Raw genomic sequence first — 115,343 nt, 5'->3', positions numbered from 1 at the left:
GCTCGGACGACTACATCCGCAACATGCTGGTGCAGGCGCTGGGCAGCGAGAAGGCCGGCAACCTGATCGACCGCATCCTGCTCGGCCGCAACACCACCGGCCTGGATGCACTGAAGTGGATGGACCCGCGCGCGGTGGCCGACCTGGTGCGCAACGAGCACCCGCAGATCATCGCCATCGTGATGGCACACCTGGAAACCGACCAGGCCGCCGACGCGCTGAAGCTGCTGCCGGACCGCACGCGCGTGGACGTGCTGCTGCGCATCGCCACCCTCGATGGCATTCCGCCGAACGCGCTCAATGAACTCAACGAGATCATGGAGCGCCAGTTCGCCGGCAACCAGAACCTGAAGTCGTCCAACATCGGCGGCGTGCAGTGCGCGGCCAACATCCTGAACTTCATGGACAGCGGCCAGGACCAGGCGATCCTGGGCGAGATCGCCCGTATCGATGCGCCGTTGAGCAACCGCATCCAGGACCTGATGTTCGTGTTCGACGACCTGGTCGACCTCGACGATCGCGAGATGCAGCTGGTGCTGCGCGAAGTGAGCGGCGAGCGCCTGGGCCTGGCCCTGCGCGGTGCCGACATCAAGGTGCGCGACAAGATCACCCGCAACATGTCGCAGCGCGCGGCCGAAATCCTGCTGGAAGACATGGAGGCCCGCGGCCCGGTGCGCCTGTCCGACGTGGAAGGCGCACAGCGCGAGATCCTGGCCATCGTCAAGCGCATGGCCGATGAAGGCACGGTCACCATCGGTGGCAGCGCGGAGGCCATGCTGTGAGCAACGTCGTGCGCTGGCTTGCCCCGGACCTGCTGGCCCAGCCCGAACCGGTGCTGGAGCAGGAGGATGCGTTCGAACTCACCGAGCCGGACCCGGAACACGAACCGGAGCCGCCGCTGCAGCTGCCCACCCTGGAAGAAATCCAGGCGATCCAGGACAGCGCCGAGAAGGAAGGGTTCGACCAGGGCCATGCCGACGGCTATGGCCAGGGCCAGGCCGAGGTGCGCCGCCTCGCCGCGCAGATCGAAGGCATCCTCGACAACTTCAGCCGGCCACTGGTGCGGCTGGAGAACGAAGTGGTCGGCGCACTCGGCGAACTCGCCGTGCGCATCGCCGGCGCGCTGGTTGGCCGCGCCTACGAAGCCGAGCCAGCACTGCTGGCACAGCTGGTCGGTGAAGCGATCGACGCGGTCGGCGGCAGCACCCGCGAGGTGGAAGTGCGGCTGCACCCGGATGACATCGCCGCCCTCGCCCCACTGCTGAACCTGTCGCCGGCCCAGCGCCTGGTACCCGATACCAGCCTCAGCCGTGGCGACCTGCGCGTGCACGCTGAAGCGGTGCGCATCGACGGCACCCTGGAAGCCCGCCTGCGCGGTGCGCTGGATGCGGTGATCCGCCAGACCGGAGCAGGCGCATGAACCCGGAATCGCAAGCCGCGCCGCAACCGGCGCCAGCGGCCGACTGGGCCGTGGCCCGCAACCTGCGCCTGGCCAGCCGCCTGGATGGCCTGCGCGTGGACACCGCGCATGGTCGCGGCCTGATCCGCGAGGGCGTGCTGCGCCGCGCGGTCGGGCTCACCCTGGAAGCGGTCGGCTGCGAGGCGCCACTGGGCGCCAGCTGCAAGGTGGAAGTGGTCGATGGTGGCTGGGTGGATGCAGAAGTGGTCGGCTTCGCCGGCGAGCGCACCTACCTGATGCCCAGCGCCGAACTGCACGGCCTGCTGCCCAATGCGCGGGTGGTACCGTCGGCGCGACGTGGTGGCGTGGAAGTGGGTGAAGGCCTGCTCGGCCGCGTCATCGACAGCGACGGCGTGCCGTTGGATGGCAAGGGCCCGATCCGCGCCGAAGGCCATGTCGGCATGGCCGGCGTCTCGATCAATCCGCTGGCGCGTGAACCGATCACCCAGCCACTGGACGTGGGCGTGCGCGCGATCAACGCGCTGCTGCCGATCGGCCGCGGCCAGCGCGTCGGCCTGTTCGCCGGCTCCGGCGTCGGCAAGTCGACGCTGCTGGGCATGATGACCCGCTACACCGCCGCCGACGTGATCGTGGTCGGCCTGATCGGTGAACGTGGCCGCGAAGTCCGCGATTTCGTCGAGACCACGCTGGGCGAGGAAGGCCTGCGCCGCGCCGTGGTCGTCGCCAGCCCCGCCGACCGGCCGCCGCTGGCACGCTTGCACGGCGCTTACCGTGCCACCGCCATCGCCGAGTGGTTCCGCGACCAGGGCCTGAACGTGCTGCTGCTGATGGACTCGCTGACCCGCTTCGCCCAGGCGCAGCGCGAAATCGGCCTGTCGGTCGGCGAACCACCGACCACCCGCGGCTACCCGCCGTCGGTGTTCGCCAAGCTGCCGGCGCTGGTCGAACGCGCCGGCAATGGCGCCAAGGGCCGTGGCTCGATCACCGCGTTCTACACCGTACTGACCGAAGGCGATGACCCGCAGGATCCGATCGCCGACGCCGCACGCGCGATCCTCGATGGCCACATCCTGCTCTCGCGCCGCGTGGCCGACAGCGGCCTGTACCCGGCCATCGATGTTGAATCGTCGGTCAGCCGCGTGGTCACGGAAATCGCCGACGAACCGTGGCGCCTGCGCATCCGCAAGTTGAAGCGACTGGTCTCGGCCTACTCGGCCAACCGTGACCTGATCGCGATCGGTGCCTACCAGCGTGGTAACGACGCGGCCACCGACGAAGCCCTGGAACGCTGGCCGGAAATCATGGAGTTCCTCGGCCAGGACGTTGCCAAGGCCGCAGATCTCCCGCACAGCCAGGCGGCGCTGCAGCGCCTGGTGGAACAAGAGAGTTAAGCCATGAACCAGTCCAAGCGCATCGATCCCCTGCTCAAGCGGGCCCAGGAACATGAGGACGCAGTCGCCCGCGACCTGGCTGAACGCCAGCGCGTGCTCGACACCCATCTATCGCGACTGGACGAACTGCGCCGCTATGCCGAGGAGTACGCCAACGCACAGATGGCGGCGACCAGCCCGGCGCAGCTGCTGAACCGCCGCGCCTTCCTTGATCGCCTGGACAGTGCGGTCGAACAGCAGCAGGCCACGGTCAACGGCAACCGCGAAAAGGTGGAGGCCGAGCGCGCCCGCCTGATCCTGGCCAGCCGTGACAAGGCGGTGCTGGAGCAGCTGGCCGCCAGCTACCGCGCGCAGGAAAAGGTGGTGACCGACCGCCGCGACCAGCGCGAGATGGACGACATTGGTGCGCGGCGCGCGCGCCTGGTGCAGGCCGAGGACCAGGACGGCGCCGAGCAGGGAGGCCGCTCGTGATGCCCGCCCCGCTCGCCAGCAGCGCCAACACCGCCACGCCCGCCACCAGCAACAGTGCCGCGCGCGCCTCGCGCAGCGAAGGCGGAAAGGACTTCAGCCAGCTGCTGCAGTGCGGTGCGCCCTCCGCGCCGGCGCCTTCCGGCAGCGCCACGACACCGACGCAGACGCCCTCCACGCCTGGCCAGCCATCGACCGCCGACAGCAATGGCCAGGCACCGGGCGAACGCAGCGCGGACGCCGAAGCGACAAGCGCTGAAACGCCGCCACTGCCCCCCGTTGCCCTGACCCCGGCTGGGCCCGGCACCGACAAGGACAAGCCCGCCGCGACCGAGGACGCCCCGTGGCCACCGCTCGGCCTGGCCGGCCTGGTGCTGGCGATGCCGACGCCTGCCGATCCGGCCGCAGCTCTGCCGGGCACCGCTGCACCATCACTGACCAGCGACGGTACGGCGCTGCCCACTACCGCCGCCGCGACTCCGACACTGCCTGCGGCCGCGCCGGCAGCGGCAACCGCAGCCCCGCTGGCGGCCGACAGCAAACCGACGGCGACCAGCGCTGACGACGCCACCGCGCTGCCACTGCCGGAGATGATCCTGCCCGGCAAGCGCAGCGAGCGTGGCGAAGGCAGCGACGTGGCCGCCCTCGGCGACCGCGCCAGTGCGCCGCTGCTGCATGCACCGGCAGCCGCCGCCGTACAGGACCTGAAGGCCGCGCTGGCCACCGGCAATGCGATCTTCAATGGCGAACCCACGCCGAAGCCCGTGCTGGGTGACGATGGTTTCGATCAGGCCATCGGTGCGCGCCTGGGCTGGCTGGCCGACCAGAAGATCGGCCACGCCCACATCCGCCTGAGCCCGGACGACATGGGCCCGGTGGATGTCCGCCTGCAGTTGAACGGCGACAAGGTGCACGCCAGCTTCAGCAGCCCGCACGTGGACGTGCGCCAGGCACTGGAAAGCAGCCTGCCACGCCTGCGCGAGCTGCTGGGCGAACAGGGCTTCCAGCTGGCTCATGCCGATGTTGGCCACCAGGCGCCCGGTGGTGACGGCAATGCGTCGGGCCAGGCCGGCGGCGGCGGCATGGCCGGTGACGGAGAACCGTCGCCGGGCGACGCCAGCGTGTCGTCCGCGCAGTTGATCCGCCAGCGAGGGTTGCTGGACGCCTACGCCTGACAGGCGTGCCAACCAAGGTTGGCACCTACCAGAGCGGGGCGGTCGGCACCCCGACGGAATTCCGTCGCACCCCTCTGCCCCGCCTTCGGCACACCCCTTGCATATCCCGGTGAAGCAACCCTCAGGAGCTTCACCCCGTGGCCGCAGCCGCTGACAAAACCAAGAAGACCGCCGAGAAGGACAAGGCCGCCAAGCCGCGTAGTCCGATCCTGATCACCGCACTGGTGGCCGTACTGGCCGCCGCTGCCGCTGGTGGCGGCGTGTGGTTCTTCACCCAGTCCAAGCACGAAGAGAAGACCGCGCAGGCGCCGAAGAAGAGCGCCACCCCGGCCCCGGCACAGTACTTCGCGCTGGACCCGGCGTTCGTGGTCAACCTCAACGGCCCGGTCGACGGCCCGCGCTACCTGCAGCTGGAAGTGCAGCTGATGACCCGCGACCCGGCCGCGCTGGAAGCGATCAAGACCCATGCCCCGGCCATCCGCGCGCGCCTGCTGATGCTGTTCTCGCAGGTCAGCCCGGACCAGATCGCCGATGTGGCCGGCAGGCAGAAGCTGCAGGCCGCCTCACTGGCCGAGGTGCAGAAAGTGCTCAAGGCCGAGACCGGCAGCAACGGCGCCGACGACCTGCTGTTCACCAGCTTCGTGACCCAGTAAGGGCCCACCGATGAATGATCTGCTGTCCCAGGACGAGATCGATGCCCTGCTCCACGGCGTGGACAGTGGCGCGGTCGAGACCGATGCGGAACCCCCGTCAGGCGAAGCGCGTTCGTACGACTTCGCCAGCCAGGACCGCATCATCCGTGGTCGCATGCCGACCCTGGAAATGGTCCACGAGCGCTTCGCGCGCCTGTGGCGGATCGGCCTGTTCAACCTGATCCGCCGCTCGGCCGAGCTGTCGGTGCGCGGCATCGAGCTGATCAAGTTCAACGACTACATGCACTCGCTGTATGTACCGACCAACCTGAACCTGATCCGCTTCAAGCCACTGCGCGGCACCGGCCTGATCGTGTTCGAGCCGACCCTGGTGTTCGCCATCGTCGACAACTTCTTCGGCGGCGACGGGCGCTACCCCACCCGCATCGAAGGCCGCGAATTCACGGCCACCGAAATGCGGGTGATCCACCTGCTGCTGAAGCAGACCTTCGCCGACCTGCGCGAAGCGTGGGCACCGGTGATGGACGTCGACTTCGAGTACATCAACTCGGAGATCAACCCGCATTTCGCCAACATCGTGACGCCGCGCGAATACGTGGTGGTGTGCCGCCTGCACGTCGAACTCGATGGCGGTGGCGGCGACATCCACGTCACCCTGCCGTACTCGATGCTGGAACCGATCCGCGAACTGCTCGACGCCGGCATCCAGAGCGACCGCAACGATCGCGACGAGAGCTGGGGCAAGACCCTGCGTGAACAGCTCAACATCGCCGAAGTCACCCTGTCCAGCGTACTGGCCAGCAAGCGCATGACCCTGCGCGACCTGACCCAGCTGAAGGTCGGCGACATCCTGCCGATCGACCTGAGCCCGCAGGTGCCGCTGTGCGTGGAGAACATCCCGGTATTCACCGGCGAGTTCGGCATCGCCAACGGCATGAACGCCGTGAAGATCACCGCTACCCATCCGCCGGGCACCCGCCCGCGCGTACCCGTCATCCAGGAAGACCCGCAATGAACGAAATCGACGCCCTCGAACCGACCCCGGCCCAGTTCAGCAGCCTGCAGGCCGATGAGGCGAACGGTCCGGACCTGAACCTGGACGTGATCCTCGACGTGCCGGTGACCCTGTCGCTGGAAGTCGGTCGTGCCCGCCTGCCGATCCGCAACCTGCTGCAGCTCAACCAGGGTTCGGTGGTGGAACTGGAGCGCGGTGCCGGCGAATCGCTGGACGTGTTCGTCAACGGCACCCTGATCGCCCACGGCGAAGTGGTGGTGATCAATGACCGCTTCGGCGTGCGCCTGACCGACGTGGTCAGCCCGAGCGAGCGGATCCGGAGACTGCGTTGAGCCTGCTGGCCTCCACCCTGCTGGCGGTCGGCAAGACCGCTGCGCCGATCGGCCCGCAGATCGGCCAGCACGCGGCCGCTGCACCCAGCCTGTTCGGTGCGGTGCTGGCGTTGCTGGCGGTGCTGGCGCTGGTGATCGGCCTGGGCTGGCTGCTCAAGCGCATGCCCGGCAGCGGCTTCCGCCCGGCCGAAGGCATGAAGCTGGTGGCCAGCCTCAGCGTCGGCGCCAAGGAGCGCGTGGTGGTGGTGGAGGTCAACGGCCAGCAACTGCTGCTGGGCGTCACCGCCGGCGGCATCAATACCCTGCATACCCTGCCCGAACCGCTGCCGCCGCCGGCACCGGTGCGCGTGCCGGACTTCAAGAACCTGCCGAATTTCGCCCAGCTGCTGCAGCAGCGGCTGCGCAAGGATCCCTGACATGCGTGTCACCCGTACCCGTCCTGCCACCCTGATGCCGTGGCTGCTGTTGCTTGCCCTGTGCCTGTTGCCGGCGCTGGCATTCGCCGCGCCCGGCGCGCCGACCACCCCGCTGCCGGACATCAACGTCGGCAAGATCGGCGGTGCGCCGGTCAGCCTGCCGCTGCAGACCCTGCTGCTGATGACCGCGATCACCCTGATCCCGTCGATGCTGCTGGTGCTGACCTCGTTCACCCGCATCATCATCGTGCTGGGCCTGCTGCGCCAGGCGCTGGGTACCGGCCAGACGCCGTCCAACCAGGTACTGCTGGGCCTGGCCCTGTTCCTCACCGCGATGGTGATGATGCCGACCTGGGACAAGGCGTGGAGCACGGGCATGGCGCCCTATCTCAACGGTGACATCGACTTCCAGACCGCCTGGACATTGACCACGCAGCCGCTGCGCGGGTTCATGCTGGCGCAGATCCGCGAGACCGACCTGATGACCTTCGCCGGCATCGCCGGGCACGGCACCTACGCCAGCCCCGATGCGATCCCGTTCCCGGTGCTGGTTGCCTCGTTCGTCACCAGCGAACTGAAGACCGCTTTCGAGATCGGCTTCCTGATCTTCATCCCGTTCGTGATCATCGACCTGGTGGTGGCCAGCGTGCTGATGTCGATGGGCATGATGATGCTGTCGCCGATGCTGGTGTCGGCACCGTTCAAGATCCTGCTGTTCGTGCTGGTGGATGGCTGGGTGCTGACGGTCGGCACGTTGGCGGCCAGCTTCAACCCCGCCTGAGATCCCCCGTAAAGCGCAGTCGAGCATGGCTCGACTCTACATACGCAGATGGAACCCGAATGTCTCCCGAACTTGCCTTGACCGAATTGCGTGGCGGCCTGATCACCGTGCTGTGGGTGGCTGGCCCGCTGCTGCTCACCGTACTGGTGGTGGGCGTGGTGGTCGGTGTCGTGCAGGCCGCGACCCAGCTCAATGAACCGACCATCGCCTTCGTCGCCAAGGCGGCGGCGCTGACCGCGGTGCTGTTCGCGCTGGGCAGCCTGCTGATCGGCCACCTGGTTGAATTCACCACGCTGCTGTTCCAGCGCATTCCGCACCTGATCGGCTAGGACACGCGCTTCGATGGACGCCGCCACCCAGATGGCTGCCGACGGCCTTCAGGCCTTCGGCATGATCGGCACCGTGCTGTGGACCATGCTGCGCATCGGTGCGGTGGCCATGGCCATGCCCATGGTCGGTACCCGCGCGGTACCGTCGCGGGTGCGCGTAGTACTGGCCGGTACCCTGGCCATTGCACTGGCGCCGCTGCTGCCACCGGTACCGGACTGGACCGGCTTCGACGCTGCCACCGTACTGACCATCGCCCGCGAACTGGCCATCGGCGTATCCATCGGCTTCATGCTGCGGCTGGTGTTCGAAGCCGGCGCGATGGCCGGCGAACTGATCGCCCAGGGCACCGGCCTGGCCTTCGCGCAGATGAGCGATCCGCTGCGCGGTGGCACGTCGGGTGTGATCGGCCAGTGGTTCTACCTGCTGTTCGGCCTGCTGTTCTTCACCGCCAACGGCCACCTGGCATTGATCTCGCTGCTGGTGGACAGCTACCGCGCACTGCCGATCGGCGCCCCCTTGCCGGACCCGCACGCCTTCTTCAGCATCGCCCCGACCTTCCTGCTGACCGTGCTGCGTGGCGCATTGACGCTGGCCATTCCGCTCACCGTGGCGATGCTGGCAGTGAACCTGGCCTTCGGCGTGCTCGCCCGCGCCGCGCCGGCACTGAATCCGATCCAGCTGGGCCTGCCGGTCTCGCTGCTGCTGGGCCTGTTCCTGCTGGCCCTGCTGGCCGGGGAAATGGGGCCGCCGGTACAGCGCCTGTTCGATGCCGCCTTCCAGGCTGCGGACGCGGTCACACACTGACCCGATCATCACGTATTGCCGCTTGAAGTCCCCCCCGGTCTGCGCGTTAGAGTGAATGCGTGGCGTCCAGGGGGGACGCCGCACCTGGCCGGCGCGGTTCCGCGTCGGCCTGCCTCATGCATGCCCCACCGTGGTTTCCGTCGACAGGCAGGTCCGGGAGACTGACGAATGCTGGTAGGCACGTACAACCCGTGGCTGGTGGCGATCTCGCTGCTGGTCGCCGTGATGGCTTCATACACCGCGCTGGCGATGGCCGGTCGCACGGTGACCGCCCCGGGCAGGGGCGCGGCCTGGTGGTGGCGCCTGGGGGGCGGCTTCGCCATGGGCCTGGGCATCTGGTCGATGCACTTCATCGGCATGCTGGCCTTCGACCTGCCCATTCCATTGGGCTACGACCTTCCCATCACCCTGCTCTCGCTTGCGCTTGCCATCGCCTCATCGGTGTTCGCGCTGTGGCTGGTCTCGCTGCGCACCCTGCCCCACCCGCGGCTGGCCGGCGGCGCCCTGCTGATGGGCACCGGCATCGCCGGCATGCACTACGTCGGCATGGCCGCCATGCGCATGCAGCCGGGCATCGACTACGACCCGGGTTGGCTGCTGTTCTCGCTGATGGTGGCGGTGGCCGCCTCCTGGACCGCGCTGTACGTGGCGTTCCGCCTGCGCGCGCAGCGCACCCGCATCGGTGATCGCCTGGCGGCGGCGGGCCTGCTCGGCCTGGCCATCGTCGGCATGCACTACACCGGCATGGCCGCCGCGCGCTTCCCGGAAGGCAGCATCTGCGGTGCGGCGGTCGGCGATGGCCTGCAGAACGAGTGGCTGGCGATGCTGGTGGTGGTGCTGACCGTAGCGATCCTGGCCGTGGTGCTGGTGGTCTCATGGCTGGACCAGCGCGTGGAAGCGCAACTGCTGCGGCTGCGCAATTCGATGCTGAGCACCTCGTTGACCGATGCCCAGCAGGAACTGACCCAGGCCGCGCTGCACGACCCACTCACCCGCCTGCCCAACCGCCTGCTGCTGCAGCGGCGCATCGTGCAGGCGCTGGCCGAGGCCGAACAAGGCGGCAACCGCTTCGCGGTGATGTTCATGGACCTGGACGGCTTCAAGCAGGTCAATGATGCGTATGGCCATCAGGCCGGTGATGCGCTGCTGGTGGCGGTGGCCGAACGCACCCGCCAGCTGCTGCGCCCGCACGACCTGCTGGCACGGCTGGGCGGCGACGAGTTCGTGCTGGTGGTGCGCATCGAGCACGACGAGGACCTGCCGACCCTGGCCCGTCGCATCCTGCAGGCCGTGGGCAGCGGCCCATTGCTGCCGGACAACGAACTGCAGGTGACCGCCAGCATCGGCGTGGCGATCTGCCCGGACCACGCCGCCAGCGAGCGCCAGCTGATGGCCTTCGCCGATGCAGCGATGTACCAGGCCAAGGAATCCGGACGCAACGCCTTCGTGCTGTTCGCCGACTGGATGAACGACAGTGCCGAGCAGCAGTTCCGGCTGCTGGCCGACCTGCGCCGCGCCATCGGCAGCGAGCAGCTGTTCCTGCACTATCAACCGAAGATCCGCGTGGCCACGCAGAAGGTGGCCGGCGCCGAGGCGCTGATCCGCTGGCGCCATCCGGAACACGGCCTGATTCCCCCCGACCGCTTCATCCGCCTGGCCGAGCGCAGCGGTGCGATCAACGAGATCGGGCGCTGGGCGCTGGACCAGGCCTGCCAGCAGCTGCGGCGCTGGCACGACGCTGGGCACGACGGCTGGTCGATGTCGGTGAACCTGTCGCCGGTGCAGTTCAGCTCGCCGCACCTGCTGCAGGATGTGCGCGAGGTGATCGAGCGCCATGGCATCCCCCCGCGCCACCTGGTGCTGGAAATCACCGAAAGCACGGTGATGCGCGACACCGACACCAGCCTTCGCCTGCTGCAGGCGCTGTCGGCGCTGGGCGTGGGCATCTCCATCGATGATTTCGGAACCGGCTATTCCAGCCTGCTGTACCTGAAGCGGCTGCCGGCCACCGAGATCAAGATCGACCACGCGTTCGTGCGCGATCTGGAACACAGCGCCGAGGACGTGGTGATCGTCTCGGCGATCGTGGCACTGGGCCATGCGCTCGACATGGACATTGTGGCCGAGGGCGTGGAGACCGCTGCCCAGCGCGCCTACCTGGAGCGCCTGGGCTGCGACTTCCTGCAGGGGTACCTGCTCGGCCGCCCGGTCGACGCGGCGCGCTTCATGCAGCTGCACGACCTGCCCCGGCCGCGGGTGGAGCTGGCACAGAGCCCGCCGCCCAGCGATAGCGCCCCCCTGTAGCCGAGCCCGCGCCCGCCGGCCACGGCCTGGCACTACCATGGGTTGGCCTTCAGTAGATCCACGCCATGCGTGGATGCGCCGTTCCACTGTCATCCAAGGAAGCGTCCGTGGCCCTACGCATCACCCTTGCTGGCCTGTTGCTGGCCCTTGCTGTTGGCGACACCGCCGCCGCTGATCTGCCGTGGTCATTGCCAGCCGATGCTTCCCCGGCCCAGGTCGAGGCTGCCCTGCAGGCCCTCGGCAAGGGCGTGTTGAAGTCCCCCAGCCTGACCGATGCACAGCGCGGCCACGCGCTGCTGGCGATGGGCCAGACAGCCGAAGCGCGGAAATCAATCCAGCAGGCACGCGCATCGCTGGCAAGCGACGGTGACACCGCGGCGGTGCAGCGCTGGGTGCCGATGCTGCTGCTCGCCACCGCCGGCGAGCGGGACACAGCCGCCTATGCCCGTGCCTTCCACAGCACCTTCGCTGACCTCGACGACATTGCCGCGGTGCAGGTTGATGCCGCACTCTCGGTTGAGCCAGCCCCGGTGCGCGCCCAACTGGAGCGGGCCATCGCGGCGCAGGCGGGTGCCACGACCATGGCCGAAGCCGTCGCCCTGGACCTGCTGCGCCTGCGGGCGGTACTGCGCGCACAGACCCTGGCCGCCGCACTGGCCCCTGCACTGGTCGCCGCAGAAGAGCAGCGCCGCTTCGCCATCGACGATGCGTTGCGCATCCCCGCCGGCGATGGCGTCGTGCTGTCGGCGCAGCTGGCCCGTGCTCGCGCCACATCGGTGCCTCTGCCGACGGCCATGCTGTTCACCATCTACACTGATCCACCCAAGAACCGGCAGAAGATGCTGCTGGCCGCCGCGCATGGCTATGCGGGCATCGTGGTGGATGCACGTGGCAAGGGCCAGGGTACCGGCACCATCGCGCCCTATGAACATGACGGCGAGGATGCCAACGCGGCAATCGAGTGGATCAGCCACCAGCCATGGAGCGATGGCCGGGTAGCCATGTATGGCGGCAGCTACGAAGGCTTCACTGCCTGGGCGGCGGCGCGCCATCACCATCCCGCATTGAAGACCATCGTGCCCTACGTTGCCGCCATCCCCGGCCAGGGCCTGCCGATGGAGAACAACGTGTTCCTGAGTGCCAACTACGGTTGGGCGTTCTACGTGGCCAATGGCCCGATGCTGGACAACGACACCTACGACCAGAACGAGCGCTGGTCGCAGCTGCCGCGCCGCTGGTATGCCTCCGGCCGCCCTTACCGGCAGATCGACCAGGTCGATGGCACGCCAAACCCCTGGCTGCAGCGCTGGCTGGCCCATCCGTCCTACGATGCCTACTGGCAGGCGATGGTTCCCTATGGCGACCAGTTCAACGACATCCGCATCCCGGTACTGACCATCACCGGCTACTACGACGACGGCCAGATCTCGGCCCTGCAGTACTTCAAGGAGCACCTCCGGCACCGTCCCGATGCGGACCATGCCCTGCTGATCGGCCCCTACGACCACCGTGGCGCGCAGTCGGCGCTCAAACCGATGCAGCTGCGCGATTACGCGGTCGATCCTGCCGCGCAGTTCGATACCCCGGCGGTAACCTTCCAGTGGTTGGACCATGTGCTGCGCGGTGCCCCGCGCCCTGCGCTGGTGCCCGACCGCGTGAACTACCAGCTGATGGGCGCCAACCGGTGGGGGCATGCGGCAACGCTGGATGCCGCTGCAGGCGATCACCGCCGCTACCACCTGTCGCCCGCGCGGGCAGCAACCGATGGCTATCACCGCCTGCAGGAACAATCACCGGCGCCGGGCCAACTGGGGCAGACCGTGGACATGGCCGACCGCAACGAAATGCGGCACGGCTACTATCCGTTCCCGATCGTCGCAGCACAGGATGAAGCGGACACCGCGCTGGCCTACGTGTCCGAACCCTTCACCGGCCCCATGGACCTGGTCGGCAGCTTCTCCGGCGACCTGAAGGTCCGCATCAACAAGCGCGACTTCGACTTCACCGTCACCCTGTACGAGCTGCTGGCAGATGGGCGCAGGATGCAGTTGTCCTACTACATGGGCCGGGCCAGCCATGTGCGCGACCCGAGCACGCGCCAGCTGTTGCAGCCGGGCCAATGGACCCACCTGCCCTTCGACCGGACGCGCATGGTCGCCCGCCGCCTGGCTGCAAACAGCCGACTGCTGGTGAAGGTGGACGTACTGAAAGACGCCATGCACCAGGTGAACCACGGCACCGGCCGCGATGTCAGCGACGAGACCGTCGCCGACGCGGGCGAACCGCTGCGCGTGGACTGGCACAGCGACAGCGTGCTGGCCATTCCCCTGCGACCGGCCAGCACCTCCCTGTAGAGCCGAGCATCGGTCCGGCCCTACAAGGGCCAGACCTCCAGTAGATCCACGTCATGCATGGATGGGCCGCCCCATCCCATCACGGAACAGTTCTTGCACGCACCCTGGCATCCCCTGCCGCAGTGCCCGTGATGTCCGAGAACGAATCCGCCGGCGAAAAGACCGAACAACCTACCGAAAAACGCCTGCGCGATGCCCGTGAACAGGGCAACCTGCCGCGCTCGCGCGAACTTGGCACCGCCGCCGTGTTTGGCGCCGGCGTGCTGGCGGTGATGGCCATGAGCGGCTCGATCGGCCGTGGCGCCACGGCCTGGATGAAGCACGCGCTCAGCCCGGAACAGAGCCTGCGGCAGAACCCGAAGGAACTGTTCGGCCACTTCGGCGACCTGCTGCTGCAGTTCATGCTGGTGATCGCACCGCTGGTGCTGGTCTGCCTGCTGGCCAGCTTTGTCGCACCGCTGGTGATGGGTGGCCTGCGCTGGTCGCAGAAAGCCCTGCTGCCCGACATCAACCGCATGAACCCGATGAGCGGGCTCAAGCGCCTGTATGGCCCGGAAGCCATCGCCGAGTTCACCAAATCGCTGCTGCGCGTGGCCTTCGTCGGCGTCGCCGCTGGCCTGGTGGTGTGGACCGGCTTCGATACCCTGCGCGGACTGATCCACCACCCGCTGGAGACCGCCATCACCGACGGGCTCGGCTTCACCCTGCGCCTGCTGCTGGCCACCGCCGGCGCCATGCTGGTGCTGGCCGCCATCGATGCGCCGTACCAGCGCTGGAACTGGATGCGCAAGCTGAAGATGACCCGTGAAGAGCTGCGCCGGGAAATGAAGGAAAGCGAGGGCAGCCCCGAGGTGAAGGGCCGCATCCGCCAGCTGCAGCAGCAGATGGCCAACCGCCGGATGATGGAAGCGGTGCCCACGGCCGACGTGGTGGTGGTCAACCCCACCCACTACGCGGTGGCCCTGAAGTACGAGGGTGGCGCCATGAACGCCCCCACTGTGGTCGCCCTGGGCGTGGACGAGACCGCCCTGCGCATCCGTGAAGTGGCCGACGGCAACAAGGTGGCGATCGTCTCCGCCCCGCCTTTGGCACGCGCCTTGTATCGGGAAGGCCAACTCGGAAAGGAAATCCCCGTGAGACTGTATTCGGCCGTCGCCCAGGTCCTGTCCTACGTCTACCAGCTGCGCGCCTGGCGCACTGGCCCGATGCCGGACGCCCCGCACATCCAGGTGGATGAATTCGGCAAGGGAGGCCGCCCGTGAGCGCCCAGCCCTCCGCCGGTTTCAACACCCGCCGCGCCCTGGAAATGATCCGCCAGGGCCTTGGCGCACCGCTGATCGTGCTGGCCCTGCTGGCCATGGTCGTGGTGCCGCTGGCCGCGCCGGTGCTCGATGCGCTGTTCACCTTCAACATCGCCATCTCGCTGATGGTGCTGCTGGCGGTGGTCTACGTGAAGCGCCCGCTGGACTTCACCATCTTCCCGATCGTGCTGCTGATCACCACCATGCTGCGGCTGGCGCTGAACGTGGCCTCCACCCGCGTGATTCTGCTGAACGGCCAGAACGGCCACGACGCCGCGGGCAAGGTCATCGCCGCGTTCGGCGAGTTCGTGATCGGCGGCAACTACGCGGTGGGCATCGTGGTGTTCGCGATCCTGACCATCATCAACTTCGTGGTCATCACCAAGGGCGCCGGCCGCGTCTCGGAAGTGACCGCGCGCTTCATCCTCGACGCGATGCCCGGCAAGCAGATGGCGATCGACGCCGACCTCAACGCCGGTTTGCTGACGCGTGAAGAAGCCAAGCTGCGCCGCGAAGAAGTCCGCGAGGAAGCCGACTTCTACGGTGCGATGGACGGCGCCAGCAAGTTCATCCGCGGCGATGCCATTGCCGGCATCCTGATCCTGTTCATCAACATGCTCGGCGGCCTGGCCGTCGGCGTGCTGCAGCATGGCATGCCGTTCGGCGAAGCCGCTGCCACCTACACCCTGCTGTCGATCGGTGACGGCCTGGTGGCGCAGCTGCCGGCCCTGCTGGTCTCCAGCGCCGTGGCCATGCTGGTTACCCGCGCCTCGCGCTCGCAGGACATGGCCCAGGCCATGACCGGCCAGGTGTTCGGCCAGTACCGTGCGCTGGCGATCACCGCCGGCATCATCGGCGTGGTCGGCCTGGTGCCGGGCATGCCCAACGTCGCTTTCCTGACGCTGTCCGCGATCCTCGGTTTCATCGCCTGGAAGGTGTACCGCAAGGGCAAGGCCCCGGCTGCCGATGCGGCGGGCGCTGGCACTGATGCTGCCGCGCTCAACGCGCTCGGCCGCCCGGCCGCACCCGCACCGACCGCCGAACTGAGCTGGGACGAACTGCGCCCGGTCGATCCGCTGGGCCTGGAGGTCGGCTACCGGCTGATTCCGCTGGTGGACAGCAACCAGGGCGGCGAACTGATGGCACGCATCAAGGGCGTGCGTCGCAAGCTGACCCAGGACGTCGGCTTCCTGATCCCGTCGGTGCACATCCGCGACAACCTGGAACTGCCGGCCAATGGCTACCGCGTGCTGGTGCACGGCGTACCGGTGGCCACCGCCGAGATCCACCCCGACCGCGAGCTGGCGCTGGACCCGGGCAGCGCGCTCGGCGCGCTGGAAGGCATCGCCGGCAAGGACCCCGCGTTCGGCCTGGATGCCACCTGGATCCAGCCGCACCAGCGCGCCCAGGCCGAAACGCTGGGCTACACCGTGGTCGATCCGGCCACCGTGGTCGCCACCCATCTGTCGCACCTGATCCGCGAGCACGCGCCGGAACTGCTCGGCCACGAAGAAGTGCAGCACCTGCTGGCCAACCTGGCCAAGAGCGCGCCCAAGCTCGTCGAAGATCTGACGCCGAAGGCGCTGCCATTGTCGGCGGTGGTGCGCGTGCTGCAGAACCTGCTGGTCGAGCGCATTCCGATCCGCCAGCTGCGCAAGATCGCCGAAGCGCTGGTCGAGCATGCGCCCAGCAGCCAGGACCCGGCCGTGTTGACCGCCGCCGTGCGCACCGCGCTGGGCCGCTTCATCGTTCAGGAGATCGCCGGAATGTCGGCGGAGCTGCCGGTGTTCACCCTCAACCCGCAATTGGAACGTGTCTTGCAGGAGTCCACGCAGGGCAACGGCGCCGCGCTGGAACCCGGACTCGCTGAGCGACTGCACCAGAGCCTGGCCGAATGTGTCAGCAAGCAGGAAGCCCGCAACGAGCCCGCGGTCGTGCTGGTACCTGGCCCGGTGCGCGCCGCGCTGGCCCGCCTGGTCCGCCACAGCGTTCCGTCGCTGTCGGTCCTGGCCTACAGCGAGGTGCCGGAGGACAAGCGCCTGAAGCTGGTCGGAACGATCAGCTGACGCCGCCCTCCGATGCGCCAGAAAACAGACACCACTTTCGAACCAACGCAACAGACAGATACCAAGGGGAACCCGCACCGTGCAGACCACCGACCACCCGAGTTCTCCGACCGCCACCCCGCCGTCTTCGTCCCGTGACCACAGCATGAAAATCAAACGATTCGTCGCCGCCGACATGCGCTCGGCCATGAACCTGGTGCGCAAGGAACATGGTCCTGACGCCGTGATCCTGTCCAACCGCCGGATCGAGGAAGGCATCGAGATCGTCGCCGCCGCCAACTACGACGAGAGCGCCGTGCAGCGCGCACTGGAAGCCTCGCGCCGTGACGTCGCACCGCCGCCGGCCCCCAAGCCGCGCACCGCCGCCGACGCAGTGATCGCCGCCGTCACCCGCCGCCGCAGCAGCACCCCGGCGCCGGAACCGGTCGCCGCCACCACCTCGGCCGTCGCCGCCCTCGCCCGCGCCGCCGTCGGTGCCACCGGCCGCACCCTGGACAGCGCCGACGAGATCGTGCCGACCCGCGGCAGCACCGGCTTCGCCGCCACCCTGGCGCGTGCCGCCGTCAACGAACCGGCGCTGCCGGAACAGATCTTCGCCCCGTTCGCCGAAGCCATCGTCGCACCGGCACCCGCCAGCGCCACGCCGGCCAACCGCGCCCGCTTCCAGATCGACCCGCCGCACGAGGCGCATCACGAAAGCGCGGCCCCGGCCGTGCAGCCGCCGCCGCTGCCGACCGCTGCCGTGACCGATGCACAGCCCGAGATCGCCGCCAGCGAACCGGCAGCGGTCGAAGCCGTTGTCGAGACCAGCCCGGCCCCCGTGCTGGCCCCGGCACCGACGCTGACCGTGGTCGCCCAGGACGACGCCGAGATCCGCCAGCTGCGCCAGGAAGTGGCCGGCATGCGCCAGGTGATCGAGCGCGAGATGAACCGCTTCACCGACGAGCGCCTGCGTGGCTGCCCGGTGCGCGCCACCGCGCTGGACCTGATGGACGAATACGGCTTCGACGCCGGCCTGGCCCGCGACGTGGCCATGCAGATCCCGCTGGAGACCGAGGCCCACCGCGGCCGCGGCCTGATGCTGGGGCTGATCTCGCGCAAGCTGCCGATCGCCCCGGTCGACCCGCTGGAAGAAGGTGGTGTGATCGCCCTGGTCGGCCCGACCGGCGCCGGCAAGACCACCACCATCGCCAAGCTGGCCTCGCGCTTCGCCGAGAAGCACGCACCGCGTGACGTCGCCCTGGTCACCACCGACACCACCCGCATCGGCGCCCGTGAGCAGCTGTATGGCTACGGCCGCCAGCTCGGCATCGCCGTGCACGAGGCCAACAGCGGCACCGACCTGGACCAGCTGCTGGAACGCCTGAAGGACTACAAGCTGGTGCTGATCGACACCGCCGGCCTGGGCCCGCGCGACCGCGCCCTGGCCGCTCAGCTGCAGTGGCTGCGCGCCGCGCGCCAGGTGCGCACCCTGCTGGTGCTGCCGGCCAACACCAGCTTCGGCGACATGGACGAGGTGGTGCGCCGCTTCGGTGCGGCCAACCTGCAGGGGCTGGTGCTGAGCAAGCTGGATGAGACCGGCCGCTTCGGCAACGCCCTGTCGGTGGCCGTGGACCACGCCCTGCCGATCACCTGGGTGACCGATGGCCAGGACGTCCCGGAGGACCTGCACCGGGCCAGTGCAGCCAATCTTGTACTTCGCCTTGAAGATTTGCGCCGAGCGGCCGATATGCCCTGCAACCCGGAGTTGAACCATGCCGTCGCGTGAGTACGCCAAGCTGACCAAGACCTTCCCGCTGTCGGCCACCCGCAGCGAGCCGCTCGGCCCTGTGCGCACCATTGCCGTGACCGGCGGCAAGGGCGGCGTGGGCAAGACCAACGTGTCGGCCAACCTGGCCGTGGCGCTCGCCGGCATGGGCAAGCGCACGCTGCTGCTGGACGCCGACCTTGGCCTGGCCAACATCGACGTGATCCTGGGGCTGAACCCCACCTTTACGCTGGCCGACCTGGTTGCCGGCCGCTGCTCGCTGGACGACGTCATCGTCGAAGGCCCGAACGGCGTGCTGGTGGTCCCGGCCGCATCCGGCCGCCGGCACATGGCCGAGCTGGCCCCGGCCGAGCATGTCGGCCTGGTCAACGTGTTCTCCGAACTGGAACGCGAGCTGGACATCATGGTGGTCGATACCGCCGCCGGCATCACCGACGGCGTGCTGACCTTCTGCCAGGCCGCGCAGGACACCGTGGTGGTGGTCTGCGATGAGCCGGCTTCGATCACCGACGCCTACGCACTGATCAAGGTGCTGTCGCGCGAGCGCGGCGTGGACCGCATCCAGGTGGTGGCCAACATGGTGCGCGACCCGAACGAGGGCCGCGTGCTGTACGAGAAGCTGACCCGCGTCTGCGAAAAGTTCCTCGCCGATGTCTCGCTGAACTACCTGGGCTGCGTGCCGCAGGATGACTGGCTGCGCCTGTCGGTGCAGCGCCAGCAGCCGGTGGTGAAGGCCTATCCGTCCAGCCCTTCGGCGTTGGCGATCACCGAGATCGCGCGCCGCACCGCACGCTGGCAGGCACCGACCGAACCGCGTGGTGGTGTCGAGTTCTTCCTCGAACGCATTCTCAAGCAGCGCGGGGTGGCCGCATGAAAGGCGCAGCCCAGTACAGGGAAGTCCAGCGCTCGGCGGCCAACGAGGTCATCGCCCAGCACTCGGACCTGGTGCGGCGCATCGCCCACCACCTGGCCGCGCGCCTGCCGGCCAGCGTCGAAGTCGACGACCTGATCCAGGCCGGCATGATGGGCCTGATCGAAGCCTCGCGCAGCTACGACGCCGACCAGGGCGCGTCGTTCGAGACCTATGCCTCGATCCGCATCCGCGGCTCGATGATCGACGAGATCCGCCGTGGCGACTGGGTGCCGCGCTCGGTGCACCGCCGTGCACGCGACGCCGCCGCCACCATCCGCCGCCTGGAACAGAGCACGGGCCGTGCCGCCAGCGCCACCGAAGTGGCCGCCGCGATGGAGATGCCGCTGCCCGAGTACCTGCGGCTGATGGAAGACGCCGCACGTGGCCAGGTGCTGAGCCTGGAGTCGCGCATCGAAGACCAGGGCGAGCTGGACACCGTCGCCCAGGGTGGCCCGACCCCGCAGCAGGTGCTGGAGCGCGGCGAGTTCGGCCGCGAGCTGGGCAAGGCCATCGGCCACCTGCCCGAGCGCGAACAGCTGGTGCTCTCGCTCTACTACGAGCAGGAGCTGAACCTGAAGGAGATTGGCGCGGTGCTCGGCGTGAGCGAGTCGCGGGTCTGCCAGATCCACGGCCAGGCCGTGCTGCGCCTGCGCGGCCGGCTGAAGATATTCGAGGCCGTCGACGCCGGCCTGGAAGAATGAACATCCCCGAGACGGCTGCCCCCGGCCGCCCGGAATGAACAACAAAGGAACTCTGCTTTGAACAAGAACATGCGCATCCTGATCGTCGACGACTTCTCGACCATGCGTCGAATCGTCAAGAACCTGCTGGGCGATCTGGGCTTCACCAACACCGCCGAAGCCGAGGACGGGCATGCCGCGCTGTCGCTGCTGCAGAGCCAGCCGTTCGATTTCGTCGTCACCGACTGGAACATGCCGGTGATGACCGGCATCGAACTGCTCAAGGCGATCCGTGCCGATGCCAAGCTGAAGACCCTGCCGGTACTTATGGTCACCGCCGAAGCCAAGCGCGAGCAGATCATCGAAGCGGCCCAGAACGGCGTGAACGGTTACATCATCAAGCCGTTCACCGCGCAGACGCTGGAAGAAAAGCTCGGCAAGATCTTCGAACGCCTGGCGGCCAGCGCCTGATGGATACCACGGTCGACAAGAACGCCCTCGCCCTGCGCCTGCAGGAGGCCCTGGACGCACTGGAGTCCGGTGACGAAGCCGCGTGGCGGCAACGCATCGACGGACTGGTCGCGCTGCGCACGCAGCCGATGATGAGCGGCCTCTCGCGGCTGGCCCGCGAGCTGGGGCAGGCCCTGGGTGAACTGCCGACCGTGCCCAGCGAAGCCGGTGAACTGGACGATGCCTGCGCGCGCCTGGACCACGTGGTGGCGATGACCGAACAGGCCACCCACCGTACCCTGGACCTGGCCGAGGAATGCCGCAGCCTGACCGAACAGCTGCGCGCCGAAGGCCTGCAGCCGGGCCAGGACGCGCAGCTCGAGCGCATCCGCCACAACCTCACCGAGATCGCCCTGACCCAGAGCTACCAGGACCTGACCGGGCAGATCATCCGTCGCGTGGTCGGCATCGTCCGCCGCGTGCACGAAGGCTTCGGCGCGCTCGGCCTGCCGCCGGAACAGCATCGCACCGACCCGGAACTGGCCGGGCCGGCACTGAAGGGACTGGACCGCCACGCGGTCTCGCAGAACGACGCCGACGACCTGTTGTCGGATCTGGGGCTGTAAGCATGAGCGCGGTATCCGACGACATCACTGCCGATTTCATCATCGAGGCACAGGAAATCCTGGATCGCCTCGGCGAACAGCTGGTGTCGCTGGAGCAGGCACCGCAGGACACCGAACAGCTCAACGCGGTGTTCCGGGGCTACCACACACTCAAGGGCGGCGCTGGTTTCCTCGGTGTCACCGCCATGGTCGAGCTGTGCCACGCCGCTGAAGAAGCGCTGGGCGCTGCACGTGCCGGCCAGGCCATGCTGCAGGCCCATCACTTCGACGCCGCCCAGCAATCGCTGGATTACCTGCAGTCAATGCTGGACGCCGTGTCTTCCGGCACCGAGCCGGGCTATGCACCGCCAGACCTGATCGCCCAGTTCGATGTGCATGGCGGTGCCGTGGCTGCACCCGCCGCCGCAGCAGCTCCCGCTGCGGGTGGCAGCGACCTGATCACCGACGACGAGTTCGAGGCCCTGCTCGACCAGCTGCACGGCGGCAACGCACCGACCGCGGTGGCGCCGGCAAAGAAGGCCGACGACGGGCTGATCAGCGAGGACGAGTTCGAAGCCCTGCTCGACCAGCTGCATGGCGGCGCCGCACCCGGCGCCAAGCCGGCGGCTGCGGCGGCACCGGCACCGATCGCCGCCCCGCGCCCGGCGGCCGCACCGGCACCGGCGGCCAAGCCGGCCGCCAAGCCGCTGGCCGAAGCCGAACACACCGTGCGCGTGGACACCAAGCGGCTGGACGCGATCGTCAACCTGATCGGCGAACTGGTGCTGTCGCGCAACCGGCTCAAGACCCTGCGTGCGCGCCTGCGCGACGAAGAACTGGACCGCGCCGTGTCCACCCTGGACATCGCCACCGCGCGCCTGCAGTCGGCGGTGATGCGTACCCGCATGCAGCCGGTGGGCAAGGTGTTCTCGCGCTTCCCCAAGGTCGCCCGCGACGTCGCCCGCTCACTGAAGAAGGAAGTGGACCTGGAGCTGATCGGTGCCGAGACCGAGCTCGACCGCAACCTGGTCGAAGCGCTGGCCGACCCGCTGGTGCACCTGGTCCGCAACGCCATCGACCATGGCGTGGAAATGCCCGACCTGCGCGAAGCGCAGGGCAAGCCGCGGATGGGCCATGTGCGGCTGTCGGCACAGCAGGAAGGTGACTACGTCAGCATCGAGGTGCAGGACGATGGCGCCGGCATCGATCCGGAAAAGCTGCGCGCGAAGGCACGCGAGAAGGGCCTGATCGATCCGGAGGCCGCCGCCCGCCTGAGCAGCGAGGAGTGCCTGCACCTGGTGTTCCTGCCCGGCTTCTCGACCAAGCAGCAGGTCACGGATATTTCCGGCCGGGGCGTTGGCATGGACGTGGTGCAGTCGCGCATCCGCGAACTGAGTGGCCAGATCCAGATCCAGTCGGAGCTGGGCCGCGGCAGCCGCTTCCTGATCCGCGTGCCGCTCACCCTGGCGATCCTGCCGACCCTGCTGGTGCAGGCCGGCGAGGACGTCTATGCGCTGCCGCTGGCGCGCGTGATGGAAGTGCTGCACGCACCGCGCACCTCGCTGGGCTGGTTCGATGGCCGCGCCGTGCTCGACCGCCGTTCGCACACGCTGCCACTGGTCGATCTGCGCCAGTGGCTGGATGTGACGCCCGCCGCGTCGACCCTGCTGACCATCGTGGTGCTGCAGGCCGGCGAAGCGCGCTTCGGCCTGGTCGTGGACCAGGTGCGCGGGCGCGAGGAAGTGGTCATCAAGCCACTGCCGAAAGCCCTGCGCGGCCTGCGCGGTTACGCCGGTGCAACCTTGATCGGCGATGGTCGCATGGCGCTGATCCTGGATGTGGACGGCCTGCGCAGCCCGCACGACTGACCCGCTTGCTGAACCCGTAAAACTGTGAAGTCGCACCAGTAGCCCGTACCGGTGTCTCAAGTCCCATTCATACAAGCCGATACCGGATCCATGGATAGACTCAGCCTCATTGGACTCTTTCTCGCCCTGGCCTCGCTGGTCGGCGGCAGCATCCTCAAGGGCGCCGGCCTGGCGTCCCTGTGGTCGCCTGCGGCGTTCGTGATCGTCATCGTCGGCACCGTGGCCGCGATCCTGCTGCATACGTCGCCGGCGGTGTTCAAGCATGCGTTCAAGATCGTGCGCTGGGTCGTGCGCCCGCCGCACAGCGACCGCCGCGAACTGATCCAGCAGATCGTCGAGTGGAGCAACATCGCCCGCCGCCAGGGCCTGCTGGGCCTGGAATCGCAGGTGGAAGCACAGCAGGACCCGTTCCTGCGCAAGGGCCTGCAGCTGCTGGTGGACGGTGTCGAGCCCGAATCGATGCGGCACATGCTGGAAATCGAACTGGGCAGCCAGGAACACCAGGACCAGGCCGGTGCCAAGGTGTTCGAGGCGATGGGCATCTATGCACCGACGCTCGGCATCATCGGTGCCGTGCTCGGCCTGATCGCGGTGATGAAGAATCTGGCCGACCCCAGCAAGCTCGGCCACGGCATCGCCGCTGCGTTCACCGCAACGATCTACGGCATCGCCTCGGCCAACCTGCTGTTCCTGCCGATCTCGGCCAAGCTCAAGAGTGTGATCTCGCACAACACGCGCGACCGCGAAATGGTCATCGAAGGCCTGATCTCGATCGCCCAGGGCGAGAACCCGCGCAACATCGAAACCAACCTCTCCGGCTTCCTGCACTGACATGGCCCGCCGCAAGCACCACGAAGAGCACGCCAACCACGAAGCATGGGCGATCCCCTATGCCGACCTGATGACGCTGCTGCTCGCCTTCTTCGTGGTCATGTACGCGATTTCCTCGGTCAACGAGGGCAAGTACCGGATCATGGCCGACGCCCTCACCGATGCCTTCGGTGGCGCACCGCGCACGATCAATCCGGTGCAGGTCGGCAACAAGCAGGTGCAGGGCGGCGGCTGGGACAGCCCGTCGGTGATCAAGTCCGGCACCAAGGTCGGCCCGTCCGCACCGGCGCCCTCGCACGACCCGACCCTGCTGCCGTCGATGGCCTCGCAGATGCGCATGCCGGTTTCGGTACACAACCAGGAACAGATCGCGCGCGCCGAGCGCCAGCTCAACACCATCGCCGACCGCCTCACCGCCGCGCTGGCGCCGCTGATCGACCGCGGCATGATCAGCGTGCGCCGCACCGAGCTGTGGATCGAAGTCGAGATCAACAGCGACATCCTGTTCCCGACCGGCTCGGCCGCGCTGGACGTACACGCACGGCAGACCCTGGCCAGCCTGGCCGAGGTACTGCGCGACGTGCCCAACAGCGTGCGCGTGGAAGGCCACACCGACAACGTGCCGATCGCCACCGCCACCTTCCCGTCCAACTGGGAGCTGTCGGCCGGACGCGCCGCCAGCGTGGTGCACCTGTTCGCCGACCAGGGCGTGCAGCCGTCGCGCCTGGCGATGGTCGGCTACGGCCAGTTCCGCCCCCGCGAAGAGAATGACAGTGCGCAGGGCCGCAACCGCAACCGCCGGGTGATGGTCATCATCCTGGCCGACACCTCGCACTCGGTGGATCCGCTGGGCCAACGCCTGAACGCGGCCACCGGCGCCACTGGCAGCACCGCCACCGAACAGGCCGCAGCAACGCCGGCCAACGCCCCCACCTCCCCCATCGCACCGGTGACGTTGCCGCCGGTGCCGGCTGGCAGCCGCGTCGGCGCCGCCGTTCCCCCGGCAATGAAGGAGTAACCCGATGCGCATCTGGGCAGTCGCCAACCAGAAGGGCGGAGTCGGCAAGACCACCACCACCCTCGCCCTCGGCCGCGGCCTGGCCGCGCTCGGCCATCGCGTGCTGCTGATCGACCTCGATCCGCATGCCTCGCTCAGCCGCGCCTTCGGCGTGCCGGTGGATCCGCCGCCGGCCGGCGTGCTGGAACTGTTCGGCGCACCGCCCGCCGACCTTGCCAGCCTGTGCCATGCCAGCAACATCCACGGCCTGGACTACGTCTGCGCACAGTCGGCGCTGGCCACGCTGGAACGCCGCAGCGCCAACCAGCCCGGCCTCGGCCTGGCCCTGCAGAACGCGCTTGCGCGACACCAGGGCCAGCACGACTACATCCTGCTGGACTGCGCACCGACCCTCGGCCTGCTGATGATCAACGCCCTGGCTGCCGCCGATCGCCTGATCATTCCGACCCAGGCCGAGCCGCTGGCCCTGCACGGCCTGGATGGCATGGTCCGCACCGGTGAGATGGTCGAGCGTTCGCGTCGCCGGCCGCTGCCGATCTCGATCCTGCCGACCCTGTTCGACCGACGCACCCGCGCCGGCAACGAGTCGCTGCGCACCATGCAGGACCGCCATGGCAGCCGCGTGTGGGAAGACGCGATTCCGATCGATACCCGCATCAGCAACGCGGCGGGCCTGACCCTGCCGAGCGTCGGCGAGGACTACCCGGGCCGCGGCCTGGCCGCCTACCGGCGCGCCCTGAACTGGATCCTCGGCGAGGATGCCCGCGCCTTGGAGCAGGCCGCATGAACAGCACCGGCATCCTCGACGACTACCTGGACGAACTGCTGGGCGAGGCGATCGCGCCGGCCGCCTTGGCCGTGCCCGCGCCGATCAGCGCCGCCCCGGCCAAGGCGACCGAAGCCGCCGCCGAGCGCGAGCCGACCTGGGATGACCTGCCGGCCGAGGTGATCTACGAAACCGAAACCGAGACCGTTGCCGCTACCCATGCCGTGGACAACGCCGCGCTGGAAGCCGCTTTCGATGCCGCCTCCGCGCCCGTCAGCGTGATCGATGCAGAACGCGAACCCACCTGGGACGATCTGCCGGCCGAAGTGATCTACGAAACGGACGCCGTCGTCGCGGCCCCGGCCGCGGATGAGGCTGCACTGGAGGCGGCCTTCGAGGCCGCCGCCGCACCGGCCAGCACCGCGATCACGGAACGCGAGCCGACCTGGGATGACCTTCCCGACGAAGTCATCCACGAAACCACGCCGGCACCGGCTGCGGCCGCTGCCAAAACGGGTCCGGAACCCACTTGGGACGATCTTCCGGACGAAGTGATCTACGAGACCGACCCGGCGGACAGCCATCGTCTCGCCCACACCGACAGCCCTGGCCTGCAGGCCGCCTTCGAGGCGGCCGCCGGTGGCGAAGACGTTCCCACGCCGCCGCCCGCCGTGGTCGCAGCGCCAGTGGCAGCACCGGCGGCACGTCCTGCACCGGCCCCGGCCGCACGCGCTGCCGCCACACCGCCGCCGCGCGTCGCCGTCGATGCACCCACAGGCAACCGCCCCGGCACCTGGCAGGAGCTGCAGGCGCAGGCCCACCAACCGGCCCGCAGCCCGCACCCGCAGAACCGTCGTGCCGGCGAACGCACCTCGCGCTGGCTGCGCCTGCGCTGCGGCACCCAGGCCTATGCGCTGGAACTGCTGAAGGTCCAGGAGGTCGTGCTGCCGGTACCGCTGCTGCCGTTGCGCGGCACCGCTGCAGCCATGCTGGGCATCATGAACCTGCGCGGCCAGGTGGTCCCGGTGATGGACCTGGGCCTGCACCTGGGCGCGGCCGCCGCCGAGGACGACGCCCAGACCCGCATCGTGGTGCTGGAAGAAGACGGCGAAACCATCGGTCTGCGCGTATCGGCGGTGGAAGATGTCGCCAACCTCACCGATTCGCAGATTGAACCGCCCGATACCGCGCGCATCTGCCAGATCTCCAACGACCTGTTCCGCGGCGTGGCCCGGGTCAGCCAGCGCCCGATGATCCTGCTCGACGCCACCCGGCTGTTGAGCTGAGCCGCAACGAAAAAGGGGACGGAGGGGATTAAGTCGCAACTGGCTCGGCGCATTGCGCCGACGCGGTGCCTGTCGGGGACGCAAGGAATTGATCCATTGGATCAACCCCATACGTCCCCACTGCGCGGTCGCCGTTGCTACTGGCCATCGCAGAGCGGCGCGGGCGATTGCGACTTAATCCCCTCCGTCCCCTTTTCAAGGGCGACCCGAAAAGCACCGCATCGACGCACCGCGTCGATTCTTCTAAAGAACCCCACCGGGGTGCCGTTATGGATCACGGAACCGTTTGTCCGGAGCAACGATGAGCACTGTCGAACTGGGTGGGGATCTCGGCATCGAGAGCACTACCGAGCTCAAGAACCGCCTCGCCCCCCTGGTGGAGCAGGCAGGCGAGCTGACCCTGGATGCCAGCCAGGTCGCCCGCATCCACACGGCCGCCATGCAGGTGCTGTGTGCGTTCGTGCAGGCCCGCCGCGAGGCAGGCCTGGGCACCGGCTTCCACGGTTGCACCGCAACCTTCCGTGACGCCGCGCGCCTGCTGGGCGTCACCCAGGCCCTGGGCCTGGACGTAACCCATGACAACCTGAAATCTGTGGAGAACGCTGCATGAGCGCACGTATCTTGGTGGTGGACGATTCGGCGTCGATGCGCCAGATGGTGTCCTTCGCCCTCACCTCGGCCGGTTTTGCCGTCGAAGAAGCTGAAGACGGCGCGGTCGCGCTCGGTCGCGCCAAAGGCCAGCGCTTCAATGCGGTGGTCACCGACGTCAACATGCCGAACATGGATGGCATCGCCCTGATCCGCGAGCTGCGCCAGCTGCCGGACTACAAGTTCACCCCGCTGCTGATGCTGACCACCGAATCGGCCGCCGACAAGAAGTCCGAAGGCAAGGCCGCCGGTGCCACCGGCTGGCTGGTCAAGCCGTTCAATCCCGAACAGCTGGTCGCCACCGTGCAGAAAGTGCTGGGCTGATCGCCCGGCACCGCTCCCCCTCTTCGCTTCCGGACCACCACTGCCATGAGCATGGACCTGCAACGCTTCCACGCCACCTTCTTCGAGGAGAGCCGCGAAGGCCTCGACGCGATGGAGGCTGGCCTGCTGGCCCTGGAATCGGGGCAGCAGGACGCGGAGATCATCAATTCGGTGTTCCGCGCTGCCCACTCGATCAAGGGCGGCGCCGGCACCTTCGGCTTCGACGCGATCGCCGGCCTGACCCACGTGCTGGAGACGCTGCTCGATGAGCTGCGCGCCGGCAAGCGGGCACTGGAAGGCCACGCCGTCGACGCCATGCTGTCCTCGGTGGACGTGCTGCGCGCCCTGCTGCGCGAAGCCGAACACGGCCAGGCCGCCGACCCCGCCGCAGTCGCTGCGGTAAAGGCGCGTCTGGAAGCGGTTCTTTCCGGCCAGGCCGCAGCGAATACCCCGGCGTCCGCCGCAGCCAAGGTGGACGATACGCCGGAAGCCTGGCAGATCGGCTTCACCCCGGCGCCGTCACTGTTCATGAGTGGCAACGACCCGCTGCGCATCATCCGCGAACTTGAACATCTGGGTTCGCTGCAGGTCGCCGCGCGCATGGACCGCCTGCCGGGCTTCGCCCAGCTTGATCCGCTCGAAGCCCACCTGGCGTGGGACCTGGGCCTGGTCGGCAAGGTGCCGCGCAGCAAGATCGAAGACACCTTCGCCTGGGTGCTGGACGACTGCGAACTGGACATCCGTCCGACCGCGCCGCCCAGCCTGGCGACCCAGGCACCGGCCGCGGCCGCTCCCGCTCCGGCGGCAGCGGCGCCGTCGGCTCCCGCCGCGCCTGCCGCCAGTGGTGGTGCCAGCCAGGAGGCGGAAACCTCCATCCGCGTCAGCGTCGACAAGGTCGATGCGCTGATCAACCTGGTCGGCGAACTGGTCATCACCCAGGCCATGCTCAAGCAGGTCTCGCACGCGCTGGACCCGGTCCACGCCGAGAGCCTGTTCGCCGGCCTGGACCAGCTTGAACGCAACACCCGCGACCTGCAGGAAGCGGTGATCGGCGTGCGCATGCTGCCGGTCGATGCGGTGTTCCGCCGCTTCCCGCGCCTGGTCCGCGACCTGTCCAGCCGCCTCGGCAAGCAGGTGCGCCTGCGCACCGTCGGCGAAGGCACCGAACTGGACAAGGGCCTGATCGAGAAGATCGCCGATCCGCTGGTGCACCTGGTGCGCAACTCGATCGACCACGGCCTGGAAATGCCCGACGTGCGTCGCGGTGCAGGCAAGGACGAAACCGGCACGATCACCCTGGCAGCCTCGCATCAGGGCGGCCACATCGTCATCGAAGTCAGCGACGACGGTCGCGGCCTGGACCGCACCAAGATCCTGGCGAAGGCCCACGAACGCGGCCTGGCCGTGCCGGACAACCCGACCGATTCGCAGGTCTGGGACCTGATCTTCCAGCCGGGCTTCTCCACTGCCGATGCGGTCACCGACCTGTCAGGACGTGGCGTCGGCATGGACGTGGTCCGCCGCAACATCCAGGCGCTGGGGGGCGAGGTGCAGATCGAAAGCAGCCTCGGCGCCGGTACCCGCACGCTGATCCGCCTGCCGCTGACCCTGGCCATCCTCGATGGCATGACCGTGGCGGTGGCCGGTGAAACCCTGATCCTGCCGCTGGCCTATGTGCTTGAGGCGTTGCAGCCGCAGGCCGAAGACATCCGCAGCATGGCCGGCGAAGGCCGCGTGCTGCGCGTACGCGGCGAGTACCTACCGATCCTGTCGCTGAGCGAGTACTACGGCTACGGCAACCGCGCACCCGGCAGCGAATCGCTGGTGGTGGTGGTCGAAGGCGATGGCCAGAAGATCGCACTGGAAGTGGACGAACTGGTCGGCCAGCAGCAGGTAGTGGTGAAGAACATCGAGAACAACTACCGCCGCATCGGCGGGGTGTCCGGTGCCACCATCCTCGGCGACGGCCGCGTCGCGCTGATCGTCGACATCGGCGGGCTGGTGCGTTCGCTGCGGATGCCGCAGGCCGCCTGATCCACGCAGCATGCGTGCACTGGACCGCCGCCCCTCGGGGCGGCGGTTTTTGTTTGCGTGTGCTCCAGCAATGTGTGGCTGGGGTCAGATCCGCGCCCGAACCCATTCCGTGATCTCCGTCGCCGCGCTGGTTTCGTTCGCAACCACGCCACGCAAGCGAAAGCCCCGCCACTGCAGCACTTTCGCGCCGTCCTCCCTACGCAACCGAATGTGATCTGCGTCCATAAAGTCCGCCCGGAACGCGCCGTTATTCCGCAATGACGGCCGTCACCGAACCCCACCGGGCACCACCGTTCGCGATGCAACCACCCCAGCCGGCGCACCGCCGCCGGCACCCTGCCCACCTGGAGCACCCCGCATGAAGTGGTTCCAAGATCTGCCCATCGCCCGCAAGCTGGCCGTGGGGTTCACGCTCACCACGCTGATGACCCTGGTCCTCGGCGCCTTCGCCCTGCTGCGCCTGAGCGAAGCCAACAGCCAGCTCCGCGAAATGGCCGGCAACGATATTCCCTCGGTCCAGCACCTGGGCGAAGCGCGCTCGCAGCTGGGCGAGTTCCGTACCTACGAACTGGCCCTGCTGAGCATGCTCGACCAGCCGGAAAAGGTGGCCGACTACAACAAGCGCATGGACGACACCGCCAAGGCCGTGCATGACGAGCTGGCTGCGTACACGGCGCTGCCGGCGCTGGACAAGGAGCGTGAACTCTATCGCGCCGCGAACGTGCAGCTGGAACGCTACTTCGCCGCCAACAAGGCCATGCGCGAAGCCGTGGCCGCTGGTGATGGCACCCTGGCGCAGCAGATCTCCGACGAACAATCGCGCCCGGCGCGCCGGGATCTGTTCGCCGCGATGAAGACCCTCGGCACCCACATCGCCGGCCTGATGGACGGCAAGATCGCCGCCGCCAACGCCACCCACCGCACCAGCATGATCGCCATCATCGGCTGCATCGTGCTGCTGTCGCTGGTGGCCGCCGCGCTGGCCACGGTCATCTCACGCGCAGTGACGGGTCCGTTGGGCAAGGCCGTGCACGCCATCCAGGCGGTGGCCCGTGGCGACCTGAGCGTCAGCACCCAGGCCACCAGCAAGGACGAAGCCGGAAGGATGCTGGCCGCCACCGCCGAAATGACCGCGATGCTGCGCCGCTTCAGCGAGCAGACCCAGCTGATGGCACAGATGCACGCGGGCCCGGACATCAGCCACCGCATTCCGGAGGATTTCCCAGGTGTCTATGGCCAGCTGGCCGGCGGCATCAACACGGTGATCTTCGAGCACCTGGACGCCATCCGCGATGCCATCGACGTGCTCAACCAGTACGCCATCGGCAACCTCGCCCCGGACGCCCGCCGCCTGCCGGGCAGCCGCGCGATCCTGCACGAATCGATGGATGCCGCCAAGGCCAGCCTGCTGGCGATCAACTCGCAGATCCAGCAGCTGGCCGCAGCGGCCGCCGCCGGCGACTTCAGCCAGCGCGGCGACGCACAGCGTTTCCAGCACGACTTCAAGCTGATGATCGAGCACCTCAACACCATGATGCAGGTGGCCGACGGCAACCTCGGCCAGCTCTCGCAGCTGCTGCAGTCGATCGCCGCCGGCGACCTGACTGCGCGCATGGACGGTCAGTTCAACGGCGTGTTCGCACGCATGCGCGACGATGCCAACACCACCGTTGCACAGCTGACCCAGATCGTCGGCCAGATCCAGGCCAGCGCCTCCAGCATCACGCTGGCTGCCGGCGAGATCGCCTCCGGCAACAGCGACCTGTCGCGCCGTACCGAGCAGCAGGCCGCCAATCTGGAGGAAACCGCCGCTTCGATGGAGGAACTGACCTCCACCGTGCGCCAGAACGCCGAGCATGCCCGCCAGGCCAACCAGCTCGCCATCGGCGCGCATGGCGTCGCCTCGCAGGGCGGCGAGGTGGTCGGCCAGGTGGTCACCACCATGTCGGCCATCGAAGCTTCGTCGAAGAAGATCGCCGAGATCATCTCGGTCATCGACGGCATCGCCTTCCAGACCAACATCCTGGCGCTGAACGCCGCGGTGGAAGCGGCGCGTGCCGGTGAACAGGGCCGCGGTTTCGCCGTGGTCGCCAGCGAAGTGCGCACCCTCGCCCAGCGTTCGGCCGCCGCCGCCAAGGAGATCAAGGGCCTGATCGACGACTCGGTCGGCAAGGTCGCCGAAGGCTCCAGCCTGGTCCACCAGGCCGGCAGCACCATGGGCGAGATCGTCGCCTCGGTGCAGCGCGTGACCGACATCATGGCCGAGATCTCCGCCGCCTCGCAGGAACAGTCGGCCGGCATCGAGCAGGTCAACCAGACCGTGGTGCAGATGGACGAAACCACCCAGCAGAATGCTGCGTTGGTGGAAGAAGCCACCGCTGCGGCACGTGCGATGGAAGACCAGGCGGTGCAGCTGGGTGAAGCCGTGGCCCGCTTCCGGCTCGCATCGCAGGGCGCGACAGCCATTCCGGCACGCCCGCTGGCAGCACCGGTACCGCGCCAGGTCGCGGCCGCCGCACCTGCGGCAAAGCCGGCTCCCGCCCGCCCGCTGCGCAGTTCGGCGGCGCAGCCGGCACTGGCCGCGGACGGCGACTGGCAGGAGTTCTGATGTATCCGGGGTCGGATCCCTTTTCTGCGGAAGAGGAATCCGACCCCACACGCATGGAAAGTGATGTAATTCTCACTTCATAATCCGGGGCAGAGGCCGATATCCCCATCGAGCCTCGCGCCAACGCGTGCTGGCGCCCGCCCCTGACCGTAGATTCCATGTCCGACGGCAACGACACTGCAGTGCATGATGTCCACGCGGCTGATGCCGCCGACGAGCGATTCCTGGTCCGCAACCCGCGCCAGCTGCGCCAGCTGCTGCGCTCGCTGATCGACCAGCGTTCGTTGATCAACGCCCATATCGACGGCCGCGACCGCTCGTTCCCGACCGCCCTGCTCGACCTCGACGAAGACGAGGACTTCCTGCTGCTCGATGGCAGCCCGCAGGAAGCCTCCAACCGTGCCGCCGAACAGGCCGACCACCTGCTGTGCTTTGCCCAGCTCGAACGCGTGCTGGTGCGCTTCCGCCTGCACGAACTGCAGCGCGTGGACAACGACGGCCACGTCGCCTTCCGCGCCCCGCTGCCGGACGAACTGGTGCACCTGCAGCGCCGCGAACTGTACCGGCTGGAGACGCCGGTCACTGATTCGCCGCAGCTGCTGCTGCCGCCCGGCGAAGCGCGGGCCGAAGCGCTGTCGATGCGGGTGGTGGACATCAGCGGCGGCGGCCTGGCCGTGGTGGTCCCCAATGACTGCGCGGTGTTTGGCCTGCAGAAGCGCTATCCGGCGCAGTTGTCGCTGCCCGACGGCCCCGACCTGGATATCGAACTGGTGGTCTGCAACCTGCTGCCGCAGCGCCAGCCCAATGGCATCGAGGTCAAGCGCGTGGGCATGCGCTTTGAAAGCCTGCCACGCGGCGCCGACAGCGCCATCCAGCGCTACATCTTCCGCATCGACCGGCAGCGCAAGGCCCGGCGCAACGGCGAGCTCTGAGGCGGTCCGACCGGTAGTGCCGGCCGCTGGCCGGCAACCCCGGAACGCATGCCGGGGTCAGATCCCTTTTCCCTGAAAAGGGGTCTGACCCCATCCACGCACCCTCCCAGGCAGATTCACGCCATGCGTGGATGCCATCCCCCGGCACCTAAAGTCCCCCCCAGCGGGGCCGATATCGAGCCTGACACCGGGACTTCCGGCAGAACCAGGACCCCTCGATGAACGACAAGACCAGCTCCGCCGCCAGCGCCGGTGGCGAATTCCTCAGCTTCACCCTTGGTGACGAGCACTACGGCGTGGACATCCTCAAGGTGCAGGAAATCCGTGGCTACGACGCCGTCACCCGCGTGCCCGATGCCCCGGACTACATCAAGGGCGTCATCAACCTGCGCGGCACCATCGTCCCGGTCATCGACCTGCGCCTGAAGCTGCGCCTGGACAACGCCCGCTACGACGCCTTCACCGTGATGATCGTGCTGAACGTGGAAGACCGCGTGGTCGGCATCGTCGTCGACAGCGTCTCCGACGTGATCCCGCTGTCGGCCGAGCAGATCCGCCCGACCCCCGAATTCGGCGCCGCCGTCGATACCCGCTTCATCTCCGGCATCGGTACCCACGACGATCGCATGCTGATCCTGCTGGACATCGAGACCCTGCTCGACAGCGCCGACATGGGCCAGGCCAGCCTCGCCGAAGACGTCGCCGCCTGAGCAAACGGAACTGCTTCACGTTCCAGTCACAAAACCCTTCAGTTCCCTCCGGCGATGCCGATAGGGGGACAGAAGCCGGTCGCGCAGGAGCGCGCAGGACCGGCCCGACCGTTACCATCCCCGGAGATACCCCTCGATGAAGTCCCTGCTTGCGTTCGTTTCGGCCGCTGTCCTGGCCACCACCGCCGCCTCCGCTTTCGCCCAGTCGGCCGACATGATCCCGCCGGAAATGGCACCGCGTTCGGTCGGCAAGGACGGCATGGTCTGTGGCAAGGTCGAAAAGGCCCGCTACGCAGAAGGTTCCGAAGGCCAGCCGACCTTCCTGTACATGGGCGGCGCCTTCCCGCGCCACACCTTCTCGGCCCGCATCGCCGGCGAGAACCGCGGCAAGTTCTCCTTCCCGCTGGAAACCCTGGAAGGCAAGACCGTCTGCGTGATCGGCAAGATCCAGCGCGACGCTTCGCGTGCGGAAATCGAAGTCAGCTCGCCGTCGGCACTGAAGCTGGCCAACATCAAGTAATCCGCTGTTCGTCGAGCCACGCCGGACCTGGTGCCGGCGTGGTTCCTGCTGCAACCGGGCCCGATGCCCGGGCGCGTCTGCCTTAGGAGCCTGCAACGCCCATGCCGTGGATCAACAACCTGAAACTGATGCCGAAGCTGATGCTGACCTTCGGCGTCATCCTGCTGGTGATGCTGCTGCAGGGCATCGTCGCCTATCGTGGCCTGCATTCGCTGAACAACGTCACCACCGAGCTGGCCGGTTCGCGCATGGAAAGCATCCGCATGGCCGGCGAGATGCGCGGCATGCTGGGCGAATACCGCAATGCCGCCTACCAGCAGTTGATCCGCGCCAGCGACGACGTCAAATCCGATGCCCGCAAGCAGGCTGTCGAACTGCGCGAGAGCATGGACAAGTCGATCAAGGGCTATCCGGCACTGGTCGACAACCCGCAGCAGAAGAAGCTGTTCGACACCTTCGCCAAGGAATGGAAGGACGCCCTGGCCTCCTATGACAGCGTCACCGAGATGCTGGAACTGGACCTGCCGGACGACGCCATCGATACCTTCGTCGGCGAAACCCGCACCAAGCACCGCAAGGCCGCCTCGGCGCTGGAAGCGCTGATCGCCGAAGACAACCGCCTCGCCCGCGCCTCGCGCGAAGAGGCCGAATCCACCTACTCCGCCTCGGCCGTGCTGACCGTGATCGCCCTGCTGGGCGGCGCCGCACTCGGCCTGGTGCTGGTGTGGCTGTTTGCCCGCGCCCTGGTCGGCAGCGTGCGCGGCGCCGTCTCGGTTGCCAACGAAGTGGCCGGCGGCAAGCTCGACGGCCACATCGACGTCAGCCGCCAGGACGAAGTGGGCGAACTGATGCAGGCGATGCAGCGCATGCAGCGCGACCTGCGCGAGCGCACCGAAACCGACCAGGCCATCGCCCGCGAGAACCTGCGCATCCGTACCGCACTGGATTACAGCTCGACCGGCGTGTACCTGACCGACACCAGCAACACCATCGTCTACAGCAACCGCGCCCTGCAGCAGACCCTGAGCCAGTACCAGGACGACGTGCGACGCGACCTGCCGGACTTCGATGCGCAGGCCTCGCTGATCGGCAAGCCGGTCACCGTGCTTGAACACCGCGGCGAGATGGACCAGACCCTGCTGGGCAACCTGAAGGCACACGGCGTCGCCCGTCGCCCGATGCAGTACGGCGATGCCCAGTTCGCCCAGGTGGTCTCGACCATCCGCAATGAAGGCGGCGACACCGTCGGCTACGTGGTGGAATGGCGTGACCGCACCCAGGAAGCGCAGGTCGAAGCCGAAGTGGCCCGCGTGATCGCCCAGGCTGCGGCCGGCGACCTGTCCGGCCGCATCGACGCCAGCGACAAGGAAGGCTTCTTCCTGCAGCTGGCCCAGCAGATCAACGGCCTGCTGGACGCCAACGCCGGCAGCATCGAACAGATCTCCGGCCTGCTCGCCGCGCTGTCGCAGGGTGACCTGACCGTGCGCATGCACGGCGACTACCAGGGCGTGTTCGCCCGCATGCGCGACGATGCCAACGCCACCGCCGCGCAGCTGAGCGAGATCGTCACCCGCATCAAGCAGTCCAGCCGCGCGATCAGTTCGGCCGCCGGCGAGATCGCCTCCGGCAACAGCGACCTGTCGCGCCGCACCGAGCAGCAGGCCGCCAACCTGGAAGAGACCGCTGCCTCGATGGAGGAACTGACCTCCACCGTGCGCCAGAACGCCGAGCATGCCCGCCAGGCCAACCAGCTCGCCATCGGCGCGCATGGCGTCGCCTCGCAGGGCGGCGAGGTGGTCGGCCAGGTGGTCACCACCATGTCGGCCATCGAAGCTTCGTCGAAAAAGATCGCCGAGATCATCTCGGTCATCGACGGCATCGCCTTCCAGACCAACATCCTGGCGCTGAACGCCGCAGTGGAAGCCGCCCGTGCTGGTGAACAGGGCCGCGGCTTCGCCGTGGTCGCCAGTGAAGTGCGCACCCTGGCGCAGCGCTCGGCCGCCGCCGCCAAGGAGATCAAGGGCCTGATCGACGACTCCGTCGGCAAGGTCAACGACGGCTCCGCGCTGGTGCACAAGGCCGGCAGCACCATGGGCGAGATCGTCGCCTCGGTGCAGCGCGTGACCGACATCATGGCCGAGATTTCCGCCGCCTCGCAGGAACAGTCGGCCGGCATCGAACAGGTCAACCAGACCGTGGTGCAGATGGACGAAACCACCCAGCAGAACGCCGCGCTGGTGGAAGAAGCCACCGCCGCCGCACGCGCAATGGAAGAACAGGCCGGTCACCTCAGCGAGGCCGTGTCGATCTTCGTGGTGGACGAAGCCGAGACCGTGGTTGCCCCGCGCATCGCCGCTGCCCCGGCCCCGCGTGCTGCCGCACCGGCCGCACCGGCCCCGGTCGCCCCGCCGGCCCGCCGCACCGCCGGTGGTCGCCCGATGGCCACCGAACTGGCCGACGGAGACTGGCAGGAGTTCTGATGCCTGCCTGACCTGACGTACGAGAACGCCCTGGCCCTGCGCCGGGGCGTTTTCGTTTACGGGGTATCTGGATATCCAGCCAACGGCGATGCCCCTCGGGGTGGGTCGGTTGAAAAGCTGGGCTGCTGGGGGTTGGCCGGGAGGGTGGATTGCGCAGGGGCCGCCGTGAATACGTCCTTGTAGGCTCGGGCGCGCCATCCATGGCGCTTACGCCCCTGCGCAACCCACCCTCCCGGCCACGGACAGTTTCCGTGCACGTCCACCCCGGATTGAAAAGAAAAGAGCGAAAAGCAAAAGCCTGGTCGCTTCCGGGGTCAGATCCGTTTTCCGCAGGAAAACGGATCTGACCCCTCTTTCCACTTGGAAACCCAACGCTCTTGCCGTCCGCCGAAGTGAAGCCTTGGCGGGCCGGGTCGGGGTGGGTAGGCAGGACCGTTGGCGCCATGGATGGCGCCATCGAGCCCTCATGGATGGGTTCACGGCGTGTCCTGCCTGCCCACCCCGACCCGGCCAATCCGTAGCAACCCATCGCCATGACCTGCCGTTGCCGCTGCTGTTGCTTCAAAAGCCTGCCGCAGGCAGCGCCGCAGCCGCCGCTGCAAGGAAACCTGAATACGTTCGGACACCGCACCTCAATCCCCCGCCCGCGCGGCCGATAACGGGGTTGTCACCGCTTGTCCCGCTGTGACCGGCACGGCGCCGCCCGCCCGCTTCGACCTGGTCCTGCTCGATGAATCTCCTGCATCGCTGGCAACACTACTTCAGCAATCTCTCCGTCCGGCGCAAGCTCAACCTGCTGACGCTGCTCATCGCGCTCGGCGTGATCGCGCTGTCGGTGATCGCCGCCCGCATGCAGTACCTGGACCTGACCGAGACCCGCAAGACCGCGCTGAAGACCCAGGTCGAACTGAGCTACGGCATCCTCCAGCACTACCACCGCCTTGCCGGTACCGGCGAGCTCAGCGAAGAGGCCGCCAAGAGCGCCGCGCTGCAGGCGCTGGAGGTCATGCGCGCCGAGAACGACACCTACTACTTCAACATCTACGACACCGGCTACCGCCTGCTGATGCACCCGTTCCGCAAGGACCTGGTCGGCAAGGACATGAAGGACTTCCGTACCGACGACGGTGTGCGCATCTACTACGACCAGGTCGAAGCGGCGAAGGCCGGCGGTGGCTTCGTCAATTACCGCTGGGCCAAGCCCGGCAGCAAGGGCGACGTCGAGAAGGTCGCCTACGCCGGCCTGTTCGCCCCCTGGAACTGGGTGGTCAGCAGCGGCGTCTACATGGACGACGTGCAGAAGCAGGCGCTGGTGTTCACTGCCATCATGGCGGTCTCCGGTGGCGTGCTGGTACTGATCGTGCTGGCCCTGAGCTGGATCATCGGCAACCGCATCGCCGTACCGCTGAAGCAGGCCACCGCCGTGGCCGAAGGCATCGCCGGCGGCAAGCTGGACAGCCACATCGGCCCGCAGCCGCATGACGAAACCGGCCGCCTGCTGGACGCCATGGCCGGCATGCAGCAGCAGCTGCATGCGGTCATCTCGGGCCAGCGCGAAATGGCGCGCCGCCACGACGGTGGCGAACTGAGCTACCGCATCGACGCCAGCGCCTTCCCCGGCGAGTACGGGTTGATGGTGCAGGAAACCAACGCCCTGGTCGGCGGCCACGTGCAGACCCTGCACGACGTGCTGGATGTCGTGCAGCAGTATGCCGTCGGCGATCTCAGCCGCGACATCGCGCGCTACCCGGGCGAGAAGGCCGCGATGACCACCACCGTCGACACGGTCAAGGCCAACCTCGGCCGCATCAACGCCGAGATCAAGCAGCTGGCCAGCGCCGCTGCGGCCGGCGACTTCAGCCGCCGTGGCGATGCGCAGCGCTTCGATCACGATTTCCGCCTGATGCTGGAAAACCTCAACGCGATGATGGCAGTCAGCGATGACAACCTCGGCAAGCTCTCGCAGCTGCTGTCGGCCATCGCCGAGGGTGACCTGACCGCACGCATGCACGGCGACTACCAGGGCGTGTTCGCACGCATGCGTGACGACGCCAACACCACCGTCGCGCAGCTGACCCAGATCGTCGGCCAGATCCAGGCCAGCGCCTCCAGCATCACCCTGGCCGCCGGCGAGATCGCCTCCGGCAACAGCGACCTGTCGCGCCGTACCGAGCAGCAGGCCGCCAATCTGGAGGAAACCGCCGCTTCGATGGAGGAACTGACCTCCACCGTGCGCCAGAACGCCGAGCATGCCCGCCAGGCCAACCAGCTCGCCATCGGCGCGCATGGCGTCGCCTCGCAGGGCGGCGAGGTGGTCGGCCAGGTGGTCACCACCATGTCGGCCATCGAAGCTTCGTCGAAGAAGATCGCCGAGATCATCTCGGTAATCGACGGCATCGCCTTCCAGACCAACATCCTGGCGCTGAACGCCGCGGTGGAAGCCGCCCGTGCTGGTGAACAGGGCCGCGGCTTCGCCGTGGTCGCCAGTGAAGTGCGCACCCTCGCCCAGCGTTCGGCCGCCGCCGCCAAGGAGATCAAGGGCCTGATCGATGATTCGGTCGGCAAGGTCGCCGAAGGCTCCAGCCTGGTCCACCAGGCCGGCAGCACCATGGGCGAGATCGTCGCCTCGGTGCAGCGCGTGACCGACATCATGGCCGAGATCTCTGCGGCCTCGCAGGAACAGTCGGCGGGCATCGAGCAGGTCAACCAGACCGTGGTGCAGATGGACGAAACCACCCAGCAGAACGCCGCGCTGGTGGAAGAAGCCACTGCTGCGGCACGTGCGATGGAAGAACAGGCCGGCCAGCTGGCCGACGCCGTGGCGATCTTCCGCCTCGACAACCAGGTGTCCGCCGCAGTGAAGGCCGTGGCCGCGCGTGTCGAGCCGGCCCGTGTCACCACCGTGGCACGCCCGCAGCCGACCAGCACGCCCGCTCCAGTCCGCCGCAGCAGCAACGCCAGCACCTTCGTCGCCAGCGACAGCGACTGGCAGGAATTCTGAGACCCACCCGCGGCGGCTGCGGCCGCCGCCTCTGCCGATGGACACGTCCCCCGTGCAAAGTCCTACTCCCATCGTTACCGGCCCGCGCGAATTCGAGTTCGCCGACCGTGATTTCCGCCGCGTCTGCGACCTGATCTACCAGCGCGTGGGCATTGCCCTCGCGCCAGCAAAGCGCGACATGGTCTATGGCCGCCTGTCGCGCCGCCTGCGCACGCTGGGCATGCGCAGCTTCCAGCAGTACCTGGACCATCTGGAGCAGGAAGACGGTGACGAGTGGCAGGCGTTCACCAACGCCCTGACCACCAACCTGACCTCCTTCTTCCGCGAACCGCACCACTTCGACAAGCTGCGCGAGGAGCTGCAGCAGCGCTCCAGCCGCACGCCGCTGCTGCTGTGGTCGTGCGCGGCATCCACCGGCGAAGAGCCCTACTCGATGGCGATCACTGCCTGCGAGGCCTTCGGCACGCTGAAGCCTCCGGTGCGCATCATCGCCACCGACGTCGACACCCAGGTGCTGGCCACCGCCGGCCGCGGCGTCTACAACATCGATCGCGTCACCAGCCTCGATCCAGACCTGCGCCGCCGCTACTTCCAGCGCGGCAGCGGCCCCAACGAAGGCCAATGCCGCGTGTTGCCGGCGCTGCGCGAGCTGATCGAGTTCCGCCCGCTGAACCTGCTCGCCCCGCGCTACGACGTCGGCGGCCCGTTCGACGCGCTGTTCTGCCGCAACGTGATGATCTACTTCGACAAGCCGACCCAGCGCGCCATCCTCGGTCGCCTGGTGCAGCACCTGGCTGACGACGGCCTGCTGTATACCGGCCACTCGGAGAACTACCTGCACGCCGCCGACCTGATCCAGCCCTGCGGCCGCACCCTGTACCGCCGTGCGGCAAAGGCCGGCGCATGAATGCCTCGCTGCGTACCGACGATGTGATGCGCTACCAGGATGCGCGTTTCCAGACGATCGCCGCCAAGCTGCTGCCGACCCAGTACCTGGTGGTCGATGACACCACTGCGCTGACCACCACGCTGGGCTCCTGCGTGGCGGCCTGCCTGCGCGACCCGGTGCTGAAGATCGGCGGCATGAACCATTTCCTGCTGCCCGAGGGCAACGCCGGTGACGGCGCGCCTGCGCGCTATGGCAGCTATGCGATGGAACTGCTGATCAACGACATGCTCAAGCGCGGCGCACATCGCAAGCGCATCGAGGCCAAGGTGTTCGGTGGTGCCAACGTGCTGAAGGGCTTCACCAGCAATCCGGTCGGCACCCGCAACGCCGAATTCGTGCGCCAGTACCTGCAGGCCGAGCACATCCCGATCATTGCCGAGGACCTGTGCGGCATCCATCCGCGCAAGATCTGGTTCTTCGCCGATACCGGCCGCGTGGTGGTGCAGCGCCTGCCGCATGCCCATGAGGCCGAAGTGGCCGCGACCGAATCGGCGGTGCGTGCGCGCCTGTCCAAGGCCCCGGTCACCGGTGGCGTGGAGCTGTTCGAATGACCCTGACCGGCAACGCCCCCTGCCGGGTCCTGATCGTCGACGACTCCGCCGTCGTGCGCCAGATGCTCACGGAAATCCTGTCCAGCGATCCGTCCATCGACGTGGTCGGCACCGCAGCCGACCCGCTGCTGGCGCGCGAGAAGATCAAGCGCCTGGCCCCGGATGTGATCACCCTGGACGTGGAAATGCCGCGCATGGACGGGCTGGCGTTCCTGGAAAACCTGATGCGCCTGCACCCGCTGCCGGTGGTGATGATCTCCTCGTTGACCGAACGCGGCGCCGACACCACGCTGCAGGCGCTGGCGCTGGGCGCGGTGGACTTCGTCTCCAAGCCGAAGCTGGACGTGGCGCGTGGCCTGCAGGCCTACGCCGATGAAATCATCGCCAAGGTCAAGATGGCGGCGCGCTCACGCGTCCGTCCGCTGGTGCGTGCTGCCGCACCGAAACTCCTGCTGGACGCCGCGCCTGCGATGCGCCCCGCTGCTCCGCAGTTCCGCACCACCGACCGCCTGATCGCGATCGGCTCGTCGGCCGGCGGCACCGAAGCGTTGCGCGTGGTGCTGGAGGGCATGCCGGCCGACGCGCCCGCCGTGGTGATGACCCAGCACCTGCCGGCCAGCTTCAGCAGCGCCTTTGCCGAGCGCCTGGACCGCCACTCGGCCATGGCCGTGCGCGAGGCCAGCGACGGCGAAGCCGTACTGCCTGGCCACGCCTACCTGCCGCCGGGCGGCAAGCACCTGCGGATCATCCGCGACGGTGCGCGTTGGCGCTGCCGTGTCGATGATGGCCCGGCAGTGAACCGGCACAAGCCAGCGGTCGATGTGCTGTTCCGCTCGGTTGCGCAGAACGCCGGCGGCAATGCCATCGGCGCCATCCTCACCGGCATGGGCGACGACGGCGCACGCGGCCTGCTGGAGATGCGCCAGGCCGGCGCGCCGACACTGGTGCAGGACGAGGCCACCAGCGTGGTCTGGGGCATGCCTGGTGCCGCGTTCAAGCTCGGCGCCGCCGAAGAACAGGTGCCACTGGAACGGATTGCCGAGCGGTTGCTGGCCCTGGCCCGCGGCTGATTGGGCGCTGTAGAGCCGAAGGCAACGGCAGGAGCCGTTGCCAACGTCGCTTGCGACGGCCCGCAGGGGGCCGGGCAAGGACGCCCGGCATAGCCCATGCTCGGCTCCGCATCGGCCAGACACACCGGCCAGACGTCGCATTCAGCTCGTTCGATCTGGCGGTACCGTCGGACACTGGCATTTCACTAGTGCTGCTTACGCACATGTGTGACGCAATCACCTCGATTGCGCCCGCGGGCGGATCCTGGTCGATCCGCCACATTGGACGTGCTTTCCCTGCCCCTGCAGCGTAAGGCTCCCTTCCACGGAGCCTCTCATTGCCTCTTCTCACCCATCACGATATCGGCACCGGCTTTCCCATCGTTCTTGGCGGCAGCTATCTCTGGGGCCGCGACATGTGGGCGCCACAGATCGAGCTGTTGTCGCGGCACTACCGCCTGATCCTTCCGGAGCTGCCCGGCCACGACAACGATCTGCCCCTGTCCGCCGCCTTCACCACACCGGCCTGCCTCGCACGCGAAGTCGGCCGTTTGCTGGATGCGCTGGGCATCCGCCAGTACGCGGTGGCTGGCTTGTCGGTCGGCGGCATGTGGGCAGCGGAACTGGCGCTGCAGCGCCCAGAGCAGGTCCGCTCGCTGATCCTGATGGACACCTACCTCGGTGCGGAACCGGAAGCCTCCCGGCAACGCTACTTCGGCATGCTCGACATGATCGAACAGCTGGGCTGCATCCCCGAAGCCATGGCCGAACAGATCGTGCCGCTGTTCTTCCGCCCGGGCATCGCCACCGACGATCCGATCCGGATGACGTTCCGGCAACGGCTGCTGTCCTGGCCTCGCGAGCGCCTGCTGAACGCGGTGGTTCCGCTGGGTCGCCTGATCTTCGGTCGCCCGGATCGGCTGGGCGCATTGAAGGATCTGGACCCGGAAACAACGCTGATCCTGAGCGGCGAACAGGATCTGCCACGCCCCCTGAGCGAAGCGCAGCAGATGGCCAGGGTGATCGGTTGCCGCCTGCAATCGATACCCGGCGCGGGGCATATCTCGACCCTGGAGAATCCCGCCTTCACCAGCGTGCAGCTGGATGCATGGTTGCGGCAGTCGCTGCACGTCGCCTGCTAGCAAGCGGCTGAATGCCGGGCGGCGTCCCAGTGGACGCCACCGGCGCTGTACTTCGGCCTTGGAGCACAGCTGCACCGGGTCGTATAGTCAGACGTCGCAGAGCAATGGAACGCCGATGAACGATACGTCGCAACGCCCCGAGGCACCGGCACATAAGGATGAAGTGCCGGCGTGCCCCCAGCATGAAATGCGCAATCCGTCGCATCTGCCCCGAGATGCCCTTCATGGTGTCGCCGCACCCCGCAAAACCTTGATCAGCGACATGGACCGCTCATGCTGAAACCCGTCCCCAGCCTTGCTCATGTTGCGTTGATCGCATTGATCACACTGGCCATTCCAGGCTGCAACAAGGAACGCTCGTTCCCGGTCTATCGCGAGAATCCTGCGCCCAAGGATGCGCTGCCGATTGTGATTCGGGTCCACGATGCACCCGTGGATGTCCCCGTTCCTTCGGTCTTCGTCACGTATGAGATAGACCCACTCTGTCTCCCTCCGGTCAACAATTGGGAGGGGGTGCAGTACGAGCCGAATCAGCACAAGGTTGAGCTTCAGGCACAGCGCCTCAGTGCTACTGAATTCAGCAGTGTTGTATTCAACGACGGCATGGAAGTTGCCGACTATTACGGTCGCGGCCCGTGCACTTGGACACCCGTGCTCGTGGAAGCTTCATTCGCCTTCATCATCGATGATCGCCCTATCCAAGCAACCGCATGGACTTCATTCACAAAGCTTGAAACCGAGAAACTCTCTACTACCTACGTACATCGCGCCTTACGCCCCATGACTTCAGGGGGATCGCCAGAGTGGACGCCTACCGAGCCTTCGACTTGGTACGAGAAGATGTCTCCAGATAAGCGAAAGAATTACTTCCCAATCGAAATCTCCACGCGGACTGAAGGAACAGCCCAATGAATCCTGGAGCAAATGCAGCCCTCTCAGATCATGTCTACAAGGATCCGCTCCCTGAGCCCAAGGCCATTGTTACCATTGCCGGGACGGAATATCGTGTACTGGCCAGCTTAAACTCCGCCACCGGCTACCAAGGCGTCATTTACCATAATCTCGAATCCAAAGAAGTAATCGTCACCCATCGCGGTACCGAGTTTGATCGCCAGCCTCTGATTGACGGCGGCATCGACGCCGCGATGGTCACCGCCAGGGTCAACGCACAACTCGGTGATGCCCTCGCCCTGACCAAGCAGGCCATCAAGCTGGCTGAAGAAAATGGGTATGGTCCGGTACACGTCACCGGCCACTCCCTGGGCGGTGCCCTCGCGCAGATCACCGCCCATCACTACAACCTCCCCGGCGACGCCTTCAATCCTTACGGTGCCGCGGGGCTGGCGTATCGCCTCCCTGAGGGCCAGCCGGCCAATGCGGCGCCCTTCACCAACCATGTGATGGCAGGCGACCTGGTCAGTGCGGGCGGCCCCCATTACGGCAAGGTCGAGATGTATGCGCTGCCCAGGGAACTGGAGGTTCTGCGCAACGCCGAGCAGGGCCAGCGCATCGCCTCGCTCGGAACGCTCGGGATGAAAAGCGGCCATGTCATGTCCGCCGCCGTCGCGGTCCAATTGGGTGACTCCCATCGATTGGTTCATTTCCTTGATCGCATGACCGACAAGGGTCCCGTGCAGTCCGTACTGGACAATCCCCAGGCCCGGATCACGGATCCTGAAGACCTGCGCCGGATTGCCGACTACCGCAACGATGTTCATCAACTGCGCGCGGCGGCGACCGTGCTTGTCGGCGGCGGACCTGGTCTGCTGCGCGACGGGGTCAATTACCTGCGCGGTACCGAGGAAGCCGGTGCGTACGCCCGCAGCGAAGCTGAAACGGAGCAGCGGGCCCACACTGCGCTCAAGCCTTGGGAGCACCTGATCCAGGATGCAACCGATCAGGGCTCGCCCTCTCTCGGCAATCCCGGCTTCTCTCCCAGGAATCCATTGCAGGAGAGCATCGAATCAACCCTGGACAAGGCAGGCCTGGATCCCAGGAAGGAAGGCCACCCAGACCAACCTCTCTACCGGCAGATTCGCGACGGCGTATCCGCGGTGGATGCCAGGCACGGGCGCAGCTTCGATGAAACCAGCGAGCGGATGACGGCCAGCCTGCTTGCGGTGGCCAAGAGCAGTGGCCTGGAACGCGTCGATCATGTGGTCCTTGGCAATCCACCCAGTGATGGCTCCGGCCCTCGCATGTTCGTTGTGCAGGGAGCGCTCGACAATCCGGCACACCTGCGGTCGTCGGTCGCGATCAGCGAGGCAATCAGTACACCCGTAGAGCAGTCGCTCGCCAAGGCCGAACAGATATCGCAGGCACAGCAGGTTGCCCAGCAGGACCACGCCCAGGAGCAGACCCAGGAGCAGGCCCGGACGGCGATGCGCATGGGCTAGGCCACCTGGCCCGGCGCACACAAAAAACCCCCGGCTTTCACCGGGGGTTCTTCGTTTCAACGGGATGCCGGCCAGCGGCCGGCACTACCCTCAGGCAGCAACCGTCTTGGCCACGTCCTGGTATTCCTCGATCTGATCGAAGTTCATGTAGCGGTAGATCTCCGCACCATTGGCGTTGATCACGCCGATGTCCGCCATGTACTCCTCCTTGGTCGGGATGCGGCCCAGACGCGAGCAGATCGCAGCCAGTTCCGCCGAACCCAGGTACACGTTGGTGTTGCGGCCCAGGCGGTTCGGGAAGTTGCGGGTCGAGGTCGACATCGCGGTGGAGCCTTCGCGGATCTGCGCCTGGTTGCCCATGCACAGCGAGCAGCCCGGCATTTCCATGCGTGCGCCGGTCGCGCCGAAGGTGCCGTACACGCCTTCCTTGGTCAGCTCCGAGGCGTCCATCTTGGTCGGCGGGGCCACCCACAGGCGGGTCGGCAGGTCACGCTTGCCTTCCAGCAGCTTCGCAGCGGCACGGAAGTGACCGATGTTGGTCATGCACGAACCGATGAACACTTCGTCGATCTTGGCGCCGGCGACTTCGGACAGGGTCTTCACGTCGTCCGGGTCGTTCGGGCAGGCCACGATCGGCTCGTGGATGTCGGCCAGGTCGATCTCGATGACGGCGGCGTACTCGGCGTCGGCATCCGGCTCCAGCAGCTCCGGGTTGGCCAGCCACGCTTCCATCTTCTCGATACGGCGCTGCAGCGAACGCGGATCCTGGTAACCCTCGGCAATCATCCACTTCAGCAGGGTGATGTTGCTGTTGAGGTACTCGATGATCGGCTCCTTGTTCAGGCGCACCGAGCAACCGGCCGCCGAACGCTCGGCCGAGGCGTCGGACAGTTCGAACGCCTGTTCGACCTTCAGTTCCGGCAGGCCTTCGATTTCCAGGATGCGGCCGGAGAAGATGTTCTTCTTGCCAGCCTTGGCCACGGTCAGCAGGCCCGACTTGATCGCGTACAGCGGGATCGCGTTGACCAGGTCACGCAGGGTCACGCCCGGCTGCATCTTGCCCTTGAAGCGCACCAGCACCGACTCCGGCATGTCCAGCGGCATCACGCCGGTGGCAGCGGCGAAGGCGACCAGGCCCGAACCGGCCGGGAACGAAATGCCCACCGGGAAACGGGTGTGCGAGTCACCGCCGGTACCGACGGTGTCCGGCAGCAGCATGCGGTTGAGCCAGCTGTGGATCACGCCGTCGCCCGGACGCAGCGAGACGCCGCCACGGGTGGAGATGAACTCCGGCAGGGTGTGGTGGGTCTTCACGTCCACCGGCTTCGGGTAGGCGGCGGTGTGGCAGAACGACTGCATCACCAGGTCGGCCGAGAAGCCCAGGCAGGCCAGGTCCTTCAGCTCGTCACGGGTCATCGGGCCGGTGGTGTCCTGCGAGCCGACCGAGGTCATCTTCGGTTCGCAGTAGGTGCCCGGGCGCATGCCCTGGCCTTCCGGCAGGCCACAGGCGCGGCCAACCATCTTCTGCGCCAGCGAGAAGCCCTTGCCGGTGTCGACCGGCTGCACCGGCAGGCGGAACAGGTCGGTCGGGGCCAGGCCCAGCGCTTCGCGCGCCTTGCCGGTCAGGCCACGGCCGATGATCAGCGGAATGCGGCCACCGGCGCGCACTTCGTCGAACAGCACTTCGGACTTGACCTGGAACTCGGCGATCACTTCACCGTTCTTCAGCGCCTTGCCTTCGTACGGACGCAGCTCGACCACATCGCCGTGCTCCATCTTCGACACGTCCAGCTCGATCGGCAGTGCACCGGCATCTTCCATGGTGTTGTAGAAGATCGGGGCAATCTTCGAACCCAGGCAGACGCCACCGGCGCGCTTGTTCGGGATGAACGGAATGTCATCACCGGTCCACCACAGCACGCTGTTGGTGGCCGACTTGCGCGAGGAACCGGTGCCGACCACGTCGCCGACGTAGGCAACCAGGTGACCCTTGTCCTTCAGCGAGAGGATCTGCTGGATCGGGCCGCGCTTGCCGTCTTCTTCCGGGGTGAACGGCGCGTCGTCGCGCTTGTTCTTCAGCATCGCCAGGGCGTGCATCGGGATGTCCGGGCGGGTGGTCGCGTCCGGCGCCGGCGACAGGTCGTCGGTGTTGGTCTCGCCCGGCACCTTGAACACGGTGACGGTCAGGCTCTGCGGCACTTCCGGGTTGCTGGTGAACCACTCGGCGTCGGCCCAGCTCTGCAGCACGGCCTGGGCGTTGGCGTTGCCCGCCTTGGCCTTTTCCTGCACGTCGTGGAACGCATCGAACACCAGCAGGGTCTTCTTCAGACCGTTGGCGGCGATGGTGCCGACGCTGGCGTCGTCCAGCAGCTGCACCAGCGGAGCGACGTTGTAGCCGCCGAGCATGGTGCCCAGCAGTTCGGTGGCGCGCTCACGGCTGATCAGCGGGTTCTGCTCGCTACCCAGGGCGATCGCCGCCAGGTACGAGGCCTTGACCTTGGCTGCGTCATCGACGCCGGCCGGCACGCGGTGGGTCAGCAGGTCGAGCAGGAACTCGGCCTCGCCCTGCGGCGGGTTCTTCAGCAGTTCGATGACATCGGCCGTCTGCTGCGCGCTCAGCGGCAGCGGCGGGATGCCAAGCGCAGCGCGCTCGGCGACGTGGTGGCGGTAGGCTTCCAACATGACAACTCCCGGGTAATGCGTAGGTTGAAAAAACAAAGTGGGCTCAGGCTTGCGGCACGATCAGCTTCAGGCCCTTGAAGTAGTCGCGGTAAAACGTATCGTTCCACGTGATCAGGCCATCGCACTGCAGCAGTGCGTGGGCGCCGACCATGAATTCGTCCAGGCTGCGGCGGCTGCCGCCGCGCTGGCGGTGGCGGCGGTGCATCTCGCCGGCGCGCAGCGCCGACTTGGCTTCCATCGGGTTGAAATGCACGCCCATTTCTTCCAGCGCTTCCAGCACCTCGGCGCCGCCGCGCAGCGATGCGCAGACTTCGGCCAGGGTCGCGCCGCAGACCACCACGCGGCCACCGACCAGGCTCTGCCGGAGGATGGCTTCCACGGCATCGGCCTGCGGACCATTGCTGAGCAGCTCGACCAGCACCGGCGAATCGACGGCGATCATCACGGCTTACTCCTCGTCACGCACCGCGCGTACCGCTGCGTCGGACGATTCGAAGCCGTCCAGCGCGAACTTGCCGCGCGCCCGTGAAATGGCATCGTCAACACTCTTGCGCAGGATGATGCGACTGCCGTCCAGCTCGACCTTCAGCAGCGTGCCCTTGGTCAGGCCGAGGGCATCGCGCACCGCCTTGGGCAGGGTGATCTGTCCGCGTTCTGCAACAGTGGCTTCCATCGGTAGGCCCTCCAGAGTATGCACAAATTATACATACTTCCCCGGGCATACTTCCACCCTGAACAGGACCGGCAACCCGCCAGCCCTTGCCTCGCAAAGGATCGGCCACAAACGTGACATACGCCATACACCTTCCCCTGTAGTCTGGAACCGATGCCGCAGGCCGGAACCCGGCCCGGATGAATCCATTCAGTCTGGGGTTCATACTGGGAGGACCGGGGCCACCAGGCCCGCGGCGACCGCAAGCAGGCCCGTCCACGCACGGGCCAGAGCAAGCCATCCGCAAGAAGGAGTCATCCCGCATGAGCGATTCGTTCTCCACCCGCAGCCAGCTGAACGTCGGCGGCAAGACCTACGACTACTTCAGCCTGCCCACGCTGGGCCAGCGCTTCGATATCTCCCACCTGCCCTACTCGATGAAGATCCTGCTGGAGAACCTGCTCCGGCACGAGGATGGCGGCGTCACCGTCGGCAAGGACCACATCGAAGCCGTGGCCCGCTGGAACCCGGCCGCCGAGCCGGACACCGAGATCGCCTTCATGCCGGCGCGCGTGGTCCTGCAGGACTTCACCGGCGTGCCCTGCGTGGTCGACCTGGCCGCGATGCGCGACGCCGTGGTCAAGCTCGGCGGTTCGCCGGAGCAGATCAATCCGCAGATTCCCTCCGAACTGGTCATCGACCACTCGGTGCAGGTCGATGTGTTCGGCAAGCCCGACGCGCTGGACCTCAACGGCAAGATCGAATTCCAGCGCAACCAGGAACGTTACGGCTTCCTGCGCTGGGGCCAGAAGGCCTTCGACAACTTCAAGGTGGTGCCGCCGAACACCGGCATCGTCCACCAGGTGAACCTGGAGAACCTGGCCCGCGTGGTGATGACCGCGGACAAGGACGGCAAGGCCGTTGCCTACCCCGATACCGTGTTCGGTACCGACAGCCACACCACCATGATCAACGGCATCGGTGTGCTCGGCTGGGGCGTGGGTGGCATCGAAGCGGAGGCGGCCATGCTCGGCCAGCCGTCCTCGATGCTGATCCCGCAGGTGGTCGGCTTCAAGCTGACCGGCAAGCTGCCCGAGGGTGCCACCGCCACCGACCTGGTGCTGACCGTCACCCAGATGCTGCGCAAGCTGGGCGTGGTCGGCAAGTTCGTCGAGTTCTACGGTGACGGCCTGCAGCACCTGCCGCTGGCCGACCGTGCCACCATCGGCAACATGGCCCCGGAATACGGCGCCACCTGCGGCATCTTCCCGATCGACGCCGAGTCGCTGAACTACCTGCGCCTGTCCGGCCGCAGCGAAGAGCAGATCGACCTGGTCGAAGCCTATGCCAAGGCACAGGGCCTGTGGCACGAACCGGGCAGCCCGCATGCCCAGTACAGCACCACGCTGGAACTGGACATGGGCACGGTGAAGCCATCGCTGGCCGGCCCGAAGCGTCCGCAGGACCGCGTGCTGCTGGAAGACGTGCAGAAGAACTACCGCGACGCCCTGGTCGGCATGACCGCCAACCGTGACAAGCGCAGCGACGATGTTTCCTCGTTCGTCAATGAAGGCGGTGGCGCCGCAGTCGGCAACGAGCAGCTGGCCAAGGGCTTCGCCGACATCGAGATCGAGAACCGCAAGGTGCGGCTGAAGGACGGTGCGGTAGTCATCGCCGCCATCACCTCGTGCACCAACACCTCCAACCCGGCGGTGATGATCGGCGCCGGCCTGCTGGCCCGCAACGCGGCCGCCAAGGGCCTGAACCGCCAGCCGTGGGTGAAGACCTCGCTTGGCCCAGGCTCGCGCGTGGTCACCGACTACCTTGAAAAGGCCGGCGTGCTGAAGGAGCTGGAGAAGATCGGCTTCTACGTGGTCGGCTACGGCTGCACCACCTGCATCGGCAACTCCGGTCCACTGCCGACCGAAGTCAGCGCCGGCATCGCCACCGGCGACCTGGTCGTCACCTCGGTGCTGTCGGGCAACCGCAACTTCGAGGGCCGCGTGCACCCCGAAGTGAAAATGAACTACCTGGCCAGCCCGCCGCTGGTGGTGGCCTATGCCATCGCCGGCACCACCGACATCGACCTGACCACCCAGCCGCTGGGCACCGGCAGCGATGGCCAGCCGGTGTTCCTGCGCGACATCTGGCCGAGCAACAAGGAAATCGGCGATGTCATCGCCGCGACCATCGGCCCGGAGATGTTCAAGCAGAACTATGCCGACGTGTTCAAGGGTGATACCCGCTGGAACACCATCGCCTCGCCGGACGGCAACCTGTACGAGTGGAGCGATGCCTCCACCTACATCAAGAACCCGCCGTACTTCGATGGCATGACCATGCAGACCGGCAGCATCGACGACGTACACGGCGCACGCGTGATGGGCCTGTTCGGCGATTCGATCACCACCGACCACATCTCCCCGGCCGGCAACATCAAGAAGGACTCGCCGGCAGGCCGCTTCCTGCAGGAGCGCGGCGTGCAGCCGGCCGACTTCAACAGCTACGGCAGCCGCCGCGGCAACGATGACGTCATGGTCCGCGGCACCTTCGCCAACATCCGCATCAAGAACCTGATGTTCGGTGGCGAGGAAGGTGGCAACACCCTGTACTACCCTGCCGGCGGTGGCCAGCCGGAGAAACTGGCGATCTACGATGCGGCCATGAAGTACAAGGCCGACAAGGTGCCGCTGGTGGTGCTGGCTGGCAAGGAGTACGGCACCGGCTCGTCGCGTGACTGGGCGGCCAAGGGCACCCTGCTGCTGGGGGTGAAGGCCGTCATCGCCGAGAGCTTCGAGCGCATCCACCGCTCCAACCTGGTCGGCATGGGCGTGCTGCCACTGCAGTTCCGCAACGGCGAGAACGCACAGAGCCTGGGCCTGGACGGTTCGGAAACGATCGACATCACCGGCCTGCAGGACGGTGCCAGCAAGCGTGCCACGGTCACCGCGACCAAAGCCGATGGCACGAAGAAGACCTTCGAGGTGTCGGTGATGCTGCTGACCCCGAAGGAAGTCGAGTACTTCCGCCACGGTGGCCTGCTGCAGTACGTGCTGCGCCAGCTGGCAGGTCGCTGAACCGTCCTGCGGTACCAACGAGCGGAAGCCCGGCCCCCGCGCCAGCGCGGGGGCGCTGCGGAGACGCGCGAACCAGTGGTTCGCAAGCGCGCCTCCTCGCCCACCACGGTGGCCTGCTGCAGTACGTGCTGCGCCAGCTGGCAGGCAAGTAATGCGCCACCTGTAGAGCCGAGCCCGCGCTCGGCTCTACAAGAAAAAGGGCCGGATCCTCATGGATCCGGCCTTTTTTGTCTGCAAGCTTGCCCGCTCGCATCAGGTCGCACATCGACCCTCAAGATCAGGGCCGCACGCCAAACAGATGCCACGACGTTTTCACTGCAGGGCCACTGGTATCCAACGACCATAGCCCTTCCTCCCACTCAAGATGCCCATCCGGCGCATCCTCGTTGAACACTGTCACCGACATCTCGCCGGCCGGATGCGGCGTGTCCTCGATGCGATAGCACACCGCACCGGCGTTTCCCTGGTAGACGTTTGAGAGGAAGCCCGGCGGGCAGCGCACATCCAATACCCGGTAGCCACTGCTCTCCTCGCTGGCATAGACATTGGTGTGGATCGAATAGGTCACCAGCCCACCAGGATGCGGTGCCAGCTGCAGATTCAGTTCTGCCGTTTCACCCAGCGCGATCACTGGAAAGTTCGATTGCACCATCGCGTTCGGCACCGCATGGGCACTCATCGAAAGCGAGACCATCAACGCACAGCTCAGGATTCGGACCATGGCTCAACTCCGGGAAAGGAACGTTGAACGATGATTGCCGCGAACGGCCCTGCATGTCTTTCAGAGCACTACGAAATTGAGTAGGGCCGGATCCCTCGCGGATCCGGCCCTTCTGGTTTCTTCGCAGCCAGGCATGGCCTGGCTCTACTGCGTTACCGACGGCATCGGGATAGATGCCGGGTGCCCGATCACCGGCGCGGTGCGTCCGGGTCGGTGCGCAGCGCCTTCAGCAGGCCCCACATGTAGAACGCCAGGGTGAACGAGAACGGCAGGCCGCACAGCACCACTGCCGTCTGCATCGCGCTGAAATTACCAGCCAGCAACAGGCCGACGCTGGCCACGGTGATGCCGGCCGCCCAGAACACGCGCAGCCAGATCGGCGCGTCATGGCCATCTTCCACGCCATCGTCAACGCGACGGGTGCACAGGTTGGCGATCATCAGCGTGCCCGAATCGACCGGGGTCAGGAACAGCACGAAGCCGATCACCACCGCGGCACCGGCCACGTACGGCGCGCCGGGCAGGTATTCCAGCAGCTTGAACAGCGTCATCGCCGCATCGTGCTGGGCCACGTCACCCAGGATCGCCTGGCCATGGTTGAGCACCAGGTCGATGGCGGTGTTGCCAAAGATCGACAGCCACGCCAGGGTGAAGCCGAGCGGAATCAGCAGCACGCCCATGATCACTTCGCGGATGGTGCGGCCACGCGAGATGCGCGCCACGAAAAGACCGACGAACGGCGCCCAGGCGATCCACCAGGCCCAGTAGAACAGCGTCCACGAGCCCATCCACTCGCGGCCCTTCGGGTCGTTGAGGTACATGTCGAAGCTCTTGCGCACGAACGCGCCGAGGTAATCGCCGGTGTTCTGGATCAGGCCGTCGAACAGGTGCAGGGTCGGGCCGGTGATCAGCACGAACAGCAGCAGGCCACACAGCAGGCGCACATTGAGGTTGGACAGCCAGGCAATGCCCTTTTCCACACCGGCGACCACGCCGATGGTGGCCACCACCATCATCACCAGCACGATCGCCACCAGCACCTGCGGCGTATCCGGGATGTGGAACAGGTAGACCAGGCCGGACTGCACAACCAGCGCGCCGATGCCGAGGTTGGTCACCATCGAGATCAGCGTGGCCAGGATGCCGAAGCCATCCACCATGTCGCCGATGCGGCCGTGGATGCGCTCACCGAAGATCGGGTACAGCGCCGAGCGCAGCGCCAGCGGCAGGTCGCGGCGGTAGGCGAAGTAGCCCAGGGCCACGCCGACCAGCGCGTACAGCGCCCAGCCGTGCAGGCCCCAGTGCAGGAAGGTCAGCACCATCGCTTCGCGGCCGGCGGCCACGGTCCCGCCGGGCTGCCCGGGCGGATTGAGGAAGTGATCCAGCGGCTCGTAGGCGCCGTAGTACAGCAGCGCGATGCCGATGCCGGCCGAGAACAGCATCGAGACCCAGGCGACGTAGCCGAAGGCCGGTGATTCCTCGTTGTGGCCCAGGCGGATGCGGCCATACGGCGAGAACGCCAGCCACAGCACGAAGCCCAGGCACAGCACGATCAGCAGCATGTACCACCAGCCGAACGCGGCCGACACCTCGGCCTGCGCCCATTGCAGCCAGTGCTCGCTGCCTTCGGGATAGAGAACGGTGAGCAGCCCGAGGATGCCGATCGACACCGAGGAGCTGAAGAAGACAAAACGGTTCAAGCGCAGGGGCGAACGCTTGGGATGAGCCAGGGAAGACATGGGGTCGTCTCATCAAGTCCGAGGGAGCACATGGGCGGGGCCGGACCGGTAAACCGGGCCCATGGCGTGGGGCGCGAGCGCATCCTAGGGTTTATTGATTGAACGTTCAATCAATAAAAAGCATAATGGCGGGCAGCCCGATCCTTCGGGTCGCAATCCGTGGAGAGACAATGCCGAAGAAAGGCGTGGAACCGGTACGGCGCGAGCAGCTGATCCGGGCCACTTTCCAGACCATCGACGAGATCGGCATGGCCGATGCGACCGTCGCCACCATCGCGAAGAAGGCCGGGCTGTCCAGCGGCATCGTCGCTCACTACTTCGGCGACAAGGACGGCCTGCTCAATGCTGCAATGCGGCAGATCCTGCGCGAGCTGAAGGACGCGGTCGCCCGTTACCGCGCCGACGCCAGCGACGACCCGCGCGAGCAGCTGCGCGCCATCGTCGATGGCAACTTCGACGACAGCCAGATCAACGGCACCGCGATGCGCGTCTGGCTCACCTTCTGGGCCGCGAGCATGCACCAGCCGGAACTGGCCCGGCTGCAGCGCGCCAATGACCAGCGTCTGTTCTCCAACCTGTGCCACCAGTTCAACCGCCTGCTGCCCCACCCGCAGGCCCGCCTGGCCGCCCGCGGCCTGGCCGCGATGATCGACGGCCTGTGGCTGCGCGGCAGCCTGGTCGGCGGCCAGTTCAATGCCGAGAAGTCCCGGCGCATCGCTTACGGCTACATCGACTTCCAGTTGCAGGCTGTCGCGCTATAAGCGCTTCAGCACCCGCCCCCTTCCAAGGAGTACGCCCCATGACCACCCTGCCCGTCCAACAGCTCTACATCCACGGCCAGCGGGTCGATGCCACCAGCGGCAAGACCTTCAAATCCGTCAACCCGGCCACCGGTGAAGTGATCGCTGAAGTGCAGGTCGCCAGCCAGGCGGACGTCGAACGCGCCGTGCAGAGCGCGGCCGAAGGCCAGAAGGTGTGGGCTGCGATGACCGCCATGGAACGTTCGCGCATCCTGCGCCGCGCCGTCGAGATCCTGCGCGAGCGCAACGACGAACTGGCGCACCTGGAAACGCTGGACACCGGCAAGGCACTGGCCGAAACCACCACCGTGGACATCGTCACCGGTGCCGACGTGGTCGAGTACTACGCCGGCCTGGCCACCGCCATCGAAGGCATCCAGCTGCCGCTGCGCGAATCGAGCTTCTTCTACACCCGCCGCGAGCCGCTGGGCGTGGTCGCCGGCATCGGCGCCTGGAACTACCCGATCCAGATCGCCATGTGGAAGTCGGCCCCGGCCCTCGCCGCCGGCAACGCGATGGTGTTCAAGCCGTCCGAAGTGACCCCGCTGACCGCGATCCGGCTGGCCGAGATCTACACCGAAGCCGGTGTGCCGGCCGGCGTGTTCAACGTCGTGCAGGGCCCGGGCCGCGAGATCGGCCAGTGGCTGACCGAGCACCCGGTGATCGAGAAGATCTCCTTCACCGGCGGCGTCGCCACCGGCAAGAAGGTGATGGCCAGCGCCGCGTCCTCGTCGCTGAAGGAAGTGACCATGGAGCTGGGCGGCAAGTCGCCGCTGGTGATCTGCGATGACGCCGACCTCGACCGCGCCGCCGACATCGCGGTGATGGCCAACTTCTTCAGCTCCGGCCAGGTCTGCACCAACGGCACCCGCGTGTTCGTGCCGCGCAGCATGCTGGCCGCGTTCGAAGCCGCCGTTGTCGAGCGCGTCAAGCGCATCCGCATCGGCGACCCGATGGCCGCCGAGACCAACTTCGGCCCGCTGACCAGCTTCCCGCACATGGAAAACGTGCTGCGCTACATCGAAAGCGGCAAGGCCGAAGGCGCCCGCCTGCTGACCGGCGGCGGCCGTGCCACCGAAGGCGCGCTGGCCAACGGCGCCTACGTTCTGCCGACCGTGTTCTCCGACTGCCGCGATGACATGACCATCGTCAAGGAAGAGATCTTCGGGCCGGTGATGAGCATCCTCGCCTACGACGACGAAGACGAAGTGGTGCGTCGTGCCAACGACACCACCTTCGGCCTCGCCGCCGGCGTGGTCAGCAAGGACGTCAGCCGCGCCCACCGCATCATCCACCGCCTGGAAGCCGGCATCTGCTGGATCAACACCTGGGGCGAATCGCCGGCCGAAATGCCGGTCGGTGGCTACAAGGAATCCGGCGTCGGCCGCGAGAACGGCATCTCCACCCTCGGCCACTACACCCGCATCAAGTCGGTGCAGGTCGAGCTGGGCGACTACGCCAGCGTGTTCTGACCGGCGCGCCGCGAGCACGCCCCATCGTCCGGCCACCGCGCCGATCCGACATCCCGCCGGGACGCCTGCATGCAGCGCGCCCCGGCCTGCAGGAGACACCCATGAGCACCCATAACGAGTACGACTACATCATCATCGGCGCCGGTTCGGCCGGCAACGTGCTGGCCACCCGCCTCACCGAAGATGCCGATGTCAGCGTGCTGCTGCTGGAAGCCGGTGGCCCGGACTACCGGCTCGACTTCCGTACCCAGATGCCGGCGGCACTGGCCTTCCCGCTGCAGGGCAAGCGCTACAACTGGGCGTACAAGACCGATCCCGAGCCCTTCATGAACAACCGCCGCATGGACTGCGGCCGCGGCAAGGGCCTGGGCGGCTCGTCGCTGATCAACGGCATGTGCTACATCCGCGGCAACGCGATGGACTATGACAACTGGGCCAGCATGCCGGGCCTGGAAGACTGGACCTACCTGGACTGCCTGCCGTACTTCCGCAAGGCGGAAACCCGCGACATCGGCCCCAATGACTACCACGGTGGCGAGGGCCCGCTGCGCGTGACCACGCCGAAGGCCGGCAACAACGAACTGTTCGCTGCGATGGTCGAAGCCGGCGTACAGGCCGGCTACCCGCGCACCGACGACCTCAACGGCTACCAGCAGGAAGGCTTCGGCCCGATGGACCGTACGGTGACCCCGAAGGGCCGTCGTTCCAGCACCGCCCGCGGCTACCTGGACCTGGCCAAGCCGCGCCCGAACCTGACCATCGTCACCCACGCGCTGACCGACCGCATCCTGTTCTCGGGCAAGCGTGCGGTGGGCGTGCAGTGGCTGCACAACGACCAGCCGCAGCGTGCCACTGCCCGCCGCGAAGTGCTGCTGTGCGGCGGCGCCATCGCCTCGCCGCAGATCCTGCAGCGCTCGGGCGTCGGCCCAGCCGACCTGCTGCGCAGCCTGGACATCGACCTGGTGCACCACCTGCCGGGCGTCGGCGCCAACCTGCAGGATCACCTCGAAATGTACCTGCAGTACGAGTGCAAGAAGCCGGTATCGCTGGCACCGGCACTGAAGCTGTACAACCAGCCGGCGATCGGTGCGGAGTGGCTGTTCCTGGGCACCGGCATCGGCGCCAGCAACCAGTTCGAGGCCGGTGGCTTCATCCGCAGCGACGCCGAGTTCGACTGGCCGAACCTGCAGTACCACTTCCTGCCGGTGGCGATCAACTACAACGGCTCCAACCCGATCAAGGCGCACAGCTTCCAGATGCACGTCGGTTCCATGCGCTCGCCCAGCCGCGGCCGCATCCATGTGCGTTCGAAGGACCCGCGCGAACACCCGAGCATCCTGTTCAACTACATGTCGCACGACCAGGACTGGCGCGAGTTCCGTGCGGCGATCCGCATCACCCGCGAGATCTTCGCGCAGCCGGCACTGGCGCCGTACAGCGGCCGCGAAATCTCGCCGGGCAGCGCGCTGCAGACCGATGCGCAGATCGATGCGTTCGTGCGCGAGCACGCCGAGACCGCCTACCACCCGTCGTGCTCGAACAAGATGGGCCATGCCGATGACCCGATGGCCGTGGTCGACGGCCAGGGCCGCGTGCACGGGCTGGAAGGCCTGCGCATCGTCGATGCCTCGATCATGCCGCAGGTGGTGACCGGCAACCTCAACGCGCCGACCATCATGATGGCCGAGAAGCTGGCCGACGTGATCCGCGGCCGCACCCCGCTGGCCCGCAGCACCGCGCCGTACTACAAGGCCAACGGTGCACCGGTGCGCAAGCAGGGCTGACGCAGGCGGCCCGCTAGGCGCCACGGTAGTGCCGGCCACTGGCCGGCATCCACCGGAATCCCGATCGAGCGTAGATGCCGGCCAGCGGCCGGCACCACCAGGTAAAGAGGCCCTTCGGGGCCTCTTCGCGTTTTCCCTACGGCGGGGTATGCTGCAATGACCGGCCATTGTCGATACGCTCAGGGCCGGAACCTAATACATCACGATTCCTGGAGGGGGAATATGAGTCTGGATCGTCCCTGGCTGCAGAGCTATCCGAAAGGCGTTCCCGCCGAGATCGACGTCAACGAGTTCCATTCGGTAGCTTCGGTCTTCGACGCTTCCGTCGCGAAATTCCGCGACCGTCCCGCCTACTCCAGCTTCGGCAAGGTGCTCACCTATGGCGAGACCGACGCGCTGGTCGAACAGTTCGCGGCCTACCTGCTCGGTGAGCTCAAGCTCAAGAAGGGTGACCGCGTCGCCCTGATGATGCCCAACTGCCTACAGTACCCGGTGGCCACCTTCGGCGTGCTGCGCGCCGGCCTGACCGTGGTCAACGTCAACCCGCTGTACACCGCCCGCGAGCTCAAGCACCAGCTGGTCGATGCCGGCGTGACCGCGCTGGTGGTGGTCGACAACTTCGGCGACACCGTCGAGCAGGTCATCGCCGATACACCGGTCAAGCATGTGATCACCACCGGGCTGGGCGACCTGCTCGGCGGCAAGGGCGTGATCGTCAACTTCGTGCTGAAGTACATCAAGAAGATGGTGCCCAACTACCATCTCAAGGGCGCGGTGCGCTTCCGCCAGGCGCTCAAGCTCGGCAGCCGCCACAGCCTGCCCAAGGTCGAGATCGACCACGACGACATTGCGTTCCTGCAGTACACCGGCGGCACCACCGGCGTGGCCAAGGGGGCGATGCTGACCAACCGCAACCTGATCGCCAACATGCAGCAGGCCTCGGCCTGGATCAGTGCGTCGGGCATCGAGATGGGCAAGGAGTGGATCATCACCGCCCTGCCGCTGTATCACATCTTCGCACTGACGGCGAACGGGCTGGTCTTCATGAAGTTCGGTGGCTGCAACCACCTGATCACCAACCCGCGCGACATGAAAGGCTTCGTCAAGGAGCTCAAGTCGGTGCGTTTCACCGCCATCACCGGCGTCAACACGCTGTTCAACGGCCTGCTCAACACCCCCGGTTTCGACACGGTCGACTTCTCCTCGCTGAAGGTCACCCTGGGCGGCGGCATGGCCGTGCAGCGCGCCGTGGCCGAGCGCTGGAAGAAGGTCACCGGCGTGACCCTGGTCGAGGCCTATGGCCTGACCGAGACCTCGCCGGCAGCCTGCATCAACCCGCTCACCCTGACCGAGTACAACGGCTCGATCGGCCTGCCGATCCCCTCCACCGATGCCTGCATCAAGGACGACAACAGCGCCATCCTGCCGCTGGGCGAGGTCGGCGAACTCTGCATCAAGGGCCCGCAGGTGATGAAGGGCTACTGGCAGCGCCCGGAGGAAACCGCCAAGACCATCGACGCCGACGGCTGGCTGCACACCGGCGACATGGCGAAGATGGACGAACACGGCTTCTTCTACATTGTCGACCGCAAGAAGGACATGATCCTGGTGTCCGGCTTCAACGTGTACCCGAATGAAGTCGAGGACGTGATCGCGATGATGCCGGGCGTGCTGGAAGTGGCCGCGGTCGGCGTGCCGGATGAAAAGTCCGGCGAAGTGGTCAAGGTGGTCATCGTGAAGAAGGACCCGAACCTGACCGCCGAAATGGTCAAGGAGCATGCCCGGGCCAACCTGACCGGCTACAAGCACCCCAAAATCGTTGAATTCCGAAAGGAACTGCCGAAGACCAATGTCGGCAAGATCCTCCGTCGCGAACTCCGCGATACGCCCGCCCAGTAAGGGTTTTCGGCAATCTGGACAGTGCAGGGCCCGGGGCGGAAACGTCCCGGGCCCTTTCGCATGCGACGCCCCTGAGGCGGTGTAGCATCGCCGCGTGTGTGGACCGTTCGGCCCGCCGGCCACCCACCTGACACTGCGGGCCGCATGCCGAGGACCCTTCCATGAGTACCATCGAAAAGCTGCCCTCAAGCGGCTCGCCTTTTGCCACCATCCGTACCGAAGACAGTGCCGACGGCACTGCCCACTGGCTGTTCATGCATGCCGATGCCGCCACCGGCATCCGTCCCTGCTGCCGCAAGGACATGCTCGACGAGATGTGGAGCTACATGGCGGCCATCACCCGCAGCCCCGCCGAGCGCCACAGCGGCACCCTGCGGCATTTCGTGCTGGCCTCCGACGCCCTCGCCTACAACCTAGGCGGTGACCTGGACCTGTTCACCCGCCTGATCCGCGAAGGCAACCGCGACCTCCTGCTGAACTACGCCCAGCGCTGCGTGGAGGGCGTGCACCACCTGCATACCGGGTTCGGCGGCGATGTCCGTTCGATCGCCCTGATCCAGGGCGACGCCCTCGGTGGTGGCCTGGAAATGGCCCTGGCCTGCCACACCATCGTCGCCGAGGAAGGCAGCGGCCTCGGCCTGCCCGAGGTTCTGTTCGGCCTGTTCCCGGGCATGGGCGCCTACTCCTTCCTGTGCCGCCGGGTGTCACCGCACCTGGCCGAGAAGATCATTCTCGACGGCCGGGTCTACAGCGCCGAGGAGATGCATGCGATGGGCGTGGTCGACGTGCTGGTGAAGAAAGGCGATGGCCGGGCGGCCGTTGAAGAACTGATCCGCCAGCAGCAGCGCACCCCGCAGTCCTACCTGGCAATGAACGCCGCACGCAGCATTGCCCAGCCTGTCAGCTATGACGAACTGCTGGAGATCACCAAGGTATGGGTCGATTCCGCCCTGGCCCTCGGCGACCGCTCGCTGCGCACCATGGATCGCTTGATCAAGGCCCAGACCCGTCGCGCCAGTCTCGACGCGGCCTGATTCATCCCTCCCCCAGGATGGGTTCAAGCCCGGTTGGCCACCGGGCTTTTTTTAGGGCCCCACCATCGATCAGCGCGCTTCACCATCATCAGCAGCACCGCGCAGGCGGCGTTCGGCCCGTGCCTCCAGCGCACGCCGGCCTTCCTTGATCGCGTCCTGCAGGATGTCCAGGCGCGGACGCCATTCGGTCTTGAGCTGCCAGTCGGCCATCCGCATCAGCTCGCCGGCACGGTTGGACGCGCGCATCAGGCCAAGGTTGCTGGCCACGCCCTTGATCGCGTGGGACTGTTCGCGGAACACATCCCAGTGCGCAGCCTCGCCGGCCTGCTCGGCCTTGCCCATGCAGCTCGCCACATCCTCCAGGCACTGGCGGATGAACTCGCGCTCGAAGCCCTCGCCCATGCCCAGCGAGGCCAGTTCGTCCAGCACACTGCTGTCGAGCACCCCGTCCTGCAGCGCCGCCGGCCGTACCACCGGCGCGGCCATGGTCTTCAACTGGGCGTTGTTGGCGATCTCGGCCAGGGTATCGAGCAGGCGTACCGCCACCACGGGCTTGGCCAGGAAGGCATGCGCACCGGCCTGGGTGCAGCGCTGGATCGCCTCGGGCGTGACATCGGCGCTGAGCACCAGCACCGGTGTGCGCGGACCGCCGCCGGCCTGCATGACCCGCAGCTCCTTGAGCATGTCCAGCCCGCTCATGCCCGGCATGTGCAGGTCAACGATGACCGCGTCGAACTCGCTGTCGGCCAGCGCATCCAGCACCGCCTCACCGCCGTCCACGCACAGCACACGATGTCCGGCCTTCTGCAGCAGGCGCTGCAGGACCATGCGGTTGGCCTCATGGTCGTCGGCCACCAGGATCTGCATGCTGCGCACGCGGGCGCGATGGCGCAGGAACGGATCGGCAAAGGCGATCACGTTACCGCCCGGCCCGACGTCTTCGTCGCCGGTCAGGCTCGGCACCGCACCCGGCACCAGCGGCTGCGGCGGCGCAAACGGCAGCTCTACCCAGAAGTGGCTGCCGCGCGGCGGGTTTTCCAGATAGCCGATGTCACCGTCCATGGCTTCGACCAGGCCCTTGGCGATGGTCGTGCCAAGGCCGGTGCCCTCGTGGCGGCGCGCCATGCTGACGTCAGCCTGCTCGAAGGCATCGAACAGCCGCGCGCGCATGGCCGGCGCCACGCCGATGCCGGTATCGAGGATGTCGAAGCGCAACCGCACTGCGCCATTGGTATCCGCATGGACGACGCCGACACGGATCTCGACCCGGCCGTGGTCGGTGAACTTGACTGCATTGCCGGCCAGGTTCAACAGGATCTGCCGCAGATGCCCGACATCGCCGCGCACCCGTGGCGGCACGCCGTCGGCGACCTTCACCCGGTAGTCTAGTCGCTTGGCCTTGGCCTGCGGCAGCAGGATCAGCCCGATCGCCTGGATCACATCGGTCACGGCGAAGTCTTCGGCCACCACGCGCAGCTTGCCGGCTTCGATGGCCGAGATGTCCAGTACTTCCTCCACCAGCGCCAGCAGGCTGCGCGATGATGCCTGGATGGTGTTGAGGCACTCGCGCTGCTCGTCGTCCAGGCGCGTGGTCGCCAGCACTTCGGTCATGCCGTTGAGACCGTTCAATGGCGTGCGGAACTCGTGGCTCATGTTGGCCAGGAAACGACTCTTGGCCTCGCTGGCGCGGCGCGCCTCGGCCATCGCTTCGGTCAACTGCCGCAGCAGCGTCGAGAAGTACAGCGGCACCGCGGCCAGGCCGAGCCAGAGGCCGATGGCCAGGCGGAAATTCTGCTGCCAGTACGGGGTCAGCAGCACGGTGCAACCAAAGCTCACCATCGCCATGGCCACCGCCACGTACAGATAGTGGTTGCCAAAGCGCATGCCGTTGCCGACCGTCACCCACATCACCACGATGTAGACCCAGGACAGCGGCTCGCCCATCTGCACCATGCCGGCAGCGATCAGGCCGTAGTCGGCCAGCATGCCCAGCACGCGGCGTGGATCGGAACGCGCCGGCCGCCACAGCAGCCAACCGAACAGCAGCAGCGACAGGCTCAGGCCGGTCAGCACGATCGCCAGCACGCCCACGTACTGTGTGTGCGGCAGATCGTGGCGTGGCGCCGGCAACAGCACGTAGGCCAGGATCAGGCTGATCAGGACAATGCGGACGATCTGCTGGCCGTGCTCACTGTCCTGGCGCTGGGACAGGCGCAGCCGCAGCTGCGACAACAGCCGTTTCACGCGCCCAGCCCCGGGCGCGCGGACGCCATCGAATGCTCGGCGCAGATCTGGTCCAGCTGCTCGCGGCCGCGCAGCAGCGCGTCCACGCATCGGGGGTCGAACAGGCGGCCACGCTGGGCGTAGAGATAAGCCAGGGTGGCTTCCATGGTCCATGCTTCCTTGTACGGACGGGGTGATATCAGGGCGTCGAAGACATCGGCGACGGCCACGATGCGCGCTTCCAGCGGAATCGCATCGCCGACCAGCCCATCGGGATAGCCACTGCCGTCGTAGCGCTCATGATGACGCAGTGCGATCAACGCGCCAACCTGGATGAAGCGATTCTGGCTACCACTCAGCAGTTCATGGCCAATCCGCGGGTGCCGGCGCATGATCGCCAGCTCCTCCTCGTTGAGCTTGCCCTGCTTGAGCAGCACCGCATCGGGGATGGCGATCTTGCCCATGTCGTGCAGCGGCGCGGCCATCTCGATCAGGCGCACTTCCTCTTCGGGCAGCCCGAGCTGGTCGGCGATCAGGCCGGCCACGCGCGCCATGCGTTCCAGGTAGGCGCTGGTACCGGCATCACGGAACTCGATCGCACGCGCCAGCCGCGACAGCGTTTCGCGCTCCCGCTCTTCGACTTCATGCATGCTGGCCAGCAGGCGCTGTTCCAGCGACAACGCCCGCTGCTTCACGTTCTCGGTCTGCTGCCTCAGCTGCAACAGGTTGTAGCAGCGCGCACGCAGTTCGCGCGGGCGGATCGGCTTGACCAGGAAGTCGATGACACCCGCTTCCAGCGCGGCCTGCCGGATCGGCTCGTCGCCGACCACGGTGATCAGGATGACCGGAATGTCGCGGTGCTTCGGCAGGCGACGGAAACGACGGGCGAATTCCAGCCCGTCCATCTCCGGCATGCGGTAATCGAGCAGCAGCAGGTCGACCGGATGCGCTTCGCACCACGCCAATGCGGTCAGCGGATCGCCGAAGTCATACACGCTCAGTTCCGGCGCGATGTCCTCGATGACGTGACGCAGCATCGTCCGGGCGGAAGTCTGGTCGTCAACAATGACGATGTTCAACGCGTACTCTGCCTGGTTTTTCGACCATGCTGGATCATCAGCAGGCGAGGATACTCTGCCGCTGCGAACGCTCGCACCCTGCATCGGCCTGACTCCCGTGTCATGCGTCCCGGTTCATGATCGTCATCACATTGTGAAGCGGGCTCTCCACACTGTGCACTCCCCTTGGCGCCGATCAAGCCACAACAGGCGTCAAGGTAGTGCAATAACGATACGCCGAGTGCGGGAGGCGTCAATCGCGCCGTCTCGTTTCGGGACGGCGCGCACAATCAGGAGTCAAAAAGACGACTTACTGCTCCGGACGCATGTACGGGAACAGCAGCACGTCGCGGATCGAACTGCTGCCGGTCAGCAGCATCACCAGGCGATCGACGCCGATGCCCAGGCCGCCGGTCGGGGCCATGCCGTACTCCAGCGCACGGATGTAGTCGGCGTCGTAGTGCATGGCCTCGTCGTCGCCACCCTCCTTCGCGGCCACCTGGGCCTGGAAGCGCTGGGCCTGGTCTTCCGGATCGTTCAGCTCGGAGAAGCCATTGGCCAGCTCCTTGCCATTGACGAACAGCTCGAAACGGTCGGTGTAGCCCGGATCGTTGTCGTTGGCACGGGCCAGCGGCGAGACCTCCACCGGGTGATCGGTGATGAAGGTCGGCTGGATCAGGGTGTGCTCGACGGTGGCCTCGAAGATCTCCAGCAGCAGCTTGCCCCAGCCATAGGACGGCTTGACGCGGATCTTCAAGCGCTCGCAATGGCGCAGCAGCGCCTCGCGGTCGGTGCAGTCGGCAGCGGAGATTTCCGGGTTGTGGTGGCGGACCGCCTCGTCCATGCGCCAGCGGCGGAACGCCGGGCCCAGGTCGATCTTCGCGCCATCCCACTCCACCTCGGTGCCACCGTTGACGGTCGTGGCCACGTCACGGATCACGCCTTCGGTCAGGTCCATGATCTCGTTGTACGTGGCATAGGCCTCGTACAGCTCCATCATGGTGAATTCCGGGTTGTGACGGGTGCTGACGCCCTCATTGCGGAAGTTGCGGTTGATCTCGTAGACGCGCTCCAGGCCACCCACGGTCAGGCGCTTGAGGTACAGCTCCGGCGCCACGCGCAGGTACAGGTCCAGGTCCAGCGCATTGTGGTGGGTGGTGAACGGCTTGGCCGCCGCGCCGCCGGGGATGTAATGCATCATCGGCGTCTCGACTTCCAGGAAGTCGCGGTTGTCCAGCCACGCGCGCATGGCGCGGATGATCTTCGAGCGCTTGATGAACACCGCGCGCGACTCCGGGGTCACGATCAGGTCGACGTAACGCTGGCGGTAACGCTGCTCGACGTCGGCCAGGCCGTGCCACTTGTCCGGCAGCGGGCGCAGCGACTTGGTCAGCAGGCGGATCGATTCAGCCTTGACCGACAGCTCGCCGGTCTTGGTACGGGTCAGGCCGCCTTCGACGGCGATGATGTCGCCCACGTCCCAGCCCTTGAAGGCCGTGTAGGCATCGCCCAGCACCGCGCCCTGCAGGAACAGCTGGATGCGGCCGGACTCGTCCTGGATCTGCGCGAAGCTGGCCTTGCCCATGATGCGCTTGGCCATCAGGCGGCCCGCCATCTTCACCTGGCGGCCGTTGCCTTCCAGGGCCTCGGCGGTCCACTGTCCGGCATCGGCGAATTCTTCCTGCAGGCGGCCGGCGAAGTCCTCGCGACGGAAGTCGTTCGGGTACGCGATGCCCTGCCCACGCAGCGCTTTGAGTTTCTCACGGCGCTCGGCGATCAACTTGTTTTCGTCGACGGGGGGGGTATCGGTAGCTTCGCTCATGGATCTGCGGGAATCGTGTAGTGAGGGGGGATGCTGCGCCCGGCGCAGCCGGTTGCCCAGCATACCAAAACCGCCCTGCCCCGGCCCCGGCCCGCCGCCCGGTAGCCGCCAACCTTGGTTGGCGCTCTGCGTGTCGACCAAGGTCGACACCTACCGGGCGGATCGGCCGGCCCTGCTCCGGCTTTACCGGGTTCCAGGGAACGCCTGCCGCAACTCGTCCACCAGCACCCGCTGGTTCTCCGAGTAATCGATCGGCACCGACACCAGATGCACCCCGCCCTCGTTGAAGGCCGCTTCCAGGGTCGGGATGAACTGCTCGATGGCCGTCACCTCGTGGCCCTTGCAGCCATAGGCCTCGGCGTACTTCACGAAATCGGGGTTGCTGAAGGTCATGCCGTAGTCGGTGAAACCATCCACCGCCTGCTTCCAGCGGATCATGCCGTAGGCACCGTCGTTGAGGATCAGCACCACCAGGTTCAGGCCCAGCCGGCGCGCCGTCTCCAGCTCCTGGCTGTTCATCATGAAACCGCCGTCACCGCAAACCGCCAGCACCCGCCGCTGCGGATACAGGATCGAGGCCATGATCGCCGACGGCAGGCCCGCGCCCATCGTCGCCAGCGCGTTGTCCAGCAGCAGCGTGTTGGCCACCTGGGTGCGGTAGTTGCGCGCGAACCAGATCTTGTACATGCCGTTGTCCAGCGCCACGATGCCGTCCGGCGGCATCACCTGGCGCACGTCGTGCACCAGCCGCTGCGGGGTGAACCCGGCCTCTTCGGCCCGGTCGGCCAGGTGCTCGAGGATGGTCGCGCGCAGCGGCAGCAGCGCAGCGGCGTTCGGCACCGCACCCTCGATGCGGTCGGCCAGCTGGGTCAGCGAACGACCGATATCGCCGATCACCTCCACCTGCGGGAAATACACCTGCTCCACCGCCGCCTGCGAGTAGCCGATATGGATCACGGTCGGCCCACCCGGGCGCATCACGAACGGCGGCTTCTCGGTGACCTCGTGGCCGATGGTCACGATCACGTCGGCCTGGTCGATCGCCATGTGCACGTAGTCGCGCTCGGTCAGCGCCGCGGTGCCCATGTACAGGCCCGAACCACCAGCCACCGCACCCTTGCCCATCTGCGTGGTGAAGAACGGGATGCCGGCGCGCAGCACGAACGCGGACAGCGCGTCGCTGGACTGCGGCCGCGAGGCCGCCGACGCGATCATCAGCAACGGCCGCTTGGCATTGCGGATGATCTCAGCCGCCCGATCCAGCGCCTCCGGGCTGGCAATGGGACGGTCCACCGCGTGCGGCGGAATCAGCGCCACGCCCTCGACCTCATCGGCGGCGATGTCCTCGGGCAGCTCCAGCAGCACCGGGCCCGGGCGCTCTTCCTGGGCGACACGGAACGCCTCGCGGACGATGGTCGGAATCGTACGCGCCGAGACGATCTGCCGCGCCTGCTTGGTCAACGGCTTCATCGTGCCGACGATGTCGACGATCTGGAAGCGCGCCTGCTTGCTGGCGACGATGCCTTTCTGGCCGGTGATCATGATCACCGGCCACGCACCCAGCAGCGCATACGCCGCGCCGGTGGTGAAGTTGAGCGCACCCGGGCCGAGCGTGGCCAGGCACACGCCCGGCTTGCCGGTCAGGCGGCCATAGGTGGCCGCCATGAACACCGCCGCCTGTTCGTGGCGGGTGATGACCAGCTCGATGCTGGAATGGCGGAGCGACTCGACCACATCGAGGTTCTCTTCGCCGGGGATGCCGAAAATACGCTCGACGCCTTCGTTCTCAAGCGCGGCGACGAGCAGGTCTGAACCCTTGGACATTGGAATGCCGTCCTTTTCGCTGGACTGATGGTGGATCGTTGCAGGAAGGATGAGAGCCGCGCGTCAACGCTTGTCGAACCACACGGTCTGCGCGTTGACGAATTCACGGATGCCGAAGTGCGAGAGCTCGCGACCGAAGCCGCTCTTCTTCACGCCGCCGATCGGCACGCGTGGGTCCGAGGCGGAGAAGCCGTTGACGAACACGCCGCCGGTCTGCAACCGGCGCGCCAGCTGCATGGCCCGCGCGCGGTCGCCGGTCCACAGGTTGCCGCTGAGGCCGAATTCGCTCTGGTTGGCCAGCTCCACCGCATGGTCGGCGTCGCGGGCCCGGCTGATCGAGGCCACCGGCCCGAAGGTCTCGGTATCGAAGGCCTGCATGCCCGGCTCCACGCCGGCCAGCACGGTGGGTGCATAGAACGCACCCGGGCGATCCAACTGGTGGCCACCGACCAGCAGCTGCGCACCGGCCTCCACCGAAGCGCGTACCTGCGCGTCGAGCTGTTCCAGCAGGTCCTGGCGCGCCATCGGGCCGATACGGTTGCCCGCTTCACGACCATCGCCGATGGTCAGCGCCTGCACCTTCTGGCAGAACTGTGCCACGAAGCGGTCGTACACCGCGTCTTCAACGATGATGCGCTTGCCGGCGATGCAGACCTGCCCGGTGTTCTGGAAGCGCGAGGCCACCGCCGCATCGACGGCCGCATCGAGGTCGGCGTCGGCCAGCACGATGAACGGATCCGAGCCGCCCAGTTCCAGCACCACCTTCTTCAGCGCCTGCCCGGCCTGGGCGGCAATGCTGCGGCCGGCGGCCACGCTGCCGGTCAGGGTCACTGCCGCGATACGGTCATCGGCGATCGCGCGGCTGGTGCCCTCGCGGCTGATGTTGGCGGCGATGAAGGTGCCTTCCGGCAGTCCGGCATCACGCCAGGCGGCATCAAGCAGCTGCGCGGTACCGACGATGTTCTCGGCCGGCTTCAGCAGGAAGCCGTTGCCGCCCATCAGGATCGGTACCGCCGCGCGCATCACCTGCCAGTACGGGAAGTTCCACGGCATGATGCCCAGCACCACGCCCAGCGGCAGGTAGGACACGTAAGCCTTGTCGCCGGGCACCTGGGTCGGTTCGTCGCGCAGGAACTGCGCGCCGTGGTCGGCGTACCAGTCGCACAGCACGGCGCACTTCTCGATCTCGGCCAGCGATTCGGCCTGCACCTTGCCCATCTCGGCGGTGGCCAGTGCAGCCAGCTTCTCGCGGTCACGGCGCAGTACGCCCGCCATCGCCCGCAATACCTGCGCTCGTTCTTCGAGGCTGCTGGCACTCCAGGCAGCGAAGCCAGCCTGGCCGCGATCGAGGATTGCATCCAGCTCGGCATCGGTGGCGAAGGGATGGCTGGCGATCTGCAGGCCGGTGGCCGGATCGCGGGAAATGGCGGTGGTGGGGGCAGCGGACATGCAGGTCTCCTGGTGTCTCGACAACGGGCGGCGGCCCGTCTCCTGCACAGGAATGTGGACCCGATGGGCGGGCACAACAAGGCGTCTGCTTATCCTGTGACCTGCACTTACCTGCCTGAATGGGGTTATCGGCAGGGCTGCGCCCTGCACCCGCAGAGGCCAGGGCAACGTCAAGGCCAAAGGCCTGCATTCCGTGGGATGGCGGGATGGGTCCGGTTGCGGGGGACGGCGTGAATACGTCCATGTAGCCTCGGTCGCGCCATCCATGGCGCTCACGCCCCCGCAACCGGACCCACCCCGCCTTCGACAATTTCCCGCTATCTGTACGACATCCACGCCATGCGTGGATGAATCTTCATCGGAATCGACTGTTTCGAAACTGGAACGAAAAACAGCCGGGCATCGGCTCGGCTCTACAACAGACCGCGCGGGAAACTGTCAGAGGTGGGGCGGTGTCGGAGTGCGGGGTGTCAGCCGCATGGATGCGGCTGCCAAGCCCCCAGGGACGGGTTTACGGCGTCCCCGCACTCCGACACCGCCCCGCCATCCCACGGAATGCCCGCTGTTGCTGTTGCTGTTGCTGTTGCTGTTGCTGTTGCTTCAGCCTCTGCAGGTGCAGGGCTGCAAGCCCTGCCGAACAACCCCCTACCTACGCGGCAGGTAGGTCACCAGTGACAGATCGTGCCGGCTCTCCGGCACCAGCGCCACGTACTGCAGGTCCAGCAACCCACGCGTGGGATGGTTCAGCTTCTTCGCGCCTTCATCGAACCGGCGCACGTCGTGCTCCGGCCACCACTGGCGGAACGCTTCACTATGCGCCGCGATGTCCTCAGCCAGCGCCAGGAACGGGGCCTTGTCCGGCGCCTGCGCCATCGCCGCGCGGAAGCCTGCCAGCAGGCCGCGGGTCATTTCTTCCCAGTTGAGGATCAGCGTGCGGTATGGCGGGTACAGGAACATCAGCCGCAACGTGTTGCGCTCATGCGGCGCCAGCTGGCTGTAGTCCACGAACAGGTCGGCGATGGCCGGGTTCCAGGCCAGGATGTCGAAGCGGGTGTTGCGTACGTAGGCCGGGATCGGCTGCATCGCTTCCACCAGCTGGCGCAGGCCGTCGGTCACACTCTCGTCCGGTGATTCCAGCGGCACGCCGTAGCCGGACAGCGCGAACGCATAGGCGCGTTCGTCGTCGCTCATGCGCAGCACCTGCGCCAGCCGCTCCAGCACCTCGGGCGAGGCGCGCACTTCGCGGCCCTGCTCGATCCAGGTGTACCAGCTGACGCTGACCCCGATCGCCAGCGCGACTTCCTCGCGCTTCAGGCCCGGGGTACGCCGGCGCCCGGCCGGGAGGCCGAGCGTGGCGGGATCGACACGGGCGCGGCAGGCCTTGAGGAAGCCGCCGAGTTCCTTGCGTTCACTTTCGCTGCGCATCATCGCTCCCCGTCACGAAGAGCGATGATATCCGCGCAGGCGGGTCGATCAGGCATCGACGCGCTTGGAGCCCACGGCCAGGCCGGCCTTCAGGCTGGCCTCGACGAACTCGTCCAGGTCGCCGTCGAGCACCTTCTGCGTGTCCGAACGTTCGATGCCGGTGCGCAGGTCCTTGATACGGCTCTGGTCGAGCACGTAGTTGCGGATCTGGCTGCCCCAGCCGATGTCGGACTTGGTGGCTTCCACCGCGTCCTTTTCGGCGTTGCGCTTCTGGATCTCCAGCTCGTACAGCTTGGCGGCCAGCATCTTCATCGCGTTGTCGCGGTTCTGGTGCTGGCTGCGGCCGGTCTGGCAGGCCACGACGATGTTGGTCGGGATGTGGGTGATACGCACCGCCGACTCGGTCTTGTTGACGTGCTGGCCACCGGCACCGGACGAACGGTACACGTCGGTACGCAGGTCGGCCGGGTTGATGGTGATGTCGATGTTGTCATCGATTTCCGGCGACACGAACACCGAGGTGAAGCTGGTGTGGCGGCGGTTGTCCGAGTCGAACGGCGACTTGCGCACCAGGCGGTGCACGCCGGTCTCGGTCTTCAGCCAGCCATAGGCATAGTCGCCTTCCACGCGCAGCGTGGCCGACTTGATGCCGGCGACGTCGCCACCGGACACTTCCATCAGTTCGGTCTTCCAGCCGCGCGACTCGCACCAGCGCAGGTACATGCGCAGCAGGATCTCGGCCCAGTCCTGGGCTTCGGTGCCGCCGGCACCGGCCTGGATGTCGACGAACGCGGCCGCATTGTCCATCTCGCCGGAGAACATGCGCTGGAACTCCAGCTTCTCCACGTGTGCCTGGTGCTTGTCGAGGTCGGCGACCACCGCCAGGGCGGTGTCCTCGTCCTGCTCGGACTCGGCCAGTTCCAGCAGTTCGGTGGCGTCGTTCAGGCCATCGAGCACCGAGGCGATGCCGCCCACGGTCTTTTCCAGGCTGGAACGCTCGCGGCCCAGGTTCTGGGCGTATTCGGCATTGTTCCAGACGTCGGGGCTTTCCAGCTCCCGCGTTACTTCTTCAAGACGCTCTTTCTTGGCGTCGTAGTCAAAGATACCCCCGAAGCGACAGCACGCGATCGGTCAGATCGGTGATGCGCTGGCGGACAGGATTCAGTTCGATCATGTCGGCGGTTATGCATTCAAAAGATGACTGGTAATGATACCGCAGGCCGCGGGTGCCCGGAATGAGGGCTTCACCCTGCCCCCAGCGCCTGCCGCAGCAGCGGCAGCTGGCGCCGGCTGCAGGGAACTTTGGCCCCGTCGGCCATGTGCAGCAGGGCCTCGCCGCCGTCCAGCGGCTCGATCGAGCGCAACTGGCCCCGATGGATCAGCCAGCTGCGGTGCGGGCGCAGGAACACCCCCGGGTCCAGCCGCTGCTCCAGTACCGCCATGGTGATCCGCAGCGGGTAGTCGTGGCCGCGTACCCGCAGGTTCACGTAGTTCCCCGCGGCCTGGGCGTACTCCACGTCCGCAGTGGCGACCAGGAACTCCTTGCCCAGCTTGCGCACCAGGAAGTGCTGGGGGCGCTCGACCGGCTCCACCGGCGGGCCGACGTCGGGCTCGGCCAGCAGGCTCGCTTCGCCCTGCCGGCGCCGGCCGAACCAGCTGGCAAAGTGCTCCAGTGCCACGAACATCGCAAACGTGCGTACATCCTTCAGGTATTCGTACGCAAAACGCTCCAGCCAGCCGGCATCGTCCTGGTACCGATAGCCAAGCGCTCCATAGGCCAGGTGCCGCAGCAGCATCATCCCCACCACGTGCAGCAGCGACCAGCCGACGCTGGCCAGCAGATACAGCGGCAACCGCTGCTTCCAGGTATCGGCATGCAGCGGCCAGCGCTCGCAGCCCCACCAGAGCAGCGGCAGGGTCAACAGGATCAGGCCGAGGCTGCTGAACTCCCAGATCATCGGTTCCCACAGGCCGAGATCGGCGCCGCGGCGTCCGGCATCCATCACTTCCACCAGCGCATTGGTCACTGCGGAAGCGGACAGGACGGCCGCCCATACCAGCAGGCGGGTTGACGTGCGCCAGCGCGGTGGTCGGCCCTGGGTCATTGCTGCATCCATGTCGTTGCGGTGCTCCAGCCTGCCTCAAGGGACCGAGGGTAGCGGCTCCATTGGTCCCACCACCCCCGCCATTGGTCACTGCGCGGGTTCCGGCGGCCCCTTGGCGGTCGCTGCACGGACCGGGCGGCGTCACCTTGGCTCGACTCTCCGGCACACCATCCCCATGACCCGACGCCACGACATCGACGCCCTGCGCGTGTTCGCCTTCGCCCTGCTGATCCTCTACCACACCGCCATGGCCTATGTGGACGACTGGGGCTTCCACCTCAAGAGCGTGCACACGGCCGAATGGCTGCAGTGGCCGATGGTGTTCGTCAATCGCTGGCGGATGTCACTGCTGTTCCTGATCTCGGGCATCGCCATCGCACTGATGCGGCCCGAAGGCAGGTTGCTGCGCTTCGCCGGCCTGCGTACCTGGAAGCTGCTGTTGCCCCTGCTGTTCGGCATGTTCGTGATCGTACCCATCCAGCCGTACTGCGAAGGCGTGGCCAATGGCCATGTGGCGCCCGGCTTCGGCCACTTCCTGCTGCGCTACTGGCAGGCGCGGCCGTGGCCGGAAGGCAGCTTCGCCGGCTGGCAGTACGGCATCACCTGGAACCACCTGTGGTACCTGGCCTATCTGTGGAACTACACCCTGGCGCTGGCCCTGCTGATGCCATTGCTGGGAACAACAGGGGTGCGCAGCGCGATGGCACGCGTTGCAGCCTCGCCCGCGCTGCTGATCGGCATTCCGTTCGCCCTGCTGCTGGCCTGGGTGGTCTGGCTGGAGCCGATCTATCCGTCCACCAATGCCCTGCTCGGCGACTGGTACCAGCACGCGAAGTACGCCACGGTATTCCTGGCCGGCTACCTGCTGGGTCGCGAGCCACTGTTCTGGGAACGGGTGGTGGCCCTGCGCCGCACCACGCTGTGGCTGGCACTGGCGGCGGTCGGCTGGTACATGGGCCTGCGCATCCTTGGCCAGGTGCTGGCGGCCGATTCCCCCCTGCGGCAATGGCCCGAACCGTTCTGGGACCTGCAGGTCCGGGCCAGCCAGTCGCTGTACGTCTGGACCGCGCTGCTGGCCATCCTGGGCTGGGGAAAGGTCTTCCTTGATCGCCCGTTCCGCTGGTTGCCGTACTGCACCGAGGCCATCTATCCCTGGTACATGCTGCACCAGAGCCTGATCATCGCCCTGCTGTTCTGGCTCAAGCCACTGCAGCTGGGCCCGTGGATGGAACCGGCCCTGCTGCTGGCCGGTACCGTGGGTGGCTGCCTGCTGATCCACGAGCTGCTGATCCGACGCTCGCGCTGGCTGCGGCCGCTGTTCGGCCTGCGTGCCGATCCGCCTGCGGCGCAGATCGCACGCGCCGTGTCGTTGTAGCGCCAAGCCCATGCTCGACTACCTCTGCCATGAGCCGAGCATGGGCTCGGCTCCACCTCGAGGCAGTCGAGCAAGCTCGACGCTACATAAGCCCGGGATCGGTCATTTCACCTCGAACTCGCCCACCAGCACAGTCTCGGCACGGTCCTTCAGCCGCATCGTGACCATCTGATCCTTCTGCTTCGGCGTGCCCCAGTGCGTGGTCAGGCGCAGCATCAGGGTCGTCGCACCGGTCACCAGCTGCTGGCGGCTGCCGAAATAGTTCGCCTCGACCTTGTACTTGCCCGGCTTGGCGTTGCGCAGCGAGAACTGCTCGGGACCATAGCCGCCGGTGAAGTCCTGCGACATCCGCCCGCCCTGGTAGGTCTGGCGGTTGCCGTAGTACGCGCGCTCGCCATTCGGGTCAGTCACCCACAGGTCCATGTCGCTGTTGTCGGCATCCCACGACAGCACCACGCGCAGGTCCAGCGGCATCGCCTGCAGCAGGCGCGGGTCGATGCTGCGGGTGTCCAGGCGCGGCGTACTGCGCGCCACCAGGTTGGTCAGCTCATCCAATGCGATCAGGGCGATGCCATCGAAACGACTGTCCCACGGCCGCACCACCACCTGGTACAGCGGCGCCAGTGCCTGCTGCGGCTTGCCCGCCGCTGCCAGTGCCAGGCCCAGGTCGCGGAAGCTCTGCGGCTCTTCCTGGCCCATCGCCAGCACCTGCTCGAACACCGGCACCGCCATTGCGGGGGCATCCGCCTGCATCAACCGGTAGCCGAGCACACGCAGCAGGTGGCGGTTGTCCAGATCCATCTCGGCCAGGTTCGACAGCACGCGCAGTGCCAGTTCGCGCTGGCCCTGCTCCAGCAGCAGGTCGGCCACGTCGAGGAAGAACGCGCTGCTGTCGGCGTGGGCATTGCGCTCGGCCAGATAGCGGTCATAGAGCTGCGACGGCGGACCCTGGCGCATGCGACGGGCGATGGCCGAATCCGGCTGCCATGCCGCCAGCTGGATGCCGAGCTGGCCGTCGTTGGCGGCAGCGGATGCGTCGACGAACCCACTGGTGACTGCGATCGCATCCAGCGCCTTGTTCGACGCAGGTGCTGAGCGGCGCGCGCGTGCGCTGCTGGCGTCCATGCGCTGCTCGGCAGCCGCTGCCATCGGTGAAGGCGCAGCCGGCGGGGCAGGCGCAGGGGCTGCCAGCATCGCCACGGGTGCCGATTCGGCTGCGTAGCCTGCGGATGCAACTTCCAGCGCCATTTCCTTCGCCTGCGGCGGCGCGCCCTTCGGCCAGCTGCGGTTCCACCACTGCTGGCGCTCCTTCCAGCGAGCGGCCACTTCATCCAGGCGCTGGCGATCGGCTGCGGCGCGATCACTTACCTGCACTGCAAACCTGGCGTCGTAGTCGGCGCGCAGCGTACCGGACGGACGGATCGCATAGCGCAGGTAGTCCTCCAGCGTCTCCAGCACGATCAGGGAGGTATCCGGCCCGACCAGGCCGAACTGCTGCGACAGCAGCTGCATGGCTTCGCGGTTGCCTCGACGGTCGGCGCCGAGTTGCTGCAGACGGGCCTGCGCCCACAAGCCGGCCACCAGTTCACCGTCGTCACTCTTCTGTGTTGCCGGCAGCGCCTGCCATTCACCGCCGCCCACACGCACCCGCATCGGCACGCCGTCGGCCGCCAGTCGTGCATGCAGCCACAACCAGCCCTGGGCTTCACTGCGACGATCGATCACCACGTCCTGTACGCCACGGCCCGCATCGACCTGCACGTCCAACGGCGACGACAGTAGTTCGAGAGCGGCCGCATCAACATCATTACCCAGCGCGACGAAGCGTCCGCCATGGGCCTCGCTCCAGCCACGCAGTCGCGTGCTGTCAGTACGGGCGCCGGCGCTGCTGATCGCGAACAGGCGTTGATCCGGCGCCATCGCCGGCAGCTGCTCCGGCCCATAGGTCAGCAGTCCATCACTGACCAGCAGGTATTCCTTCACACTCGGCTGCGGCTGCCACTGCGCCAGCGCGCTGGCGCCATCCGGGCGCACGGCCTGCAGCGCCGCACGCAGCTCATTCCAGTTGCCGGCGCGGACGCGGAAGCGCCGCACCGGTTCGGCGCGGTCGCGCAGCACGGTCAATGCCACGGTGCCGTCCCCCATCGCGGCAAAGTAACGATCCAGCAGCGCGAACTCACGCATGCGATTGCGCTGCCCCGCCGAACCGGAACCATCCCACAGAAGGCCGATCTCGCTGGGCAGCGTGCGGGGCGTGCTACTGGCCGCCAACGGCAGCTGCGCCAGCAGGTAGTGCCCATCCTGCCAGGGCGCCACCTGGACCAGCGCCTGACGTGCTGCGGGCAGGCGCCACTGCAGCTGCGTCGGCAGCTGCGCGCCCTTGCCCTGCCAGTGCAGGTGGCCCGCAGTGATGCGGAACGGCGCCATGCCCGCGGTGGACGCGCCCGGCGCCTGCAGCTGCAATTCAACCGAAGCCGCACCGGCGGCAAACTGCAACGGCAATGTCCATTGCCAGCCTTGTCCGGCGAAGGCCAACGGCTCACGAATCACCAGCTGCACGCGGCGGCTGCCACCGGCCGGCAGCGGATAGATGCGCAGCCGGAACTGGTTGCCGGCAGTCTGTTCCAGCAGGCCCGGGTCGACACCACGTCGGGCGATCTCTTCGAACACCTGGCGGCCACGGTCCTTGGGCACCGGCACTGCGTCGCGCAGTTCACCGTTGATGTCCAGCGCGAAGCCCGTGATCTGCTGGCCATCGGCCAGCGGGAACTGCAGCTCGCCCTCCAGCACGCGCCGGTTCGGGTTGTGGAATTCGAGGGTGATCCGGGTCTGGGCGATGCCGGCCTGGACCTCGCCTTCGATGCGGGCGTGTCGCAGTTGGACCGCTTGCTCGGCGGCGGGGGCGATCAGCAACGGGGTAGAGCCACTCGGCACGGGCAGACGCCGCGCCGACTGCGCCGACGCGGGCATGGCCATCAGGCCAAGCAGGAACAGGGTGCAGCAACGGATGAAGACCATGACAGGGCTCCAGTGGGATCGTGATTGTCTGAACGCACGAGGTGGATGGATGGGGTTGACCCGGTTTGATGGTGGTTCTCGACCCTACCAACGCCCAGCCTATATGACCTCCCCTTCCAACCTGAGAATGTGCATGCGCGTCCTTTTCCTGCCTGCCTTGCTCGTCCTGTCATCTCCGCTGGTTGCAGCCGCCTCCACGATGCCCGAGGGAGCCTACTTCCAGCATCACGATTGGGTCGTGGCCTGTGACAACACCCGCACCTGCCGTGCCGCCGGGTACGCCAGTGACGAAGCCAGCACCCTGAGCGTATTGCTGACCCGCGATGGTGGCCCCCAGCAACCGGTTCGTGGCCGGATGTCGCTGCGGCCGATCGACGGCCAGCAGTCGCCCCAAGGCGCCCTGCACCTGCGTATCAAGCAGCGTGATCTGGGTGTGCTGACGCAGGCCAAGGAAGAAGGCATGTACGCGCTGAGCCCGGCACAGACCGCCACCCTGTTGTCGGCGCTGGTGCGCGATGGCGGCATCACGGTGATCGATTCTGGCGGCCATGCATGGTCGCTGTCGGACAAGGGCGCTGCAGCGGTGCTGCTGAAAGCCGATGACTTCCAGGGCCGCGTGGGCACGGTGGGCGCGCTGATGCGCAAGGGCGTGGCGGCCGAGAGCAGTGTGCCGGCAGCACTACCAAAGCCGGTGATTCGCAAGGCGACGACGCAGTTCTCTTTGCCCGATGACCGGGCATTCGCCAAGCTCGCAACCTCGCCTGCATTGCGTGCAGCACTGCGCGCGACCTTGAAGGAACGGAGCTGCGAAGGACTGCTCGATGCTGATCGGGACCCACCCCTCCAGAACTCGCCACTGGGAATCCAACGCCTCGATGGGATGCACCTGCTCGTCAGCATGCGCTGCTGGGACGCGGCCTATAACACCGGCGATGGTTACTGGGTCATCCGTGAGCAAGCGCCTTCTCGGGCAGTTTGGGTGACCAGTGACGCCACCTCCTACGGAAATGGAGAGATCATCGCTTCCCAATCCGATCGCTCCGAGCCCAACTGCAGGTCCGAACAATCATGGACTTGGAATGGCACCCGCTTCGTTGCGACCTCAGCTACGAAAAGCGTCTTCTGCCGACATGTGCTTGATGGAACCTGGCAGTTGCCTACGCAGGTCACCGAAGTGCGATGAACGCTGAGAACCTTGCCACCACGAACGAAAGGCATTGCAGGGCTCCAGTGGGATCGTGGACCTTTGAACGCGCGAACGGCCGGAACGGGGTTGAACACCGTGCAGCTTTTCATCGCCCCCACCAGCAGGCACCATGCCCCACTTTCCCCACGTGCAAGGATGCCGATGCGATCCCTCCTCCCCGCCGCCCTGCTGGCCCTGGCCTGCCCATTGAGCGCCAGTGCCGCTACCCCGGCCAAGAGCCTGTATTTCCAGCACCACGACTGGATCGTGGCCTGCGACAACACCCTGACCTGCCGCGCCGCTGGCTATGCCCCCGACGATGGCAGCACCCTGAGTGTGCTGCTCACCCGCAAGGGTGGCCCGGGCCAGGCCATCCAGGGCCGCCTGTCGTTGCAGCCGGAAGAAGGCCAGCCCCAGCCCAAGGGCGCACTGCATCTGCGCATCCAGCAGCAGGATCTGGGCGTTCTGGCACCCGCAAAGGGCGAAGGCACGCACAGCCTGAATGCCGCGCAGACCAGCACACTGCTGTCCGCGCTGGTACGCGACGGTGGAGTCAGTGTGACCGATGGCGCGGGCCATCGCTGGCCGTTGTCAGACAAGGGGGCGGCAGCGGTGCTGCTGAAGATCGATGAGTACCAGGGACGCCTCGGCACACCCGGCGCGGTGATGCGCAAGGGCAGTACGCCTGAATCCGACGTTCCCGCCGCCCTGCCGGTGCCAGTGGTGCGTAAGGCCGCTACCGTTGACTCGACCCCGGATGATCCGGCGTTTGCGAAACTGGCCGCCTCACCCGCCCTGCGCGCTGCTCTGCGTGCCACGCTGGAGGGCGACAGCTGCGAAGGCCTTCAGGAAGCTGATGCCGATACTCCGCTGAGCAACTCGCCGCTGGAGGTCCGCCGCCTGGACGCACAGCACGTGCTGGTCAACGTGCCCTGCTGGCGAGCGGCCTATAACAGCGGCGATGGCTACTGGGTGGCCCGCCCACAGCCGCCGTTCCAGGCAAAGTGGGTGACCAGCGATGCCATCGACTACGACGATGGCCAGATCATTGCCGCGCAGAAGGGCCGCGGCCTCGCTGACTGCATTTCGCACGCAGCCTGGACGTGGGACGGGACGAACTTCATCGCGACGTCGGAGGTGGCACCTGGACTATGCCGGGGCGTGCCAGGGGGCACCTGGGAACTGCCGATGCTGGTCAGCGAGGTCCGCTGACGCCACAGAAAAAGGGGACGGAGGGGATTAAGTCGCTTGTGCCTTGTTTGCCACTTGCGACTTAATCCCCTCCGTCCCCTTTTTTCATGCGGGGAGGCTGTGCTCGACGATCAGCTGGATGGCGCTGCCGCCGCGATAGTCGTCGCAGGCCAGCCGGTAGGCGAGATGCACATGGCGGCCCGGTGCGTTTCCGTGCCAGCCACCGAAGTGGATCGCGTTGATCGTGCCGGGTACGCCGGGCAGGCGCAGTTCCAGCTTCAGGTGGCGCTCCTTCAACACGCGCCAGTTGGCCACTTCGAAGTGGCCATCGAACAGCGGTTCGGGGAAGCCCTGGCCCCATGGTCCAGCCAGGCGCAATGCATCGGCGTGGCGATGGTCGAGCTCGTCGGCGGCCAGTTCGCCGTCACTCAACACCTGCTGCTGCAGCGCCGCCGGGTCGAGCATTTCCAGCACGACAGCCACGAAGGCCGCCTTGAAATCATCAACGTGATCAAGCCGCAGGCTGAGGCCCGCCGCCATGGCGTGGCCACCGAAGCGTTCGATCAGGCCCGGATGCCGCGCGTCGACCAGTGCCAGCGCGTCACGGATGTGCAGGCCGGGAATCGAGCGCGCCGAGCCACGCAGCGTGTCGGCGCCCGGTTCGGCCGGGGCGAAGGCAATGACCGGGCGATGCAGGCGATCCTTCATCTTCGACGCGACCAGGCCGACCACGCCCGGGTGCCAATCGGCATCGAACAGGCAGGCAGCGACCGGTCGCTGCCCTGCCATGTCCAGCACCACGCGGGTCAACGCCTGCTCGGCGTCATCGGTCATCGACTGCTGCACCGCGCGCCGTTCCGAATTGATCTGCTCCAGCGTCTGCGCGATCTCGTGCGCCTGACGCGGATCCTCGGTCAGCAGCAGCGCGATGCCCAGCGCCATGTCCTCCAGCCGGCCCGCCGCGTTCAGACGCGGGCCGAGTGCGAAGCCGATGTCGGTGGCGGTCAGTCGCGCGGCATCACGGCCACTGGCTTCGATCAGCGCACGCAGGCCGACACAGCCCTGCCCTGCGCGCAGACGGCGCAGGCCCGCGCTGACCAGCGCACGGTTGTTCGGATCCAGCGCCACCAGGTCGGCGACGGTGCCGACCGCCACCAGGTCCAGCAGCGTGGTCAGGTCAGGCCCCTTGCCATCGGCAAAGACACCGGCCTCGCGCATCTGCCGGCGCAACGCCATCAGCACGTAGAAGATCACGCCAACACCGGCCAGCGATTTGCTGGGGAAGGCATCGCCATCCAGATTCGGATCAACGATGACATCGGCCGGCGGCAGCTGCGGGCCAGGAAGATGATGGTCGGTGACCAGCACCTGCCAGCCACGCGCCTTGGCCGCGGTCACGCCGGCGTGGCAGGCAATGCCGTGGTCGACAGTAACCAACAGATCCGGTTTCAGCTCAGCCAGTTCCTCCACCAGAGAAGGTGACAGACCGTAGCCGTGCACCATGCGGTTCGGCACCGCATGGAAGACATGCCGTGCGCCGAGCATGCGCAGGCCACGCACGCCGACCGCACAGGCGGTGGCGCCGTCGCAATCGAAATCGCCGACCACCAGGATGCGCTTGTCGTTGGCGATGGCTTCGACCAGCAGTCCGACCGCATCGTCGATGCCGGTCAGCAGCTCGGGGGCGTGCAGATTGCCCAGTTTCGGCTGCGCCAACTCCGGCGTACCGGCGCCCCGGCTGGCATAGAGACGCGCCAGCAGCGGCAGCGTGCCCTCCGGCCAGCTGCCGGGCGCGACCGCATCGCGGCGGCGGATCATCGGCGTATCAGAGGTGGGCTGCATGGCATCGGCGGCAAGGGACATCGGCATCGCCGGTTACGAAAGACCCGCGCATGATACCCCGCTCGGCTTGCCGGTCTCCTAGCGGGCTTGGCGCAGGCGTGGCGATCGCCCATGCTTGTCCGCTTCTGAAACGGAATTCGCCATGCACCGCCCGCTGTGCGCACTGATTGCCGGCCTGCTGCTGCCGCTCGCCTCCCACGCCGGAAACACGCCGGTCACACCCGGTATCGAGTTCGTGCACCACGACTGGTTCCTGGCCTGCGACAACACCGGCACCTGCCGCGCCGCCGGCTATGGCCCGGAGAACGCAGACAGCCTTCTGGGCCTGATGCTGGAACGTGCCGCCGGTGCAGGCACGGCAGTGAAAGCACGGCTGCGGGTGGGAGAGGATGGCGAAAGCGCAATGCCTGAAGGGTCGATGCGGCTGCAGGTGAACGGGCACGACCTGGGCCCGGTGCAGGACACCGGCGCCGACGAGGCCGTGACGCTGCGCCCCGCGCAGGTTGAAGCGCTGCTGGCCGCCCTGCCCGGACAGGCACGTATCGAGGTGATCGACAGCAAAGGCACGCACTGGCAGATATCCGACCGTGGTGCCGCCGCTGTATTTCTGAAGATGGACGAGGCACAGGGCCGGGTCGGCACACCCGGCGCCCTGGTGCGGCATGGCACGCGCGCCGAGGCAGGTGTGCCGGCGGCGCGCGCCAGGCCGGTGATCGTGAGCGCGGCGCTGACGACCGCTCGCGCTGGAGACAGCGCGTTGGGCAGCAGCGAGGCGCTGCGCGACGCCCTCATCGCCACGCTCGGCGACAGTGACGACTGTCCGCGCCTGATCGAGTTCAAGCCCCCCCCGGAAATGGTGATCGAGCGGCTGGACGAGCACCATGTGCTGGTGCAGGCGCTGTGCCAGATGGGCGCATACAACTACAGCAATGGCTTCTGGATCGCGCGTGATGAGCCGCCGTTTGCCCCGCAGACGATCACGCTGGAGGCAGAGGGCTTCTCGCGCGCCGAACGCACGCTGTACGCACGCTACAAGGGCCGCGGCATAGGCGACTGCGTTTCCGGCTCGGACTGGGTATGGGATGGCCGCATGTTCCAGCCCAGCAGTGCGTTCAGCACCGGCCTGTGCCGTGGCATGCCGGGCGGCCACTGGATGCTGCCCACCCTGGTCAGCGAGATTCGTTGAATGCATGCATCCTCACTGTTGCGCATGCCGCTGCTGCTGGCGTCGCTGACGCTGGCGTCTACGGCCACGGCCACGGCCACGGAACCGGTTGGCACGTCGTTCGTGGAGGGTGACGGCGTGATGGCCTGCGACAACACCCGCACCTGCCGGCTGGCTGCCTACGGTCCACTGGCACCGCTGATGCTGAGCGCGCTGATCGAACGCAGTGGCGGGCCACGCACGGCAGTCACCGCACGGCTGTCAATGGCCGAAGGCGGCGAGGACGCGCCTCCTACCCCCGTGGCGGTGGCACCGGAAGGAACCTTGCGACTGCGGGTGAACGGAAAGGACCTTGGTGCCATCGGCCAGAGTGAGGCGCTGGCCCCTGGCCTGGAGCTGTCCGCGCATTACGTGACCGCCATGATCGAGGCGCTGCTGGAGGGCAGGCGTGTCGAGATGAACGACGCCTCGGGACACGCGTGGCCACTGTCCTATCGCGGAATCCGCACGCTGCTGCTGAAGATGGACGAAGCACAGGGTCGCATGGATACGCCCGGCGCACTGGTGCACAAGGGTTCACAGCCCGAATCGAAGGTGCCGGTTGCGGTGGCCGCGCCACCACTCAAGGCACCGCCGCTTCTGGCCGAAGCACAGGCAGGCGATGCGCAGCTGGCCCAGCGGGCAGATCTGCTGCGGCAGCTGCAACCGGTGGCCGCTGTAGGAAACACGTGCGACCGGATGTCGTCGCGCCAACTCCACATCGAACGGGTGGACGCCAGCCACGTCCTGGCCCTGTTGAGCTGCGCGACCGACCGCTACGCCGTGCCGGCGGGCACCTGGCTGATCCGCGACCGTCCACCGTTCGCGCCCACGCTGGTTGCTCCGGGCACGCTGTTCCCGCTCTACCCGCATGCCGTCTTTCTGGAAGAAGGCGTTGCGACCGACACTGATGCCTGCGGCACGAACCGGCATTGGGCCTGGGATGGCTCCCGCCTGGTCCTGAGCGCGACGTATCTTGGCGACTACTGCTCAACCCGGAGCCGCAGGCACTGGTCGTTGCCAACCTACGTTACGAAAGTCCAGTAATGCCCAAGCCGAGCGTGGGCTCGGCTCTTCAGGGGAATCAGCAGCACCAGTGGCTGTGCAGCAGCGTGCAGCGTCGGCTTCACTCGTGAAGCTGGCGCGGCTTCTTCCAGAACTGCCAGCGCTGGCCACGGTCCAGCTGGAACTGCAGGCCGTCCTCGAAATCCAGCACCAGCCGCTGCAGCTCGCCACGCTTCAACGCGGCCAGCAGCGGGCGGATCGCATCATTGCCGAGCTGCTGCAAAGAGCGCAGCTGGCGCAGGTCGACCAGTGCATCCACCGCCTGCTCGCCATCCACGGCCACACCGGCAGCCAGGGCCAGGCCCTGCAGCAGCGCATCGCGGCTGCGCACCTGTGCGTGCGGCGTACTGACCGACACTGGCATCACGCCGCCGCCCCAGAACCACAGCGAATTGATCGGCTGTTGTCCCTGCGCGGCGCGCTGCTGGTTCCAGGAATGGTTGTGCAGCAGCACCTGCGCCTCGGTCATCAGCGCCCGCCAGCGGCGGCCGCCCTCGCCTTCCGGCAGGTGCGAGAACAGGTCATCGCCCAGCACCTCGTCCGGACTGTCGAAATCCGGCAGGGCCAGGTCGATCGGAAGCCGCAGGTACCAGCGCGAAGGGTCCGGTGCGTCAAGCACGAACCCGGCATCGGCGAACAACGGCTGCAGCACCGGCAGCAGGGCCAGGCAGTCGGCCAGCGTCGGCCGCAGCGTTTCGCCGTAGGCCATCATCCGCGCGCCGTGCATGTCCGGCACCATGCAGGCCGGATCGGCACGCAGCCAGCTGGCGCCGGCGGCATCGCCGACGTCGCGCTGGCGGGTCAACGCGGCCACCGGCCAGTGCGGCGCGGCGACCGTGAAATGGCGCGTCAGCTGCGCGCGTTCGCCCGGCGCGACCTGCACCGTCGTGGCGCGGCCGAGCGCACGCGCCACATCGTCCGGCAGCGCAGCCGCGGCAAAGCGGCTGCGCGCCGGCAACAGCAGGGTCGCCGTTGCCACTGGGTCAGTCCACGTAGCTGACGCTGACGATCTCGTACTCGCGCTGGCCGGCCGGGGCGTCGATCACGATCGAATCGCCTTCCAGCTTGCCGATCATCGCGCGCGCCACCGGCGAGGAAATCGCGATCAGGCCCAGCTTGATGTCCGCTTCCAGGTCACCGACGATCTGGTACTTCTTCTCTTCGTCGGTTTCCACGTCGGCCAGGGTCACGCTGGCGCCGAATACCACCTTGGAGCCGGCGTTGAGCTTGCTCACGTCGATGATCTCGGCGTGCGACAGCTCGCCTTCCAGCTGCTTGATGCGGCCTTCGATGAAGCCCTGCTCCTCGCGCGCGGCGTGGTACTCGGCGTTCTCCTTCAGGTCGCCATGCTCACGCGCTTCGGCGATGGCGGCGATCACCTTCGGTCGCTTGACCGACTTCAGGTGATCCAGTTCGTCGCGCAGCTTCTGCGCGCCCTTCATCGTGATGGGGGCTCTCATGCATTCAACTCCTTGTGCAGCTCCTGCAGCGACCAGACGGGGCCGGTGCCGCGGAATTCCAGTGAATCCACCAGCGCCTTGGCGCCGGCAATGGTGGTCGAGTAGGTGACGCGATGCTGCAGCGCCTCGCGGCGGATCGAGAACGAGTCGTTGATCGCCGAACGACCTTCGGTCGTGTTGACGATGTAGACGATCTCGCCGTTCTTGATCGAGTCGACGATGTGCGGACGGCCTTCGACCACCTTGTTGATGATCTCGCAGTCCATGCCGTGCTGCTGCAGCCATGCGGCGGTGCCACGGGTGGCGACCAGGCTGTAGCCACGTGCCAGCAGTGCCTTGGCCACCGGCAGCACGCGCTTCTTGTCCGGATCGCGGACCGAAACGAAGGCCTTGCCTACCGGCGGCGCCTTGATGCCACCAGCTTCCTGCGCACGCGCGAAGGCGGCGTTGAAGGTGCGGCCGACGCCCATCACCTCACCGGTGGAGCGCATCTCCGGCCCGAGGATCGGGTCGACGCCCTGGAACTTGGCGAACGGGAAGATCGCTTCCTTCACCGAGTAGTAGTCCGGCACGATTTCCTTGGTCGCGCCCTGCTCGGCCAGCGTCTTGCCGGCCATGCAGCGGGCGGCGATCTTGGCCAGCGGCATGCCGGTGGCCTTGGACACGAACGGCACGGTGCGCGAGGCACGCGGGTTCACTTCCAGCAGGTAGATGGTGTCGGCACCTTCATCGCTGGTCTGGATCGCGAACTGGGTGTTCATCAGGCCGACCACGTTCAGGGCCTTGGCCAGTTCCACCACCTGGCGGCGCAGCTCGGCCTGGGTTTCAGCCGACAGCGAGTACGGCGGCAGCGAGCACGAGGAATCGCCCGAGTGCACGCCGGCTTCTTCGATGTGCTCCATCACGCCGCCGATCAGGACGTTGCCCTGGGCGTCGGCAATGATGTCGACGTCGCACTCCACGGCGTTGTCGAGGAAGCGGTCCAGCAGCACCGGCGAATCGTTGGACACCTTCACCGCGTCGCGCACGTAGCGGGCCAGATCGGCTTCGCCGTAGACGATTTCCATCGCACGGCCGCCCAGCACGTAGCTCGGGCGCACCACCAGCGGGTAGCCGATCTCGCGGGCCAGCAGCAGGGCTTCCTGGTCGTTGCGGGCGATGCGGTTCGGCGGCTGCTTCAGGCCCAGCGTGTCGACCAGCTGCTGGAAGCGCTCGCGGTCTTCGGCCAGGTCGATGGAGTCCGGGCTGGTGCCGATCACCGGCACGCCGTTGGCTTCCAGCGCGCGCGCCAGCTTCAGCGGGGTCTGCCCGCCGTACTGCACGATCACGCCCTTCGGCTGTTCCAGTTCGACGATTTCCAGCACGTCTTCCAGGGTCAGCGGTTCGAAGTACAGGCGGTCGGAGGTGTCGTAGTCGGTCGACACGGTTTCCGGGTTGCAGTTGACCATGATGGTTTCATAGCCATCCTCGCGCAGCGCCAGCGCCGCGTGCACGCAGCAGTAGTCGAACTCGATGCCCTGGCCGATGCGGTTCGGGCCACCGCCCAGGATCATGATCTTGTCGCGGTTGCTCGGCGCGGCCTCGCACTCGTCCTCGTAGGTCGAGTACAGGTAGGCGGTACCGGTGGAGAATTCACCGGCACAGGAGTCCACGCGCTTGTAGACCGGGCGCACCTTGTGCGCACGACGCAGCGCGCGGATGGCGGCTTCGTTGGTGCCGGTCAGCTGCGCCAGGCGCGCATCGGAGAAGCCAGCGCGCTTCAGCTTGCGCAGGCGGGCGGCGTCCAGCGCGTCGATGCCACCGGCAGCGACTTCGGCTTCCGCCGCGATGATTTCCTCGATCTGGTCCAGGAACCAGTGATCGATGAACGACAGTGCGTAGATCTCTTCCACGCTCATGCCGGCACGGAACGCATCGGCGACGAAGAACAGGCGCTCCGGGCCCGGGGCCTTCAGCTCGCGGCGCAGGGTCTGCAGGTCTTCTTCGTTGCTCAGGTCCAGGCCGGTCGGGTCGAAGCCGACCTTGCCGGTTTCCAGGCCACGCAGGGCCTTCTGCACCGACTCCTGGAAGGTACGGCCCATCGCCATCACCTCGCCCACCGACTTCATCTGGGTGGTCAGGCGGGCATCGGCGGCCGGGAACTTCTCGAAGGCGAAGCGCGGGATCTTGGTGACGACGTAGTCGATCGACGGCTCGAACGAGGCCGGGGTCAGGCCACCGGTGATCTCGTTCTTCAGTTCGTCCAGGGTGTAACCCACGGCCAGCTTGGCGGCGACCTTGGCGATCGGGAAGCCGGTGGCCTTGGAGGCCAGCGCCGAGGAACGCGACACGCGCGGGTTCATCTCGATGACGACGACGCGGCCGGTCTTCGGGTTGATGCCGAACTGCACGTTCGAGCCACCGGTATCGACGCCGATCTTGCGCAGCACGGCGATGGAGGCGTCGCGCAGGCGCTGGTATTCCTTGTCGGTCAGGGTCTGCGCCGGCGCCACGGTGATCGAGTCACCGGTGTGCACGCCCATCGGGTCCAGGTTTTCGATCGAGCAGACGATGATGCAGTTGTCCGCGGTATCGCGGACCACTTCCATCTCGAACTCCTTCCAGCCCAGCACCGACTCTTCCACCAGCACTTCGGTGGTCGGCGACAGTTCCAGGCCGCGGCTGACGATCTCGACCAGCTCTTCGCGGTTGTAGGCGATGCCGCCACCGCTGCCGCCCAGGGTGAAGCTGGGGCGGATGATGGTCGGGTAGCCGACGCGGGTCTGGATTTCCAGCGCTTCGTCCAGGGTGTGGGCGACGGCGGCGGTCGGGCATTCCAGGCCGATCTCACCCATGGCGACGCGGAACAGCTCGCGATCTTCGGCCATGCGGATCGCTTCGCGCTTGGCGCCGATCAGTTCGACGTTGTACTTCTCCAGCACGCCGTGGTCAGCCAGGTCCAGTGCACAGTTCAGCGCGGTCTGGCCACCCATGGTCGGCAGCAGCGCGTCGGGCTTTTCCTTGGCGATGATCTTCTCGACCGTCTGCCAGTTGATCGGCTCGATGTAGACGGCGTCGGCCATCTCCGGGTCGGTCATGATCGTGGCCGGGTTGCTGTTGACCAGCACCACGCGGTAACCCTCGTCACGCAGGGCCTTGCAGGCCTGGGCGCCGGAGTAGTCGAACTCGCAGGCCTGGCCGATGACGATCGGGCCAGCACCGATGATGAGGATGGTCTTGAGGTCAGTGCGCTTGGGCATTTTCTTCTCTAAGTCAGTACAGCGTGACAAGGGGGGTGATCGCACGCTGTCGATCAGGAATCTTGATCCGCAGCGCCGCGCCAGCGGCAGCAGCGATGCGGGGTTTACGGTCCATCGCGACGCCACCGGCGGGCCGGCGGCGTACTGATCACGCCTTGGCCTGCTCCATCAGCACCACGAAGCGGTCGAACAGCGGGCCGACATCGGTCGGGCCGGGTGACGCTTCCGGGTGGCCCTGGAACGAGAACGCCGGCACGTCGGTGCGGGCCACGCCCTGGTTGGTGCCGTCGAACAGCGAGCGGTGGGTCACGCGCAGGGTCGGCGGCAGGGTCGCTTCATCGATCGCGAAGCCGTGGTTCTGCGAGGTGATCATCACCCGGCCGCTGTCCAGGTCCTGCACCGGGTGATTGGCACCGTGGTGGCCATGGCCCATCTTCATGGTCTGCGCGCCCGAGGCCAGGCCCAGCAGCTGGTGGCCCAGGCAGATGCCGAAGGTCGGGATCTTCACATCGATGAAGGTCTTGATCGCTTCGATGGCGTAGTCACACGGCTCCGGGTCACCCGGGCCGTTGGACAGGAACACGCCGTCCGGCTTCAGGGCCAGCACTTCGGCGGCCGGGGTCTGCGCCGGTACCACGGTCACTTCGCAGCCACGCTCGGCCAGCATGCGCAGGATGTTGGTCTTCACGCCGAAGTCGTAGGCCACGACCTTGAACCGGGCCGGCACGCTGACGAAAGCATTGGCATCCAGGTCCAGCTGGCCCTCGGTCCAGGTGTAGGTCTTCTCGGTAGTGACGACCTTGGCCAGATCCATGCCCTTCAGCCCCGGGAACTTGCGGGCGGCTTCCAGTGCCTTTTCCACGTCGATGTCGCCGGCCATCAGCGCACCGTTCTGCGCGCCCTTCTCGCGCAGGATGCGGGTCAGCTTGCGGGTGTCGATGCCGGCGATGGCGACCACGCCACGCTGGATCAGCCAGTCCTGCAGCGACACCTGGCTGCGCCAGTTGCTGGGGCGGCGCGGAACGTCGCGCACGATCAGGCCGGCCGACCACACCTTGGACGCTTCATTGTCCTGGTCGGTCATGCCGGTGTTACCGATATGCGGATAGGTCAGCGTGACCATCTGCCGGGCGTAGGACGGGTCGGTCAGCACTTCCTGGTAGCCGGTCATGGCGGTGTTGAACACCACCTCACCGACGGACAGGCCGGGCGCGCCTACGGATTCGCCCTCGAATACGGTGCCGTCTTCGAGGACGAGGATTGCGGCTTGGGTCACGGGAATCTCACTTTGGCTACCGAGGGGGCTGCCGAAGTCACGCCTGCGCTTCACGGAAATCCGGTTGCAAAAAAGCGCGGACGTACGGTCTGGGACCGGTCCGGCTTTCGTGATTCGGCGAGTGCGAATTGTAGCGCTGCCGGGGCGCTCGCGCCAGCGGTTATCGCGCATTGTGAACAGGCGATTGCGCATTCATTTCAATCCGGCGGCGTATGCGGGCCGGAGGCGGGGTCGGATCCTTTCCCGGATGGGAAAGGCTCTGACCCCAGGCGCCCGAGGACGGGGTCAGAGCCCTTTCCGCTGGAAAGGAATCCGACCCCGGGAATCAGCCCGCCTTACTGCAGCAGATCCCGCACCCGATAGCTGCCCGGGGCCCGGCCCTGCAGCTGGCGGGCGGCGAACAGGGCGCCGCGGGCGAAGATGTCGCGGTTGGTGGCCCGGTGCACCAGCTCGATGCGCTCGCCCGGGCCGGTGAACTGCACCAGATGCTCGCCGACGATGTCGCCGGCACGCAGGCTGGCGTAATGCGGCTCCGCCCCACCCCGCTGCGCGGCCGCGCCCAGGGTCAGCGCGGTGCCCGACGGCGCGTCCTTCTTCTGCGTGTGGTGCGATTCGACGATGTCGCAGTCCCAGCCGGCCAGCGCCTGCGCCGCACGCTCCACCAGCTCGTCCAGTACCGCCACGCCCAGGCTGAAATTCGACGCCCAGACCAGCGGGATGGACGCCGCCGCTGCCTCCAGCGCTTGCCGCTGCGTGCTGGAGATGCCGGTGGTGCCCGACACCAGGCCCGCGCCCCGTTCCACGCACAGCGCCAGCATCGGGTCGAAGCCCTCTGGCAGGCTGAAGTCGATCGCCACGTCGAACACCGGCGCACCGGGCAGCTCGCTGGCCGCGAAGAACGGCACGCCGTCGACCACGCGCTGGGCCGGCGCACGGCCGGTCACTGCAGCCACGATCTGCAGGGTATCGGGATGTTCGGCGGCCAGCCGCAGCAGGGCCTGGCCCATGCGCCCGGAGGCACCGTGAATGAGCAATCGCAGGGGAGTCTGGTTCATGCCTGCAGGCTAGCGGCAGCACGCCTGCTCCGGCAAGCGCCATCACTGCTACGCTGCATGCCCTTTCATGCAATGGATGGCAGCCCCCTCATGCAGATCAGCGAACAGCTGGTGCTGGTCACCGGTGCCGGCCGCGGCCTTGGCCAGCACATCGCCCGCGCGTTCGCGGCGCAGGGCGCGCGCGTCATCGTCAACTATCACCGCAGCGAAGGCGCCGCACGTGCGCTGGCCGCCGAGCTGGGCGGACAGGCGATCGCGCTGCCGGCCGACGTCACCGACCGCGGCCAGGTCGATGCGATGCTGCAGCAGGCGCTGGGGCACTTCGGCCAGGGCGTCACCACGGTGATCAACAACGCACTCGCTGCGTTCTCGTTCAATGGCGATGCCCGCGACGCCGCCGCCGATATCGGCTGGCCGGCGTTCCAGGCGCAGTTCGAGGGCAGCGTGCGTGGCGCGCTGAACACCGTGCAGGCCGCCCTGCCCGGCATGCAGGCCCGTCGCTTCGGCCGGGTCATCAACATCGGCACCAACCTGTTCCAGAACCCGGTCGTGCCCTACCACGACTACACCGCCGCCAAGGCCGCGCTGCTGTCGCTGACCCGCACCCTGGCCGGCGACCTCGGCCCGCATGGCATCACCGTGAACATGCTGTCCGGTGGCCTGCTGCGCACTACCGATGCCAGCGCCGCCACGCCCGAAGCGGTGTTCGACTACATCGCCGCAAACACGCCACTGCGCAGCGTCACCACCCCGGCCGAGTTCGCCGACGCCGCGCTGTTCTTCGCCAGCCCGTGGTCACGCGCGGTGACCGGGCAGAACCTGGTGGTCGATGGCGGTCTGGTGCGGGACTGAGCCAATGCGCATTTCCGAGGTCAGCCGCCTGACCGGTGCCAGCGCCAAGGCCATCCGCCTGTACGAGGCGCGCGGACTGCTGCCGCCGGTGCCGCGACTGAACCGCTATCGCGACTACAGCGAACAGGATGTGGCCTGGGTGCAGTTGATCCGCCAGGCGTTGGCGCTGGACATCACCCTGGCCGCGATCTCCCGCCTGCAGGGCCGCGACGGACAGCTCGACTGGCCGGCGGTGCTGGCCTTGCTGGAACAGCAGCGCACACGCATTGCCAGCGAACGCGCGCGGCTGGCGCAGGTCGAGTGCGCCTTGCAAAAGGTCAGCGACGAACTGCGGCAGTGGCTGCACTCCGGCAGCAGTGACTGCGTGCTGGAACCCAGCGGCTGCACGACCCCGGTTTGACTCTGCCCCTGGGGCATAGCCCAACCTCGCGCACATTCCATTGCCCGAGGTTGCCGTGTCCCGTTCCATCCTGATCCTGCTTGGCCATCCCGACCGCGACAGCCTGTGCGGCGCCCTCGCCCAGCGCTACGCCACGGCCGCCGAGAATGCCGGTCATCGGGTGCGCCTGATCGCATTGGGTGACCTCGAGTTCGATCCGGTGCTGCGCCATGGCTACCGCCAGATCCAGCCACTGGAAGCCGGCCTGCAGGACGCGGCGGATGCGATCGAGGCCTGCGACCATCTGGTGCTGGTCTATCCCACCTGGTGGGGTGCGATGCCGGCGCTGCTGAAGGGCTTCTTCGATCGCGTGCTGCTGCCTGGGTACGCCTTCCGCTACCGGCGCGATTCGGTGTGGTGGGACCGATTGCTGGCTGGCCGCAGCGCGCGGGTGATCACCACGCTGGATACGCCGCCCTGGTATTACCGCTGGATCTACCGCGACCCGGGCATCACCCAGATCCGCGCCACCATCCTGGAATTCTGCGGCATCCGCCCGGTGCGGGTCAGCCGACTCGGTGCGGTACGCAGCAGTACCCCGGCACAACGCAGCAAGTGGCTGGCGTTGGCAGCAGAGCTGGGCTCACGCGCCAGGTAGATCCACGCCATGCGTGGATGAAATGCCGGCCACGTTCCAGTGTCGCGTTTGCCAATTGACCGCCAGGCACTGCGCCTCAAGGCTGTGGGCCCCGCTTCCGGCCCAGGCAAAGCCCATGAAATCCTCGACCGTCTTCAGCAAGTGCGCCCGGAAGACCGGCTTTGCCGGCACGTCGACGACCCGCTACCGCTTGCTGGATGCCGCCCTGCTTGTCGTGAATCACCAACGCGCCAGTGAAAGCCGGGGCTTCTATGTGAATGCCGGGCTCTACTTTCCAGAGCTGCTCGCGTATCCCCTCGCGCCTGACGATCTTGAAACGGCTTTCAGGTACCGCTCCAGCATTCCTACGCCCCATGTCGACTGGCGGATCGAAGAAACGCCGGGCCTGCGCCGGGCGTTCATCCAGCAGGACCTTGACGACCTGTTGGAGGCCGGTGACCGCGACGCGCTGAAGGCCCTGCTGCTCGATGCCCTTGCCGATGTGGCGGGCTTCGCGGCAACCCACGGAAACCGCGAATCGGTGCGGCGACTGAATCAGGACGGGAACTTCCGCGCGATCATCCGCAGAGAGGTCTAGTAGATCCACGCCATGCGTGGATGCGGGAGCGTGCGAACCAAGGTTCGCACCTACCAAGGCAGAGTCAGTGCTGTTTGGGCGGCGTCGGTCCGCAGCTGTCGCAACCGCCACAGGCACCACCGCCGCCCGTGGCCGGCGGCGCGATTTTCCGCCCCAGCGCCTGCATCCAGGTCGCGCGGCCCGGCTTCAGCAAGGCCAGCGCCAGCGCGCCACGCAGCGTGCGCACGGTGCCGGGGAACTGCTTCTTCAACACCACCCAGGCACTGACCAGCACGGCCACCGCAATGATCAGGTACTGCAGCAGCAGTCCACGGTCCATCAGCCGCCCCCCAGCGCCTTGGTCACCTGGTAGGTGATCAGCGCCGCCACGTAGGCCGCAGCAAACAGGTAGAACGCCGAGAAGGCCATCGTCTTCCACGAATTGGTCTCGCGCTTGATGGTGGCCAAGGTCGAAATGCACATCGGGGCGTAGATGTACCAGACCAGCAGCGACAGCGCGGTGGCCAGCGACCAGCCGTCGCTGATCAGCGGGGTCAGCGCCTGGCTGGCGGCATCGTCATCGGCTGCCGACAGCGCGTACACGGTTGCCAGCGAGGACACCGCCACTTCGCGCGCGGCCAGGCCCGGAATCAACGCGATGCAGATCTGCCAGTTGAAGCCCAGCGGCGCAAAGAACACCGCCATCGCATGGCCGATCTGGCCGGCGTAGCTGTAATCGATGGCCGGCATGGTGGCGCCGACCGGAGCCGCCGGGAATGACAGCAGCACCCACAACAGGATGGTCAGCGCCAGGATGATGCCGCCGACGCGCTTGAGGAAGATCATGCCGCGCTCGTACAGGCCGACCGCCAGGTCGCGCACATGCGGCAGGCGGTACGACGGCAGCTCCAGCATCAGCGGGTGCTCGCTCTTGTCGCGGCGCCACTTCTTCATGATCCACGACATCGCCAGCGCACTGAGAATGCCGGCCGCATACAGGCCGAACAGCACCAGGCCCTGCTGGTTGAACACGCCCCATACCGTCTTCTGCGGAATGAACGCACCGATCAGCAGCGCATACACCGGCAGGCGCGCCGAGCAGGTCATCAGCGGCGCCACCAGGATCGTGGCCAGGCGGTCGCGCGGGTCCTGGATGCTGCGGGTGGACATGATGCCCGGCACCGCGCAGGCGAAGCTGGACAGCAGCGGGATGAACGAGCGGCCGGACAGGCCAGCGGCGGCCATCATGCGGTCGAGCAGGAACGCCGCACGCGGCAGGTAGCCGGATTCCTCCAGCACCAGGATGAAGAAGAACAGGATCAGGATCTGCGGCAGGAACACCACCACGCCACCGACGCCGGCGATGATGCCATCGGTCAGCAGGCTGGCCAGCGGACCTTCGGGCAGCACGCTGCCAACAAAGGCACCAAGCCAGGCGAAACCGGCCTCGATGGCGTCCATCAGCGGTGTTGCCCAGGCGTATACCGCCTGGAAGATCAGGAACATCACCACGGCCAGGCTGATCAGGCCGAACACCGGGTGCAGCAGCCAGCGGTCCAGCGCGTCGTCGATCTTCGCGGTCCGCGCCGGCATCCGCACGGCGACCGACAGGATCTGGCGCACCTTGGCATGGTAATCGATGCCACCCTCCGGGCCCGGTACCGGCGCATCCAGGTGCGGCACCATGGCGTCGAGGCGCTCGACCAGGGCCTTGGCGCCCTGCTTGCGCACCGCCACGGTTTCAACCACCGGCACGCCCAGCTCTCGCTCCAGCGCGGCCACGTCCACCTGGATGCCGCGGCGCTGGGCCGCATCGACCATGTTCAGGGCCACCACCATCGGCTTGCCCAGTTCGCGCAGTTCCAGCGCGAAACGCAGGTGCAGGCGCAGGTTGGTGGCGTCGATCACGCACAGCAGCACGTCCGGCGCGGCTTCGCCCGGGTAGAAGCCCCGGCACAGGTCGCGGGTGATCGCCTCGTCCAGGCTGGCCGGCTGCAGGCTGTAGGCGCCCGGCAGGTCAAGCACGGCGAATTCACGGCCGGACGGCGCGCGCAGGCGGCCTTCCTTGCGCTCGACGGTGACGCCGGTGTAGTTGGCGACCTTCTGGCGGCTGCCGGTCAGCTGGTTGAACAGCGCGGTCTTGCCACTGTTGGGGTTACCGACCAGCGCGATGCGCAGGGGGGCGGTGGCGGTGGTAGCGGTCATGCACGTCGTTCCTGGCTGGCGGCGTCGACCACGACGCGCTTGGCTTCACTGATCCGCAGCGCGAACCGGGTGAACCCGACCTGCACCAGCAGCGGCTCGCCGCCCACCGGGCCCTTGGCCACCAGGCGCACTTCCTCGCCCTTCACGAAACCCAGCTCGCGCAGGCGACGGGCAATGGCATCGTTGGCATGCAGGTCCTGCACGGACTCGACCACGGCCGAGGTGTGCAGCGGCAGTTCGGACAGCGTCATCTAGCGTGTTCTCTGCTGGATGTAAATGGTTCTCGATTCTAACATTCCCGCGTCGCGTCATGGCCCATGACCAATGGCCCGCTATGATCCATACAGGTATGGAGTGACCCTGGAATCCCATGAACGATGCTTTGCAGATCGAGCGCCGTGGCGCCGTCCTCACCCTCTGGCTGAACCGGCCGGAGCTGCACAACGCCTTTGACGCCAGCCTGATCGCCCGGCTGACCGCCGCACTGGAAGCCGCCGGCCGCGATGATTCGGTCCGGGCCGTGGTGGTCGCCGGCCACGGCGCCTCCTTCTCGGCCGGTGCCGACATGCAGTGGATGCGCGGCATGGCCGCCGCCAGCGAGGCCGACAACCGCGAGGACTCGCTGGCCTTGGCGCGGCTGATGCGCACCCTGGACGAGCTGCCCAAGCCGACCCTGGCCCGGGTCCACGGCGCGGCCTTCGGTGGCGGCGTCGGCCTGGTTGCCTGCTGCGACATCGCCATCGCCAGCACCTCGGCCCGCTTCGGCCTGACCGAAAGCCGCCTCGGCCTGCTGCCGGCGGTGATCTCGCCCTACGTGATCGAGGCCATCGGCCCGCGCCAGGCGCGGCGCTGGTTCGCCACCGGTGAGCACTTCGACGCCGATACCGCACTGCGCATCGGCCTGGTCCACCAGCTGGTCGAGCCCGAGCGCCTGGACGAGGCGCTGGAGCGGCAGCTGGCCCTGCTCGACAAGGCCGGCCCGATCGCCTCGTCCACCGCCAAGCAGCTGGTCCGGCAGGTCCGCGACAGCCATGACCGCGACGCGCTGGATCGGGATAATGCCGCCCTGATCGCGCGCCTGCGGGTGTCCGCCGAGGGCCAGGAAGGCCTGGGCGCCTTCCTCGACAAGCGCGCGCCCCACTGGGTCACGGAAGCCTGAACATGCTCGATCATCTTGGTTTGACCAGCGCCGACCTGGCGCGCAGCAAGACCTTCTTCCTGAAGGCACTGGCGCCGCTGCAGATCGGCGTGGTGATGGAAGTGACCGCCGAACAGACCGGCGCGCACGACCACATCGGCTTCGGCAGCGACGGCAAGCCGTTCTTCTGGCTCGGTAACGGCGGCACCGCCAGCCACGGCGTGCACGTGGCCTTCGCCTGCGCCAGCCGCGACCAGGTGGACGCCTTCCATGCCGCCGCCCTCGCCGCCGGCGGCCGCGACAACGGCGCGCCGGGCCTGCGCCCGTGGTACCACCCCGACTACTACGGCGCCTTCGTGCTCGACCCGGACGGCAACAACATCGAGGCGGTCTGCCATCGCCCCGTCAGCGAGGTGGCCGCATGAGCGACTACGTCCGCATCGTCGAGGTCGGCCCGCGTGACGGCCTGCAGAACGAAAAGCAGTCGGTGTCCACCGCCGACAAGATCGAACTGATCAACCGCCTGTCGGCCACCGGCCTGCGCAGCATCGAGGCGACCAGCTTCGTCAGCCCGAAGTGGATCCCGCAGTTGGCCGACGCCGCCGAGGTCTATGCCGGCATCCAGCGCCGGCCGGGCATCCACTACCCGGTACTGGTGCCGAACGAACAGGGCTACGACCGCGCCCGTGCGGTGGGCGTGGAGGAAGTGGCGGTGTTCACCGCGGCCTCCGAGGCGTTCAACCGTACCAACACCAATGCCGGCATCGACGAATCGCTGGCCCGGTTCGAGCCGATCCTGCGCCGCGCCGCCGCCGATGGCGTGCGCGTGCGCGGCTATGTCTCCACCGTGCTCGGCTGCCCCTACCAGGGCGAGGTACCACTGGCCGACGTGGTGCGGGTGGCGCGCGCCCTGCACCAGATGGGCTGTTACGAAATCTCGCTGGGCGACACCATCGGCGTCGGCACCCCGCGCAAGGCACGGGCGATGCTGCAGGCGGTTGCCGCCGAGATTCCAATGGCGGCACTGGCCGTGCACTTCCACGACACCTACGGCCAGGCCATCGCCAACATCGCCACCTGCCTGGAAGAAGGCGTGCGCGTGGTCGACAGCGCGGTGTCCGGTGCCGGTGGCTGCCCGTATGCAAAGGGCGCCAGCGGCAACGTCGCCAGCGAGGATGTGGTCTACCTGCTGCAGGGCCTGGGCCTGGACAGCGGCGTGGACCTGCCGGCACTGGCCGAGACCGGCCGCTGGCTGGCCGGCCTGCTCGGCCGCGCCACCGCCAGCCGCACCGGGCAGGCGCTGGCCGCCGCCGGCTGACCGTTGCACTGCGCCGCCCTGCAAAGGCGGCGCAGTGCACAACAGCGGCGGTCGCGGCTTCCGTTAGAATCGGCGGTTCTCGAACCTGCAGGACCGTTCAATGCAGCTGTCTTCCGTACGTGCCGTGATCACTGGCGGCGTTTCCGGCCTCGGCCTGGCCGTGGCCCAGCACCTCGTCGCCCAGGGCGGCAAGGTGGCCCTGTTCGACCTCAACGACGACAAGGGCGCCTCCGCCGTTGCCGATCTGGGTACCGACAAGGCCCGCTATTTCAACGTCAACGTCAGTGATGAAGCGGCCGTCTCGGCAGCCATCGACCAGGCCCACGATTTCCTCGGTGGCCTGAACGTGGCGATGAACTGCGCCGGCATCCTCGGCGCCGGTCGCGTGCTGGGCAAGGAAGGCCCGATGCCGCTGGCCGGCTTCCAGGGCACGGTGATGGTCAACCTGGTCGGCAGCTTCAACGTGGCCAAGGCCGCGGCCAACCGCATGCAGCACAACGAAGCCGGCACCGACGGCGAGCGCGGCGTGATCATCAACACCGCCAGCATCGCAGCCTATGAAGGCCAGATCGGCCAGGCCGCCTATGCCGCCAGCAAGGGCGGCGTGGTGTCGATGACGCTGCCGATGGCGCGCGAACTGTCGCGCTTCGGCATCCGCGTCAACACCATCGCCCCGGGCGTGTTCTGGACGCCGATGGTGGATGGCATGCCCGAGGCGGTGCAGCAGTCGCTGGCCGCGTCGATCCCGTTCCCGTCGCGCCTGGGCAAGCCGGAAGACTTCGCCAGCCTGGTCGGCTTCATCCTCGGCAACACCTACCTCAACGGCGAGACCATCCGCCTGGACGGCGCTACCCGCCTCGCTCCGAAGTGATTCCCCCCGGGCGCCGGGACGGCGCCCTCCCCCAACGACCTAGATCACCATGAAAGCCAACGACATCAAGAAGGGCAACGTCGTCGAGTACAACAACGGCGTGTACCAGATCCGCGACATCGAGCGCAGCTCGCCGCAGGGTCGCGGCGGCAACGTCCGCTTCCGCTTCATCATGTACAGCGTGCCGGGCGGCAACAAGCTCGATGCCAGCTTCGATGCCGACGACAACCTGGTCGAGGTCGAACTGCTGCGCCGCCAGTCCACCTATTCGTACAAGGATGGCGATGCGTTCGTGTTCCTCGATGACGAGGACTACACCCCGTACACCCTGGACGCAGACGTGATCGGCGACGACGCCGGCTACATCACCGACGGCCTGACCGGCATCTACGTGCAGGTGATCGACGAGCAGCCGGTGGCGATCCAGCTGCCGGCCTCGGTGGTGCTGGAAGTGATCGAGACGCCGCCGGAACTGAAAGGCGGCACCGCCACCAAGCGCCCGAAGCCGGCCAAGCTCAACACCGGCATCGAGATCATGGTGCCGGAGTACATCGTCAACGGCGAACGCGTGCTGGTGAACACCGCCACCGGCGAATTCGCTGGCCGTGCCGACTAAGCGCCTTGCGCTGATCGGCTGCCTGTCCCTGCTTGCGGCGTGCTCGCCGCAGGCAGCGGACAACGCTGCCGACGCCACGCCGAAGACCACGCCGGCCGAACCGGCCGTGACGGCCCCACCTGCGGTGGAGGCACCGGCCGCCGTCGAGGCCACCGCCGAAGCGGAGCCCGCTACCGACCTGACCTCGGGCGATGAGGACCTGGACAAGGCACGTGCAGCCGCAGGCTGTCCGGTCCCAGGCGATGTGTACGACGTCGACGACGTGCGCATCTACTGCGCGATGCCGGCCGACGTGCAGGCCTTCCTCGCGCGCGAGAACACCTGCCAGCATTTCGCCGGCGAAGAGCCGTACGACGACGAGCGTCGCCGCGAACTGGAAGAGGCCAGCGCGAAGTACTGCGAGGGCCGCGAGAAGATCTTCACCGATCTGGTCGCGCGTCATCGCGGTGACTGCGCTGTCCGCGCAGCGCTGATCGGAATCAACACACGCTATGACCTGGACTTCGATCTCGACCTGAAGCCCTGCGGGGGCTGACCCCTCTATGATGTAGAGCCGAGCGTGGGCTCGGCTCTACAGAACAGATGCCTTACGGCTGCTTCGCGCCGAAGTTGCCGCAGCCGTGATACTGGCGGGTGCCGATGGTCAGGTTCACCTTGGCATCGAATGCCTCGCCACTCATGTCGTCCTGGCACGTGGTGCGCTGGAAGCTGAGCTTCACGTCGGTACCGTCGGACGCCTTGCCACTCCAACCGTCAGCACCTTCGGTGGGCTTGGCCACATCGAAGCGGCGCTCGCCATAATCGACTTCCACCTGCAGGCCCGGCGTGTCGCCATCTACGACCGCGAGCCACCCCGGTTCGTTGCCGGTGGCGCGGAACGCGGCATTGCCGGCACTGCCATCGCCTTCAGTGGCTTCGACCGCATGGCACTCACGATCGGCTTCGCCCTTCAGGCTCAACAGGCCGTCATCGCTGCCCTTGGTCCAGAAGCTGTTGCCCTTGCCATCGCCGTATTTGGCGCCTGACGCCGCACGCTCGGAGCTCATGGCGAAGGTGCGTTCGCCGATCACCACCGTGGCCGCATCCTCGCCATTGAACGTGGCGCGTACGCTCAGATCACCGCACTGGTACGTGGTCTCGCTGCCGGCACCGGTGCCGGCGGCCGGTTCGGGCGCGGCCGGCGGCGCGGCATCTTTGCCGCCCGCGGCGGGCGGCTGTGCCGGCTGGCACGCGGCCAGGACCAACCCGAGGGAGGCTGCCAACAGACTGGGAACTACACGCATGGCTCGACTCCTTGTCGACACTACAGAGATCTTCGACCCTATCACCTGCCGGTGAGCGGGGCCTGAAAGCGGCCTGACCGCGCTCACGCGGCCAGCACCGCCATCGACAACAACTGCGCACCGCTGCCGCCGGAACTGCAGGTCCAGACCCGCAGCAGGCGCAGCTTCAGTTCATGCTCCCGGCCCTGCTGCCCCACGGACAATCGCACGTCGCTGGACAGCAACGCCAGACGGCCACACAGAAGCGTTTCCACCGCGTACGACTGCAGGCTGCGCACCTGCAGTCTCCCGGCCAGCCAGTCACCCAGCCATGGCAGATCGAGCATGCGCCCGCCCTGCCCGTCCATCATGAACAAGGCTGGCGATACCAGCGCGGTCAGCGCATCGTGATCATTCTCCAGCAGCGCCGCGCACAGGCGCTGCTCCAGCGCCAGCAATTGCCGCTCGTGCAGATCTTCAACGATGTCCCGTTCCATCCACGGATCCTTCCGGCATCGGCCGGCGCCTGCGCAGGCGCTGCGCGATCCACTGCCGCGCGCCCTGCACCACTACATAGAAGACCGGCACGAAGAACACCGCCAGCACGGTCGCACTGACCATGCCGCCAAACACGCCGGTTCCGATCGCCTGTTGTGTTTCCTTCGACGCACCCTGCGCCAGCATCAGCGGCACCACCCCCAGTGCGAACGCCAGTGAGGTCATCACGATCGGCCGCAGGCGCAGGCGCGCCGCCTCCAGTGCCGCCTCGACCAGTCCGCGCCCCTGCTGCTGCAGCTGCCGCGCGAACTCGACGATGAGGATCGCGTTCTTCGCCGACAGCCCGATCACGGTGATCATGCCGACCTTGAAGAACACGTCGTTGGGCATGCCGCGCAACAACACGGCGGCGACCGCGCCGAGCAGGCCCAACGGCACCACCAGCATCACCGCCAGCGGAATCGACCAGCTCTCGTACAGTGCCGCCAGCACCAGGAACACCACCAGCATCGACAACAGCAGCAGCCACGGCGCCTGCGCCCCCGACTCACGCTCCTGCAGCGACTGGCTGGTCCACTGCAGGGCGAAGCCGGACGGCAGCTTTTCGGCCAACCGCTCCATCTCCGCCATGGCCTGGCCGGTCGACACGCCGGAGGCCGGGGCGCCGGACAGGTTCAGCGCCGGGAAGCCGAGATAGCGTTGCAGCTGCAACGGCGCCTCGGTCCAGTGCGGGGTCACCAGTTCGGAGAGCGCCACCATGCCACCCTCGCTGTTACGCACGTAAAGCTTCAGCACATCCTCCAGTTCCATGCGATGCGGCGCATCGGCCTGCAGGATCACCTGCTGCAACCGGCCCTTGTTGGGGAAATCATTGACGTACTGCGAGCCCATTGCCGTCGACAGCGTGCTGCTGATGTGCTCGAAGCCCACGCCCATCGCCTCGGCCTTGGCCCGGTCGATGTCCAGCCGCACGCTGGTGCCTGCAGGCAGGCCATCGGCATGCACTTCCGACAGCAGCGGGCTGGCCTCGGCCAGCTTCAGCAGCTGCTGCAGGGCCGCGCGCAGTTCGGCCTGGCTCTGCCCGGTACGTGCCTGCAGGGCGAGCGAGAACCCGGACGAACGGCCCAGGCTGTCGATCGCCGGGGGCATCACACTCATCACCTCGCCCTCGGCAATCGCGGCCATCGCCTTCTGCGCGGCTGCCACCTCGCCGGCCGCGGTGGCGCCTGCGCGCTCGCCCCAGTCCTTGAGCATGGTGTAGGTCAGCGCCGCGCTGGGGCCGGAACCGGAGAAGCTGTAGCCGAGGATCGACTGGTTGGAGCCGATGCCCGGGCGCGATGCCACATGCCGTTCGTAGGCTTCGACCACCGCCAGCGTGCGTTCGGCGGTGGCTTCTGCCGGCAGCTGGATCGAGGTCATGAAATAGCCCTGGTCCTCTTCCGGCAGGAATGCGCCCGGCAACCAGTGCAGGCCCAGCAGCAGCGCCGCCACCAGTGCGGCGAACACGCCCATCACCCGCCCGCTCCGTTGCAGCACCGAGGCCACGCCACGCTGGTAGCGCCCGGTCATCTTCTCGAAGCTACGATTGAAGGCACCGAACAGGCCACCACGACCATGGTGGCCATGGGTGTTCGGGCGCAGCAGGGTCGCGCACAGCGCCGGCGTCAGGCTCAACGCCAGCAGCGCCGAGAACAGGATCGACACCGCCATCGCCACGGTGAACTGGCGGTAGATCGCGCCCACCGAGCCGCTGGCCAAGGCCATCGGAATGAACACCGCGGTCAGCACCAGGGTGATGCCGATCACCGCACCGGTCAGCTCGCGCATCGCCTTGATGGTGGCCTCGCGCGGCGGCAGGCCCTCCTCGGCCATGATCCGTTCCACGCCCTCGACCACCACGATCGCGTCGTCGACGATGATGCCGATTGCCAGCACCATGCCGAACATGGTCAGCACGTTGATCGAGAAGCCCAGCGCCAGCATTACCGCGAAGGTGCCGAGCAGCGCGATCGGTGCGACCAGCGCTGGAATCAGCGTGTAGCGCCAGTTCTGCAGGAACAGGTACATCACCGCGAACACCAGCAGCATCGCCTCCAGCAACGTCTGCACCACCTTCTGGATCGAGATCTTCACGAACGGTGCGGTGTCGAACGGGATGCTCGCCTCCACGCCGCGCGGCAACAGCGGCGCCAGTTCGGCCATGCGCTCACGGACCGCTGACGCCGTGCGCACCGCATTCGCGCCCGGGCGCAGCTGCACGCCGGCGGCGGTGGCCGGGTGGCCGTCCTCGCGGGTGCCCCAGGCATAGCTCTGCGCGCCCAGTTCAACGCGGGCGACATCACCCAGCACCACCCGCGAACCGTCGGCCCCGGCACGCAGTACGATCGCCGCGAACTGTTCCGGCGTGGACAACTGGCCGTCGGCGCTGAGCGGCACGGTGATGCGCTGGCCTGGAACACCCGGCGAATCACCGATGCGTCCGGGCGAGATCTCCAGGTTCTGCTGCTCGATGGCGGTCGCCACATCGCCCATGGTCAGGCCGTAGCCGGTCAACCGGGTCGGGTCCAGCCACACGCGCATCGCCTGCTCGGCACCGAACAACTGCACGCGGCCGACGCCATCGATGCGGCGCAGCTCTTCGATGATGTTGCGCGCCATGAAATCGCCCAGCGCCGCCTCGCTGACGCTGGCATCCGGCGAACGCAGGCCGACCAGCATCAGGAAGCCGGAATCGGCGGCCTCCACGAACAGGCCGTTCTGGCGCACGCTGCGCGGCAGGCGCGGCTCGATCGCCTTGATCCGGTTCTGCACGTCCACCTGCGCCAGCTCCGGATTGGTGCCGGGCTTGAAGGTGGCGGTGATCGAGGCTTCGCCGGAGGTATCCACCGACGACTCGAAATACAGCAGGTGCTTGACGCTGGACAGCTCGCGCTCGATCAGGCCGACCACCGCATCATTCAACGTCTGTGGGCTCGCACCCGGGTAGCTGGCATAGATGCTGACGCTGGGCGGCGCGACCGCCGGATAGCGCTCCACGGCCAAGCGCGGAATCGCCAGCACGCCGGCCAGGATGATGAAGATCGCCAGCACCCAGGCGAACACCGGGCGATCGATGAAGAAACGTGCCATGTTGGATTTTCCTGGAGGGGCCGGCCCGGGAAAGGCTCAGCCCTTGCTGCCGGCCTGCACCGCACCGGCGCTGGCGACCGGCTTCTGCCAGTCGCGCGCATCGACCACCACGCCTTCCTGCAGGCGCTCCTGGCCCTCGACCACCACCTTCTCGCCGGCCTTCAGGCCGGTGCGCACCAGCCACTGGCGATCGACACTGCCGTCCACCTCCAGCGTGCGGATCACCGCCTTGCCGTCGGCACCGATCACCCAGGCATAGGCCTGGCCACCGGCGCTGCGCAGCACCGCCTGCTGCGGCACGGTCAACGCACTGGCCGGGGCACCCCGCGGCACCCTTGCGCGCACATACATGCCAGGCAGCAGCTGGCGCTGCGGGTTGTCGACCAGGATGCGCAGGATCACATCACCGGTACGTGCATCGACGTTGATGCCGGAGAACAGCAGCTGGCCACGCTCGGGCAGCGGCTTGCCGGCGGCACCGATGATCGTCACCGGCAGTTCGCCACCACCGGCGGCACTGCGTTGCAGCGACTCCAGCTGCGCCGCCGGCTGGCGCACATCCACGTAGACCTGGTCGATCTGCTGCACTACAGCCATCGGCTCGGCATCGGCCACGCCGACCAGCGCACCTTCGGTCACCAATGCCTGATCGATACGGCCGGCAATCGGTGCGCTGACCGTCGCATAGCGCAGGTCGAGCTGGCGACGTGACAGGATCGCGCGCGCTTCATTCACCGCCGCACGGGCTTGTTCGTACTCGGCACTCGCGTCGTCGCGATGCTGCTGGCTGACCGCCTGCGCGGCGGCCAGGGCGTGCAGGCGCTGCGATTGCACGCGGCTGCGGCCCAACGCCGCCTCGCTGCGTTGCAGCGCGGCCAGCGCCGAATCGACGTCGGCCCGGAACGCTGCCGGGTCAATCTGGAACAGGGCCTGGCCGGCACTGACTTCCGCCCCCTGGTCGAACAGGCGGCGCTGTACGATGCCGCCCACCTGTGCGCGGATCTGCGCGGTGCGCACCGCAGCGACGCGCCCGGGCAGTTCGTCGTCACGCTGCACCACCTGCGGGCCGACGCTGATCACGCTGACGCGCGGCGCCGCTTCGGGGGTGGCTTCGGGGATGGAGCAGGCCGTCATGGCCAAGGCGAGGGCCGCGATCAACGCGACCGGAGTCCTGAAGGTTCTCATTGCTGTGCACAATGCCGCGCAGGCGGCGGATAGGTTCTGAAGCGCGCAGTCTGCGTGGCGATGATGGGGTTTCGATGGAGGAACTGTGGAGATACGATGGAGGCAAGCACCTTATGGCCCCGCCCCTGCATGCATGCCTCCCCTGCCCTCGCCGCCCTCGTCCTGATCGTCGAGGATGAGGCCGAGATCGCCGACATTCTCTGCGCCTACCTGGAACGCGAAGGACTGCGCACGCTGCGCGCCGCCGATGGCCACAGCGCATTGGACCTGCACCGCAGCGCCCGCCCCGACCTGGTCCTGCTCGATGTGCAGCTGCCGCGCCTGGACGGCTGGAGCGTGCTGACCCAGCTGCGCCAGCGCGGGGAGACGCCGGTGATCATGCTGACCGCACTGGACCAGGACCTGGACAAGCTGACCGCGCTGCGGATGGGCGCTGATGACTACGTGGTCAAGCCGTTCAACCCTGCCGAGGTCGCTGCGCGCGTGCGCGCCGTGCTGCGGCGTACGCTGCGCGCCTCACGCGTGGACGCGCCCACCGCGCTGCGCGTCGGCCCGCTGCTGATCGACTCGGCCACCCACGCCGTGCATGTAGAGGGCGAAGGCTACAGCCACGAAGTGCTGCTCACCCTCACCGAGTTCAAGCTGCTGCATTGCATGGCACTGGCGCCGACCCGCATCTTCAGCCGCAGCGAACTGATGCACGAATGCCTGCCGGAAAGCGAAGCACTGGAGCGCACCGTCGACAGCCATGTCAGCAAGCTGCGTCGCAAGCTGGATGAGGTGGGCATGGTCAACGTCCCAGCCAGCGTGCGTGGCGTCGGCTACCGGTTGATGGCCGACCGCTGATGGCCCCCCTGCGCCGCTCCGGGCTGAGCCGCCACATCATTGTTTCGATGTCGCTGATGGTGATCGGCGTCATCGTAATGATGATCCTGTCATCGTGGCTGCTGTATGCGGTGCTGGTCGAGTTCTTCCCCGGCAGTGCCGAGGAGCCGGAAAGCTGGCTGCCGACCGGGCCGGAACTGGCATGGATGGTGGGCGTGATCCTGACCGGGCTGGCGCTGGCCATCGCCGCCTCGTTCCGCCTCGCCCACCGCATCCTGTCGCCGTTGAATTCGCTGGTGGACAGCGTGCGTGCGCTCGCGGGCGGCGACCTGGGTGCACGCGCCAGCGTCGAGGAAAATTCGCCGGGCGAAGTGGCGACCCTGGTCGAGGACTTCAATGCGATGGCGCGCCGCCTGCAGCACATGGAGAGCGAGCGTGCGATGTGGCACGCTGCCATCGCCCATGAGCTGCGCACGCCGGTGACGATCCTGCGCGGCCGCCTGCAGGGGCTGGCCGAGGGCGTGTTCCAACCCGACGAATCCCAGTTTCGCAGCCTGCTGGCCCAGGTCGAAGGGCTGTCACGGCTGATCGAGGATCTGCGCGTGCTGAGCCTGTCCGACAATGCGCGGCTGGACGTGCGCCGCGCGCGCACCGACGTGGTGACCGAGGTGCATTCGGTGATGACCCTCGTCGACCCGCAGTTCCGTGCCGCCGGCTTCGTGCTGGAGCTGGAAACCAGCCGCGAGGAACACAACGCGCACTGCGACCCGACCCGCCTGCGCCAGGCGTTGCTGGCGCTGCTGGAAAACGCGCGTCGCTACGCCAGCCCGGGCAAGGTACGGATCGCCGTGCACGACACGCCCGGCCACGTGCAGGTCTCGATCGAAGACGAGGGCCCGGGCATCGACCCGGAACTGCACACGGATATCTTCACCCCGTTCATGCGTGCCGATGGCTCGCGTTCGCGCCAGGGCGGCGGCAGCGGGCTCGGCCTGGCGGTGGTCAAGGCCATTGCCGATGCACACGGTGGCCGCGTCTACTGCATCCCGGGCAGCGCCGGCGGCAGCCGCTTCGTCATCGAACTGCCGCGCCAGTAGCCGGACGGGCTGCCTGCGTGCGCAGGTGTGCACCGAGTGCGGCCAGATTGGCATCGATCGCATCCATTTCGTTGCGCTGCTTCACCGGCAGCTGCTGGCGCAGCTGGATACGCAATGCCTGCCACGCCGGGACCGCCTGCGCACTGGCAGTGGCCACGGCCTCGGACAGCAGCGCCTGCTCGTCGCCCAGCGGCAATCCATAGCCGCCCTCCTGCAGCAGCGTCCCCGGGCGCAGCCACTGCCCGCTCTGCTCCAGCAAGCCCCGCAGGCTGCGCGTTCCAGTGCTGTCCGGTGCGGCCAGCAGCTGCCGCTTGAGCACATCGCGTGCGCGCAGCTCGGCGCGCCGCTGCGCGGCCTGTTCCAGCAGCAACAGGCCGGCACTGGCGCGCAGGTCACCCTGCAGCAGCCACGGTGCCCGTCGCTGCGCAGGCAGCTTCAACCAGCCGCGCACATCACGCGCGGGCAAGGCCAGCTGGGCCGCGGCCACTGCGAACAACTGCTGGTAGTGGTCGCGCGCCGAGGCGAAGTAGTAGCCCTGCGCCTGCGCTGCATTGCGGTCCGTCAGCACCCCCTCGTCGAGCACGCCCAGCCGCACCAGTCGCCGCTTCAAGCCACGCGGGCTCAGCTGGGCCAACCCGGCCTCGCCCAGGCGCGGCACCCCGGCCTGCAGCAGCTTCGCGGTTTCCACCGCGCAGTTGTTGCTGACGAAGTAATAGCGCCCGTCATAGCTCCAGTGCACCTGTGCGGTACGCTCGAGCAGGCTGGCGATTTCGCCGCGGTCCAGCTGCAGCGGCAGCGACTGCAGCCCGCGCAGCTCGACCTTGGTGTACTCGTCCACCACCTGCTGCAGCGGCAGCACGAACAGCCGTGAGGGATAGCCGCCGGTCAGCCCGCGCCAGTTGGAAATCTGCACGTCACCTACGAAGGCGCGGAACGACAGTACGCGGTGGTACTCCAGGTCCAGGCGGCAATCCGGCCCAGGTGCGCGCCCCGGTTTGCAGATCACCAGCCGCAGCATGCTGTGGCCCCAGCGACTCATCGGCTGCGCACTGCCTTCGGCGAACAGGTAGTCCACCGCGTAGACGCGCGCCGGGTCGAGCTGCAGCAGCGATGCCGCGCCCTCCTCCGATTCGGCCTGCAGCAAGGGCAGCGTCGTGGAGCACTGCGGCTGTGGCAGCGACGGCGGTGTTCCGAAATGCGTCTGGTACCACTGCGCCAACGCCGGACGCCGGCAGGCGAACTCGCCGTCGAGCACGAAATGCTCGGCGTTCACGGCCAGGTACTCGGCCGGGTTCGTCAGCTCATAGACATCCGGGCTGCGGTCATGGAAATCGTTGCCGCCACGGCCGAGGTGCCAGGGCTTGCGCTGCCAGCCCGCGAGATCACGCCAACGCATGCTCTGCGACCAGTTCGCACCACCACGGTCTGCAACGTGGGTCAGCTCGTGCACCAGCGCGCTGCGGCGCGCACGGCGGGCGCCGGGCATGCCGTCATCCAGCAGATCGCGGCGCAACGTGATGCGGCCGCCGAACGCGCGGCCGTGCACCTTGGCGGGAAGGTCATCACTCCAGTGCACCTGCACCTGAGCCGGCAAAGCGCGCAGCAGGCCCTCCGGCAGCAGTGACTGCACGTCGGCCAGGGTCTGGCTGGCGAGCTGCTGCTGCGCAGGATCGAGACCAGACGGGTCGAGCTGCAGGCGATCAGCTGCATGCGCGACGTGGGCGATCAGCAGTAGAGCCACGCCATGCGTGGCTGCGTTCCACCGCCCAAACCACGGTAGAGCCGAGCCATGCTCGGCTGCTGTTGCGATCCGCGTGCGCTGGGCGTTCAGCCGAGCATGGCTCGGCTCTACAGAAAGCGATGACGCCGGGGTCATGCAGCCCGGATCAACGCGCCAGCAGCGCGCGGGCCAGTTCCAGGTCGCTCTTCTGCTGTGCGGCGGTGCTCTGCTCGCGCAGGTGGACCAGCGCCGCCTGCAGGCGGGCGCCACGGATCTGGCCGTCGCTGGCGACGAATGCAGCGGCATCGTCGCGCGCAGCCAGTACCACCTTGTCATCGCCCGAGCTGCTGCCCGACGAACCGGAGGACGCACCGGTGGCCGAGCCGGCCGACGTGCCAGCGAAGCTGGAAGCGAAGCCGGCCAGCGGCAGGGACAGCAGGGCAAGCAGCAGAAGCGGACGGGTCATCGGTTCGAAGCCGGTTGTGAGAATGCGTGGAGCGTAACGGGTACGTGAAGGATTTGCCCGGATCAGGCGTCGAACAGCTTGCCGGGATTCAGCCGCGCTTCGGGATCGAACGCGCGTTTGACCGCCTTCATCAGCGCGATCTCGGCCGGGCCGCGGGTGCTGTCCAGGTAGCCCTTCTTGACCAGTCCGATGCCGTGCTCGGCCGAGATGCTGCCATCGAAGCGGGCCAGCACCTGCGCCAGCAGCTTGGTCACGTGCTCGCACTGCGCCACGAAATCGGCGTCGCTGGTGTCGTCCGGCTTGAGCACGTTGATGTGCAGGTTGCCATCGCCGATATGGCCGAACCAGACCACGTCGAAGTGCGGGTAGGCCTGCCCGATCAGTGCCTGGGTCTCGGCCAGGAACGCCGGCATCGCCGAGATCCGCACCGAGACGTCATTCTTGTAGGGCGTGTAGCGCGCCAGCGATTCGGTGATGCCTTCGCGCAGGCGCCACAGCTGGGCAGCCTGGGCATCGCTGGCGCTGATCACACCGTCGCTGACCCAGCCGTTGCCCATGCAATCCTCGAAGGCCGCCATCGCCGCGGCTTCCTGTGCCTCGTCGTTGGCCGCGAACTCGGTGACCACGTAGTACGGATGCACCTCGTCGAACGGCGCCTGCGCGCCATGCGCCAGCACGTGCTCCAGCGCCCGGTCGGTGAAGAATTCGAAGGCCTGCAGCTGCAGGCGCGCGCGGAACGCGGCGAACACCTGCATCAGCACCTCGAAGCTGGGCACGGCCAGCAGCATCACATTGCTGGCCGGCGGCGGATCGGTCAGCTTCACCGTCGCCTCGACGATCACGCCCAGCGTGCCTTCCGAACCGATCAGCAGCTGGCGGAAGTCATAGCCGCTGGAGTTCTTGATCAGGCCCTTGTTGAGTTCCAGCAGCTGGCCATCGGCCGTGACCACCTTCAACCCGGCGATCCACTCGCGGGTGTTGCCGTAGCGGATCACGCGGATGCCACCGGCATTGGTAGCGATGTTGCCGCCGATCGTGCAGGACCCGCGCGCGGCGAAATCCACCGGGTAGATCAGGCCGTGGTCCAGCGCGGCGTTGTGCACGGCTTCCAGCGGCATGCCGGCCTGCACCACCAGGGTGCGATCGACCGCGTCGTAGGCCAGCGCCTTGTTCATCCGTTCCAGGCTGAGCACCAGCTCGCCGTTGGCGGCCACCGCGCCACCCGAGAGGCCGGTGCGGCCACCGGACGGCACCACGGCCACGCCCTCGCCTGCGCTCCAGCGCATCACCGCCTGTACTTCCTCGACCGTGGCCGGCAGTGCGATCACCAGCGGCGCCGGCGTCCAGCGCCGGGTCCAGTCGCGCCCGTAATGCTCCAGGTCGGCCGGGTCGGTCTTCAGCTTCAGGCCGGGACAGGCCTGCTGCAGCGAGGCAATGCGGGAATCGGTCATGACGGTCCAGCGCGGTGCGTGAAGAACGGGCAAGCGTGCCAGCGGCACGCGCCAGCGTCCAGCCCCGCAGCCATGCAGATAGCTACCGATGCAACCAATTGCGCACTGCACCATGGGCGGCACGATCTGGCATAGTGGTCAGCCCCTGTCCCACTGGCCGTGTTGCCCCATGTCGCCGAAGAAGACCTCGTTCCCGAAGCAGGATATCCGCGTGCTGTTGCTGGAGGGGGTCAGCCAGACCGCCGTGGAGGTGTTCAGCGCCGCCGGCTACAGCCAGATCGAAGCGCACACCAAGGCGCTGCCCGAGGACGAACTGAAGGCGCGCATCGCCGAGGCGCACATCGTCGGCATCCGTTCGCGCACCCAGCTCAGCGCCGAAGTGCTGGCCGAGGCCAAGCGCCTGATCGCGGTCGGCTGCTTCTGCATCGGCACCAACCAGGTCGACCTGGACGCGGCCGAGCTGGCCGGCATCCCGGTGTTCAACGCGCCCTACTCCAATACCCGCAGCGTGGCCGAACTGGTGATCGCCGAGGCGATCATGCTGACCCGCGGCATTCCGCAGAAGAACGCCGAATGCCATCGCGGCGGCTGGTCGAAGTCGGCCAGCGGCAGCCATGAGGTGCGCGGCAAGACGCTGGGCATCATCGGTTACGGCCACATCGGCACCCAGGTCGGCGTGCTGGCCGAATCGCTGGGCATGCAGGTGATCTTCCACGACGTGGAAACCAAGCTGGCACTGGGCAATGCCCGTGCAGCGGCCAGCCTGGACGACCTGTTGGCACGCGCCGACATCGTCACCCTGCACGTACCGGAGACCCCGTCCACGCAGTGGATGATCGGCAGCACCGAGCTGGCGAAGATGCGCAAGGGCGCGCACCTCATCAACGCCGCGCGCGGCACCGTGGTCGACATCGATGCGCTGGACGCGGCCCTGGCCAGCGGCCATGTCGGCGGCGCCGCGCTGGACGTGTTCCCGGTCGAACCGAAGGGTAATGGCGATATCTTCGAATCGCCGCTGACCCGCCACGACAACGTGATCCTGACCCCGCACGTGGGCGGCAGCACGCTGGAAGCGCAGGACAACATCGGCGTGGAAGTGGCGGCCAAGCTGGTGCGCTACAGCGACAACGGCAGCACCCTGTCGGCGGTCAACTTCCCGGAAGTAACCCTGCCCGAGCACGCCGACAGCCTGCGCCTGCTGCACATCCACCAGAACGTGCCGGGCGTGCTGTCCAAGGTCAACGAGATCTTCTCGCGCCACAACGTCAACATCGACGGCCAGTTCCTGCGCACCGACCCGAAGGTGGGTTACGTGGTGATCGACATCACCGCCAGCGAGGAACAGGCCGCCGCCGTGCGCGACGAGCTGGCCGCGATTCCGGGCACGCTGCGCACGCGCATCCTGTACTGAGAAAAGGGGACGGAGGGGATTAAGTCGTTTGCGGCACATGCGCCATAAACGACTTAATCCCCTCCGTCCCCTTTTACCTCAACGCGCTAGCCAGCGGCGCGCCATGCGCTGCATGGATTCGTCAGATTCCGGATCGGCGGCGACCTCGGTCACTGGCCGCCAGGCCAGGTCGAGTGACTCCTCGCTGAGCACGAAGGCTTCGCCGCCCAGCGCACGGATCACGAAGCGCACGTCGTAGTGCCAGTGCCCCGGCACGTCCTTGCGCTCCGGAATCCAGTGCTTGTCCAGATCGAAGATGGCCGGGTCTTCCAGCACCAGGCCGCTCAGGCCCGATTCTTCTTCGGCCTCCTTCAGCGCCACCTGAGCCAGGTCGCGGTCGCCGTCGGCGTGGCCGCCCAGCTGCAGCCAGCGCTGCAGCTTGCGGTGGTGGGTCAGCAGCAGGCGCTGGCCATCGGCACTGACCAGCCAGCAGCTGGCGGTGAAGTGGCCGGCCAGGCGCTCGCGGCGGAACGGATCTTCCGGATCGTCCAACAATGTGCCGAATTCGGCAGCCAGTGCGTCGTGGGCGGGCTCGCGGCGGGCATAGTCCCGCAGCAGGCCACGCAGGCGATCGTCAAGCACGGCAAGGGTTTCGGCGGTCTGGCTCATGAATGGGCGGCGTTTGGAAAAATACTGCTCATTATCGCCGTTCATTGTTGCGATTGCGCTTGTGCGTTGGCTTCAGCTTTGGCTAAGGTACAGCGGGCCGTTCGCGCGGCCTTCACCATTCCAGGGTTGCCGGCAACGTATCGGCGACCCACCCAATCCGATCACTAGGAAGTACTGCATGCTGAAAGCTCTGTTGAGGGTCAAGCCGGTTGAACCGGCCGGGCACGTCGATGCTGGCGAACCCATCGAAGGCAGCCTGGACGGCGAAGCCACGTTGAAACGGACCCTCACGGCTAAACACCTCATCCTGCTTGGCGTGGGTGCGGTGATCGGCGCAGGTATCTTCGTGCTGACCGGCCAGGCCGCGGCCAACCACGCCGGCCCGGCAGTGATGCTGTCGTTCGTGATCGCCGGCTTCGCCTGCGCCCTGGCGGGCCTGTGCTACGCCGAGTTCGCGGCGATGATGCCGGTCTCCGGCAGTGCCTACTCCTACTCCTACGCCACCCTGGGCGAAGGCATGGCCTGGTTCATCGGCTGGTGCCTGGTGCTGGAGTACCTGTTCGCCTCGGCCTCGGTCGCGGTGGGCTGGTCGGCGTACCTGATCAGCTTCATCACCACCACGCTGCACATGCCGTTCCCGGATGCCCTCAGCGCGGCCCCGATTGCCTGGACCGGCAGCGAGTTCATCTCCTCCGGCAAGCTGTTCAACCTGCCGGCGGTGCTGATCGTGGCGGCGGTGTCCGGCCTGCTGTACGTGGGCGTGACCCAGTCGGCCTTCGTCAACGCGATCATCGTGGCGATCAAGGTCACCGTCATCTGCCTGTTCATCGGTATCGGCGCGGCCCACATCGACCCGGCCAACTGGCAGCCGTTCATCCCGGAAAATACCGGCGTGCCGGGTGAGTTCGGCTGGAGCGGCGTGTTCCGCGCGGCCACCATCGTGTTCTTCGCCTACATCGGCTTCGATGCGGTCTCCACCGCCGCCGGCGAGACCAAGGATCCGCAGCGCAACATGCCGATCGGCCTGCTCGGCTCGCTGGCC

96 protein-coding genes and 1 pseudogene (2 of these 97 only partly in view) are annotated in these 115,343 nt (G+C 67.3%); 66 read left to right on the top strand and 31 right to left on the bottom strand.

The genetic code is table 11. The features are described from left to right. The 41 genes and pseudogenes from fliG to AB1281_RS08330 form a co-directional block, all read left to right on the top strand. Positions 1–782 carry the 3' portion of a flagellar motor switch protein FliG gene (fliG, locus tag AB1281_RS08530; RefSeq protein ID WP_024958226.1) on the top strand. 205 nt of this gene lie to the left of the window's left edge, so only the last 782 of its 987 coding nucleotides appear in the window; its start codon lies off the left edge, out of view; the stop codon is at positions 780–782. Continuing rightward, positions 779–1,420: a FliH/SctL family protein gene (locus AB1281_RS08525; RefSeq protein WP_075674536.1), complete on the top strand. Its 642-nt coding sequence runs from the start codon at positions 779–781 to the stop codon at positions 1,418–1,420. Before fliG ends, AB1281_RS08525 begins: the two co-directional genes overlap by 4 nt. Then, on the top strand, positions 1,417–2,811 hold the full coding sequence (locus AB1281_RS08520; protein ID WP_049442747.1) for a FliI/YscN family ATPase: 1,395 nt from the start codon (positions 1,417–1,419) through the stop codon (positions 2,809–2,811). Before AB1281_RS08525 ends, AB1281_RS08520 begins: the two co-directional genes overlap by 4 nt. Before the next feature lie 3 nt (positions 2,812–2,814). Continuing rightward, entirely contained in the window at positions 2,815–3,282 is a 468-nt protein-coding gene (gene fliJ / locus AB1281_RS08515) for a flagellar export protein FliJ (RefSeq protein WP_005416437.1), read from the top strand. Next, positions 3,282–4,454, top strand: coding sequence for a flagellar hook-length control protein FliK (locus AB1281_RS08510; RefSeq protein ID WP_430345585.1), 1,173 nt, complete (start codon positions 3,282–3,284; stop codon positions 4,452–4,454). The genes fliJ and AB1281_RS08510 overlap by 1 nt, the downstream gene beginning before the upstream one ends. Positions 4,455–4,591: 137 nt before the next feature. Beyond that, on the top strand, positions 4,592–5,107 hold the full coding sequence (locus AB1281_RS08505) for a flagellar basal body-associated FliL family protein (RefSeq protein ID WP_430345584.1): 516 nt from the start codon (positions 4,592–4,594) through the stop codon (positions 5,105–5,107). Positions 5,108–5,117: 10 nt separating this feature from the next. Further along, positions 5,118–6,122: a flagellar motor switch protein FliM gene (gene fliM / locus AB1281_RS08500; protein ID WP_014037106.1), complete on the top strand. Its 1,005-nt coding sequence runs from the start codon at positions 5,118–5,120 to the stop codon at positions 6,120–6,122. Next, positions 6,119–6,454, top strand: coding sequence for a flagellar motor switch protein FliN (gene fliN / locus AB1281_RS08495; protein WP_075674539.1), 336 nt, complete (start codon positions 6,119–6,121; stop codon positions 6,452–6,454). The genes fliM and fliN overlap by 4 nt, the downstream gene beginning before the upstream one ends. After that, positions 6,451–6,870 (top strand): flagellar biosynthetic protein FliO, encoded by a 420-nt coding sequence (fliO, locus tag AB1281_RS08490; protein WP_164118187.1) that lies wholly within the window; start codon positions 6,451–6,453, stop codon positions 6,868–6,870. The genes fliN and fliO overlap by 4 nt, the downstream gene beginning before the upstream one ends. A 1-nt stretch (position 6,871) precedes the next feature. Next, positions 6,872–7,651 (top strand): flagellar type III secretion system pore protein FliP, encoded by a 780-nt coding sequence (gene fliP, locus AB1281_RS08485; protein WP_014037104.1) that lies wholly within the window; start codon positions 6,872–6,874, stop codon positions 7,649–7,651. A gap of 59 nt (positions 7,652–7,710) precedes the next feature. Further along, on the top strand, positions 7,711–7,980 hold the full coding sequence (locus tag AB1281_RS08480) for a flagellar biosynthetic protein FliQ (RefSeq protein ID WP_005413254.1): 270 nt from the start codon (positions 7,711–7,713) through the stop codon (positions 7,978–7,980). 13 nt (positions 7,981–7,993) lie between these two features. Next, complete coding sequence (gene fliR / locus AB1281_RS08475; protein ID WP_014037103.1) at positions 7,994–8,785, top strand: flagellar biosynthetic protein FliR; 792 nt, start codon at positions 7,994–7,996, stop codon at positions 8,783–8,785. A gap of 168 nt (positions 8,786–8,953) precedes the next feature. Continuing rightward, complete coding sequence (locus AB1281_RS08470) at positions 8,954–11,089, top strand: putative bifunctional diguanylate cyclase/phosphodiesterase (protein WP_430345583.1); 2,136 nt, start codon at positions 8,954–8,956, stop codon at positions 11,087–11,089. 107 nt (positions 11,090–11,196) lie between these two features. Then, the gene (locus tag AB1281_RS08465; protein ID WP_430345582.1) at positions 11,197–13,443 is read left to right on the top strand and encodes a CocE/NonD family hydrolase; all 2,247 of its coding nucleotides are present in this window, start codon (positions 11,197–11,199) and stop codon (positions 13,441–13,443) included. 131 nt (positions 13,444–13,574) lie between these two features. After that, positions 13,575–14,705, top strand: coding sequence for a flagellar biosynthesis protein FlhB (flhB, locus tag AB1281_RS08460; protein ID WP_014037101.1), 1,131 nt, complete (start codon positions 13,575–13,577; stop codon positions 14,703–14,705). A gap of 44 nt (positions 14,706–14,749) precedes the next feature. Further along, complete coding sequence (gene flhA, locus AB1281_RS08455; RefSeq protein WP_170871758.1) at positions 14,750–16,810, top strand: flagellar biosynthesis protein FlhA; 2,061 nt, start codon at positions 14,750–14,752, stop codon at positions 16,808–16,810. Positions 16,811–16,955: 145 nt separating this feature from the next. Then, the gene (gene flhF / locus AB1281_RS08450) at positions 16,956–18,578 is read left to right on the top strand and encodes a flagellar biosynthesis protein FlhF (RefSeq protein ID WP_164118183.1); all 1,623 of its coding nucleotides are present in this window, start codon (positions 16,956–16,958) and stop codon (positions 18,576–18,578) included. Then, positions 18,565–19,452, top strand: a complete 888-nt coding sequence (locus AB1281_RS08445; RefSeq protein WP_005416424.1) for a MinD/ParA family ATP-binding protein — start codon at positions 18,565–18,567, stop codon at positions 19,450–19,452. The genes flhF and AB1281_RS08445 overlap by 14 nt, the downstream gene beginning before the upstream one ends. Beyond that, complete coding sequence (locus tag AB1281_RS08440; RefSeq protein ID WP_049443479.1) at positions 19,449–20,192, top strand: RNA polymerase sigma factor FliA; 744 nt, start codon at positions 19,449–19,451, stop codon at positions 20,190–20,192. Before AB1281_RS08445 ends, AB1281_RS08440 begins: the two co-directional genes overlap by 4 nt. Before the next feature lie 57 nt (positions 20,193–20,249). Further along, positions 20,250–20,642, top strand: a complete 393-nt coding sequence (gene cheY, locus AB1281_RS08435; RefSeq protein ID WP_005413247.1) for a chemotaxis response regulator CheY — start codon at positions 20,250–20,252, stop codon at positions 20,640–20,642. Beyond that, positions 20,642–21,247, top strand: coding sequence for a protein phosphatase CheZ (locus AB1281_RS08430; protein WP_006442968.1), 606 nt, complete (start codon positions 20,642–20,644; stop codon positions 21,245–21,247). The genes cheY and AB1281_RS08430 overlap by 1 nt, the downstream gene beginning before the upstream one ends. A gap of 2 nt (positions 21,248–21,249) precedes the next feature. Then, positions 21,250–23,094 (top strand): chemotaxis protein CheA, encoded by a 1,845-nt coding sequence (locus AB1281_RS08425; RefSeq protein ID WP_430345581.1) that lies wholly within the window; start codon positions 21,250–21,252, stop codon positions 23,092–23,094. Positions 23,095–23,184: 90 nt separating this feature from the next. Next, positions 23,185–23,925, top strand: a complete 741-nt coding sequence (locus AB1281_RS08420; RefSeq protein WP_014037096.1) for a flagellar motor protein — start codon at positions 23,185–23,187, stop codon at positions 23,923–23,925. Position 23,926: 1 nt separating this feature from the next. Continuing rightward, positions 23,927–24,943 (top strand): flagellar motor protein MotD, encoded by a 1,017-nt coding sequence (gene motD / locus AB1281_RS08415; protein WP_430345580.1) that lies wholly within the window; start codon positions 23,927–23,929, stop codon positions 24,941–24,943. Between the two features lie 4 nt (positions 24,944–24,947). Beyond that, complete coding sequence (locus AB1281_RS08410; protein ID WP_014037094.1) at positions 24,948–25,730, top strand: ParA family protein; 783 nt, start codon at positions 24,948–24,950, stop codon at positions 25,728–25,730. Continuing rightward, positions 25,727–26,995: a chemotaxis protein CheW gene (locus AB1281_RS08405; RefSeq protein WP_430345579.1), complete on the top strand. Its 1,269-nt coding sequence runs from the start codon at positions 25,727–25,729 to the stop codon at positions 26,993–26,995. The genes AB1281_RS08410 and AB1281_RS08405 overlap by 4 nt, the downstream gene beginning before the upstream one ends. A 301-nt stretch (positions 26,996–27,296) precedes the next feature. Beyond that, on the top strand, positions 27,297–27,605 hold the full coding sequence (locus AB1281_RS08400; protein ID WP_430345578.1) for an STAS domain-containing protein: 309 nt from the start codon (positions 27,297–27,299) through the stop codon (positions 27,603–27,605). Next, on the top strand, positions 27,602–27,967 hold the full coding sequence (locus AB1281_RS08395) for a response regulator (RefSeq protein ID WP_005409521.1): 366 nt from the start codon (positions 27,602–27,604) through the stop codon (positions 27,965–27,967). Before AB1281_RS08400 ends, AB1281_RS08395 begins: the two co-directional genes overlap by 4 nt. Before the next feature lie 45 nt (positions 27,968–28,012). Beyond that, entirely contained in the window at positions 28,013–30,001 is a 1,989-nt protein-coding gene (locus tag AB1281_RS08390; RefSeq protein ID WP_430345577.1) for a chemotaxis protein CheA, read from the top strand. Between the two features lie 358 nt (positions 30,002–30,359). Then, complete coding sequence (locus AB1281_RS08385; protein ID WP_430345576.1) at positions 30,360–32,609, top strand: methyl-accepting chemotaxis protein; 2,250 nt, start codon at positions 30,360–30,362, stop codon at positions 32,607–32,609. Positions 32,610–32,767: 158 nt separating this feature from the next. Next, entirely contained in the window at positions 32,768–33,541 is a 774-nt protein-coding gene (locus AB1281_RS08380) for a flagellar brake protein (protein ID WP_014037089.1), read from the top strand. 218 nt (positions 33,542–33,759) lie between these two features. Next, a complete protein-coding gene (locus tag AB1281_RS08375) occupies positions 33,760–34,251 on the top strand; it encodes a chemotaxis protein CheW (protein ID WP_014037088.1) in 492 nt (163 codons plus the stop codon). Between the two features lie 136 nt (positions 34,252–34,387). Further along, complete coding sequence (locus tag AB1281_RS08370; protein WP_075674549.1) at positions 34,388–34,771, top strand: hypothetical protein; 384 nt, start codon at positions 34,388–34,390, stop codon at positions 34,769–34,771. Positions 34,772–34,872: 101 nt separating this feature from the next. Next, positions 34,873–37,087: pseudogene (locus AB1281_RS08365) on the top strand (methyl-accepting chemotaxis protein); the annotation flags it as partial. Positions 37,088–37,981: 894 nt separating this feature from the next. Further along, positions 37,982–40,252 (top strand): methyl-accepting chemotaxis protein, encoded by a 2,271-nt coding sequence (locus AB1281_RS08360; protein ID WP_430345575.1) that lies wholly within the window; start codon positions 37,982–37,984, stop codon positions 40,250–40,252. Between the two features lie 37 nt (positions 40,253–40,289). Then, positions 40,290–41,159, top strand: coding sequence for a CheR family methyltransferase (locus tag AB1281_RS08355; protein WP_014037084.1), 870 nt, complete (start codon positions 40,290–40,292; stop codon positions 41,157–41,159). Beyond that, complete coding sequence (gene cheD / locus AB1281_RS08350) at positions 41,156–41,752, top strand: chemoreceptor glutamine deamidase CheD (RefSeq protein ID WP_014037083.1); 597 nt, start codon at positions 41,156–41,158, stop codon at positions 41,750–41,752. Before AB1281_RS08355 ends, cheD begins: the two co-directional genes overlap by 4 nt. Next, complete coding sequence (locus AB1281_RS08345) at positions 41,749–42,822, top strand: protein-glutamate methylesterase/protein-glutamine glutaminase (protein ID WP_101765397.1); 1,074 nt, start codon at positions 41,749–41,751, stop codon at positions 42,820–42,822. Before cheD ends, AB1281_RS08345 begins: the two co-directional genes overlap by 4 nt. Before the next feature lie 317 nt (positions 42,823–43,139). Then, on the top strand, positions 43,140–43,943 hold the full coding sequence (locus AB1281_RS08340) for an alpha/beta fold hydrolase (protein ID WP_430345574.1): 804 nt from the start codon (positions 43,140–43,142) through the stop codon (positions 43,941–43,943). A 273-nt stretch (positions 43,944–44,216) separates the two neighbouring features. Further along, positions 44,217–44,855, top strand: a complete 639-nt coding sequence (locus tag AB1281_RS08335; protein ID WP_430345573.1) for a hypothetical protein — start codon at positions 44,217–44,219, stop codon at positions 44,853–44,855. Beyond that, complete coding sequence (locus tag AB1281_RS08330; RefSeq protein ID WP_430345572.1) at positions 44,852–46,339, top strand: XVIPCD domain-containing protein; 1,488 nt, start codon at positions 44,852–44,854, stop codon at positions 46,337–46,339. Before AB1281_RS08335 ends, AB1281_RS08330 begins: the two co-directional genes overlap by 4 nt. A 90-nt stretch (positions 46,340–46,429) precedes the next feature. Here the strand turns inward: AB1281_RS08330 and acnB are convergent, their stop codons facing one another. The 3 genes from acnB to AB1281_RS08315 are packed head-to-tail and all read right to left on the bottom strand — an operon-like array spanning position 46,430 to position 49,694. Further along, positions 46,430–49,021 (bottom strand): bifunctional aconitate hydratase 2/2-methylisocitrate dehydratase, encoded by a 2,592-nt coding sequence (acnB, locus tag AB1281_RS08325; protein WP_049424625.1) that lies wholly within the window; start codon positions 49,019–49,021, stop codon positions 46,430–46,432. A 43-nt stretch (positions 49,022–49,064) separates the two neighbouring features. Beyond that, positions 49,065–49,463 carry a type II toxin-antitoxin system VapC family toxin gene (locus tag AB1281_RS08320; RefSeq protein ID WP_005409506.1) on the bottom strand — a complete coding sequence of 133 codons (399 nt, stop codon included), beginning with the start codon at positions 49,461–49,463 and terminating at the stop codon, positions 49,065–49,067. 6 nt (positions 49,464–49,469) lie between these two features. Next, positions 49,470–49,694, bottom strand: coding sequence for an AbrB/MazE/SpoVT family DNA-binding domain-containing protein (locus AB1281_RS08315; protein WP_005409505.1), 225 nt, complete (start codon positions 49,692–49,694; stop codon positions 49,470–49,472). 302 nt (positions 49,695–49,996) lie between these two features. On the opposite strand from AB1281_RS08315, the gene acnA reads away from it, so the two are divergent. Then, positions 49,997–52,750 (top strand): aconitate hydratase AcnA, encoded by a 2,754-nt coding sequence (gene acnA, locus AB1281_RS08310; RefSeq protein WP_430345571.1) that lies wholly within the window; start codon positions 49,997–49,999, stop codon positions 52,748–52,750. A gap of 277 nt (positions 52,751–53,027) precedes the next feature. Here acnA and AB1281_RS08305 read toward each other — a convergent pair whose 3' ends face one another. Both AB1281_RS08305 and AB1281_RS08300 read right to left on the bottom strand, forming a co-directional pair. Further along, complete coding sequence (locus tag AB1281_RS08305; RefSeq protein WP_014037078.1) at positions 53,028–53,471, bottom strand: hypothetical protein; 444 nt, start codon at positions 53,469–53,471, stop codon at positions 53,028–53,030. Positions 53,472–53,659: 188 nt separating this feature from the next. After that, entirely contained in the window at positions 53,660–55,210 is a 1,551-nt protein-coding gene (locus AB1281_RS08300) for a BCCT family transporter (protein WP_430345570.1), read from the bottom strand. A gap of 170 nt (positions 55,211–55,380) precedes the next feature. Between AB1281_RS08300 and betI the strand changes: the two genes are divergently transcribed. The 5 genes from betI to AB1281_RS08275 all read left to right on the top strand — a co-directional run bounded on the left by betI (position 55,381) and on the right by AB1281_RS08275 (position 62,199). Further along, positions 55,381–55,971, top strand: a complete 591-nt coding sequence (betI, locus tag AB1281_RS08295) for a transcriptional regulator BetI (RefSeq protein ID WP_005409501.1) — start codon at positions 55,381–55,383, stop codon at positions 55,969–55,971. Positions 55,972–56,009: 38 nt separating this feature from the next. Next, complete coding sequence (betB, locus tag AB1281_RS08290; RefSeq protein ID WP_014037075.1) at positions 56,010–57,482, top strand: betaine-aldehyde dehydrogenase; 1,473 nt, start codon at positions 56,010–56,012, stop codon at positions 57,480–57,482. Between the two features lie 101 nt (positions 57,483–57,583). Further along, entirely contained in the window at positions 57,584–59,266 is a 1,683-nt protein-coding gene (betA, locus tag AB1281_RS08285; RefSeq protein ID WP_014037074.1) for a choline dehydrogenase, read from the top strand. Positions 59,267–59,488: 222 nt separating this feature from the next. Continuing rightward, positions 59,489–61,165: a long-chain fatty acid--CoA ligase gene (locus AB1281_RS08280; RefSeq protein WP_430345569.1), complete on the top strand. Its 1,677-nt coding sequence runs from the start codon at positions 59,489–59,491 to the stop codon at positions 61,163–61,165. Between the two features lie 161 nt (positions 61,166–61,326). Further along, a complete protein-coding gene (locus tag AB1281_RS08275) occupies positions 61,327–62,199 on the top strand; it encodes a crotonase/enoyl-CoA hydratase family protein (RefSeq protein ID WP_430345568.1) in 873 nt (290 codons plus the stop codon). A 69-nt stretch (positions 62,200–62,268) separates the two neighbouring features. On the opposite strand, the gene AB1281_RS08270 is transcribed toward AB1281_RS08275, so the two are convergent. From AB1281_RS08270 to AB1281_RS08235, 8 genes are all read right to left on the bottom strand, one after another. Further along, positions 62,269–64,443: a response regulator gene (locus AB1281_RS08270; RefSeq protein ID WP_430345567.1), complete on the bottom strand. Its 2,175-nt coding sequence runs from the start codon at positions 64,441–64,443 to the stop codon at positions 62,269–62,271. Next, positions 64,440–65,585: a response regulator gene (locus AB1281_RS08265; protein WP_014037069.1), complete on the bottom strand. Its 1,146-nt coding sequence runs from the start codon at positions 65,583–65,585 to the stop codon at positions 64,440–64,442. Before AB1281_RS08265 ends, AB1281_RS08270 begins: the two co-directional genes overlap by 4 nt. 205 nt (positions 65,586–65,790) lie before the next feature. Continuing rightward, on the bottom strand, positions 65,791–67,302 hold the full coding sequence (gene lysS / locus AB1281_RS08260; protein WP_430345566.1) for a lysine--tRNA ligase: 1,512 nt from the start codon (positions 67,300–67,302) through the stop codon (positions 65,791–65,793). A gap of 183 nt (positions 67,303–67,485) precedes the next feature. After that, entirely contained in the window at positions 67,486–69,126 is a 1,641-nt protein-coding gene (locus tag AB1281_RS08255) for an acetolactate synthase large subunit (RefSeq protein ID WP_430345565.1), read from the bottom strand. Between the two features lie 63 nt (positions 69,127–69,189). Next, on the bottom strand, positions 69,190–70,575 hold the full coding sequence (locus AB1281_RS08250) for an NAD-dependent succinate-semialdehyde dehydrogenase (RefSeq protein ID WP_430345564.1): 1,386 nt from the start codon (positions 70,573–70,575) through the stop codon (positions 69,190–69,192). A 645-nt stretch (positions 70,576–71,220) separates the two neighbouring features. After that, a complete protein-coding gene (locus tag AB1281_RS08245) occupies positions 71,221–72,003 on the bottom strand; it encodes a helix-turn-helix transcriptional regulator (protein ID WP_430345563.1) in 783 nt (260 codons plus the stop codon). A gap of 45 nt (positions 72,004–72,048) precedes the next feature. Continuing rightward, positions 72,049–73,174, bottom strand: a protein-coding gene (prfB, locus tag AB1281_RS08240) for a peptide chain release factor 2 (RefSeq protein WP_014037064.1) whose coding sequence is annotated in 2 segments (ribosomal slippage) — positions 72,049–73,098 and positions 73,100–73,174 — 1,125 coding nt in all. Because the reading frame shifts where the segments join, the coding sequence is not laid out codon by codon here. Between the two features lie 70 nt (positions 73,175–73,244). Beyond that, positions 73,245–74,105, bottom strand: coding sequence for a LytTR family DNA-binding domain-containing protein (locus AB1281_RS08235; RefSeq protein ID WP_430345562.1), 861 nt, complete (start codon positions 74,103–74,105; stop codon positions 73,245–73,247). Positions 74,106–74,280: 175 nt separating this feature from the next. Between AB1281_RS08235 and AB1281_RS08230 the strand changes: the two genes are divergently transcribed. Then, entirely contained in the window at positions 74,281–75,480 is a 1,200-nt protein-coding gene (locus tag AB1281_RS08230) for an acyltransferase family protein (RefSeq protein ID WP_430345561.1), read from the top strand. Between the two features lie 102 nt (positions 75,481–75,582). Here the strand turns inward: AB1281_RS08230 and AB1281_RS08225 are convergent, their stop codons facing one another. Continuing rightward, positions 75,583–78,498, bottom strand: a complete 2,916-nt coding sequence (locus AB1281_RS08225; protein ID WP_430345560.1) for a VIT domain-containing protein — start codon at positions 78,496–78,498, stop codon at positions 75,583–75,585. A 133-nt stretch (positions 78,499–78,631) separates the two neighbouring features. On the opposite strand from AB1281_RS08225, the gene AB1281_RS08220 reads away from it, so the two are divergent. Next, the gene (locus tag AB1281_RS08220) at positions 78,632–79,681 is read left to right on the top strand and encodes a DUF1176 domain-containing protein (protein ID WP_430345559.1); all 1,050 of its coding nucleotides are present in this window, start codon (positions 78,632–78,634) and stop codon (positions 79,679–79,681) included. 165 nt (positions 79,682–79,846) lie between these two features. After that, the gene (locus AB1281_RS08215) at positions 79,847–80,896 is read left to right on the top strand and encodes a DUF1176 domain-containing protein (RefSeq protein ID WP_430345558.1); all 1,050 of its coding nucleotides are present in this window, start codon (positions 79,847–79,849) and stop codon (positions 80,894–80,896) included. Positions 80,897–80,980: 84 nt separating this feature from the next. Here AB1281_RS08215 and recJ read toward each other — a convergent pair whose 3' ends face one another. Next, the gene (gene recJ / locus AB1281_RS08210) at positions 80,981–82,738 is read right to left on the bottom strand and encodes a single-stranded-DNA-specific exonuclease RecJ (RefSeq protein ID WP_430345557.1); all 1,758 of its coding nucleotides are present in this window, start codon (positions 82,736–82,738) and stop codon (positions 80,981–80,983) included. A gap of 121 nt (positions 82,739–82,859) precedes the next feature. On the opposite strand from recJ, the gene AB1281_RS08205 reads away from it, so the two are divergent. Both AB1281_RS08205 and AB1281_RS08200 read left to right on the top strand, forming a co-directional pair. Beyond that, the gene (locus tag AB1281_RS08205) at positions 82,860–83,903 is read left to right on the top strand and encodes a DUF1176 domain-containing protein (RefSeq protein ID WP_430345556.1); all 1,044 of its coding nucleotides are present in this window, start codon (positions 82,860–82,862) and stop codon (positions 83,901–83,903) included. 24 nt (positions 83,904–83,927) lie between these two features. Continuing rightward, entirely contained in the window at positions 83,928–84,968 is a 1,041-nt protein-coding gene (locus AB1281_RS08200) for a DUF1176 domain-containing protein (protein WP_430345555.1), read from the top strand. 79 nt (positions 84,969–85,047) lie between these two features. Here AB1281_RS08200 and AB1281_RS08195 read toward each other — a convergent pair whose 3' ends face one another. From AB1281_RS08195 to dapB, 5 genes are all read right to left on the bottom strand, one after another. Then, positions 85,048–85,965, bottom strand: a complete 918-nt coding sequence (locus tag AB1281_RS08195) for a phosphoglycerate mutase (RefSeq protein ID WP_430345554.1) — start codon at positions 85,963–85,965, stop codon at positions 85,048–85,050. 4 nt (positions 85,966–85,969) lie between these two features. Continuing rightward, complete coding sequence (greA, locus tag AB1281_RS08190; protein ID WP_026347191.1) at positions 85,970–86,434, bottom strand: transcription elongation factor GreA; 465 nt, start codon at positions 86,432–86,434, stop codon at positions 85,970–85,972. Positions 86,435–86,442: 8 nt separating this feature from the next. Beyond that, positions 86,443–89,685 carry a carbamoyl-phosphate synthase large subunit gene (gene carB, locus AB1281_RS08185; protein WP_430345553.1) on the bottom strand — a complete coding sequence of 1,081 codons (3,243 nt, stop codon included), beginning with the start codon at positions 89,683–89,685 and terminating at the stop codon, positions 86,443–86,445. A gap of 148 nt (positions 89,686–89,833) precedes the next feature. Next, a complete protein-coding gene (carA, locus tag AB1281_RS08180; protein ID WP_014646993.1) occupies positions 89,834–90,961 on the bottom strand; it encodes a glutamine-hydrolyzing carbamoyl-phosphate synthase small subunit in 1,128 nt (375 codons plus the stop codon). Positions 90,962–91,296: 335 nt separating this feature from the next. Then, positions 91,297–92,016: a 4-hydroxy-tetrahydrodipicolinate reductase gene (gene dapB, locus AB1281_RS08175; protein WP_080347508.1), complete on the bottom strand. Its 720-nt coding sequence runs from the start codon at positions 92,014–92,016 to the stop codon at positions 91,297–91,299. 90 nt (positions 92,017–92,106) lie between these two features. Here dapB and AB1281_RS08170 point away from each other — a divergent pair, with 90 nt between their 5' ends. The 4 genes from AB1281_RS08170 to AB1281_RS08155 all read left to right on the top strand — a co-directional run bounded on the left by AB1281_RS08170 (position 92,107) and on the right by AB1281_RS08155 (position 94,482). Next, positions 92,107–92,868, top strand: a complete 762-nt coding sequence (locus AB1281_RS08170; protein WP_430345552.1) for a 3-oxoacyl-ACP reductase — start codon at positions 92,107–92,109, stop codon at positions 92,866–92,868. A gap of 4 nt (positions 92,869–92,872) precedes the next feature. Continuing rightward, entirely contained in the window at positions 92,873–93,268 is a 396-nt protein-coding gene (locus AB1281_RS08165; RefSeq protein ID WP_430345551.1) for a MerR family transcriptional regulator, read from the top strand. A gap of 55 nt (positions 93,269–93,323) precedes the next feature. Then, positions 93,324–93,905 carry an NAD(P)H-dependent oxidoreductase gene (locus AB1281_RS08160; RefSeq protein ID WP_180837621.1) on the top strand — a complete coding sequence of 194 codons (582 nt, stop codon included), beginning with the start codon at positions 93,324–93,326 and terminating at the stop codon, positions 93,903–93,905. A gap of 115 nt (positions 93,906–94,020) precedes the next feature. Beyond that, entirely contained in the window at positions 94,021–94,482 is a 462-nt protein-coding gene (locus AB1281_RS08155; RefSeq protein WP_430345550.1) for a DUF4304 domain-containing protein, read from the top strand. Between the two features lie 64 nt (positions 94,483–94,546). Here the strand turns inward: AB1281_RS08155 and AB1281_RS08150 are convergent, their stop codons facing one another. From AB1281_RS08150 to AB1281_RS08140, 3 genes are read right to left on the bottom strand one after another with little or no spacing between them, the layout of a single operon-like run. Continuing rightward, on the bottom strand, positions 94,547–94,801 hold the full coding sequence (locus AB1281_RS08150; protein ID WP_430345549.1) for a DUF6587 family protein: 255 nt from the start codon (positions 94,799–94,801) through the stop codon (positions 94,547–94,549). After that, positions 94,801–96,666, bottom strand: a complete 1,866-nt coding sequence (feoB, locus tag AB1281_RS08145; RefSeq protein ID WP_430345548.1) for a ferrous iron transport protein B — start codon at positions 96,664–96,666, stop codon at positions 94,801–94,803. Before feoB ends, AB1281_RS08150 begins: the two co-directional genes overlap by 1 nt. Continuing rightward, the gene (locus tag AB1281_RS08140) at positions 96,663–96,917 is read right to left on the bottom strand and encodes a FeoA family protein (RefSeq protein ID WP_005409473.1); all 255 of its coding nucleotides are present in this window, start codon (positions 96,915–96,917) and stop codon (positions 96,663–96,665) included. Before AB1281_RS08140 ends, feoB begins: the two co-directional genes overlap by 4 nt. Positions 96,918–97,036: 119 nt before the next feature. Here AB1281_RS08140 and AB1281_RS08135 point away from each other — a divergent pair, with 119 nt between their 5' ends. The 6 genes from AB1281_RS08135 (at position 97,037) to AB1281_RS08110 (ending at position 101,144) form a co-directional block, all read left to right on the top strand. Further along, positions 97,037–97,825, top strand: coding sequence for an enoyl-CoA hydratase/isomerase family protein (locus AB1281_RS08135; RefSeq protein ID WP_014037048.1), 789 nt, complete (start codon positions 97,037–97,039; stop codon positions 97,823–97,825). A gap of 2 nt (positions 97,826–97,827) precedes the next feature. Further along, positions 97,828–98,229 carry a VOC family protein gene (locus AB1281_RS08130; protein WP_430345547.1) on the top strand — a complete coding sequence of 134 codons (402 nt, stop codon included), beginning with the start codon at positions 97,828–97,830 and terminating at the stop codon, positions 98,227–98,229. Then, positions 98,226–99,122, top strand: a complete 897-nt coding sequence (locus AB1281_RS08125; protein WP_008268685.1) for a hydroxymethylglutaryl-CoA lyase — start codon at positions 98,226–98,228, stop codon at positions 99,120–99,122. The genes AB1281_RS08130 and AB1281_RS08125 overlap by 4 nt, the downstream gene beginning before the upstream one ends. Before the next feature lie 100 nt (positions 99,123–99,222). Next, positions 99,223–99,993 carry an SDR family oxidoreductase gene (locus AB1281_RS08120; protein WP_075674580.1) on the top strand — a complete coding sequence of 257 codons (771 nt, stop codon included), beginning with the start codon at positions 99,223–99,225 and terminating at the stop codon, positions 99,991–99,993. A 49-nt stretch (positions 99,994–100,042) separates the two neighbouring features. Then, the gene (gene yeiP / locus AB1281_RS08115) at positions 100,043–100,609 is read left to right on the top strand and encodes an elongation factor P-like protein YeiP (protein WP_005409468.1); all 567 of its coding nucleotides are present in this window, start codon (positions 100,043–100,045) and stop codon (positions 100,607–100,609) included. Continuing rightward, a complete protein-coding gene (locus AB1281_RS08110) occupies positions 100,599–101,144 on the top strand; it encodes a hypothetical protein (protein ID WP_430345546.1) in 546 nt (181 codons plus the stop codon). Before yeiP ends, AB1281_RS08110 begins: the two co-directional genes overlap by 11 nt. A gap of 52 nt (positions 101,145–101,196) precedes the next feature. On the opposite strand, the gene AB1281_RS08105 is transcribed toward AB1281_RS08110, so the two are convergent. The 4 genes from AB1281_RS08105 to AB1281_RS08090 all read right to left on the bottom strand — a co-directional run bounded on the left by AB1281_RS08105 (position 101,197) and on the right by AB1281_RS08090 (position 106,683). Then, positions 101,197–101,892 (bottom strand): COG3650 family protein, encoded by a 696-nt coding sequence (locus AB1281_RS08105; RefSeq protein WP_430345545.1) that lies wholly within the window; start codon positions 101,890–101,892, stop codon positions 101,197–101,199. Positions 101,893–101,975: 83 nt separating this feature from the next. Continuing rightward, the gene (locus tag AB1281_RS08100) at positions 101,976–102,368 is read right to left on the bottom strand and encodes a nuclear transport factor 2 family protein (RefSeq protein WP_075674583.1); all 393 of its coding nucleotides are present in this window, start codon (positions 102,366–102,368) and stop codon (positions 101,976–101,978) included. Further along, a complete protein-coding gene (locus AB1281_RS08095; protein WP_430345544.1) occupies positions 102,349–105,498 on the bottom strand; it encodes a multidrug efflux RND transporter permease subunit in 3,150 nt (1,049 codons plus the stop codon). The genes AB1281_RS08100 and AB1281_RS08095 overlap by 20 nt, the downstream gene beginning before the upstream one ends. Before the next feature lie 36 nt (positions 105,499–105,534). After that, complete coding sequence (locus tag AB1281_RS08090) at positions 105,535–106,683, bottom strand: efflux RND transporter periplasmic adaptor subunit (RefSeq protein ID WP_430345543.1); 1,149 nt, start codon at positions 106,681–106,683, stop codon at positions 105,535–105,537. A 129-nt stretch (positions 106,684–106,812) separates the two neighbouring features. Here AB1281_RS08090 and AB1281_RS08085 point away from each other — a divergent pair, with 129 nt between their 5' ends. After that, positions 106,813–107,529, top strand: a complete 717-nt coding sequence (locus AB1281_RS08085; RefSeq protein ID WP_170871718.1) for a response regulator — start codon at positions 106,813–106,815, stop codon at positions 107,527–107,529. Further along, positions 107,529–108,605, top strand: coding sequence for an ATP-binding protein (locus tag AB1281_RS08080; protein ID WP_430345542.1), 1,077 nt, complete (start codon positions 107,529–107,531; stop codon positions 108,603–108,605). Before AB1281_RS08085 ends, AB1281_RS08080 begins: the two co-directional genes overlap by 1 nt. On the opposite strand, the gene AB1281_RS08075 is transcribed toward AB1281_RS08080, so the two are convergent. The 3 genes from AB1281_RS08075 to AB1281_RS08065 all read right to left on the bottom strand — a co-directional run bounded on the left by AB1281_RS08075 (position 108,583) and on the right by AB1281_RS08065 (position 112,242). Next, positions 108,583–110,481 carry a DUF4105 domain-containing protein gene (locus tag AB1281_RS08075; RefSeq protein ID WP_430345541.1) on the bottom strand — a complete coding sequence of 633 codons (1,899 nt, stop codon included), beginning with the start codon at positions 110,479–110,481 and terminating at the stop codon, positions 108,583–108,585. The two genes, AB1281_RS08080 and AB1281_RS08075, sit on opposite strands and share 23 nt — an antisense overlap. Before the next feature lie 10 nt (positions 110,482–110,491). Next, positions 110,492–110,791: a DUF2388 domain-containing protein gene (locus AB1281_RS08070; RefSeq protein WP_430345540.1), complete on the bottom strand. Its 300-nt coding sequence runs from the start codon at positions 110,789–110,791 to the stop codon at positions 110,492–110,494. A gap of 62 nt (positions 110,792–110,853) precedes the next feature. Next, positions 110,854–112,242, bottom strand: coding sequence for an FAD-binding oxidoreductase (locus AB1281_RS08065; protein ID WP_430345539.1), 1,389 nt, complete (start codon positions 112,240–112,242; stop codon positions 110,854–110,856). Between the two features lie 169 nt (positions 112,243–112,411). Here AB1281_RS08065 and serA point away from each other — a divergent pair, with 169 nt between their 5' ends. Next, positions 112,412–113,653 (top strand): phosphoglycerate dehydrogenase, encoded by a 1,242-nt coding sequence (gene serA / locus AB1281_RS08060; protein ID WP_014037034.1) that lies wholly within the window; start codon positions 112,412–112,414, stop codon positions 113,651–113,653. Between the two features lie 78 nt (positions 113,654–113,731). Here serA and AB1281_RS08055 read toward each other — a convergent pair whose 3' ends face one another. Further along, positions 113,732–114,346, bottom strand: coding sequence for an NUDIX hydrolase (locus AB1281_RS08055; RefSeq protein ID WP_083663045.1), 615 nt, complete (start codon positions 114,344–114,346; stop codon positions 113,732–113,734). A 133-nt stretch (positions 114,347–114,479) separates the two neighbouring features. On the opposite strand from AB1281_RS08055, the gene AB1281_RS08050 reads away from it, so the two are divergent. Beyond that, positions 114,480–115,343, top strand: the 5' portion of a protein-coding gene (locus AB1281_RS08050; RefSeq protein ID WP_430345538.1) for an amino acid permease. 612 nt of this gene lie beyond the right edge of the window; the window shows 864 of its 1,476 coding nt (coding positions 1–864); it begins with the start codon at positions 114,480–114,482; its stop codon lies off the right edge, out of view.

Origin of the sequence: Stenotrophomonas sp. NRRL B-14846 (assembly GCF_050473585.1) — a bacterium.
Lineage (GTDB): Bacteria > Pseudomonadota > Gammaproteobacteria > Xanthomonadales > Xanthomonadaceae > Stenotrophomonas.
This window is presented reverse-complemented; position numbering and strand designations above follow the sequence as displayed.

What these genes read in the sequence shown, in the direction of transcription:
- AB1281_RS08105 (WP_430345545.1), bottom strand. Translation starts at nt 101,892, where the DNA reads ATGCGTGTAGTTCCCAGTCTGTTGGCAGCCTCCCTCGGGTTGGTCCTG.
- AB1281_RS08165 (WP_430345551.1), top strand. Translation starts at nt 92,873, where the DNA reads ATGCGCATTTCCGAGGTCAGCCGCCTGACCGGTGCCAGCGCCAAGGCC.
- AB1281_RS08510 (WP_430345585.1), top strand. Translation starts at nt 3,282, where the DNA reads ATGCCCGCCCCGCTCGCCAGCAGCGCCAACACCGCCACGCCCGCCACC.
- fliN (WP_075674539.1), top strand. Translation starts at nt 6,119, where the DNA reads ATGAACGAAATCGACGCCCTCGAACCGACCCCGGCCCAGTTCAGCAGC.
- AB1281_RS08075 (WP_430345541.1), bottom strand. Translation starts at nt 110,481, where the DNA reads ATGACCCCGGCGTCATCGCTTTCTGTAGAGCCGAGCCATGCTCGGCTG.
- flhF (WP_164118183.1), top strand. Translation starts at nt 16,956, where the DNA reads ATGAAAATCAAACGATTCGTCGCCGCCGACATGCGCTCGGCCATGAAC.
- AB1281_RS08300 (WP_430345570.1), bottom strand. Translation starts at nt 55,210, where the DNA reads ATGTCTTCCCTGGCTCATCCCAAGCGTTCGCCCCTGCGCTTGAACCGT.
- AB1281_RS08330 (WP_430345572.1), top strand. Translation starts at nt 44,852, where the DNA reads ATGAATCCTGGAGCAAATGCAGCCCTCTCAGATCATGTCTACAAGGAT.
- AB1281_RS08520 (WP_049442747.1), top strand. Translation starts at nt 1,417, where the DNA reads ATGAACCCGGAATCGCAAGCCGCGCCGCAACCGGCGCCAGCGGCCGAC.
- AB1281_RS08345 (WP_101765397.1), top strand. Translation starts at nt 41,749, where the DNA reads ATGACCCTGACCGGCAACGCCCCCTGCCGGGTCCTGATCGTCGACGAC.
- AB1281_RS08055 (WP_083663045.1), bottom strand. Translation starts at nt 114,346, where the DNA reads ATGAACGGCGATAATGAGCAGTATTTTTCCAAACGCCGCCCATTCATG.
- AB1281_RS08250 (WP_430345564.1), bottom strand. Translation starts at nt 70,575, where the DNA reads ATGTCCGCTGCCCCCACCACCGCCATTTCCCGCGATCCGGCCACCGGC.
- AB1281_RS08155 (WP_430345550.1), top strand. Translation starts at nt 94,021, where the DNA reads ATGAAATCCTCGACCGTCTTCAGCAAGTGCGCCCGGAAGACCGGCTTT.
- AB1281_RS08360 (WP_430345575.1), top strand. Translation starts at nt 37,982, where the DNA reads ATGAATCTCCTGCATCGCTGGCAACACTACTTCAGCAATCTCTCCGTC.
- AB1281_RS08230 (WP_430345561.1), top strand. Translation starts at nt 74,281, where the DNA reads ATGACCCGACGCCACGACATCGACGCCCTGCGCGTGTTCGCCTTCGCC.
- fliM (WP_014037106.1), top strand. Translation starts at nt 5,118, where the DNA reads ATGAATGATCTGCTGTCCCAGGACGAGATCGATGCCCTGCTCCACGGC.
- flhB (WP_014037101.1), top strand. Translation starts at nt 13,575, where the DNA reads ATGTCCGAGAACGAATCCGCCGGCGAAAAGACCGAACAACCTACCGAA.
- AB1281_RS08085 (WP_170871718.1), top strand. Translation starts at nt 106,813, where the DNA reads ATGCATGCCTCCCCTGCCCTCGCCGCCCTCGTCCTGATCGTCGAGGAT.
- betB (WP_014037075.1), top strand. Translation starts at nt 56,010, where the DNA reads ATGACCACCCTGCCCGTCCAACAGCTCTACATCCACGGCCAGCGGGTC.
- AB1281_RS08200 (WP_430345555.1), top strand. Translation starts at nt 83,928, where the DNA reads ATGCCGCTGCTGCTGGCGTCGCTGACGCTGGCGTCTACGGCCACGGCC.
- AB1281_RS08080 (WP_430345542.1), top strand. Translation starts at nt 107,529, where the DNA reads ATGGCCCCCCTGCGCCGCTCCGGGCTGAGCCGCCACATCATTGTTTCG.
- AB1281_RS08405 (WP_430345579.1), top strand. Translation starts at nt 25,727, where the DNA reads ATGAACAGCACCGGCATCCTCGACGACTACCTGGACGAACTGCTGGGC.
- AB1281_RS08280 (WP_430345569.1), top strand. Translation starts at nt 59,489, where the DNA reads ATGAGTCTGGATCGTCCCTGGCTGCAGAGCTATCCGAAAGGCGTTCCC.
- carB (WP_430345553.1), bottom strand. Translation starts at nt 89,685, where the DNA reads ATGCCCAAGCGCACTGACCTCAAGACCATCCTCATCATCGGTGCTGGC.
- lysS (WP_430345566.1), bottom strand. Translation starts at nt 67,302, where the DNA reads ATGAGCGAAGCTACCGATACCCCCCCCGTCGACGAAAACAAGTTGATC.
- AB1281_RS08095 (WP_430345544.1), bottom strand. Translation starts at nt 105,498, where the DNA reads ATGGCACGTTTCTTCATCGATCGCCCGGTGTTCGCCTGGGTGCTGGCG.
- AB1281_RS08445 (WP_005416424.1), top strand. Translation starts at nt 18,565, where the DNA reads ATGCCGTCGCGTGAGTACGCCAAGCTGACCAAGACCTTCCCGCTGTCG.
- AB1281_RS08400 (WP_430345578.1), top strand. Translation starts at nt 27,297, where the DNA reads ATGAGCACTGTCGAACTGGGTGGGGATCTCGGCATCGAGAGCACTACC.
- AB1281_RS08335 (WP_430345573.1), top strand. Translation starts at nt 44,217, where the DNA reads ATGCTGAAACCCGTCCCCAGCCTTGCTCATGTTGCGTTGATCGCATTG.
- AB1281_RS08125 (WP_008268685.1), top strand. Translation starts at nt 98,226, where the DNA reads ATGAGCGACTACGTCCGCATCGTCGAGGTCGGCCCGCGTGACGGCCTG.
- AB1281_RS08225 (WP_430345560.1), bottom strand. Translation starts at nt 78,498, where the DNA reads ATGGTCTTCATCCGTTGCTGCACCCTGTTCCTGCTTGGCCTGATGGCC.
- AB1281_RS08395 (WP_005409521.1), top strand. Translation starts at nt 27,602, where the DNA reads ATGAGCGCACGTATCTTGGTGGTGGACGATTCGGCGTCGATGCGCCAG.
- betA (WP_014037074.1), top strand. Translation starts at nt 57,584, where the DNA reads ATGAGCACCCATAACGAGTACGACTACATCATCATCGGCGCCGGTTCG.
- AB1281_RS08375 (WP_014037088.1), top strand. Translation starts at nt 33,760, where the DNA reads ATGAACGACAAGACCAGCTCCGCCGCCAGCGCCGGTGGCGAATTCCTC.
- AB1281_RS08275 (WP_430345568.1), top strand. Translation starts at nt 61,327, where the DNA reads ATGAGTACCATCGAAAAGCTGCCCTCAAGCGGCTCGCCTTTTGCCACC.
- feoB (WP_430345548.1), bottom strand. Translation starts at nt 96,666, where the DNA reads ATGACCGCTACCACCGCCACCGCCCCCCTGCGCATCGCGCTGGTCGGT.
- fliP (WP_014037104.1), top strand. Translation starts at nt 6,872, where the DNA reads ATGCGTGTCACCCGTACCCGTCCTGCCACCCTGATGCCGTGGCTGCTG.
- AB1281_RS08440 (WP_049443479.1), top strand. Translation starts at nt 19,449, where the DNA reads ATGAAAGGCGCAGCCCAGTACAGGGAAGTCCAGCGCTCGGCGGCCAAC.
- AB1281_RS08140 (WP_005409473.1), bottom strand. Translation starts at nt 96,917, where the DNA reads ATGACGCTGTCCGAACTGCCGCTGCACACCTCGGCCGTGGTCGAGTCC.
- AB1281_RS08305 (WP_014037078.1), bottom strand. Translation starts at nt 53,471, where the DNA reads ATGGTCCGAATCCTGAGCTGTGCGTTGATGGTCTCGCTTTCGATGAGT.
- AB1281_RS08220 (WP_430345559.1), top strand. Translation starts at nt 78,632, where the DNA reads ATGCGCGTCCTTTTCCTGCCTGCCTTGCTCGTCCTGTCATCTCCGCTG.
- AB1281_RS08120 (WP_075674580.1), top strand. Translation starts at nt 99,223, where the DNA reads ATGCAGCTGTCTTCCGTACGTGCCGTGATCACTGGCGGCGTTTCCGGC.
- flhA (WP_170871758.1), top strand. Translation starts at nt 14,750, where the DNA reads ATGATCCGCCAGGGCCTTGGCGCACCGCTGATCGTGCTGGCCCTGCTG.
- AB1281_RS08390 (WP_430345577.1), top strand. Translation starts at nt 28,013, where the DNA reads ATGAGCATGGACCTGCAACGCTTCCACGCCACCTTCTTCGAGGAGAGC.
- AB1281_RS08320 (WP_005409506.1), bottom strand. Translation starts at nt 49,463, where the DNA reads ATGATCGCCGTCGATTCGCCGGTGCTGGTCGAGCTGCTCAGCAATGGT.
- AB1281_RS08425 (WP_430345581.1), top strand. Translation starts at nt 21,250, where the DNA reads ATGAGCGCGGTATCCGACGACATCACTGCCGATTTCATCATCGAGGCA.
- AB1281_RS08135 (WP_014037048.1), top strand. Translation starts at nt 97,037, where the DNA reads ATGAACGATGCTTTGCAGATCGAGCGCCGTGGCGCCGTCCTCACCCTC.
- AB1281_RS08380 (WP_014037089.1), top strand. Translation starts at nt 32,768, where the DNA reads ATGTCCGACGGCAACGACACTGCAGTGCATGATGTCCACGCGGCTGAT.
- AB1281_RS08355 (WP_014037084.1), top strand. Translation starts at nt 40,290, where the DNA reads ATGGACACGTCCCCCGTGCAAAGTCCTACTCCCATCGTTACCGGCCCG.
- AB1281_RS08420 (WP_014037096.1), top strand. Translation starts at nt 23,185, where the DNA reads ATGGATAGACTCAGCCTCATTGGACTCTTTCTCGCCCTGGCCTCGCTG.
- AB1281_RS08150 (WP_430345549.1), bottom strand. Translation starts at nt 94,801, where the DNA reads ATGGACCGTGGACTGCTGCTGCAGTACCTGATCATTGCGGTGGCCGTG.
- AB1281_RS08385 (WP_430345576.1), top strand. Translation starts at nt 30,360, where the DNA reads ATGAAGTGGTTCCAAGATCTGCCCATCGCCCGCAAGCTGGCCGTGGGG.
- AB1281_RS08205 (WP_430345556.1), top strand. Translation starts at nt 82,860, where the DNA reads ATGCACCGCCCGCTGTGCGCACTGATTGCCGGCCTGCTGCTGCCGCTC.
- AB1281_RS08480 (WP_005413254.1), top strand. Translation starts at nt 7,711, where the DNA reads ATGTCTCCCGAACTTGCCTTGACCGAATTGCGTGGCGGCCTGATCACC.
- AB1281_RS08090 (WP_430345543.1), bottom strand. Translation starts at nt 106,683, where the DNA reads ATGAGAACCTTCAGGACTCCGGTCGCGTTGATCGCGGCCCTCGCCTTG.
- betI (WP_005409501.1), top strand. Translation starts at nt 55,381, where the DNA reads ATGCCGAAGAAAGGCGTGGAACCGGTACGGCGCGAGCAGCTGATCCGG.
- AB1281_RS08370 (WP_075674549.1), top strand. Translation starts at nt 34,388, where the DNA reads ATGAAGTCCCTGCTTGCGTTCGTTTCGGCCGCTGTCCTGGCCACCACC.
- AB1281_RS08065 (WP_430345539.1), bottom strand. Translation starts at nt 112,242, where the DNA reads ATGACCGATTCCCGCATTGCCTCGCTGCAGCAGGCCTGTCCCGGCCTG.
- recJ (WP_430345557.1), bottom strand. Translation starts at nt 82,738, where the DNA reads ATGTCCCTTGCCGCCGATGCCATGCAGCCCACCTCTGATACGCCGATG.
- AB1281_RS08410 (WP_014037094.1), top strand. Translation starts at nt 24,948, where the DNA reads ATGCGCATCTGGGCAGTCGCCAACCAGAAGGGCGGAGTCGGCAAGACC.
- AB1281_RS08070 (WP_430345540.1), bottom strand. Translation starts at nt 110,791, where the DNA reads ATGACCCGTCCGCTTCTGCTGCTTGCCCTGCTGTCCCTGCCGCTGGCC.
- AB1281_RS08255 (WP_430345565.1), bottom strand. Translation starts at nt 69,126, where the DNA reads ATGTCCAAGGGTTCAGACCTGCTCGTCGCCGCGCTTGAGAACGAAGGC.
- AB1281_RS08265 (WP_014037069.1), bottom strand. Translation starts at nt 65,585, where the DNA reads ATGCAGGGTGCGAGCGTTCGCAGCGGCAGAGTATCCTCGCCTGCTGAT.
- serA (WP_014037034.1), top strand. Translation starts at nt 112,412, where the DNA reads ATGTCGCCGAAGAAGACCTCGTTCCCGAAGCAGGATATCCGCGTGCTG.
- fliR (WP_014037103.1), top strand. Translation starts at nt 7,994, where the DNA reads ATGGACGCCGCCACCCAGATGGCTGCCGACGGCCTTCAGGCCTTCGGC.
- AB1281_RS08215 (WP_430345558.1), top strand. Translation starts at nt 79,847, where the DNA reads ATGCGATCCCTCCTCCCCGCCGCCCTGCTGGCCCTGGCCTGCCCATTG.
- AB1281_RS08100 (WP_075674583.1), bottom strand. Translation starts at nt 102,368, where the DNA reads ATGGAACGGGACATCGTTGAAGATCTGCACGAGCGGCAATTGCTGGCG.
- AB1281_RS08470 (WP_430345583.1), top strand. Translation starts at nt 8,954, where the DNA reads ATGCTGGTAGGCACGTACAACCCGTGGCTGGTGGCGATCTCGCTGCTG.
- motD (WP_430345580.1), top strand. Translation starts at nt 23,927, where the DNA reads ATGGCCCGCCGCAAGCACCACGAAGAGCACGCCAACCACGAAGCATGG.
- acnA (WP_430345571.1), top strand. Translation starts at nt 49,997, where the DNA reads ATGAGCGATTCGTTCTCCACCCGCAGCCAGCTGAACGTCGGCGGCAAG.
- yeiP (WP_005409468.1), top strand. Translation starts at nt 100,043, where the DNA reads ATGAAAGCCAACGACATCAAGAAGGGCAACGTCGTCGAGTACAACAAC.
- fliJ (WP_005416437.1), top strand. Translation starts at nt 2,815, where the DNA reads ATGAACCAGTCCAAGCGCATCGATCCCCTGCTCAAGCGGGCCCAGGAA.
- AB1281_RS08430 (WP_006442968.1), top strand. Translation starts at nt 20,642, where the DNA reads ATGGATACCACGGTCGACAAGAACGCCCTCGCCCTGCGCCTGCAGGAG.
- AB1281_RS08245 (WP_430345563.1), bottom strand. Translation starts at nt 72,003, where the DNA reads ATGATGCGCAGCGAAAGTGAACGCAAGGAACTCGGCGGCTTCCTCAAG.
- AB1281_RS08130 (WP_430345547.1), top strand. Translation starts at nt 97,828, where the DNA reads ATGCTCGATCATCTTGGTTTGACCAGCGCCGACCTGGCGCGCAGCAAG.
- dapB (WP_080347508.1), bottom strand. Translation starts at nt 92,016, where the DNA reads ATGAACCAGACTCCCCTGCGATTGCTCATTCACGGTGCCTCCGGGCGC.
- AB1281_RS08315 (WP_005409505.1), bottom strand. Translation starts at nt 49,694, where the DNA reads ATGGAAGCCACTGTTGCAGAACGCGGACAGATCACCCTGCCCAAGGCG.
- cheD (WP_014037083.1), top strand. Translation starts at nt 41,156, where the DNA reads ATGAATGCCTCGCTGCGTACCGACGATGTGATGCGCTACCAGGATGCG.
- AB1281_RS08170 (WP_430345552.1), top strand. Translation starts at nt 92,107, where the DNA reads ATGCAGATCAGCGAACAGCTGGTGCTGGTCACCGGTGCCGGCCGCGGC.
- acnB (WP_049424625.1), bottom strand. Translation starts at nt 49,021, where the DNA reads ATGTTGGAAGCCTACCGCCACCACGTCGCCGAGCGCGCTGCGCTTGGC.
- AB1281_RS08235 (WP_430345562.1), bottom strand. Translation starts at nt 74,105, where the DNA reads ATGACCCAGGGCCGACCACCGCGCTGGCGCACGTCAACCCGCCTGCTG.